The organism is Acetonema longum DSM 6540 (assembly GCF_000219125.1).
GTDB lineage: Bacteria > Bacillota > Negativicutes > Sporomusales > Acetonemataceae > Acetonema > Acetonema longum.
The window spans coordinates 1-92,808 of the sequence record NZ_AFGF01000240.1 but is presented as its reverse complement, the minus strand read 5'-3'; the positions used below and the strand labels follow the sequence as shown (position 1 = coordinate 92,808).

Annotated in this window: 86 protein-coding genes, 2 pseudogenes, 1 riboswitch and 1 other annotated feature; of the genes and pseudogenes, 73 read left to right on the top strand and 15 right to left on the bottom strand. The window is 52.2% G+C overall.

What is annotated here, in order from left to right; genetic code table 11:
- Window positions 1-134 precede the first annotated feature (134 nt).
- Window positions 135-998, top strand: a complete 864-nt coding sequence (locus ALO_RS18585; protein WP_050807053.1) for a DUF3794 domain-containing protein — start codon at window positions 135-137, stop codon at window positions 996-998.
- Between the two features lie 425 nt (window positions 999-1,423).
- Entirely contained in the window at window positions 1,424-2,785 is a 1,362-nt protein-coding gene (locus ALO_RS18580) for an aminotransferase class V-fold PLP-dependent enzyme (RefSeq protein ID WP_040293871.1), read from the top strand.
- A gap of 286 nt (window positions 2,786-3,071) precedes the next feature.
- Here the strand turns inward: ALO_RS18580 and ALO_RS18575 are convergent, their stop codons facing one another.
- The gene (locus tag ALO_RS18575; RefSeq protein ID WP_004099213.1) at window positions 3,072-3,977 is read right to left on the bottom strand and encodes a protease complex subunit PrcB family protein; all 906 of its coding nucleotides are present in this window, start codon (window positions 3,975-3,977) and stop codon (window positions 3,072-3,074) included.
- Window positions 3,978-4,262: 285 nt separating this feature from the next.
- Between ALO_RS18575 and ALO_RS18565 the strand changes: the two genes are divergently transcribed.
- Both ALO_RS18565 and abc-f read left to right on the top strand, forming a co-directional pair.
- Window positions 4,263-4,616 carry an HIRAN domain-containing protein gene (locus ALO_RS18565; RefSeq protein ID WP_050807056.1) on the top strand — a complete coding sequence of 118 codons (354 nt, stop codon included), beginning with the start codon at window positions 4,263-4,265 and terminating at the stop codon, window positions 4,614-4,616.
- A gap of 378 nt (window positions 4,617-4,994) precedes the next feature.
- A complete protein-coding gene (gene abc-f, locus ALO_RS18560) occupies window positions 4,995-6,629 on the top strand; it encodes a ribosomal protection-like ABC-F family protein (RefSeq protein WP_004099210.1) in 1,635 nt (544 codons plus the stop codon).
- Window positions 6,630-6,680: 51 nt separating this feature from the next.
- On the opposite strand, the gene tyrS is transcribed toward abc-f, so the two are convergent.
- The 5 genes from tyrS to ALO_RS18535 form a co-directional block, all read right to left on the bottom strand.
- Complete coding sequence (tyrS, locus tag ALO_RS18555) at window positions 6,681-7,898, bottom strand: tyrosine--tRNA ligase (protein WP_004099209.1); 1,218 nt, start codon at window positions 7,896-7,898, stop codon at window positions 6,681-6,683.
- Between the two features lie 47 nt (window positions 7,899-7,945).
- Window positions 7,946-8,173 (bottom strand) — a binding site (T-box leader).
- Between the two features lie 46 nt (window positions 8,174-8,219).
- Entirely contained in the window at window positions 8,220-8,630 is a 411-nt protein-coding gene (locus ALO_RS18550; RefSeq protein ID WP_004099207.1) for a putative ABC transporter permease, read from the bottom strand.
- 186 nt (window positions 8,631-8,816) lie between these two features.
- A complete protein-coding gene (locus ALO_RS18545) occupies window positions 8,817-9,809 on the bottom strand; it encodes an acyl-CoA dehydratase activase (protein WP_040293869.1) in 993 nt (330 codons plus the stop codon).
- Window positions 9,810-9,821: 12 nt separating this feature from the next.
- A complete protein-coding gene (locus ALO_RS18540; RefSeq protein WP_004099204.1) occupies window positions 9,822-10,973 on the bottom strand; it encodes a 2-hydroxyacyl-CoA dehydratase in 1,152 nt (383 codons plus the stop codon).
- Window positions 10,974-10,990: 17 nt separating this feature from the next.
- Window positions 10,991-11,989, bottom strand: coding sequence for an acyl-CoA dehydratase activase-related protein (locus ALO_RS18535; protein ID WP_004099202.1), 999 nt, complete (start codon window positions 11,987-11,989; stop codon window positions 10,991-10,993).
- A gap of 383 nt (window positions 11,990-12,372) precedes the next feature.
- Here ALO_RS18535 and ALO_RS18530 point away from each other — a divergent pair, with 383 nt between their 5' ends.
- The 5 genes from ALO_RS18530 to ALO_RS18510 all read left to right on the top strand — a co-directional run bounded on the left by ALO_RS18530 (window position 12,373) and on the right by ALO_RS18510 (window position 17,452).
- Window positions 12,373-13,173 carry a glycerophosphoryl diester phosphodiesterase membrane domain-containing protein gene (locus tag ALO_RS18530; protein WP_004099200.1) on the top strand — a complete coding sequence of 267 codons (801 nt, stop codon included), beginning with the start codon at window positions 12,373-12,375 and terminating at the stop codon, window positions 13,171-13,173.
- Window positions 13,174-13,351: 178 nt separating this feature from the next.
- The gene (locus ALO_RS18525) at window positions 13,352-13,981 is read left to right on the top strand and encodes a DUF47 domain-containing protein (RefSeq protein WP_004099197.1); all 630 of its coding nucleotides are present in this window, start codon (window positions 13,352-13,354) and stop codon (window positions 13,979-13,981) included.
- Window positions 13,974-14,972, top strand: a complete 999-nt coding sequence (locus ALO_RS18520; protein WP_004099195.1) for an inorganic phosphate transporter — start codon at window positions 13,974-13,976, stop codon at window positions 14,970-14,972. Before ALO_RS18525 ends, ALO_RS18520 begins: the two co-directional genes overlap by 8 nt.
- A 552-nt stretch (window positions 14,973-15,524) precedes the next feature.
- A complete protein-coding gene (locus tag ALO_RS18515) occupies window positions 15,525-16,901 on the top strand; it encodes an amino acid permease (protein WP_004099193.1) in 1,377 nt (458 codons plus the stop codon).
- A gap of 215 nt (window positions 16,902-17,116) precedes the next feature.
- Window positions 17,117-17,452: a DnaJ family domain-containing protein gene (locus ALO_RS18510; RefSeq protein WP_004099189.1), complete on the top strand. Its 336-nt coding sequence runs from the start codon at window positions 17,117-17,119 to the stop codon at window positions 17,450-17,452.
- 22 nt (window positions 17,453-17,474) lie between these two features.
- Here the strand turns inward: ALO_RS18510 and ALO_RS18505 are convergent, their stop codons facing one another.
- Window positions 17,475-17,972 carry a CBO0543 family protein gene (locus ALO_RS18505; protein WP_004099187.1) on the bottom strand — a complete coding sequence of 166 codons (498 nt, stop codon included), beginning with the start codon at window positions 17,970-17,972 and terminating at the stop codon, window positions 17,475-17,477.
- A 304-nt stretch (window positions 17,973-18,276) separates the two neighbouring features.
- On the opposite strand from ALO_RS18505, the gene buk reads away from it, so the two are divergent.
- The 16 genes from buk to ALO_RS18425 all read left to right on the top strand — a co-directional run bounded on the left by buk (window position 18,277) and on the right by ALO_RS18425 (window position 36,580).
- Window positions 18,277-19,344: a butyrate kinase gene (buk, locus tag ALO_RS18500; protein WP_004099185.1), complete on the top strand. Its 1,068-nt coding sequence runs from the start codon at window positions 18,277-18,279 to the stop codon at window positions 19,342-19,344.
- A 253-nt stretch (window positions 19,345-19,597) separates the two neighbouring features.
- Window positions 19,598-20,467, top strand: coding sequence for a LysR family transcriptional regulator (locus ALO_RS18495; RefSeq protein ID WP_004099184.1), 870 nt, complete (start codon window positions 19,598-19,600; stop codon window positions 20,465-20,467).
- 345 nt (window positions 20,468-20,812) lie between these two features.
- Window positions 20,813-22,120 carry a CitMHS family transporter gene (locus ALO_RS18490; protein ID WP_004099182.1) on the top strand — a complete coding sequence of 436 codons (1,308 nt, stop codon included), beginning with the start codon at window positions 20,813-20,815 and terminating at the stop codon, window positions 22,118-22,120.
- Between the two features lie 41 nt (window positions 22,121-22,161).
- Window positions 22,162-24,498, top strand: coding sequence for a hydratase (locus ALO_RS18485; RefSeq protein WP_004099181.1), 2,337 nt, complete (start codon window positions 22,162-22,164; stop codon window positions 24,496-24,498).
- Between the two features lie 64 nt (window positions 24,499-24,562).
- Entirely contained in the window at window positions 24,563-24,844 is a 282-nt protein-coding gene (gene citD / locus ALO_RS18480; RefSeq protein WP_004099180.1) for a citrate lyase acyl carrier protein, read from the top strand.
- Window positions 24,845-25,714 (top strand): aldolase/citrate lyase family protein, encoded by an 870-nt coding sequence (locus ALO_RS18475; RefSeq protein WP_004099179.1) that lies wholly within the window; start codon window positions 24,845-24,847, stop codon window positions 25,712-25,714.
- Between the two features lie 16 nt (window positions 25,715-25,730).
- On the top strand, window positions 25,731-27,269 hold the full coding sequence (gene citF / locus ALO_RS18470) for a citrate lyase subunit alpha (protein WP_004099177.1): 1,539 nt from the start codon (window positions 25,731-25,733) through the stop codon (window positions 27,267-27,269).
- Between the two features lie 23 nt (window positions 27,270-27,292).
- A complete protein-coding gene (locus ALO_RS18465) occupies window positions 27,293-28,660 on the top strand; it encodes an MmgE/PrpD family protein (RefSeq protein WP_004099171.1) in 1,368 nt (455 codons plus the stop codon).
- A 59-nt stretch (window positions 28,661-28,719) separates the two neighbouring features.
- A complete protein-coding gene (locus ALO_RS21110; RefSeq protein ID WP_004099169.1) occupies window positions 28,720-29,814 on the top strand; it encodes a methyl-accepting chemotaxis protein in 1,095 nt (364 codons plus the stop codon).
- 392 nt (window positions 29,815-30,206) lie between these two features.
- Complete coding sequence (locus ALO_RS18455; protein ID WP_139025448.1) at window positions 30,207-30,494, top strand: hypothetical protein; 288 nt, start codon at window positions 30,207-30,209, stop codon at window positions 30,492-30,494.
- Between the two features lie 80 nt (window positions 30,495-30,574).
- Entirely contained in the window at window positions 30,575-30,880 is a 306-nt protein-coding gene (locus tag ALO_RS18450) for a type II toxin-antitoxin system RelB/DinJ family antitoxin (RefSeq protein WP_004099165.1), read from the top strand.
- Complete coding sequence (locus ALO_RS18445) at window positions 30,877-31,290, top strand: type II toxin-antitoxin system RelE/ParE family toxin (RefSeq protein ID WP_004099163.1); 414 nt, start codon at window positions 30,877-30,879, stop codon at window positions 31,288-31,290. The genes ALO_RS18450 and ALO_RS18445 overlap by 4 nt, the downstream gene beginning before the upstream one ends.
- Window positions 31,291-31,326: 36 nt before the next feature.
- A riboswitch (cobalamin riboswitch) is annotated at window positions 31,327-31,519 on the top strand.
- A gap of 85 nt (window positions 31,520-31,604) precedes the next feature.
- The gene (gene cobT, locus ALO_RS18440) at window positions 31,605-32,777 is read left to right on the top strand and encodes a nicotinate-nucleotide--dimethylbenzimidazole phosphoribosyltransferase (protein ID WP_004099161.1); all 1,173 of its coding nucleotides are present in this window, start codon (window positions 31,605-31,607) and stop codon (window positions 32,775-32,777) included.
- The gene (gene cobT / locus ALO_RS18435) at window positions 32,764-33,888 is read left to right on the top strand and encodes a nicotinate-nucleotide--dimethylbenzimidazole phosphoribosyltransferase (protein ID WP_004099159.1); all 1,125 of its coding nucleotides are present in this window, start codon (window positions 32,764-32,766) and stop codon (window positions 33,886-33,888) included. The genes cobT (ALO_RS18440) and cobT (ALO_RS18435) overlap by 14 nt, the downstream gene beginning before the upstream one ends.
- Before the next feature lie 100 nt (window positions 33,889-33,988).
- On the top strand, window positions 33,989-35,710 hold the full coding sequence (locus ALO_RS18430; RefSeq protein ID WP_040293867.1) for an ABC transporter ATP-binding protein/permease: 1,722 nt from the start codon (window positions 33,989-33,991) through the stop codon (window positions 35,708-35,710).
- 27 nt (window positions 35,711-35,737) lie between these two features.
- Complete coding sequence (locus ALO_RS18425) at window positions 35,738-36,580, top strand: M55 family metallopeptidase (protein WP_004099155.1); 843 nt, start codon at window positions 35,738-35,740, stop codon at window positions 36,578-36,580.
- A gap of 344 nt (window positions 36,581-36,924) precedes the next feature.
- Here ALO_RS18425 and ALO_RS18420 read toward each other — a convergent pair whose 3' ends face one another.
- Entirely contained in the window at window positions 36,925-37,440 is a 516-nt protein-coding gene (locus ALO_RS18420) for a hypothetical protein (protein WP_004099153.1), read from the bottom strand.
- A 279-nt stretch (window positions 37,441-37,719) separates the two neighbouring features.
- Between ALO_RS18420 and ALO_RS18415 the strand changes: the two genes are divergently transcribed.
- From ALO_RS18415 to ALO_RS18370, 10 genes and pseudogenes are all read left to right on the top strand, one after another.
- Complete coding sequence (locus ALO_RS18415) at window positions 37,720-38,478, top strand: tRNA threonylcarbamoyladenosine dehydratase (protein WP_004099150.1); 759 nt, start codon at window positions 37,720-37,722, stop codon at window positions 38,476-38,478.
- 164 nt (window positions 38,479-38,642) lie between these two features.
- The gene (locus ALO_RS18410; RefSeq protein ID WP_004099147.1) at window positions 38,643-39,227 is read left to right on the top strand and encodes a glycerol-3-phosphate responsive antiterminator; all 585 of its coding nucleotides are present in this window, start codon (window positions 38,643-38,645) and stop codon (window positions 39,225-39,227) included.
- Between the two features lie 151 nt (window positions 39,228-39,378).
- Window positions 39,379-40,378: pseudogene (gene dhaK, locus ALO_RS18405) on the top strand (dihydroxyacetone kinase subunit DhaK).
- Between the two features lie 313 nt (window positions 40,379-40,691).
- Window positions 40,692-41,283 (top strand): annotated as a pseudogene (gene dhaL, locus ALO_RS23865) (dihydroxyacetone kinase subunit DhaL).
- 2 nt (window positions 41,284-41,285) lie between these two features.
- Complete coding sequence (dhaM, locus tag ALO_RS18395) at window positions 41,286-41,717, top strand: dihydroxyacetone kinase phosphoryl donor subunit DhaM (protein ID WP_004099135.1); 432 nt, start codon at window positions 41,286-41,288, stop codon at window positions 41,715-41,717.
- Between the two features lie 104 nt (window positions 41,718-41,821).
- Window positions 41,822-42,553: an MIP/aquaporin family protein gene (locus tag ALO_RS18390; protein WP_004099133.1), complete on the top strand. Its 732-nt coding sequence runs from the start codon at window positions 41,822-41,824 to the stop codon at window positions 42,551-42,553.
- A gap of 37 nt (window positions 42,554-42,590) precedes the next feature.
- Window positions 42,591-44,087 (top strand): glycerol kinase GlpK, encoded by a 1,497-nt coding sequence (glpK, locus tag ALO_RS18385; protein ID WP_004099131.1) that lies wholly within the window; start codon window positions 42,591-42,593, stop codon window positions 44,085-44,087.
- A gap of 166 nt (window positions 44,088-44,253) precedes the next feature.
- The gene (locus ALO_RS18380) at window positions 44,254-45,726 is read left to right on the top strand and encodes an NAD(P)/FAD-dependent oxidoreductase (RefSeq protein ID WP_004099129.1); all 1,473 of its coding nucleotides are present in this window, start codon (window positions 44,254-44,256) and stop codon (window positions 45,724-45,726) included.
- Window positions 45,719-46,996 (top strand): NAD(P)/FAD-dependent oxidoreductase, encoded by a 1,278-nt coding sequence (locus ALO_RS18375; RefSeq protein WP_004099128.1) that lies wholly within the window; start codon window positions 45,719-45,721, stop codon window positions 46,994-46,996. The genes ALO_RS18380 and ALO_RS18375 overlap by 8 nt, the downstream gene beginning before the upstream one ends.
- Complete coding sequence (locus ALO_RS18370; protein ID WP_004099126.1) at window positions 46,993-47,370, top strand: DUF1667 domain-containing protein; 378 nt, start codon at window positions 46,993-46,995, stop codon at window positions 47,368-47,370. The genes ALO_RS18375 and ALO_RS18370 overlap by 4 nt, the downstream gene beginning before the upstream one ends.
- Before the next feature lie 124 nt (window positions 47,371-47,494).
- Here the strand turns inward: ALO_RS18370 and ALO_RS18365 are convergent, their stop codons facing one another.
- Complete coding sequence (locus ALO_RS18365; protein ID WP_050807052.1) at window positions 47,495-48,772, bottom strand: NAD(P)/FAD-dependent oxidoreductase; 1,278 nt, start codon at window positions 48,770-48,772, stop codon at window positions 47,495-47,497.
- 155 nt (window positions 48,773-48,927) lie between these two features.
- Here ALO_RS18365 and ALO_RS18360 point away from each other — a divergent pair, with 155 nt between their 5' ends.
- Together ALO_RS18360 and ALO_RS18355 are read left to right on the top strand one after the other, a co-directional pair.
- Window positions 48,928-49,602 (top strand): MORN repeat-containing protein, encoded by a 675-nt coding sequence (locus ALO_RS18360; RefSeq protein WP_004099124.1) that lies wholly within the window; start codon window positions 48,928-48,930, stop codon window positions 49,600-49,602.
- A gap of 218 nt (window positions 49,603-49,820) precedes the next feature.
- Window positions 49,821-50,375: a beta-class carbonic anhydrase gene (locus ALO_RS18355; RefSeq protein WP_004099123.1), complete on the top strand. Its 555-nt coding sequence runs from the start codon at window positions 49,821-49,823 to the stop codon at window positions 50,373-50,375.
- Between the two features lie 2 nt (window positions 50,376-50,377).
- Here the strand turns inward: ALO_RS18355 and ALO_RS22640 are convergent, their stop codons facing one another.
- Window positions 50,378-50,524 carry a hypothetical protein gene (locus tag ALO_RS22640; RefSeq protein WP_004099122.1) on the bottom strand — a complete coding sequence of 49 codons (147 nt, stop codon included), beginning with the start codon at window positions 50,522-50,524 and terminating at the stop codon, window positions 50,378-50,380.
- Window positions 50,525-50,734: 210 nt separating this feature from the next.
- Between ALO_RS22640 and ALO_RS18350 the strand changes: the two genes are divergently transcribed.
- The 10 genes from ALO_RS18350 (at window position 50,735) to ALO_RS18305 (ending at window position 61,851) form a co-directional block, all read left to right on the top strand.
- A complete protein-coding gene (locus ALO_RS18350) occupies window positions 50,735-52,618 on the top strand; it encodes an ATP-binding protein (RefSeq protein WP_004099120.1) in 1,884 nt (627 codons plus the stop codon).
- A gap of 12 nt (window positions 52,619-52,630) precedes the next feature.
- Window positions 52,631-53,317, top strand: coding sequence for a response regulator (locus tag ALO_RS18345; protein ID WP_004099116.1), 687 nt, complete (start codon window positions 52,631-52,633; stop codon window positions 53,315-53,317).
- Window positions 53,318-53,766: 449 nt separating this feature from the next.
- Window positions 53,767-55,932, top strand: coding sequence for a CDC48 family AAA ATPase (locus tag ALO_RS18340; RefSeq protein WP_004099114.1), 2,166 nt, complete (start codon window positions 53,767-53,769; stop codon window positions 55,930-55,932).
- A 37-nt stretch (window positions 55,933-55,969) separates the two neighbouring features.
- A complete protein-coding gene (locus tag ALO_RS18335) occupies window positions 55,970-56,605 on the top strand; it encodes an oxalate oxidoreductase subunit delta (RefSeq protein WP_004099112.1) in 636 nt (211 codons plus the stop codon).
- 311 nt (window positions 56,606-56,916) lie between these two features.
- Window positions 56,917-57,207, top strand: coding sequence for a 4Fe-4S binding protein (locus ALO_RS18330; RefSeq protein WP_004099109.1), 291 nt, complete (start codon window positions 56,917-56,919; stop codon window positions 57,205-57,207).
- Window positions 57,208-57,219: 12 nt separating this feature from the next.
- Entirely contained in the window at window positions 57,220-58,467 is a 1,248-nt protein-coding gene (locus tag ALO_RS18325) for an oxalate oxidoreductase subunit alpha (protein WP_004099107.1), read from the top strand.
- Between the two features lie 17 nt (window positions 58,468-58,484).
- Window positions 58,485-59,435, top strand: a complete 951-nt coding sequence (locus ALO_RS18320; RefSeq protein ID WP_004099106.1) for an oxalate oxidoreductase subunit beta — start codon at window positions 58,485-58,487, stop codon at window positions 59,433-59,435.
- 127 nt (window positions 59,436-59,562) lie between these two features.
- Window positions 59,563-61,152 (top strand): L-lactate permease, encoded by a 1,590-nt coding sequence (locus ALO_RS18315; protein WP_004099105.1) that lies wholly within the window; start codon window positions 59,563-59,565, stop codon window positions 61,150-61,152.
- Between the two features lie 29 nt (window positions 61,153-61,181).
- On the top strand, window positions 61,182-61,388 hold the full coding sequence (locus ALO_RS18310) for a hypothetical protein (protein WP_004099104.1): 207 nt from the start codon (window positions 61,182-61,184) through the stop codon (window positions 61,386-61,388).
- Window positions 61,389-61,623: 235 nt separating this feature from the next.
- Window positions 61,624-61,851: a sulfurtransferase TusA family protein gene (locus ALO_RS18305; protein WP_004099103.1), complete on the top strand. Its 228-nt coding sequence runs from the start codon at window positions 61,624-61,626 to the stop codon at window positions 61,849-61,851.
- Here ALO_RS18305 and ALO_RS18300 read toward each other — a convergent pair.
- The gene (locus ALO_RS18300) at window positions 61,848-62,747 is read right to left on the bottom strand and encodes a LysR family transcriptional regulator (RefSeq protein ID WP_004099102.1); all 900 of its coding nucleotides are present in this window, start codon (window positions 62,745-62,747) and stop codon (window positions 61,848-61,850) included. The genes ALO_RS18305 and ALO_RS18300 overlap by 4 nt on opposite strands.
- 152 nt (window positions 62,748-62,899) lie before the next feature.
- On the opposite strand from ALO_RS18300, the gene ALO_RS18295 reads away from it, so the two are divergent.
- The 9 genes from ALO_RS18295 (at window position 62,900) to ALO_RS18255 (ending at window position 70,134) form a co-directional block, all read left to right on the top strand.
- The gene (locus tag ALO_RS18295) at window positions 62,900-63,565 is read left to right on the top strand and encodes a YeeE/YedE thiosulfate transporter family protein (protein WP_004099101.1); all 666 of its coding nucleotides are present in this window, start codon (window positions 62,900-62,902) and stop codon (window positions 63,563-63,565) included.
- Window positions 63,566-63,585: 20 nt separating this feature from the next.
- A complete protein-coding gene (locus ALO_RS18290) occupies window positions 63,586-63,813 on the top strand; it encodes a sulfurtransferase TusA family protein (RefSeq protein WP_004099100.1) in 228 nt (75 codons plus the stop codon).
- A 15-nt stretch (window positions 63,814-63,828) separates the two neighbouring features.
- Complete coding sequence (locus ALO_RS18285; RefSeq protein WP_004099099.1) at window positions 63,829-64,377, top strand: YeeE/YedE thiosulfate transporter family protein; 549 nt, start codon at window positions 63,829-63,831, stop codon at window positions 64,375-64,377.
- 7 nt (window positions 64,378-64,384) lie between these two features.
- Window positions 64,385-65,626, top strand: coding sequence for an FAD-dependent oxidoreductase (locus ALO_RS18280; RefSeq protein ID WP_004099098.1), 1,242 nt, complete (start codon window positions 64,385-64,387; stop codon window positions 65,624-65,626).
- A gap of 328 nt (window positions 65,627-65,954) precedes the next feature.
- The gene (locus ALO_RS18275; RefSeq protein ID WP_004099097.1) at window positions 65,955-66,872 is read left to right on the top strand and encodes a DMT family transporter; all 918 of its coding nucleotides are present in this window, start codon (window positions 65,955-65,957) and stop codon (window positions 66,870-66,872) included.
- Window positions 66,873-66,961: 89 nt separating this feature from the next.
- Window positions 66,962-67,786, top strand: a complete 825-nt coding sequence (locus tag ALO_RS18270; protein WP_004099096.1) for a transporter substrate-binding domain-containing protein — start codon at window positions 66,962-66,964, stop codon at window positions 67,784-67,786.
- Window positions 67,787-67,855: 69 nt separating this feature from the next.
- Window positions 67,856-68,512 (top strand): amino acid ABC transporter permease, encoded by a 657-nt coding sequence (locus tag ALO_RS18265; RefSeq protein ID WP_004099093.1) that lies wholly within the window; start codon window positions 67,856-67,858, stop codon window positions 68,510-68,512.
- On the top strand, window positions 68,505-69,227 hold the full coding sequence (locus tag ALO_RS18260; RefSeq protein ID WP_004099090.1) for an amino acid ABC transporter ATP-binding protein: 723 nt from the start codon (window positions 68,505-68,507) through the stop codon (window positions 69,225-69,227). Before ALO_RS18265 ends, ALO_RS18260 begins: the two co-directional genes overlap by 8 nt.
- 226 nt (window positions 69,228-69,453) lie before the next feature.
- A complete protein-coding gene (locus ALO_RS18255) occupies window positions 69,454-70,134 on the top strand; it encodes an efflux RND transporter periplasmic adaptor subunit (RefSeq protein WP_004099088.1) in 681 nt (226 codons plus the stop codon).
- A gap of 61 nt (window positions 70,135-70,195) precedes the next feature.
- On the opposite strand, the gene ALO_RS18250 is transcribed toward ALO_RS18255, so the two are convergent.
- Both ALO_RS18250 and ALO_RS18245 read right to left on the bottom strand, forming a co-directional pair.
- The gene (locus ALO_RS18250) at window positions 70,196-71,011 is read right to left on the bottom strand and encodes a lipopolysaccharide kinase InaA family protein (protein WP_004099087.1); all 816 of its coding nucleotides are present in this window, start codon (window positions 71,009-71,011) and stop codon (window positions 70,196-70,198) included.
- Between the two features lie 13 nt (window positions 71,012-71,024).
- Window positions 71,025-72,134, bottom strand: a complete 1,110-nt coding sequence (locus ALO_RS18245) for a glycosyltransferase family 9 protein (protein WP_004099086.1) — start codon at window positions 72,132-72,134, stop codon at window positions 71,025-71,027.
- A gap of 388 nt (window positions 72,135-72,522) precedes the next feature.
- On the opposite strand from ALO_RS18245, the gene ALO_RS18240 reads away from it, so the two are divergent.
- On the top strand, window positions 72,523-74,127 hold the full coding sequence (locus tag ALO_RS18240) for a peptide ABC transporter substrate-binding protein (RefSeq protein WP_004099084.1): 1,605 nt from the start codon (window positions 72,523-72,525) through the stop codon (window positions 74,125-74,127).
- A gap of 109 nt (window positions 74,128-74,236) precedes the next feature.
- On the opposite strand, the gene ALO_RS18235 is transcribed toward ALO_RS18240, so the two are convergent.
- The gene (locus tag ALO_RS18235) at window positions 74,237-75,925 is read right to left on the bottom strand and encodes a methyl-accepting chemotaxis protein (protein WP_004099083.1); all 1,689 of its coding nucleotides are present in this window, start codon (window positions 75,923-75,925) and stop codon (window positions 74,237-74,239) included.
- 274 nt (window positions 75,926-76,199) lie between these two features.
- On the opposite strand from ALO_RS18235, the gene ALO_RS18230 reads away from it, so the two are divergent.
- The 8 genes from ALO_RS18230 (at window position 76,200) to ALO_RS18195 (ending at window position 83,154) form a co-directional block, all read left to right on the top strand.
- Window positions 76,200-76,718, top strand: a complete 519-nt coding sequence (locus ALO_RS18230; RefSeq protein WP_004099082.1) for a V4R domain-containing protein — start codon at window positions 76,200-76,202, stop codon at window positions 76,716-76,718.
- A gap of 26 nt (window positions 76,719-76,744) precedes the next feature.
- Window positions 76,745-78,340: a PAS domain S-box protein gene (locus ALO_RS18225; protein ID WP_004099081.1), complete on the top strand. Its 1,596-nt coding sequence runs from the start codon at window positions 76,745-76,747 to the stop codon at window positions 78,338-78,340.
- A gap of 129 nt (window positions 78,341-78,469) precedes the next feature.
- Window positions 78,470-79,156 (top strand): response regulator transcription factor, encoded by a 687-nt coding sequence (locus ALO_RS18220; RefSeq protein WP_004099080.1) that lies wholly within the window; start codon window positions 78,470-78,472, stop codon window positions 79,154-79,156.
- Window positions 79,157-79,403: 247 nt separating this feature from the next.
- A complete protein-coding gene (locus ALO_RS18215) occupies window positions 79,404-80,093 on the top strand; it encodes a response regulator transcription factor (protein WP_004099079.1) in 690 nt (229 codons plus the stop codon).
- A gap of 55 nt (window positions 80,094-80,148) precedes the next feature.
- Window positions 80,149-80,811: a hypothetical protein gene (locus ALO_RS18210; RefSeq protein WP_004099078.1), complete on the top strand. Its 663-nt coding sequence runs from the start codon at window positions 80,149-80,151 to the stop codon at window positions 80,809-80,811.
- 58 nt (window positions 80,812-80,869) lie between these two features.
- A complete protein-coding gene (lpxA, locus tag ALO_RS18205) occupies window positions 80,870-81,694 on the top strand; it encodes an acyl-ACP--UDP-N-acetylglucosamine O-acyltransferase (protein WP_004099077.1) in 825 nt (274 codons plus the stop codon).
- A gap of 23 nt (window positions 81,695-81,717) precedes the next feature.
- Window positions 81,718-82,248: a hypothetical protein gene (locus tag ALO_RS18200; RefSeq protein WP_004099075.1), complete on the top strand. Its 531-nt coding sequence runs from the start codon at window positions 81,718-81,720 to the stop codon at window positions 82,246-82,248.
- A 15-nt stretch (window positions 82,249-82,263) separates the two neighbouring features.
- Window positions 82,264-83,154 carry a sensor histidine kinase gene (locus tag ALO_RS18195; RefSeq protein ID WP_050807051.1) on the top strand — a complete coding sequence of 297 codons (891 nt, stop codon included), beginning with the start codon at window positions 82,264-82,266 and terminating at the stop codon, window positions 83,152-83,154.
- Between the two features lie 84 nt (window positions 83,155-83,238).
- Here the strand turns inward: ALO_RS18195 and ALO_RS18190 are convergent, their stop codons facing one another.
- Complete coding sequence (locus ALO_RS18190) at window positions 83,239-84,192, bottom strand: AEC family transporter (RefSeq protein WP_004099068.1); 954 nt, start codon at window positions 84,190-84,192, stop codon at window positions 83,239-83,241.
- Between the two features lie 252 nt (window positions 84,193-84,444).
- Here ALO_RS18190 and ALO_RS18185 point away from each other — a divergent pair, with 252 nt between their 5' ends.
- The 8 genes from ALO_RS18185 to ALO_RS18150 all read left to right on the top strand — a co-directional run bounded on the left by ALO_RS18185 (window position 84,445) and on the right by ALO_RS18150 (window position 92,762).
- Window positions 84,445-85,317: a response regulator gene (locus tag ALO_RS18185; protein ID WP_004099060.1), complete on the top strand. Its 873-nt coding sequence runs from the start codon at window positions 84,445-84,447 to the stop codon at window positions 85,315-85,317.
- Window positions 85,262-86,590 (top strand): ATP-binding protein, encoded by a 1,329-nt coding sequence (locus tag ALO_RS18180; protein ID WP_072031878.1) that lies wholly within the window; start codon window positions 85,262-85,264, stop codon window positions 86,588-86,590. The genes ALO_RS18185 and ALO_RS18180 overlap by 56 nt, the downstream gene beginning before the upstream one ends.
- Before the next feature lie 109 nt (window positions 86,591-86,699).
- Window positions 86,700-87,989: a dicarboxylate/amino acid:cation symporter gene (locus tag ALO_RS18175; protein WP_004099054.1), complete on the top strand. Its 1,290-nt coding sequence runs from the start codon at window positions 86,700-86,702 to the stop codon at window positions 87,987-87,989.
- 243 nt (window positions 87,990-88,232) lie between these two features.
- Window positions 88,233-88,847 (top strand): TetR/AcrR family transcriptional regulator, encoded by a 615-nt coding sequence (locus ALO_RS18170; protein WP_004099047.1) that lies wholly within the window; start codon window positions 88,233-88,235, stop codon window positions 88,845-88,847.
- A gap of 21 nt (window positions 88,848-88,868) precedes the next feature.
- Window positions 88,869-89,840 (top strand): HlyD family secretion protein, encoded by a 972-nt coding sequence (locus ALO_RS18165; RefSeq protein WP_004099045.1) that lies wholly within the window; start codon window positions 88,869-88,871, stop codon window positions 89,838-89,840.
- A complete protein-coding gene (locus tag ALO_RS18160) occupies window positions 89,837-90,733 on the top strand; it encodes an ABC transporter ATP-binding protein (RefSeq protein WP_004099043.1) in 897 nt (298 codons plus the stop codon). Before ALO_RS18165 ends, ALO_RS18160 begins: the two co-directional genes overlap by 4 nt.
- A gap of 2 nt (window positions 90,734-90,735) precedes the next feature.
- Window positions 90,736-91,638: an ABC transporter ATP-binding protein gene (locus tag ALO_RS18155; protein ID WP_004099041.1), complete on the top strand. Its 903-nt coding sequence runs from the start codon at window positions 90,736-90,738 to the stop codon at window positions 91,636-91,638.
- The gene (locus ALO_RS18150; protein WP_004099039.1) at window positions 91,638-92,762 is read left to right on the top strand and encodes an ABC transporter permease; all 1,125 of its coding nucleotides are present in this window, start codon (window positions 91,638-91,640) and stop codon (window positions 92,760-92,762) included. Before ALO_RS18155 ends, ALO_RS18150 begins: the two co-directional genes overlap by 1 nt.
- The last annotated feature ends 46 nt before the right edge of the window (window positions 92,763-92,808 follow it).

The following is a 92,808-nucleotide window of genomic DNA, read 5'->3' as shown; positions in this document are numbered from 1 at the left end:
CGACGTAGTAAAGGTTTCGGCGCTTTTTTCTTTGAGTTTTCGCCGGGTATTGCACCCACAGAGGGGTTTTCTGCATATGATGAACAAAAGCAATGGTAGACTAGGAAACTATTGCTTGAGGGAGGGAATTTTCTATGGATCAGGAACGAAAAGAGCCTGAAGTCCAGCGTGCGAAACATCACCATTTCCACCAATCCGGACACGGATACCATGGCGATTACGGTCATCATCATGGCCAGCATACGATGTTATCCAATATGTGCTTCAATCAGGTCGTTGGCCGCGCTGAAGAGCAGAAGACCATTGATATTCATATTTTTGTGCCCCGGCATAAGCCCCTGATTGAGCAGATCGTCGATGTGTTCATTAAGCGGGTTACCGTCACCGATGTCCGGGTGCTTTGCGATGAAGTCATTGTCCGCGGCTGTTTCGAGGTCAAAGCCCTCTATGTCGCCTGCCTGCCGCATCAGCCGGTCCATGCCGTAGAAGTGCGGCGGGTGCGGTTTACCATTGCCGTTCCGATTTCTGGCGCCCGCCGGGGCATGGATGTGGATGCCAGCGTATTTGTGGAATATGTGGATTATGATGTAACGTCAAAAATGCGCCAGGAAAGGCTGAAAGGCTATTCTGGCCACCATGATAAGCATATGGATGGGCCGTGCTGCGATGACGATGGCCATTGGGGCGATTCCAAGTATGGACCGGAAGAAAGCTATTACTGTAATTATGACTTTAAACCCGGGCATAAGCCCCATCATCCTCACCATCCGGGACATCCGGATTGCGACCCGGACCACCATCCCCATCATCCGGGGCATCCCGGCTGCGACCCGCATCATCATCATCATCATGATCATGGGTATTGTTCCTTTGATGTCTGGGTTGTCCTGAAGGCCTGCGTCAAAGTCATGATTGACCGGGAAGTGCTCTATCCCCCGGTTTACCAGCAGGCAGTCCCGCTGCCTATGCCTCCTCTTCCCCTGAAACCCAAGGGCTGATTCAGGAGACCGTTGAAAAAGGCCCATCTGCGTCACTGCAGCCTCCTGCGGGCGGGATCATTCAGAAAACATCCCTTTTCGGTTTCGTATGCAGTAGTCTATTTGGCTGTGACTAGACTGAAAAGTGAGCTGTTCTCTTTCTGATCTCACGATGCTCCGCATCTTTCTAGTATCGTCGTACCTCCCGAACGTACCGTCTGACCGCCCGTCCTCGTCACGCTGTATCAGAATTCGAGACTTTTTGGGAGATTGGTGATAGCGGATGATTTTTCATAAGTCGAAAAGTCACCCGATTCTCCACTAGTACGGAAACGCAAGCGTATTTCCTATCTAGCATCTGAACCTTTTTGAACGGTCCCAGGTTCGAGGCCGCAGATGAGTTTGTAACAAATGATTGAAAACAAAATGACAAAGTGGTGATCAAGATGCCACGTGCAGATAATGATTTTAGACGCTTGGTGGCAGGAGTCAATTTGAAGGTCCCTATAGCCGGCGGGGGAACCGCTACGGCCATAAACTTTGATAACGCGGCTACTACGCCGCCCTTTCATGCGGTTATGAACCGGATTGTGGATTTCGCGCCCTGGTATTCTTCGGTGCACCGGGGAAAAGGCTATAAGTCAGTGCTGTCTTCCGACCTTTATGAAAAGGCCCGGGAGATGGTGCATGAGTTTATCGGGGCAGATCCGTCCCAGGTGGTGATTTTCACCAAAAATACCACTGAATCGGCTAATCTTCTGGCCCACGTTCTGAGAGCCATCCGGCCGGAGCAGATCATTCTCAGCACCGAAATGGAGCATCTGGCCAATGACCTGCCTTGGCGGACCGGTTTTAAAACCGATTATGTCCGGGTGGACTCGGACGGCAGACTGTCTTTGCCCAATCTGGAAGCCAAACTGAGGGCCTATCAGGGAAAGGTCGGTCTGGTGGCGGTGAGCGGCGCCTCCAATGTGACCGGATATATGAATCCCCTCAGTCAGATTGCCCGCACGGCTCATCGCCACGGCGCCAAAATCTTCGTCGATGCGGCCCAATTGGCGTCCCACGCGCCCATCGACATGAAGCCGGTGAATTCGCCGGATCATATTGACTACCTGGCTTTCTCCGCCCATAAGATGTATGCCCCATTTGGCATAGGCGTTCTGATCGGGCCCATGGAGGATTTCACCCAGACCGAACCTTTGCTGGCCGGCGGCGGTGCTGTTGGCCTGGTTTCCCGTCAGTTTGTGGAATGGGGGCCGCCGCCGGCAAGACACGAAGCCGGTACGCCCAATATCATAGGCCTGGTGGCTTTGACGGCGGCTATAGCAACGTTGAATTCCAGTGACTTGCGGTCGGTTCATGCTTACGAAAACGGCTTGATACGCTATGCCATAAACGGGATGAAAGCCATTCCCGGCCTGACTCTTTATTGTATTCCGGATCAGGAGCAATCGGAGGTTGAAGACAACCGGGTCAGCCTGATTTCTTTCAGCCTAAAAGAGGTTTCTCACGGTCTGCTGGCGGAGATTTTGTCGGGAGAAGCGGGGATTGCGGTTCGTAACGGTTTATTTTGCGCTCACCCGTATGTAGAGAAATTGCTGGGACTCACCCAGCAGGAATTGGAATATTATCATGCCCATGAGGATATAGTTGTGCCTGGTTTGGTGAGGATCAGTTTCGGACTGTACAATACCTCCCGGGAAGTGGACATTTTCATTGATCTACTGACCCGCATAGCCCGTAACCCGCGACGGTACATAGAAAAGTATACGCAACGGTGTATGCCGGGCAATGTCTATTGCTAGAGAGGGCCGTTGAAAAAGGCCCATCTGCGTCGTTGCTTCCTGCGGGCGGGCGTTCGACGTACCCTGCGAACGTACAGTCTCACGCCCGTCCTCGTCGCGCTGTATCAGAATTCGTGACTTTTCGGGAGAGTGCTGATAGCGGATGATCTCTCATAAGCCGAAAAGTCACCTGAATTCTCCACTAGTACGGAAACGCAAGCGTTTCTCTTACCTAGCATCTGAACCTTTTTGAACGGCCCCAGGTTGAGGCTGCAGGTGCGTTGTTTAGTAGGGGATTCCGGATGACTTAGCGGAGAACAACGGTATAGGAACGCAGTGTCTTATTGTTCTGGTCTACGAAGGTAATATGCAGCGGACTCCAAAAATTAAGCGCGGTGCGGTCCAGGGACACGATGTCATAGGGTTTGCCGCCGGTTGTCCCCCGTTCATTTGGACGGGGGCTTTTGGTCCTCACCGTGACGGTAATCCGGTCATCGGCAGCGGCGATCTGTTCAATGCCGATGCCGTAACCGTCGGATTTCTCATTGCCTAAAGCGGCATAAAGCACCAGCCGGTTTTGCAGGTCCATGCCTTTGATCCGGTCATAGACCTCCGCCGGGATCCGGCGTTTGCCAGGAGAATCTTGAACCAGGACGCCGAAGCTCAGATCCGCCGGAGCGGAGGAGTCTTGCCAGGTCCAATTGGCAAAGGCGTTGTTCCGGTACATTAGTACCGAATCTGGGATCTCGGCGGCAGTCAGGGTTATATTTTGCTGCGGTTCAAAAAAACTGGCCGGGGTGTAGCTGGCAGGGTATTTCATATTGCCGATGCCGCGGATAACGGTGATTTTCCACTGGGAGAAGCCCTTGCGGGTCAGGTCTACTTTAAAAGTCCGGTCGCCGCTTTTCACCTGGACGGTTGCTTTGGTTCTTGTCTGAGAAAGCAGGGAAAATCGGTCGGTGTTGGGATTAAAACCGTATTTACGGGCATTGGCTTTTACCAGGCTCACCGGGCTGCCGGCCCAGTTAGGCTTGACAGCCTTGTCATAAATCGCAATGTTTTCCAGGTTGAGGGAATTTACCGGGGAAGCCTGGACCTTTGCCGGCAATCCACCCGGCAGCATGGCCGTGGATAGAACGGCAGCGACGGCTACTGCCGCCAGCAGCCGTCTGTATTTTTTTTGCTGGGTTTTTCGTTTGGATTTATGTCGCATGACTGATTTTCCTTTCCGATGATCCGGTTATGATGATCATCCTGTGACTGCGTTTATTCTTATTATTGGCTTCAGGGCCGGCGAACAATCAATACATTTTTTAGTGAATGGCGCTGCCAATAGAATGATGAGCTTGAAATCTGTCCGCATGTTTCATATTCATATAAAGGCGCCGCAAGAGTATATCCTTTCTGTACAGGCGTGGTTTAAGGCTGACTGGAATAGAATATAGTGATAAGTTCTTTGTAACTATCATGCCTGAGAGGCGGTGAATTTTACTTGGAAATGAAACGGTATGTGGCAGTGGTGGGGATGAACCAGTATTTTGGCAGTAATGTGTTTCGCCTGGGAACTGCCTTGAAACTGATAAAAGAGACTGACAATCCCCATGACGGAGAGGCGATCAAGGTAGAGATCGATCCGGTGGGTCAGGTGGGCTATGTGGCCAACAGCACCAATACGGTTCCCCTTGGCTGTCAGAGTGCCGGCCGGATTTATGATACGTTTTGCGACAGTACGTTTGGCGTGGTGAGATTCGTGCTGGAGGATACGGTTATCGCCGAAATCCCACCGATTGAAATCGCCATTCTGGAATCTGATGAGGCCATCGAAATCGTCCATATCGCTTATACCAAATAGTGGCTAATCCGCTGCACTGCAGGTTTTTGGCAATATGCACTCTTGTAAACGAGGACCGGTCCGGGTATAATGAATGTAGCGCCATTTAGCGCGTCCCATTTTAAAGAAAGGAATACGGTACTGCCAACATGCGCTAGTCATCCTTTTTACAACAGCTTTACCAGTATGGCGAACCGGCTTAGGCTGGTTATACTGTTATGGCTTTGGAGAGGATTGACAGGGCATGCGGGGAAGGAAGGGGCCTGTGGAACCTTTTGGTTCTGGCGGTCTGCCTTGCCGGTACTGTCTTTTAGTCTGGATTATGGGACTGTTCCGGTCTCGTAGACTGGGCTTTGTGTGTATACAATCCTCTCCTAAGCAGATTAGGAGGGGTTTTTTTTGTTGGTTTTAGAGCTTAACGATGTGGTCAAAGGATTTGGGGAGCGAATTTTGTTTCGTTTGGACCACTTAAAAGTTTACAGTGGGGAGCGAATCGGCATAGTGGGTTTAAACGGATCCGGCAAGACCACATTGCTGAAAATCATGGCGGGGCTCTTGGCGTCCGATCAGGGCAATGTGAAACAATATGGCCAAACCGCCTATATTGCGCAACTGGATGACAGCCCGCCGGCAGAGGTGGATCCGGTGCTGGCCCGGCAATTCCGGGTTTCGGCTGTTGACTCCGGGGCGATGAGCGGTGGGGAAAAAACCCGGCAAAAGATTGCGGCGGCTTTGAGCGAGAACAGTCAGATCCTGTTTGCCGATGAACCCACCGCCAATTTAGATGAGAAGGGCATCCGGCTGTTGGAGGAAAGGCTGGCGGCTTTTCCCGGCGCAATGATACTGGTCTCCCATGACCGGGAACTGCTGGATGCGCTCTGTGACCGGATCATTGAACTGGAAAGCGGCGCCATGAGAATGTACCAGGGAAATTACAGCAGCTATCAGGCGCAAAAGGCTGCTCAGCTTGAACGGCAGGAGTTTGAATACGGACAGTATCTGCGGGAAAAACGGAAACTGGAAGCCGCCGCGGAAGACCGCCGGCAAAGGGCCCAGACCATGCGCAAAACGCCGGCCCGCATGGGAAACTCTGAAGCCCGGCTGCATAAGATGGGCAATCAAAAGGCCAAAGCCAATCTGGATAAAGCCGTGAAGGCTATGGAATCCCGCCTGGAGCAGCTGGAGTTGAAAGAGCGTCCCAAAGCTCCGGCTCAGATGAAGCTGGACCTGGCGGCGGCGGATATCCACAGCAAGGTGCTGATTCAGGGTAAAGGGGTTTGTCAGACTTTTGGCGAAAAAGTGCTGTTCAACCGGGCGGATTTTACGGTCTTTAACGGCCGGCGTACTGCCGTCATAGGCCCTAACGGCAGCGGCAAGACCACTCTGCTGTCGATGATCCTGTATGGCCATCCGGGCATTACTGTGTCTTCATCACTGAAGATCGGCTATTTCCGGCAGGATATGAGCATTCTCACGCCTGAGAAAACTCTGTTGGCAAATGTGTTGGAGACCAGCGCGTATGATGAGAATTTTGTCCGCCTGACTTTGGCCAGGCTGCTGTTCAAAGGCGATGCGGTCTATAAGGCGGCGGGGATGCTGAGCGGGGGAGAAAGGGTGCGGGTCTGTCTGGCCCGGATTCTTTTAAGCGACGTGAATATGCTGATACTGGATGAGCCTACTAACTATCTGGACATCCCTTCCCTGGAGGCGGTGGAGGGAGTGTTGGCAGAGTATCCGGGAAACCTGCTGTTTGTGTCCCATGACCGGCGATTTGTCAATAAGGTGGCCACTGACCTGCTGCTGATTCAGGACCAGGGTATCCGGCAATTTCCCGGCAATTACGCGCAGTATCAGGAGACTTTGTCCCGGTCCCGGAAAAATCAGCCTGAAGCCGATCCGGCAGCCCGTCTGGTATTGGAGCACCGCTTGTCAGAACTGGTGAGCCGGCTGGCCGCTCCGGGCAAGAAGGATAATGCGGTTCAACTGGATCGGGAGTACCGGGAGGTACTGGCTCAGCTTAAGCAATTGCGATAAAAAGGCGCCGCATCGCGTTTATAACGCTTTGCGGCGCTTTTTTATTTTCTTTTACTCAACCACAATCCGGTGGTAGGTCTTTTTCCCTTTGCGCAGCAGCAGGCTGTTATTTTCAAATAAATCGGCGGTCAGGATCATTTCCTGGTCTGTCACTTTATCGTTGCCCAGGTATAACCCTCCCTGAGTGATTAAGCGGCGGCCTTCGCTTTTGGAAGGGAAGATGCCGGCAGCAGTCAGAACATCCAGCAGTTTGGTCCCCAGGTCGGAGGGGGAGATGGTGACAGTGGGGGCGTTGTCGAGAGCGCCGGCGCCGCCGAACAGAGCTTCGGCGGCCTGCTGAGCTTTGAGAGCTTCCTCTTCGCTGTGGATCAGCTTGGTTACTTCAAAGGCCAGGGTTTTCTTGGCGATATTGATTTCCTGGTCCTTGAGAGCCCCCAGGCGCCTGACTTCATCCATGGACAGGAAGGTCAGGAGCGCCAGGCATTTTTCCACATCAGCATCGTCGATGTTGCGCCAGTATTGGTAGAAGTCATAGGGGGAAGTCTTTTCCGCGTCCAGCCAGAGGGCGCCTCTTTCGGTTTTGCCCATCTTGCGGCCATCGCTGGTGGTCAGCAGGGTGAAAGTCAGGCCAAAGGCTGGCTTGGCCTCTTTGCGGCGGATGAGCTCCACACCGGCCAGGATGTTGGACCATTGGTCATTGCCGCCCATTTGCATAACGCAGTCGTAGCGGCGGTTAAGTTCAAGAAAATCAAAGGCCTGCATGATCATGTAGTTGAACTCCAGGAAGGTCAGGCCTTTTTCCATCCGCTGCTTAAAGCATTCCGCGGTCAGCATACGGTTGACCGAGAAGTGGACCCCCACATCCCGCAGCATCTGGACGTAGTTCTGGACCAGCAGCCAGTCGGCGTTATTGGCCATCAGGGCCCGCCCATGGGAAAAATCAATGAATTTCTGCATCTGTTTTTTGAAGCAGTCGCCGTTGTGTTGGATGGTTTCCTGGGTCATCATTTTGCGCATGTCAGTTTTGCCGCTGGGGTCGCCGACCATGGCGGTTCCGCCTCCGATCAGGCAGATGGGGCGGTGTCCGGCCCGCTGCATATGGGCCATGACCATCATGCCCAGAAAGTGCCCCACATGCAGGCTGTCAGCTGTAGGATCAAAACCGATATAGAAAGTGATTTTTTCTTTCTCTAAGAGTTCTTTAATTTCCGCCTCATGGGTTAATTGTTCGATAAAGCCGCGTTCCTGCAGCACTTCTAAAACAGACATTTTAATTCTGATCCTCCTCAATAAAAATAAAATAACCCGTCCCTGAAAACAGGGACGGGATAACCCGCGGTACCACCCAAATTGCCGGTAAAAGCCGCTTACAGAAGGTATGAAGCCTTCCGGCCTGATAACGGCGGCCTGCCGGCGCAGCCTACTCGCATTCTTTCGGCCTGCTGCTCCCGGGTGTATTTCAGCCAGTCCGCTTACCGGGTTGCACCGTCCCCCGGCTCTCTGTGAAGCTTGACTCACTTACTTCTCCCGTTCTTTGCATTTGGTAGCCTTATGCTGTTATGTGTAATATAACAGGCCGGTTAGGTATTGTCAAGAGATGCCCTTTTGCTGCAGATAAGCATGAAACCGTTCAAAGACAAACCCCGCCCCAAACCATACCGGGGCGTAATCCAGGCGGATCAAACCATGCAGGTGCCAGGGGGCCTGGGAATAGTTCCAGGGACTTTGTCCCACCGCCAGGCGAATAATCCAGCCGGTCAGGTATTCGATACCAAAAAAGATGGCCATCCACAACAACCCTCTTACCGGCCAGGGCCAGTCGGCGATCCGGTCATGAACCGGTTCCAGAAACACAACTACCCCGTAGATGGGAAACATCCACAGGTAAGTCTGCGCCGTCAGCCGGGCATCACCGGCCAGGAGAGACCCCAGTCCGGTCCAAAGAACCTCCAGGCACCAGCCGGATAGACCGTAGAGAGTAAAGCGGGCCAAACTAATCATAAGTATAGTTTGGCCCGCTTTATTACTCCTATACTCTCGTTATGAACTTATCTTATGCCACGGACCGTTCAAAAAGGTCCAGATGCTAGGCGGAACGAGGACGGAAGCGGAGTCGTACTGGAAGTACGTCGGAGCGCCCGCCCGCAGTGACAACGACGCAGATGGGCCTTTTTGAACGGTCCCCTTCTAGACGACAGGCACTAAGCTACTCGCCCATTTACCGCACTTATCCCCCCAGATCGCGACCACCTCACCGTCCATCGTAACCTTTACCACTTCGCAGACATTGGGGCAGCCGTTGCAGGCGAAGCTGGAGGGGTTGAACTCGGTGGCGAGGGCCTTCTTGCCCCGGTAAGTTGTGGGTTTGCCGGTCAGGTCGGCCTGCTCACGGGCCAGAATGGCTGCGCCGATGGCCCCCATCACGGTAAAATGGCGGGGGATAATCACATCTTGACCGATTTCCTGTTTGAAGGCAGCCGCAATCCCCTTATTGCAGGCTACACCTCCCTGGAAGACGAAAGGCGGCAACATTTCCCGGCCCCGGCCCAGGTTATTGATATAGTTGCGCACCAGGGCCTCACACAGGCCGCGGATGATTTCAGCTTTAGAAAAACCGTACTGCTGCTTGGCGATCATGTCTGACTCGGCGAATACGGTGCAGCGGCCGGCGATGCGGACGCTGGATGTGGCGCTTAAGGCCAGATCGCCGAATTCCTGAATGGGAACTTTCAGCCGTTCAGCCTGGTGGTCGAGAAAAGAGCCAGTGCCGGCGGCGCAGATGGTATTCATAGCAAAATCCGTTACCATTTGGTTGCGGATTACGATGATTTTGGAATCCTGGCCGCCGATCTCAAAAATCGTGCGCACATCCGGATGATAGGTGACAGTGGCGGTGGCGTGGGCCGTAATTTCATTTTTAACCACATCGGCGCCGATCAGCAGTCCGGCCAATTGACGGCCGCTGCCGGTGGCGCCGGCAGCGACGATGTTCAGGCCTCCCATATTGTCGAACATGTCGGCCAAAGCCCGTCTGACCGAAGGCAGAGGTTGGCCCTCGGTGCGGGTATAAGAAGAAAATAAGACTTCATTATCCCGGTCAACCAGTACGATATTAATGCTGACCGAGCCTACGTCGATTCCCAGACAAACATCTTTATTCAAGGTATCAGCCTCCAACATCAAACAATGCTATCAGCAAGCTCCGACGGTTACAGCCGTCGGAACCGCGCCTTGCCGGCGTTTTTGGTTCATGATCAGATCGATAAAGGCTTCGATCCGGGTTTGGCTGTTCGCCGTTCCCATCTGTTCGTCCAGAGCCAGGGACAAGATGGGCAGGTTCAGCTCCTGGGAAAGCCGGGGAATAATGCTTTGGGTGACCAGCTCCGGCAGGCAGGCGAAAGGCATCAGGTGGATGATGCCGTCAACCCCCTGTTCCCGGAAGGTGATAATATGAGCGATATTTTCCTTGTCATGTCCGCCCAGATTGATTTTTAGGTAGGGGGTGGCTTTTTCCAGGATTTTTTCCTCATAGGACTTTTTCCAGGGCAGCAGGCTGATTTTGTCCTGGAGCCAGTGGGACACATACTGGGAACTGACCACCTGGACTCCCAGGGCCGCCAGTTTCTGTTCGATTTCCAGGTTGGCATGGCCTTCCATGGTCACATAGATTTCGCCGACGATGCCGACCTTTACCGTAGGCTGGGTCTGAGACCGCAAGGGTATCTGACGGATCAGACGCAACGATTCTTCTTCCAGTTCGTCTACCTCCCGTACCGAGCGGCACTGGTCAAACAGATTGACGATGCGGTCCCACACCCGGCTGAAGTCTCCCCTGGTCTGCTCGAAGGCCCGCAGCAAGCGGATCTGGCTTTCCAGCCGGTCCAGAGCCGCCAGCATCAGATAGCAAAAGCGGAAGGTCTTCAGGAAATACCACCAGGAATAACGTCCTTTTAGCTTCCGGATATGGCCGAGGAATTCCCGGGGATGTAAAAACAGCGAATCAAAGACAAAAAAAGGGACCTCATATCCCAGACTCTTCAGGATCCGCTGATGCACCTCGGCGTAAAAGCCGGCCCGGCAGGAGCCGTCGCCGCCGGTGGTCACCACTCCCTGCGCGCCTCGTTCTATGGATTCGATATAGGTGCCCATCAGGCATTTGAACGGAAAGCACAAAAACTCCGGGCTGTATTTCGTACCCAGATCCATCGTCCGCTGCGTCGGCTTTTGCGGCATGACAACTTCATGGTCAAAGGCTTCCAACAGCCGTTTATAAATCACAATCGGCCCCATATGGGGAAAAGTCAGCTTCATAGTATCTCCCTCGGAAATCATTTTCAAAACCATTAATGCTCCTGCGGCCCCTACGCGAACTGGTGTTTGCGGTGGATCATATCTAAAAACGCCTCGACCCTGGTGGCCAAATGCGCCTCGCCGGAGTGTTCATCCACCCGAATAGTCATAAAGGGCTTAGTTTGTTCCGCCGCCGTAAACTCAAGCATTCTGCCCAGCAGCGAATCCGGACCGCAGCCAAAGGCCGTCACGTGAATCAGACCGTCGATGGCCGGATCATCAAAAAAGCTGTAACCCGCACCTAACAGCTTGTTGGAGAAGGTCCAGGGAAGAGATTTGTGCATAGGCCGCAGCTTATCCACGATGGGCTGATCATCCAGCATCTCAAAGGTGGTTACCTGAGCCCCCGTGGCTCGCAGGCGTTTGATGATATCCATGCCGATGAAGGAATCGTAGATATTATAGACATAACCCAGGAGACCGATTGTGACCTGGGGCGGCCCCGGCGGCTCAGACAACCGGGCAAAGGGCAGAAGGCCGTCCTTTGTCCCCTGCAGTTTGAGGAGAGCCTCATCGATGGTCAGTCCCTGACGGTGGTACTGACGAAAGATGTCCCAGGTCTGACGGGCAGCCGCAAGGGCCGATTTAACTTTCCGGGACCCGATGCCCAGGCGGTTGGTGAAGGACTGAATATCCGCCAGGTCAGAGATGGATTCCTGCCGGCAGTATACGTCCGGGTCTAAGATGCGTCCTCTAAGCTCAGGCATAATATGCAGCATCATATCCGGCAGACCGAGAAACTTAGGGCAGAAATGTTTGTGTTTTTCCACCGATATCATGCGGGGGATAAATACATAGTCCACATCCTGCTTCAGCAGCGCCGCTGCATGGCCGCAGAAAATTTTGATCGGCAGGCAAATTTCAGCCACTGAATGCTTGACTCCGTCATCCACCATCTGTTTGGTGGTCGGTCCGGATATGACAGTCTCCACCCCCAGACTGGTGAAAAAAGTCTGCCACAGAGGGTTGTAATAATAATAAAGCAAAGCCCGCGGCAGTCCAAGGATCATAATCTCACCTCTTAGCCAAGTTGTGCTTTGAAAAATGTGTGGAAGCAATGCCGAAAAATTTGTTAATCAATTGATTAATCATAGAAATCATAGCACAAAATATGGCTGAGGTACAAGAAGAATATCCCAGATGAATGGAGTTGCGATCTCTTGGAAGAAAGAGATCCGGAATTTAAATTTGTTAAAATGTGTGATTAGATCGAATTTTGTCGTTCATACGGCTGAAATTAAAAAAATAGGGGACTCATGTCTAATTGTCAAGCAATAGTGTAAAATGTTACAATTTAGGTTAGAAATTTAAATTGTAACATGATTTGGCAAAGAATTTTTTGGTCGACCAGAGGGAAAGGGCAATTCGGGAGCAACAGAAAGGAGCAGGGAACATGAACCAGTACCAGGAAACGATCAGGGAATACGACCGCAATGAAATATGGCAAATCAGCTGGTCGGTGTTTACTTCTCAGTTTAAATCGATTTTGATAATAATGATGTTGTTTTACATACCGATGAACGGACTTCTGATGATATTGGAAAGCTTTTTGCATTGCTTTACCGATCTGGAAATATATTATCGCGCTTCCGTAATTGTAGAATTTTTATTCTGGGCCCTGGCATCCATGGGAATCGCCGTGGTGGTGGAGGACACCTTGCTTGGCAACGATGTCAGCTGGCTCAACGCGATGGGCCGTGCCTTCTCTCACTGGAAAATCTGCCTGCAGACCAATGTGCTGCAGGGATTGATTATTTTGGGATTTCTGCTGTTGTTTGTTTTTCCGGGGGTTATCTGGGCCGTGAATTATGCCTTTGCCATCCAGGTGGTGGTGCTGCGGGAAATGAGCGGCAAGTCAGCTCTGGAATACAGCGCATCCCTGGTCCGGGGACGCTGGGAGAAAATTTTTGGCTTTTTGCTGCTGTTTGGGGGAGGCATCGTGATTATCACCCAAGGGATAAGCTATGTTTTATCCCGCATCCCGATGGTTTTCGCCAGAGTTCCTGATCTGGCGATGTTCAGCGGCATTGTGACCGATGTGGCGACGACCTTTTTTTCGGTAGTCTGTACGGTTTTGTTTCTCCATCTGGAATATCTGTATGACAAGAGGCAGGAAGAAAAACATCAGGAAAACAGCGCTGTTGAGCCGAAACAGTCTCAGCCTGCTGCGTCCATGGCTGTTGAAATGCACTAGTTCATCCTTCCGGCGACATTCTGCGAACCATTTTGCCCTTACGGCGGAATGGTTTTTTTATGCCCTAACAATTGTTTTCCATTATTCTTTTTCTGATTGATTATGGTATAATCAATCAGGGAATGTTAACTTTTGATTAAAAACGTGTTAAGGATTGTTAATTTTTGGAGGAGTAGACGTGGCATTTCATATCAAGCCAAAAGAGGAAAAGTTCTATCAGTTTTTATCGGGGCAGGGCGAGTTGGTGCATCGGGCGACCGATGTGTTTTATCAGGCGGTCCAGGACCCGGAGAAGCTGACGGATTTGCTGGAGCAAATCGACGGTATTGAACGGGAAGCCGATAGCATTACGGATAAAGTGATAAAAAAGCTGGGAAAAACGTTTATTACTCCTTTTGACAGGGAAGATATCTATACCCTGACCCAGAAGCTGGACGATTTTGTTGATGGGATCAAACGGATTATCGAACGCCTGCATTTATATAATGCCGGTCCCCTGCCATCAGGAGCTTTGGAACTAGCCGAACAGATCCTTAAAGCGGCCAAGCAGATCGAAAAATCCTGCGCCTATCTGGCAGATCTGAAGAAGAACCAGCTCAAGCTGGAAGTTCGCTGTAAGCGGATGGCCGCCATCGAGGCCGAGGGGGACGTGGTGTATCGCCGGGAGATGGCCAGGCTGTTCCGGGAGTGCCGGGACCCGATTGAGGTCATTAAATGGAAAGAAATCTATGAGCATTTTGAAGATCTTCTGGATATCTCGGAGGATATTGCCGATTTACTGAAAAAGGTTGTGCTGAAATATGCCTGATCTGTATTTGGTGTATTTGGTCGTATTCTTGGCAGTAGTCTTCGACTATATCAACGGGTTCCATGACACAGCCAACGCCATCGCCACTTCGGTATCCACTCGGGCCATTCCGCCCCGGTATGCTGTCTGGATGGCGGCCTGTCTGAACTTTATCGGCGCTTTATACAGCACCGGCGTGGCCAAGACCATTGGCAGCGATATTGTCCAGTCGCCTGATCTAGTCAATCAGCAGGTGATCGTGGCCGCCCTGATCGGTGCTATCGCCTGGAACCTGATTACCTGGTGGTACGGGATTCCCAGCAGTTCTTCCCATGCTTTGATTGGGGGTATTGTCGGGGCTGTGCTGTGCAGCCAGGGGGCCTACGCCTTGAAATGGAGCGGCATTGAGAAGATCGTGCTGTCTTTGATTCTGTCGCCGATGCTCGCGTTGGTCAGTGGTTATCTGGTCATGGTGGTCTTATTGTGGATTTTCGGCCGGCAGTCGCCGTCGGTCGTCAATTTCGGCTTCAAACGGTTCCAACTTTTTTCGGCCGGCTTAATGTCCTTTTCCCACGGGGCCAATGATGCGCAAAAGGCCATGGGGATCATTACTCTGGCTCTCCTGAGCGCCGGCCAGATTTCAACCTTTGAAGTTCCTACCTGGGTGAAACTCGTCTGCGCCGGCGCTATGGCGATGGGGACTGCTGTTGGCGGCTGGAAAATCATTAAGACTATGGGCGGCAAAATATCTAAACTCGAACCGATTAACGGGTTTGCTGCTGATCTCAATTCGGCCCTGGTCATACTGAGCGCGACCCATTTTCATCTGCCAGTCAGCACCACCCATGTAGTCTCCGGCTCCATCATGGGTGTAGGATCGGTAAAACGGCTGTCAGCTGTCCGCTGGGGCGTGGCCCGGCAAATGGTTTTTGCCTGGGTTCTGACCATTCCTTTGAGCGCTATAACCGGAGCGTTAGTCTACAAAGCAGTTCATTATTTTTGGCCGGTCTAACCGGGAGATGCCTGAACCGTGTGGTCAGACAAACAAGATATGCAATGAGTCGAAGTTGACAGAGATCCGTGTACCGCGGGTCTTTTTTCTTTTGATTTATTATCTCGTGCTGGCAACACTGTAATTTTTCCGGGATCTTTTGATCTGTCCCGTACTGATGGAATTGAAACTTTACAATTGTCCTTCTTGAGAACACATATATTCTTCATTGTTTTTTATTGTGGATTGCCCAAAAATGCTGAAAACATGGCAACGACTATAGAAACTTTGGCGGATAGAGGGTATGCGATTTTAATCATGACGCATCACAAATGAGAATATAATTTAATAGATGTCAACAGGGGAAAGACAAAAATGTCTTTTCAATGAAGACGAATTGTGCTACACTGTAAATAATTTATAGATTATTCCAAATTATTCAATTTATCTAATTGGCAGTCCTATCAAGATCTTGGCGGAAAAATAAGAAAGTCCAAGGGCACAAACCCTTGAACTGTTAAAAATCTCGGGTTTTCGCGAGACTATTACCAAAAAGAAAAGGAGGAGATTAAGTTGAATCTGTTTCGTACTCGCAGTATTAGTTCCCTGTTAACCGTTGCGTCGGAAAAAGGACTGAGAAAAACCCTGGGGGCGGCTGACTTAGTTCTGTTTGGCATCGGCTGTATCATCGGGACCGGCATCTTCGTACTAACCGGGGTGGCGGCTGCCAAATTCGCCGGTCCCGGCATCATGCTATCCTTTGTGTTATCCGGTCTGGCCTGTGTGTTTGCCGCTTTGGCCTATGCCGAACTGGCAGCCATGGTTCCGGTAGCCGGCAGCGCTTACACCTACTCTTATGCCGCTTTAGGTGAGGTCGTCGCCTGGATCGTAGGGTGGGATTTGGTGCTGGAATATTCGGTAGGATCAAGCGCCGTTGCTGCCGGCTGGTCGGCTTATATGGTCGGCTTATTGAAAGCAGGCGGTATCAATCTGCCCCACGCCCTTACGGCGGTTCCCGCTGACGGCGGTATTATCAATCTGCCGGCGGTATTCATCGTGCTGTTCCTTACTTTCTTGCTGGTCAGGGGGACCCGGGAAAGCGCAACGGTAAACAAAGTTCTGGTGATAATCAAATTGGCCGCCGTGTTTATTTTCCTGGCGCTGGCTGTGCCTAAGGTCAATCCGGCCAACTGGTCGCCGTTCCTGCCCTATGGTTTCTCCGGCGTGGCCACCGGCGCGGCGATTATCTTTTTCGCTTACATCGGTTTTGACGCTGTTGCCACTGCGGCGGAAGAAACGAGAAACCCCAATCGTGATTTACCGATTGGCATTATCGGTTCCCTGGTAGTCTGCACCCTGCTCTATATCGCGGTAGCAGCTGTGCTGACCGGGGTCGTACCTTATACTCAGCTGGATAACGCCGAACCGGTAGCCTATGCGCTCCGGGCGATCGGGTTTAATATCGGCTCGGCATTGGTTGCGACCGGCGCCATTGCCGGTATTACCACTGTGCTGCTGGTGCTGATGTACGGACAAAGCCGGATTTTCTTCGTTATGTCACGGGATGGGCTGCTGCCGTCCGCCATCAGCAAGGTACATCCCCGTTTCGGTACTCCTTATGCCATCACGATCATTGCCGGCGTAGCGGTCGCTTTAATCTCCGGTTTACTGCCTATCGGCCTCATTGCCGAACTTACGAACATCGGCACATTGTTTGCCTTCGTTCTGACTTCACTGGGCGTACTGGTGCTGCGCTACACCCGTCCTGATCTTCCGCGTCCCTTCCGCTGCCCGGCGGTTAAGCTGGTGGCGCCGCTGGCAGTTATCTCCTGCACTTACCTGATGATCAATTTGCCCTGGGAAACCTGGGTGCGCTTTATCGCTTGGGCGGCCATCGGCATCTTTGTCTATCTGTTTTATGGATACAAACACAGCCTATTGAACAAGTAATGACAGCCGTCTAAGCCTGATTGCCCGCAATCTGGCGATGACCCGGGCTGTCGTGGAACAACAGCCTGAAAGAAAAAACGGTAACCGGCATATCATTAACCGGGAACCGTTTTTTCTTGTAAGACAGGAATTTGAACTTGTCTTTTTGATTCAAATTCTTCTGAGAATATGATACATTATCAATAGTGATTTTTCTAAAGGGGAAGGCGGTCGCTATGGACGCATTATTTAAACTGGCGGAAGAAAGGATTCAGCAGGCTATCGAAAACGGGGAACTGGATAACCTGCCGGGCCAGGGCAAGCCGCTGGCTGACGACGACTGCCGCCAGGTTCCGCCTGAACTGCGGATGGCCTACAGAGTCCTGAAAAATAACGGCCTCATGCCGCAGGAAATGGAACTCCGGCGGGAGATTCTTCATCTGGAAAAGCTGCTGGCCAAGTGCCGTCAGGACACTGAATCAGGCCTTCAGGCCCAGGCGCTGCAGAAAAAACTGCTGGAGAAACATCTGCAGTTCAATATTATGATGGACAAACGGCGAATGCGGCGTTAGCGTTTTTCTCTTTGAAAAAGAATCAGCGGTATCCCCGGACCTTTCTGCCGTCAAACCGTTGGCACCCCCAGCCAAAGAAGGCCAGGAACAGCCGGGATAATAAAAAGACAATCGTTAAGGTGTAAAAGCTGGTAAACCAGCTCCAGTCGATATAGCGAATCAAATTAGTATTTATTTCTATAATATATTCCGCCGCAGTGAGTCCCGCGCTGAAGGCCAGGGCATAACCTATCACAGCGGCGATACCCCGCTGGCGGGTAATTTGATTGTATAAAATGCATAGTACCGGGAGAATCCAGAGTTCGAAGAGAATACTGGTTTCATAGTAATGGGGCAGAAGCCGGACGGGATATTCGATCAGCTTCAGGCTGACCACCGGGCTTCCCCAGATGAAATCCAGCAGGCCCTGATACAGGAAGAGAGCGATCCAATCCCGGAAATAATGCCAGTCTACGGTAAAAATCAGGAGAAAAAGGGCAATGAGGGCTGATATGGTGGTAATGATTTGCTCCGGGGTCATCGTGGGCACTTTCCTTTCGATTATAACTCTTTGAAATTATTTTTCCTGTAAAGTAACAAAAATACACCTGTAAATCAATTTTGCGTAAAATAAAAAGCTCCCGGTTTCCCGAGAGCGTACTATTCCGAGCAACGGAGTCACCCCCAGCCTGCAAGGGGTTCCCCAACCCACCTACAAGCCCCACTACTCCGTTGCCGCAATTGTTATTATACCACACGCTGTCCAATTTTCAATCGCAATCCACCTATTATCAATAAAAAAATAGCCGCAAAAGTAAAAATTTTAATTAAATGGAGGAGAAAATATGGGCTTTATGTTTTTAGTCATCAATCCGGGATCTACTTCCACCAAAGTGGCACTTTACGAGGACACGAAAGAAGTGGCGACTGAAAGCCTGAGTCACAGCGCGGCTGAACTGGAAAAATTCCACGGCATCATGGATCAGTTGGAGTACCGGACCGAGGCAGTCAAACGATTTTTGCAAGCGCACAATATGGTTCCCGCCAGACTGAGCGCCATTGTGGGCAGAGGTGGCCTGTTGCGCCCTATACCGGGCGGTACATATCAGGTCAATGAGAAGATGCTGGACGATCTGAAGGCAGGGACTTACGGTTTGCATGCCTCCAATCTGGGAGCGGTGATTGCCGCTGCCATTGCCAAAGAAGCCAATCTGCCGGCTTTGGTAGTAGATCCGGTGGTAGTAGACGAATTAGCCCCGATAGCCCGCATTACCGGCAGGCCGGAAGCCCCCAAACGCAGCATATTCCACGCTCTGAACCAAAAAGCCGTGGCCAAGCGCTATGCGGCTTCCATTCAGCGCAGCTATGAAGATCTGAACCTGATTGTAGCCCACTTAGGCGGCGGCATCTCGGTGGGATGTCATCAGCATGGCCAGGTGGTGGAGGTCAATAACGCCCTGGACGGGGACGGACCTTTTTCGCCGGAACGGGCCGGCACGGTCCAGGTGGCTGCCTTTGTAGAATATGTAGTAAGCAACGGTCTGACCAAGGACAAAGTAGCCAAACTGCTGGCCGGCAGGGGAGGGCTGGTGGCCCACCTGGGGACCCAGGACGCCAGGGAGATCGAGAAGAGAATCCAGGCCGGTGACCGGCATGCAGCCCTTGTCTATGACGCCATGATCTATCAGATAGCCCGGGGCATCGGCGCGGCAGCCGTACCCGTCCGGGGCAAGGTAGACGCCATTCTCCTGACCGGCGGCATTGCCTACTCCCGCTATGTGACCGACCAGATTACCTCTTATGTGGAATTCATCGCCCCGGTCGTGGTCATTCCCGGCGAAAATGAAATGCAGGCTTTGGCTGAAGGGGCTTATCGGGTGATGAGCAATCAGGAGGAGAGTCGGATGTATTGATAAAAGGCTGTTTTGGTGCTATACACGCTAAAACAGCTTTTATGGTCCGCATGATAGTCATAACCTGAGGTTGGACATCTTTTGACAATTTCCGTATATTTATTATAATAAGAATTGATTGATTTCAATATCACAACATTGATTTATTGAAAAAATCATACTTACTTTTATTGTATGCAAATATTGGCGGAAAATTTTAATGCAGCGCTAGCGAAAATAGATGCGGAATAACTGTAAAATATGGAGATTGACAATGGATGAGCGAGATTGGATTATCTTACAAACCTTACATCAAAAGAAGAATATTACCAGAACTGCCGAAGCGTTATTCATTTCGCAGCCCACGTTGACCAGCCGCCTCCAGCAGATCGAAGACCGGTTTGATGTGCAAATCGTTGTACGCGGTAAAAAGGGAGTTTATTTTACGCCGGAAGGCGCATACCTGGCCGAATGCTCCAAGGAAATGCTGCAAAAAATGCATACTATTGAGGGTACAGTCCGGACACTGAAAAATGAAGTGAAAGGCTTGTTAAAACTGGGGGCGTCTAATTTTTTCACCAGGCACAAGCTGCCGGAACTCTTAAGGCGATTTCAAGAGCGGTATCCTGAGGTTGAATTTAAAGTAGTCACTAACCTGAGCGGTAGAATCGTTGATTTGGTTTATAATCATGACATTGATGTCGGGTTTATTCGCGGGGAATATGGCTGGTCTGATAAAAAGGAATTGTTGTTTGAAGAAAATATGTATATTGTTTCTGCCTGGAAAATCAGTTGTGAGCAGCTTCCTGAGAAGCCCCGGATTGACTACATCAGCAACAAAGCTGTGCGCGATGTATTGGATAATTGGTGGAAAGACAATTTTCACAGACCACCGCATATCGGGATGAACGTCGACAGAATTGATTCATGCAAGGAAATGGTTCTGAAAAACTTGGGATATGCGTTTTTGCCCAGCGGGATTCTGGATGCGGAGGATCAGGTATATAAGATACAAATGTTTGACCGTGCAGGCATGCCTTTGGTACGGCGGACCTGGATGTTCTATTATGAAGATAAATTACAAATTGCACTGATAAAAACATTTGTTGATTTTGTAAAATCCATCGATGTGTATTCGCTATAAGATTAAGATTGCTCTGCCCGATCGGCATATGCGCCGGTTGGGCAGTTTTTTTGTCATCGCGATTGAGATATTGAAATTCCTGATGCATATGATTGGATATTTGTATTATAAATATTTTCTGAAATTTTCTATAATGTCACTGTAATGAGTCCGCTTCGGCCGATTGCGGGGAAAATGGATAACCGGAAGGAAGGTGCTCTTGAACATTCCTGTGGTATAATGGCAAGCTGCTTATTTATCGTTTACACCACTTCAAAGAAGCTTAGTAAGTTTAGTGAGCTAAGAGAATCAGTTCTTCTGCTACAGTCATGATTACTAACATATGAAAGATGGGGAGGTTCTACCATGTCCATGTCATTAGCTTTGTTAGGCTACCTTACCATTGCCATTTTTATGGCATTGCTGATGGGGAAAAAGTTGTCTGCCTTTGTTTCCCTGATTATTGTTCCTGTCGCCATGGGCTTGCTCGGCGGCATGGGCGGCGAATTAGGCGACTATGCGCTGAAAGGCCTTAAAGGAGTGGCGCCCACCGGTGCGTTGATGATCTTTGCTGTTATGTATTTTTGCGTGATGATTGCCGCCGGTATGTTTGACCCTTTAGTAGACAAAACGGTTCGGTTTATTAAAGGCGACCCGGTAAAGCTGCTGGTCGGTACTGCCGTCTTAGGATTAAGTATTTCCCTAGATGGCGATAGCGTTACTACCTTTATTATCGTCTGCTCGGCATTGGTGCCTATCTATAGAAAGATGGGTATTAATACGTTAAATTTAGCCTGCATTACACTGATGGCAAATTCTGTCCCGAATATTTTGCCATGGGGCGGACCTACGGCCCGGCTGCTGGCCGCCCTTAAATTAGATGCGGCGGAAGTAATGACACCTTTTTATCCCTGCCTGGCAGTTGCAGCAGTGTATGTCATCATCGTAGCCTATATTATGGGCCGTCAGGAAAGAAAACGAATTGGTCCTGTCCACATGAGCGAAGAGGAAATTACGGCATTAATTAAAGATGCGACAGCAAGAAATGAAGAGTACAAGAGGCCCAAGACCATGCTCTTTAACTGGGCCATGACAATCTTCATTGTTGCCTCGCTGGTATTGGATATTTATCCTCCGGCAGTGATGTTCGCTATTGCGACCGCTATTGCCTTAGTCGTTAACTATAGTATCAAAGAGCAAAGAACGCTGATTGAGGATGTGGCGTCTGATGTGCTGCCGGTGGCTTCGCTGGTTTTTGCGGCCGGGATCTTTATGGGCATTTTAGCCGAATCTAAAATGGCGTCAGCCATTGCCACTCATCTTATTTCTTTGATTCCGGAACAAATGGGTTCTCATTTTGCGTTTTTCGTTTCGCTGGTGAGCGTCCCATTGCTTTTTGTCTCCTCCAACGACGCTTTTTACTTCGGGATCGTTCCCGTGTTTGCCGAAACGGGGGCGACCTACGGCTTTACCACCCTGCAGATCGGCTTGGCCTCCCTGTGCGGGCAGGCATTCAGGCTGTTAAGCCCAACGGTGGCATCCATCTATGTGCTGTTGCAGATGACGGAAGTTAATATGGTTGAGTGGCAGATTAAGACTGCAAAGTGGGCGATTGGCTTGTTTGTTATCTATGTGGTTATGTTGTATTTCGTCCTGGGCGTCATTCCCTTTTAAGTCAAACGGCAAATTATTTTAAAAGAAACGGAGATCATGATATGGTGCATGTAAGACAAAACGGAGTATATTTGCTAAAGGGCCGGGTGATGATGGACGATATGCAGCCGGTCAATATGGCTGAAGCAAACCGGCGCATGGCAAACGCCGGCTGTTGCCCTCTGCCCGAGACCGCCGTCGATAAGGATGAGGCCCGCAAGGGAACCATTGCCTGGCGGATTTTAAACAGCCATAATGTTTCCGGTGAACAGAGCAAGCTGAAACTTCGCTTTGATGCACTGACCTCTCATGATATAACCTATGTCGGCATCGTGCAAACAGCTTGCGCCAGCGGCATGAAAGAGTTCTCGATTCCTTATGTTCTGACCAATTGCCACAACAGCCTTTGCGCTGTTGGCGGAACCATTAACGAAGATGACCATGTGTTCGGTCTGTCGGCCGCGAAAAAATTCGGCGGTATTTTTGTGCCGACGCATCAGGCGGTTATTCATCAGTATATGCGGGAAATGATGACCGGCTGCGGCAAAATGATTCTGGGCTCGGACAGCCACACCCGCTATGGCGCCCTTGGCACAATGGGGATCGGCGAAGGCGGCGGCGAGCTGGTTAAGCAGTTGCTGAAACGGACCTACGACATTGCTTACCCCGATGTGGTTGCCATCTATCTGTCAGGGGCTCCGGCTGCGGGAGTCGGCCCCCAGGATGTCGCCCTGGCGGTTATCGGCGCGGTGTTCAAGTCGGGGTTTGTTAAGAATAAGGTGCTGGAGTTCGTCGGGCCCGGGATCGATAACCTTACGGTGGACTTTAGAAACGGCATCGATGTGATGACTACGGAAACAACCTGCCTCTCATCCATTTGGCGCACCGATGAAGCGGTCGCCGAGTATTATCGCATTCATGGCCGCCCTGACGGTTACCGCAGGCTGGAGCCGGGTGATGTAAGCTATTATGACGGTCTGATCCAGGTCGAGCTGGACAAGATAAAGCCAATGATCGCCCTGCCTTTCCATCCGAGCAATGTCTGGTCGATTGAGGAACTGAATCAGAATGCGGCGGATATTTTGCGGCAGGTAGAGAAAGAAGGGCAAAAGCAGCTGGAAAATCCCGACCTGCGGTTTAACCTGACCCATAAGCTGGCCAAGGGCCGCCTGAAGGTCGACCAGGGGGTTGTCGCCGGCTGCGCCGGCGGCACATTTGAGAATATTGCAGCCATGGCCGGGATTCTCGATGGGCAGTCTGTCGGCGCCGATGCCTTCGCGCTGAGTGTGTATCCTGCCAGCCAGCCGGTTAGCCTGGCCTTGAGCGGCAACCGCATGCTGGAGAAACTGATGCTGGCCGGCGCGACGATCCGTTCCGCCTTTTGCGGCCCCTGCTTTGGCGCCGGCGATGTTCCCGCCAACAACGGGCTGAGCATTCGTCATACCACCCGGAATTTCCCCCATCGGGAAGGCTCCAAGCCGGATAACGAGCAGATTGCCGCCGTCGCTCTGATGGATGCCCGTTCCATCGCTGCTACCGCCCGCAATAGCGGCATACTGACCCCGGCGACGGAAGTCCAGATGGAATTCGCACCGCCAGCCTATCATTTCAATCAGAAGGTCTACGAAAACCGTGTTTATCAAGGCTTTGGCCAAGCAAAACCGGCGGAGGAACTGGTTTTCGGGCCCAATATTGCCAGCTGGCCGGCCATCCGCCGCCTGCCGGAAAATCTGCTGCTTGCGGTTGCCGCCGTGATCCGTGATCCGGTAACCACTACTGATGAACTGATTCCCTCCGGCGAAACATCGTCCTTCCGTTCCAATCCGTACAAGCTGGCGGAGTTTACCCTGTCAAGAAAAGACCCGTCCTATGTAACGCGGGCCAAAGCGATACAGGCGATGGAACAAAAGCGTCAAAGCACGGCTGATAATCCGGCGCCTGAGGTTGACGCCTATTTTCGCTCGGCTTTACCGGCTGCAGAGTACAGCGATGCGGCGTGGCAAAAATTACTGCGGGATACCGGGCTGGGCAGCGTAATCTTCGCCCTTAAGCCAGGGGACGGATCGGCCCGGGAGCAGGCCGCGTCCTGTCAGAGAGTCCTGGGCAGCGACGCCAATATTGCCGTGGAATATGCCACCAAGCGCTATCGCAGCAATTTAATCAACTGGGGCATGATTCCCTTTACCGTTGCGGCCAAAGATCAGGACAAGCTGGCAGTCCATGACGTGATCTTCATTCCGGGAATCCGTCAGGCTATCAGCTCAGACGCGGAAAAAGTGGAAGCCCTGGTAATCAATCAGGCGGGCAAGTCTTCCCTGGAACTCCGGCTGGAGTCACTGTCCCGGGACGACCGGGATATTCTTCTGGCGGGAAGCCTGATCAATTATTACGCCGGGTAATCCCCGGCCGACAGGCTGCTGCGTTCCAACCGGATATTGTTATATGAATATGGAGGACACGGACATGACACAGATCGCACAAATAGGCCGGTCTGGCACACTGGAATCCAACGACATACTGATCACAGTATCTCCCGGCGCCGCGGGAGAAGGCATTGCCATTGAATTAATCAGTCCGGTCATCAAGCAATTCGGCGACCGTATTCGCGAGGTGATCACCGAAACTCTGACAACGCTGGACGTGAACGATGCCCGGGTGCAGGCCACTGACAAGGGTGCTCTGGACTGCACCATTCGCGCCCGGGTACGGACTGCCGCCGGACGGGCGGCAAAAGGAGGCGATTAAATGGAGAGGTTGCGGCGGAGTATGATGTTTGTGCCGGGGAATAATCCCGGCAAACTGCAAACCGCAGGCATCTACGGTGCGGATTCCGTTATATTCGATCTGGAAGATGCCGTAGCGGTAACGGAGAAAGACGCGGCCAGGCATTTGGTGTATCAAGCCATCCGGGACCTTCGCTATCCCTGTGAAGTGGCGGTCCGGGTTAATCACATCCTGACCCCCTTCGGACGGGAGGATTTGCGGCAGGTGCTGCCGGCCAAACCGGACCTGATTCGGCTGCCGAAGGCTGAAGCGGCGCAAGAGATCAAGGATGTGGATGAAATCATTTCGGAAGCCGAATCTAAACATAATTTCGCCCCCGGTACGATTCAGATGGGAGCCGCGATTGAAACCGCCAAGGGATTGCGGCAGGCCTACGCTATTGCCAGCGCGTCCCCTCGTATGGCGTTTATCGCCATTGGCGGAGAGGATTTCATTGCAGATCTTAAAACTACCCGCAGCAAGGAAGGCTGGGAACTATTCGAGGCCCGATCCCAACTGGTGCTGGCGGCCCGTGAGGCAGGCATCCAGGCAATTGATACGGTGTTTTCTGATGTGAATGACGAGGAAACATTTATTGCCGAGGCGACCCGGATTAAAGGCCTGGGTTTTGACGGCAAGTCGGTGATTAATCCGCGTCAGGTGCAGTTGATGCATCGGGTCTTTCAGCCTTCCGAGCAGGAAGTGGCCCATGCCAGACGGGTACTGACCGCTTATCGGGAAGCCCTGGAGAAAAAATCCGGTGTCATTGCTCTCGACGGCAAAATGATTGATAGCCCAATTGTGATCAGGGCCCAGCGGGTGCTGGCTTACGCCCAGGCGGTAAAAAAATAGGAGAGAGGGTATTGATGTGATAAATACAGTGAAAAGAGTGCTGCCTGAGACGATAAACGGCCAGGCAACACTCCCCTATGCCGGCCCTTTCGCTGTTCAGCCTGAAGGCCGCCGGGCGGGGGCTAAAGTCCGTTTTAACAAACCTCACTCAGATAAGGTGCTTCCATCAATCGAACGGGCTATCGATGCCTCCGGCTTGCGGGACGGTATGACGATCTCCTTTCATCATCATTTCCGCAACGGGGATTATGTGCTGAATTCGGTCATCGAGGCAATTGCCCGCAGGAATATCAAGGGGCTGACACTGGCGCCAAGTTCTTTGAATGATGTCAACGATGCCATTATCCCGTTTATTGAACAGGGGATCATTATCGCCATCGAAACCAGCGGGGCCAGGGGAAAACTTGGCCGGCTGATGACGGCGGGAAAGCTGGCGAAACCGGTGCTGATCCGGTCCCACGGTGGCCGGGCGCGGGCCATTGAATGCGGCGAACTTCATATTGACGTTGCCTTTATTGGCGCCCCCTGCTGCGATGCCTACGGCAATATCAACGGGGTTGAGGGCCGGTCGGCTTGCGGCTCCCTGGGATATGCCATGGTGGATGCGGCTTATGCCGATACGGTAGTGGCTCTGACCGACAATCTTGTGGCTCATCCGTTGCAGCAGGTCAGCATTCCCCAAACCCAGGTGGATTATATTGTGAAACTGGAGAGTATCGGCGACCCTAAGGGCATCGCTTCCGGAGCGCTGCGCATTAGCCGCGACCCGAGAGAACTGCTGATCGCCGAATATGCCACCGGCATCATTGAGCATTCAGGCTGCTTTAAGAACGGCTATTCGCTGCAGCTGGGCAGCGGCGGCGCTTCGCTGGCAGCCGCTAAATTCATCAAGGAGAAGATGATTGCCCGGGGCATTGTCGCCAGCTTCGGCATTGGCGGCATAACGGCGCCTTTCGTGTCCATGATGGAGGAAGGTCTGATTGAGACCATCTTTGATGTGCAGGATTTTGATCTTCCTTCTATCCATTCCCTGAAAACCAATCCGCGGCATCAGGAAATGTCCGCGTCCTTTTATGCCAATCCTCACAACGGCGGCCCTATCGTCAATAATCTGGACGTGGTGATCCTCAGCGCTACCGAGATCGATACCGACTTCAATGTCAACGTGATTACCGATTCCAACGGCGTCATTATGGGGGCTTCCGGCGGACACTCGGATGCCGCCGCCGGCGCCAATCTGACCATTGTCGTCGCGCCTTTGCTGCGAGGCCGGCTGCCCATGATTCTGGATAAAGTGAATACAGTCGTGACCCCCGGTGAGTCGGTGGATGCCGTTGTTACCGAGCGGGGCATTGCCATAAACCCCAGACGGGCTGATCTGATGAATAATCTACAGGGTACCGGGCTGCCGGTAATGAGTATTGAAGAATTGCAGCATATGGCCTATGATTTGACCGGTAAACCCAAGCCGATTCAGACAAGTGATGAAGTCGTGGCGGTTATCGAATATCGCGACGGCAGCATCATTGATGTTGTCCGCAAACCGACAGAGTGAAAAGCAGAAGGGGGAGTTTTAGAATGAACACACTTACAGGCATACTGGCGCAATATATCCACAAGACCACCTTCACTGATCTGCCGGAACCGGTGGTAACCCAGGCGAAGCAATGCTTAATCGATACCATCGGCTGCTCGCTGGCCGGGGTTCATTTCCCGGAAATTGTCGGGGCCACAAAAGAACTGACAGCAGTGGACACGCAAACAGACTGCGTTATCTGGGGCATGTCCGAGAAAGCGTCGCTGCTGACCGCCGCACTGTTGAACGGCGTCACCAGCCACGCTGTGGAAATGGACGACGTGCACAAAACCTCCAAGACCCATACCGGGGCAGTCGTTATTCCGGCAGCGGTTACTTTGGCGGGATATCGGCAGGCCAGCGGCAAAGAACTGCTTACGGCCATTGTGATGGGCTATGAAAGCGCCTATCGCATCGGAACCGGCATCAACGCCTCGGCTCACAGGCTGCAGGGCTGGCATGCCACCGGCGTCTGCTGCACCTTCGGCTCCGCCGCGGCTGCCGGCAAATTGCTGCATCTGGATGAGGCGCAGACTGTCAGCGCGCTGGGCATGGCCGGAACGCAGTCCAGCGGACTCTGGGCACTGACCATGGACGGCGCAACCTGCAAAAAGCTGTATATGGGCAAGGCGGCCCAAAGCGGGATTTTGTCCGCTTTGCTGGCGCAAGGTGGCATGACCGGACCAGCGTATGTGCTGGAGGCGGAAGACGGTGGACTGTTTCGGGCGGCTTCTTCTAACTACCGGTTTGAGGCGGTGACGGAGAAGCTGGGAGAACGCTGGGATATTCTGAAGGCGGACCGCAAACCTTATGCCTGCTGCCGCAGCGCTCAGCCGCCAATAGACGCGATTCTGCATATGCGCCGGGAGTATGGGATCCGCCCGGAAGATGTGGCTAGCATCCGCGTCAACACCTATGATATCGCCGTAAAACAATGCTTTAACACCAAACGGCCCAAGAATGTGGTGGAGGCGCAGCTTTGCATTCCCTACACGGTAGCCGTTGCTTTGACCGACGGCGCCGCCTCGCCCCGGCAGTTCACCGGCGAACGCATTGCTGACGACGCGCTGATGGCTTTAGCCGCAAAAGTGGATGTATTCGAAGACTCCGCCTTTACCGGGCGCTATCCGCAAAACTGGGGCTGCCAGCTGATTTTGAAAACAGTCGACGGCAAAGAGTATGAGCAAACGATTGTTAATGCCAAAGGCGATTCTGACAATCCCCTTAGCTTTGACGACCTTGTCGGTAAATTCACTACCCTGGCCGACGGCGTACTGCCGGCTGAACGGCAAAAGAGAATCATTGACTGCATTATGAATCTGGAAAAACAGGAAACCGTCGCAAATCTCGTTGGCTTGCTTGAAAAATAAAGGAAATTAAACGGATATAGAGTTCGTACAAGCCGCGGAAAACGTGGGAGGCTTTCATCTTGGCAAAAATAAAGATTATTGTAGTGGGTAGTAATGATGCACTGGCACAAGAACTTGAAAATGTGGTGGTCAACACAGTGGGGGATCTGGTGGACACCACACGAGCCACTCTCAAGGAATACGCCAGTTGCGCCGGTGATATGTATATTTGCTATGCCAGCCGGGAAAGGGAGTTTACCGCCAAATTTGGCGAGGAGAAGGTTGTTGCGCTGGAACTGCGGCCGCCGGCGGTATTCTTTATCCAGGTGGCCCAAATTCCTGCAGGCGAAAAGGTTATCATTTTTAATAACAGCCGGGCTGGCGCCGGGGTAATCGAAAAATACCTGCAGCAGTACCAAATCAGTCATCTGCAGTATCAGGTCGTCGCTTTCGATGAAGACACGGCGGAAAGCATCGAGAGCATCCTGTCCCAGGCGGAATATATTATTGGCAATGAAGGCTATACGGCGCCAGACAAGGTTTTGTACAGCAGGTATGGCAAACTGTTGAGGCCTGATGTCACGGTCATTGCCAGTCCGGCCAGAGAGGCAACATCCGAGTCGGTAAGCTGTATGGCGAAAAAAGTGATTAGTTTTGTCCAGGCGCAGGACCGCAAGAGCCTGTTTCGGACCCAGGCGCAGCGGATCAATGATGCGATAACCAATATTGCCGCGTCGATCGAGGAATTAAATGCTTCACAGCAGGAATTGGCGGCCAGCATGTCCGAGGTGGCCAAACTTTCCGGCAAAGCCTTTGAAGACGTAACCAATACCAATAATATATTGGATGTGATCCGGCAAATTGCCAGCCAGACTAATCTTCTTGGGCTGAATGCCTCGATTGAAGCGGCGCGGGCAGGGGATTTAGGCCGGAGCTTTGCCGTAGTGGCGGATGAAGTCAGGAAACTATCCGTACAGAGCACAGATTCCACGAAAAATATCGATCGGATTCTGAGACAGATGCAATCGTCCATGGATACTGTGATCAGAACCACGCAGCAAACAGCTAGAATCACTGAGGAACAAAGCCATGCGACGCAGTCCATCACGGTGATGGTTACCAGCCTGCAGCAAATTAGTGAGGAGATGCTGCGTTCGGCCCATTTGGAGGGATAAATCTCTGCTTCAACTAGCGGTTGCTAAACAAAGCCCACTTCCTTGCCTTGCGGCTCGAAAGTGGGCTTTGTCGACATCCTGAATCATGGGTGCCTTTATGGTTTTTTTGTTTCACGAAAAGATCTCCGTGAACTCGTCCACTCTTATAGACTTGCCCCTGACCGGGAGTAGCACAAGCAGCTGGCATGGGCAGAGGCGGATGCCGCGCAATGGGAACTGGGTGCAGAAGTCGCCCGTTCCAGACAGCTATCGCGATATGGGCTGAGACGTGATCAGTCTGGCCTTGATTTTGTATGAGAATCAGTGTATTAGCGCGTTTGATTCGAAGGTGGATCTGAAATTCTTTTCCGGTGTATCCGTTGCTCTGCGATTGTGGACCCAGTAGGCCGGGGATGGCTACGAAGCGGATGACGCTCTCCGTTTCTCGCCGGAATGATGAACGCAAGGGCAGCATGACTCGGCGGCGCAGCCGACTGGAGGATCCCGTCGCCAACCTCTCGGCCGAGCTTCTCGGTGACGCATCAGGCCACGATAACGGTTCCGTACCCGTCCGGGGCAAGGTAGACGCCATTCTCCTGACCGGCGGCATTGCCTACTCCCGCTATGTGACCGGCCAGATTACCTCCTATTCGGTAAGTCGGATCTATATGCGATTTATGTATGGCTATTGCTGTTTTTGAATGGCGGACCTATGCTTAATATAGCATTTGCATTGCTTTTGCAAATACAAATATATATAATAGGTATAGGAGGGGTGGACGTGGCGAAAACAACGAATATTTATGTCAGGCTTGAACCCGGTCTTAAGGAAGAGGCGGAAGCGATATTAACTGAACTGGGGATTCCGATTTCCAATGCTGTCAATATTTTTCTGAAGCAAGTTGTTATGCATAAAGGCATACCTTTTGATGTAAAGCTGCCGACAGAAAAATTTGTGAGTGTTGCCGATATGAGTGAAAAGGAAATAAACGCTAAGCTGGAAAAAGGATATGAGGATTTCCTGCAGGGAAATACCAAGTCTGTATCGGTAACGTTCGCGGATATCCGTAAAGATTATGGGATATGAAATACAAAATAGTTACTACCGAGCAAGCGGACAGCGATTTGAGAGCGATATACGAATATATAGCGTTCACGTTGCTCTCACCTGAGGCAGCGGTCAGACAGTTGGAAAGAATCGAACAATCTATTATGAAGCTGCAGGAAATGCCGGAGAGATATCAACTGTACGAAGAAGAACCTTGGCGCAGCAGGGGGCTTCGCAGTATGCCGGCGGATCATTTTATTGTCTTTTATATCCCGCGGCATGAGGAAGATAAAACAATCACTGTTATTCGGGTTTTGTATGGAGGAAGAAATAGGAGTGAACAGCTGGCAGATTACGATAAAAAACAGTCAACTGCTAAACTGATAGATGACCTCAATAGAGATCGAAAGTCCGGGAAAGAAAATGGGTGGATATTGCATGAGGCTTGACGGATTTTTGCGTATACTGCTATAATAGCATCAACTGAACCAACGCATGATTAAGGTGCCGCCCATTCGGGGGGAGAATAGGGAAGTCTGAGCATGGGAGAATCATTCTGTGCGTAGGCGCGGGCCCGCCACTGTACCGGGGAGACCTTACAATAGCCACTCGCAAGGGGAAGGCGTAAGCAGTCGATGAAACGGGAGCCAGGAGACCTGCCTTAATCGGTTTTTAAATCCTTCATGGATAAAGAAGGCTTTTTTGGGTGAGACCAAAAGAGTCTTTTTCTTTTGATTTGCATGATTACAGGGGGTATTTTGCAATGAATTTATTGTCCGAGACACTGTTGGGAATCATTGATCCTGATGTTGCCGCCATGGGGGCGGTGCAAGAACGGCTGGACAGCCTCACCAAGCCTGTGGGCAGTCTGGGGCGTCTGGAGAGTATGGTCAGACAGTATGGGGGAATCCGGCGGCAGGCGCGGCCGGATTCGCCTCGCTGCTGCATGGTGATCGCTTCGGCGGATCATGGAGTGGCCCGGCACGGGATCAGCGCCTATCCGGTGGAAACCACCCTGCAGATGACGGCCAATTATCTGCTGTCCAAAGGCGGCAGCGCCAATGCCTTCGCCAATTTCTGCGGCGCGGACATGGTGGTGGCGGATGTGGGAGTGGCCGGAGACATGTCCTATGTTCCGGGACTGTGGCATAGAAAGATTGCCTATGGCACTGAAGACTTTACCCAGGGGCCGGCCATGAGCCGGAAGCAGGCTCTGGCTGCGATAGAAACCGGCATCGAAATCGTCAATGACCGGGTGAAGCAGGGCTACAACTGTTTCAGTTTAGGAGAAATGGGGATCGGCAATACTACTTCGAGCGCGGCGATTGTCGCCGCTTTTACCGGTCTGTCGCCGGAGCGGGTCACCGGACGGGGCACCGGCATATCCGACAGCCGGCTGCTGGTCAAACTCGATGTGGTCCGCCGGGCCCTGGCCGTCAACCTGCCTGATGCTTCTGACGGGATGGACGTACTGTCAAAGATAGGAGGATTTGAAACCGGCGCTTTGGCCGGGGTCATCCTGGGGGCGGCAGCCAACCGCTGCGCCGTCATCCTGGACGGTCTGAATACAACGGCGGCAGCTTTGATCGCCCATGCCGTTCATCCCCGCAGCAAAGAGTACATGTTGGCCTCCCACTTATCCACCGAGCCGGCCCACATCTTTGCCCTGAGGTTTTTGGGCCTGGAACCCTGCGTGGATATGGGGGTACGGCTGGGAGAAGCCATTGGCGCGTCAGTGGTGGTGGATATGCTGACAGTGGCGGTTAAGACGCTGGATCAAATGGCGACGTTTGAGCAGGCCGGAATTTCTGGGCCGGCTGGCGGCGTAGAATCCGCCCCTTGTGAAAGGGGGCCTTCGCTGGAGTGCCAGGGGAAGTNCGAGGATGCCGACTCAGTCACAGGGGGAGGAGGCTTCAATCCCTTTGTCACTGCGTGACACCTCCTTTTCACAAGGAAGGCGGGTATTTCAGCCGCCTCTTATTAAGCCCCTGGATACAGCAGCCATGGACCAGTGCCAGATCAGACTGGACAATTTGACCAAACCTTTAGGCAGTCTCCATTCTTTTGAGCATCTGGCCCGTCAGATGGCGGGAATCACTGGCAATCCCAGGCCGCGGTCTTTCCAGAAAAGCATCATTCTTATGGCCGGCGATCACGGTGTGGCGGCAGAAGGGGTCAGCGCCTATCCTCAGGCGGTGACGGTCCAGATGATCGCTAACTTTTGCCGGGGCGGCGCCGCCATCAATGTATTCGCCGAACATGTGGAGGCCGGGCTTGTTCTGGTGGATATCGGCGCAGCGGCGGACCTATCGTCTTTTTCCCAGGTGCGGGCTGCCAAGATTGCCCAGGGGACGGAAAATATCGCCCGCGGCCCGGCCATGAGCCGGGAACAAGCCATACAGGCCATAGAACTAGGGATGGTCGTCGCCAGGGACGAAATCGGCAAAGGGTCCCGTATTCTGGGACTGGGGGAAATGGGTATTGCCAATACCACCCCCAGTACGGCTATCATCGCCTGCTACAGCGACAAGACACCGACGGAACTGGCCGGCCGGGGCACCGGCATATCTGATGCCGGTCTCCATAAGAAAATCAGGGTTTTGGAAACCGCCCTGGCGGTCAACGACCCGGATAGAGAGGACCCTTTGGATGTGCTGAGCAAAGTCGGCGGTTTTGAGATTGCCGGCCTGGCCGGCGTCATCCTGGGCGCTGCCGCCGGCGGCGCCGTGGTCGTTCTGGACGGAGTGATCACCGGTGCGGCGGCTTTAATCGCGGTAAAACTGGCGCCTCAGACCAGAGATTACCTGATCGGGTCTCATCTTGGGGCGGAACCGGCCCATCAGGCAGCTTTAGACCTGATCGGCCTGCCAGCCTATCTGCGCCTGGATATGCGCTTGGGCGAAGGTACCGGCGCGGCTTTGGGCATGTCTCTTTTGAACGCGGCGCTCCATGTTCTGAACGATATGAAAACTTTCGGCGAGGCCGAAGTGGCCGTAGCACAGGATGGCCCGGGAGCTTTGCGGCAGAATAAAGATGTTAAAGATTAAGATTCTCTCTTTGTCCCGGCAGGAGTTCCCGAATCAAGAGCGAATAAACAACCAGCTTTATTTTTTCTTTTCCGGAACCAGGATCAGGAAGGGATAGTGGATCGTGGAGATTTTGCATAAACGGTTTTCCCGGGACCTTTGGCGGCTGACCCGATTATATTGGAAATCAGAGGAAAAATGGCGTGCGCTGGCGCTGCTGGCCGTAATTGTGGCTCTGAATCTGGGCAGTGTGTATATGCTGGTGCTGATTAACAAATGGTACAACACCTTTTACAATGCCCTGCAGAATTTCGATGCTGCCGGAACCTGGGCTGCATTGCGGGATTTTGCCCCGCTGGCCGCTATCTATATCATCATTGCCGTGTATGCATTCTACCTGCAGCAGATACTGCAGGTCCGCTGGCGCCGCTGGCTGACAGAGCGCTATCTGGGGGACTGGCTGACCAACCGGAATTATTACCGCATGCAGCTCTGGAAGACAGGCACTGACAATCCGGACCAGCGGATCAGCGAGGATGTGGGCCTGTTCGTCAGCCTGACTATGGGCCTGTCTCTGGGATTGTTAAAGGCTTCTGTCACTTTAGTCTCTTTTGCCGGCATTCTCTGGGCCTTGTCGGGAACCTTAAATCTGCCGCTGGGGAATGGACAGATTGCCATTCCCGGGTATATGCTGTGGGTAGCCATCTGTTACGCCGCGGTGGGAACCTGGCTGACCGCCCGGATCGGCCGGCCGCTGATTAACCTGAACTTTAACCAGCAGCGGTATGAGGCTGATTTTCGTTTCAGCTTGATCCGCCTGCGGGAAAACAGCGAAAGCGTTGCCCTATACGGGGGAGAAGCTGAGGAACGGAACTTGTTCCGGGGCAGATTCGCCCGCGTTATTGAAAACTTCCTGGAATTGGTCCGCCGGCGGAAAATACTGGTCTGGTTTACCTCGGGCTATGCGCAGATTGCTATCATCTTCCCTACTCTGATGGCTGCGCCCCGCTATTTCGCCAAAGAGATTCAGCTGGGCGGCCTGATGCAAATTACTGAGGCCTTTGGCCGGGTTCAGGATGCTTTGTCCTATTTTGTCGATGCCTATCCGCAGCTGGCCGAGTGGCGGGCGGTGGTCAACCGTTTGTCCGGGTTTACCGATCATATGCAGGCTGTGATGGTCATGGACCGGGAAAAAGACATCCGGTTAACCGGACACAGCGCCCCGGAGATCATTGTCACCAGTCTGGATATTGACCTTCCCGGCGGGGAAAATTTGCTGAGCAGCCTGGAACTGAAGCTGGCTCCGGCAGCAACCCTGCTGATCGCCGGCCCTTCCGGCAGCGGCAAGAGCACCCTGCTGCGGACATTAGCCGGCCTTTGGCCCTTTGGCAAGGGCACGATCAGCGTCCCCCGGGGACAGAAAGTCCTGTTCATTCCGCAAAAGCCTTATCTGCCACTGGGGAGCCTGCGGCAAGCTCTGATGTATCCGGGGACTCCAGGCCGGGTCAGTGACGGGGTGATGCGGGAGATCATGGAACTCTGCCGGATTTCCGAACTCATCGACCATCTGGATACGACGGCCGACTGGTCTCACATTCTTTCCCTGGGAGAACAGCAGCGGATTGCTTTTGCCAGAGCTCTCCTGCATCAGCCGGAATGGCTGTTCCTGGACGAGGCCACCTCGGCCCTGGATGAACCCACTGAGAAGGCATTATATCAACTCTTGCAGGATAAACTTCCCCGTACCGCCATTGTCAGCGTAGGCCACCGCAACACCCTGAATGCGTTTCATCGGGGCAAGCTGACTTTGACCGGCAACGGGCAGTGGAATATATTATATTAAAAAAAGCCCTATAAGGAGGCGAACAGATTGAAAGTCTACATCTCCCTGGACATGGAAGGCATAGCCGGCACGGTGGACTGGGACCAGGAAAGAACTGACCGCAATATGGTGCGCAAATATATGACGCAGCAGGTGGAGTGGGTTCTGGAAGGGATTCAGGAAAGCGGTGTCAACCTGAATATCGATGAGATCGTTTTAGCGGACTCTCATTCCAAGGGCGACAATGTATTTTATGATATTGCCTCGTTGGATGATAGGCTGCATCTCATTTCCGGCAGCCCCCGCCCCAATTATATGATGCCGACCTTGGATTCCGCCTGCGATGTGGTGTTCCTGGTGGGTTACCACAGCGGCATTGGCGCCCTCCACGGCGTCATGGATCACACCTATACCAGCTGTTTTCATAAAATTATGGTGAACGGACGGTTGATGAGCGAGGCGCTGCTGAACAGCGCGTATGCCGGCTATCATTCGGTCCCTGTAGGATTGGTAGTCGGAGATGAGGCCTTGCGTCTGGAATTAATGCAGCCTGACGCCATGCCCTGGGCGCGCTATGTGACCACCAAGACAGGATTGAGCCGTTTTGCCGCCAAAAACAGGCCGCCTGCGGCCCTGCGTCTGGAAACCATTGAAGCGGTCCGTTCGGTGCTGGAGTCGGATTTGAAAACCATCCCATTATACAGCTTTGCCTCGCCGGCTACGCTAACCATCGAGTTTCAGACCACCGTCATGGCCGATGTGGTTTGCTTAATGCCGGGGATTAAGAGACTGGACGGGCGGACGGTAGAGATGACTCAGGACGATTATAAGACTCTGTACAATGCCCGGGAAGCGATTGCAACTCTAGCCGTTTCAGTAAAGGGCCTATAGGAGACCGTTGAAAAAGGCCCATCTGTGTCGCGTTGCTCCTGCGGGCGTTCGACGTACCCTCCAACCGTACAGTCTCACGCCCGTCCTCGTCGCGCTATCAGAATTTGTGACTTTTCGGGAGATAGGTGGTAGCGATGTTTTCTCATAAACCGAAAAATCACCTAAATTCTTCAGTATGGCAACGCAGGCATTGCTCTTACCTAGCATCTGAACCTTTTGAACAGTCCCAGATTCGAGGCTACAGATGAGTTGTTGCCATAGACTTCTATAAATGCCGTATGAATAGAAGCGGCGATGCCGTGGAGGCATCGCCGCTTCTTTGAGGATACAGTTAAAAACCAGTCCTAGAACAGGAAGGTCAGGCCCAGCCCAAATCCGTTGCGGTCGTAACCGCCGTCGTAGCTGGTGGATTTGTAATTGACATTCAGGTCTACGCCGTAATGGATCCGGTAGTTGATGCCGACCTGGAATTCATCGAAGTCGCCGCCAATGATCATGGAAGCATAGCCTTCGGTATCTTCGGCCAGTTCTCCGTTAAGGGCAGCGCCCAGGTAGAGATCACTCTCGGGACCGTAATCCCGCACTCCTACGATGCCGCGGAAGTTATCCGAAAAGAGCAATTGACCGTAGAGATCGTTTTCTGTGTCGGACCAACCTTCTACATCGCTGATTTGCAGGCCGATAGCCACTTTTTCAAACAGCTGGTGCTCCAGGTACAGGGTGTGAGCATCCGGATCGGCAGCCTGGAACATGTAGCCGGCAGCCGTACCGCCTACGTATAAATTATTCACCGGAGCGGCCAAGGCTGTTCCGGCGCACAGTACCCAGACAGCTGCCAGGGTAAGTAAAAGCTTTTTCATGGTTTTCCCCCTCTCGTCAATCTTCAAGAATATGGATCCGAAAGGATTGCAATGATCCAACAGATGCTTATTCTATCTGAAATTTACTTTAGCATCAGGGAGGAGGCCTGTCAATATTTGCACAGGAAAATACGACAAAATACGACGAATTTTGCCGCGCCGGATTGTATTGGCTGACGGCCTGATATTAGTATATAATAATAAATGCTCTATGTAATTCTAACTGTAATCGAAATTGCAGAATCTTAATTGATGATTGATTCAGGAAAGGTGAACATCATGTTGCACGAATTTTCCCGGACAGAACTGTTAATCGGCCGACAGGGCCTGGAGATGCTGGCGCGCAGCAAAGTAGCGGTTTTCGGCATCGGCGGCGTGGGGACTTTTGCCGTGGAAGGCCTGGTCCGGGCCGGTGTCGGCAAATTGGTCCTGGTGGATGACGATTGCATCTGCCTGACCAACATCAACCGTCAGCTTCATGCCAGCCGCAAAACTATCGGCAGGCCTAAAGTCGAGGTCATGAAGGAACGAATCCTGGACATCAATCCTAAAGCGGAAGTGACGGCCTATCAGCAGTTCTATCTGCCGGAAGCGGCCTGCCAGCTGATTCACGAGGATTATGACTATATTATTGACGCCATTGATACCGTTACCGGTAAAATAGATCTGGTAATACGGGCCCGGGAGAAAGGCATTCCCATCATAAGCTGCATGGGCGCCGGCAACAAACTGGACCCCACCCGTCTGGAAGTGGCCGATATTTTTGCCACTTCGGTCTGCCCGCTGGCTAAGGTGATGCGTCAGGAACTGAGAAAGCGGGGTATCCCGTCCCTGAAGGTAATTTATTCCCGGGAAGAGCCCCTTAAGCCCCAGGAAACCGAGGCAACCAGCTGTGCCCTGGGCTGTGTCTGTCCCCCCGGGACCACCCGCAAATGCACTGTCCGGCGTCAGATTCCCGGCAGTATTTCCTTTGTACCTTCGGTGGCAGGGTTGATCGCCGCCGGCGAAGTAATCAAAGATCTGATAGGGGGCCGTTGAAAAGGGCTCATTTGCGTGTTGCTCCTGCGGGTGTGACTTTGGCTTCATTTGCAATCCGGTGTATTTTGCAGATATATGTGCCGGGTAAAAATGATTCTTTGGCAGGAGGTTGGGTGTTTAAGACTGAATAGTAATACCATATAAATTCAGAAGGATGTGAGAGAATGCAGGGTCAGTATATTTTACGGATGCTATCCGGTGATAAGACTGTGATTCCGGCGGTCCGGACCAAGGATGATTTCCGGTATGCTCTGCAGAATACATCCAGCCCCAGTATCATCCTGCTGTTTGGCGATATCAATCTATTGCCGGAATTATTGGCCCGGAGTGAAGAATACAAAAAATTGCTGCTGATTCACCTGGATTTGCTGGAAGGGGTGGGAAAAGACCGGGCTGGGATAAAAATGCTGGCCCGTATGGGGGTCAAAGGCATCATTACCACCAAGTCTCACCTGGCCAAACATGCCCGGGCCGAAGGAATGCTGGTGATCCAGCGAATGTTTGTCATGGATTCAGAAGCTCTCCGGACAGGCGTGCATGTCCTGCAGCAATTCAAACCGGATGCGATTGAAGTGCTGCCGGCATCAGTTCCGGCGGAGGTGATCAGTGACCTGGTGAAAGCCACCAATCTTCCCGTGCTGGGAGGCGGGCTGCTGACTACGGAGGCGGATGTACGCGCGGCTTTAAAGAATGGGCTTTGTGCCGTCAGCACCAGCCGGCGGGAGCTTTGGAACAATATTTTACGCTGATGTTTGATTTAGGGATTGACATATTTGTTTGATTAGAGTCATAATTATGAATATAAGAACAATATCGGGACTGAATCAGAGAAGTCCAAATATACCGTGATTACATGGTGTATTTGGATTTTTTTTATAAAATTGAGAGGAGGCAGGGCAAATGAAAAAGGTCGTTAACCAGCCGGATTGGGTCCGTGGAGGAAATGCTGCAGGGGGCAGCAGCGGCTCATCCTCAGTATGTAAGGCGGATTTTGGGATTTCAGGTTTTAACGCGGGCTGATGCGCCGGTGGCCAATAAGGTGGCGTTGGTTTCAGGCGGCGGCAGCGGTCATGAGCCGTCCCACAGCGGTTATGTGGGCAAAGGGATGCTGGACGCAGCTGTTGCCGGGGCCGTATTTACTTCGCCAACCCCGGATCAGGTCTACGAAGCCATTAAGACGGTGAACAGCGGTAAAGGGGTATTGTTAGTCATCAAAAATTACACCGGCGATATTATGAACTTCGAAATGGCGGCGGAGATGGCTCAGGCCGAAGGCATCGTTGTGGAAAAAGTGGTGGTCAACGACGATGTGGCGGTGGAAAACAGCACCTGGACTACCGGGCGCCGCGGTATTGCCGGCACTGTATTCGTGCACAAGATAGCCGGCGCCATGGCTCAGACCGGCGCTTCTCTTTCGGAAGTCCGGCGGGTAGCGGAAAAGGTGATTGCCAATGTGCGGTCCATGGGATTGGCTTTATCTCCCTGTACCGTGCCGGCAGCCGGCAAACCGAGCTTTACCCTGGCGGAGAACGAGATTGAAATCGGCATGGGGATTCACGGCGAACCGGGTACACACCGGGAAACGCTGCGCTGCGCCGATGAAATGACGGCGCACCTGGTCAACAAGATTCTGGCCGATATGTCCCTTAAGGCCGGGGATCAGATAGCGGTTTTAGTCAATGGCCTGGGTGCCACTCCTATGATGGAGCTGTACATTGTCAACCGGAAAGTGGCGGAAATATTAAAAGGACTCAAAGTGGAGACGGTTAAAACCTACGTGGGCAATTATATGACTTCCCTGGAAATGGCCGGCTATTCCGTCACACTGCTCAAACTGGACGATGAACTGAAAAAACTGCTGCTGGCGCCTGCCGATACACCGGCCTGGATGCAAGTGTAATTTTTAATAGGTTGTCAGGAAACTAAGAGTCCGTTGCAAACCTCATCTGCGGGCTGGAATCTGAGACCGTTCAAAAAGGTCCGGATGCTAGGTCAGAGAGAAGCTCTGCGTCTCCGTACAGTGAAGAATTCAGATGACTTTTCATTCATGCGAGATTATCCACTATTACCAATCTCTGAAAAGTCATGAATTCTGATACAGCGCGCCGGCAGGAGGCTGAAGTGACGCAGATGGGCCTTTTTCAACGGTCTCCTAAAAGCGGGGGATTGCTTTGAACTGCATAGTAGACGCATTAACAGCCATAGGGAAAGCTATGATCGATAATAAGGAATTTTTGACTCAGCTGGATGCGGCCATTGGCGACGCAGACCATGGAATCAATATGACCCGGGGCTTTGAAGCGGTCCTGGCCAAACTTTCCGGCATCAGCCCGGACTCAGACGCGGCGGCCATCCTGAAACTGACAGGCATGACCTTGTTATCCACCGTGGGGGGGAGCATCAGGGCCCCTTTACGGCACTGCCTTTTTGCGGGCCGCAGCCATCGGTCAGGGCAAGACCGCCCTGACCGCCGACGACCTGAAGCAGATGCTGCAGGCAGCCATTGGCGGCATTAAAGAACGGGGCAAAGCAACCACCGGCGAAAAAACCATGCTGGACGCTTTAGAACCGGCCCATGAGGCCTTTATGGCTTCAGGGGAAAAAGGCGGCAGCCTGGCCGACTGCTTTGCGGCTGCCCGGGATCAGGCCCTGGCCAGCGTGGAATACACCAAAACCATTATTGCCAGGAAAGGCCGGGCCAGTTATCTGGGGGAACGTAGCCTGGGCCATCAGGACCCGGGGGCCACTTCCGTCTATCTGATGTTAAGCGCCCTGACGGATTATTGCCGCCGGCTGGAGGTATAGGCATGGTCGGAGTGGTGGTAGTGTCCCACAGCGCCAAAGTGGCGGAGGGGACCTGCGAGATTGCCGGGCAGATGGGTAAAGCCGGCCAGAAGGTGATTGCCGCAAGGGGGACGGCGGACGGCGGCATCGGGACCGATGCGGTGAAGATCGCCGCCGCTATCGCGGCCGCCGATACCGGCGATGGAGTGGTGGTGCTGGTAGACTTGGGAAGCGCCGTACTTAGCGCTCAAACGGCGATTGAACTGCTGGAATCTGAGCTGCGGCAGCGGGTGGTGATCGCCGATGCTCCGCTGGTGGAAGGGACTGTAATCGCTGTGATTGAAGCTTCCCTGGCGGTGCCGCTCTCACAGGTTGCTGCCAGCGCAGCGCGGAGGCTAAGCATATGCCCAAGGGCAGTTAAAAAGCCTGCATGGCAGAATAATCCGATTCATTAGATTTTTGTCAGCCGACTGAATAATTTTTTGATGAAAAGGGGGAGATGCCGCACCCACGGCAGGTAGTTAACTTCTCGAAATTATAAACTAGGAGGGATTTAATCATGTCGAGTCCGTTTATTGGTGAATTCATAGGCACGCTGGTTCTCATTCTCCTGGGTGATGGCGTGGTAGCCAATGTGGTGCTGAAAAAATCTAAAGGGGAAGGATCAGGCTGGATTGTTATTGCTACCGGCTGGGCCTTTGCAGTGGTTCTGGGCGCATTCGCCGCTATAGCCACAGGCTCGGTGCAAGCCGATCTGAATCCGGCCGTGACCCTGGCGAAAACACTGAATAACGTATATACTTTTCCCGTGGCATTCAGCCTGATGGCGGCTCAAATGGCAGGCGCCTTTGTCGGTGCCTGCCTGGTGTATTTTGCCTATTTGCCCCACTGGGAATTGACCGAAGACCAGGGAACCAAGCTGGCTGTTTTCTCTACCGGTCCCGCCGTGCGCAATACGACGGCTAATCTGATCACCGAAATTATTGGCACAACCATGTTAATGTTTGCGTTTTTTGCTATCTTCTCCAAAACTGTCGGTGCCATAGCACCCGGCTTCGGCACCTTCCTGGCCGGTGTTGTGGTCTGGTCCATGGGCTTAAGCCTGGGCGGTCCCACCGGCTATGCCATTAACCCAGCCCGCGACCTGGGGCCCCGTATCGCCCATGCCGTTCTGCCTATCCATGGCAAGGGCAGCTCAGACTGGAGTTATGCCTGGGTTCCGGTGGTTGGTCCGATGCTCGGCGGCGTGATTGCGTATCTTTTAGCCAGACTAGTGGGTTTAGCCGGGTAGAAATCGGGAAAAATAGAGGGGAGTGACAGTGACTGCTATGATTAAAAAATATGTATTGGCCCTGGATCAGGGCACGACCAGTTCCCGGGCGATCCTGTTCGATCAGGACTCCGGCATCGTATCCGTGGCCCAGAAGGAGTTTACCCAGATTTATCCCAAGCCCGGCTGGGTGGAACATGACGCGGAAGAAATCTGGAGCACCCAGATTGGTGTGGCTGCCGAAGCAGTGGCTAAGGCCGGCGTTAATCCGGGCGACATTGCGGCTATAGGCATCACCAACCAGCGGGAAACCACCGTTGTCTGGGATAAAGCCACCGGCAAACCTATTTATAACGCCATAGTCTGGCAGTCCCGCCAGACCATGGACATCTGCAATGACATTAAGGCCAAAGGGCTTGAGCCGTCCTTCCGGCAAAAAACCGGCCTGGTGGTGGACGCCTATTTTTCCGGCACTAAGGTGAAATGGATCCTGGACCATGTGGAAGGGGCCAGAGAACGGGCTATCAAGGGAGAAATCCTGTTCGGCACCATCGATACCTGGCTGATCTGGAAACTGACCGGCGGCAAAATCCATGTAACGGATTACTCCAATGCCTCCCGGACTTTGATGTATAATATCCATCAACTGAAATGGGACGCGGATATTCTAGCGGAGCTGAATGTGCCGGAAGCCATGCTGCCTCAAGTGCGCTCGTCCAGTGAAGTGTATGGTCATACCGCTCCGGGCGTATTTTTGGGAGCGTCGGTTCCCATCGCCGGTGCGGCGGGGGACCAGCAGGCGGCGTTGTTCGGCCAGACCTGCTTTAAACCCGGCATGGCCAAAAACACTTACGGTACCGGCTGTTTCATGCTGATGAATACCGGCGGGAAGGTGTATGAGTCTAAAAACGGCCTGTTGACCACCATTGCCTGGGGCCTGGACGGAAAAGTGGAATATGCCCTGGAAGGCAGTATCTTTATTGCCGGCGCTGCCATCCAATGGCTGCGGGACGGGATCAAGCTCATCGAAACCGCCCCTGATTCTGAATACTTCGCCCGTAAAGTTCAGGACACAGAAGGGGTTTATGTGGTACCGGCTTTTTCCGGCCTGGGGGCTCCCTATTGGGATATGAAAGCCCGGGGCGCTATTCTGGGATTAACCCGCGGCACCACCAAAGCCCATATTGTCCGGGCCACCCTGGATTCCCTGGCATATCAGACCAAAGATGTGCTGAGCGCTATGGAAGCTGATTCCAATATCACGCTCCAGGCTCTTAAAGTGGATGGCGGCGCGGTTGGCAACAACCTATTAATGCAGTTCCAGGCCGATATTTTGGGCGTCCCGGTTGACCGGCCCCGGGTGACCGAGACCACCGCACTGGGGGCTGCTTATCTGGCAGGGCTGGCGGTAGGAGTCTGGAGCAGCAAGGAAGATTTGATACAGAACTGGAAGCTCGATACCCGGTTTGAGCCCAAGATGGACAGCACGGTGCAAGAAAGACTGTATAAAGGGTGGCAAAAAGCTGTTAAACGGGCCATGGACTGGGAGGAATAAAGCCAGTTGCTGCAGAATAACTCAATGTAAGAATTCCATCAGTTTAGTTATTCTGCAAATTAATAACCGGCCAGCGAAGAAGAGATGGTCCATTAGGTGGGGTGTATACCTGCCTGGGCCATCTCATACTTTTTTCCGGTAGAATCAGAAAAAGGAAGTGACTCAAATGACAGGTGACAAGGTAGATGTTGCAGTTATCGGAGCAGGAATTGTCGGTGCAGCGATCGCCAGGGAGTTATCACGCTTCCAGGTTACGGCCATTGTCCTGGAAGCCCAGCCGGATGTGGCCATGGGTACATCGAAAGCCAACAGCGCCATACTCCATGCCGGATTTGACGCCAAACCGGGCAGCCTGAAAGCTGAATTGAATGTACGGGGTAATGAACTTTACCACCAGATGGAAAAGGAACTGGACCTTCATATTGCCTGGACCGGATCCATGGTGGCAGCCAGGGGGCAGGAGGGAATGGCCGGTTTGGAGGAACTGCAGCAACGGGGACAGGTGAACGGGGTTCCGGATCTGCAGATCCTTTCAAAAGAAGAAGTTCTGTCCCGTGAACCGAATCTGTCGCCGGAAGTCACGGGCGCTTTGTGGGCGCCTACGGCCGGCATTATCTGCCCCTTTGGTGCGACCATTGCCTTTATGGAAAACGCGATACGCAACGGAATTCGCCTATTCTCCGAAGCAACCGTTCGCCGGCTGGAGAAGACGGAGGATGGCCTGATTCAGATCCACAGCGACAAGGGCAGGTTTACCGCCCGCTACGTGATTAACGCCGCCGGCCTTCACGCCGATGAAATCAGCCGTCTGGCCGGCGACGACAGCTTCAGGATCCGGGCCCGCAAGGGCGAGTACGTTTTGTTTGACAAAACCGCTGCCAGTCTGATCCATACCGTTCTTTTCCCCGTGCCGGGACAACAGACCAAAGGGATACTGGTTGCTCCCACGGTTCACGGCAATATGTTCATTGGTCCGGATGCCCAGGACAGCGTGGCCAAGGACGATATTTCGGTGACAGCGGCCGGCATGGAGCGGATTATCGCCGGTGCCGGACGGTTGGTTCCCAATCTGCCACTGGCGGCGGCTATCACCACCTTTGCCGGCAACCGGGCTATCGCCGAAGGCGATGGGGATTTTATCATCCGCCCTTCTGATATAGTGCCCGGACTGATCCAGGTGGCCGGTATTCAGTCTCCCGGCCTGACGGCTGCTCCGGCTATTGCTGAAAAGGTGGTTTCTATCCTGGCGGATGACGGGTTGAAACTGGCGCCTAAGGCCGGTTTCATTGCCGCGAATCCTCCTAAACCGGCCTTCAATGCTATGACCATGGAACAGCGTCAAAAGCTGGTGCAGGAAAATCCGCTCCACGGACGGATTATCTGCCGCTGTGAGACAGTGACCGAAGGCGAGATTGTCGCTGCCATTCATTCTCCCTGCGGCGCTCGTACCATAGACGGGGTCAAACGCCGCACCCGGGCTGGGTCGGGACGCTGTCAGGGCGGGTTCTGCGGTCCGCGGGTGACGGCCATTTTGGCCCGGGAGCTGGGTATTCCGGTTACTCAAGTCCGTAAAGACGATAAGGCATCCTATATCTTCTATGAAAAAGCAGCGGGTAGCGGGGTGAAGGCTGATGAATGATGTATTGTATGACGTGGTGATAATCGGCGGCGGCCCGGCCGGGCTGGCTGCCGCTCTCGGCGCTGCCAGGGCCGGAGCAAAGAGCGTACTGGTGCTGGAGCGGGACCGGGAACCGGGAGGAATTCTCCAGCAGTGCATCCATAACGGTTTTGGTCTGCACCGGTTTAAGGAAGAGCTGACCGGGCCGGCCTACGCTGCCCGTTACATCCGGATGGTGCAGCAGGAGCCGGCGATTACGGTCATGGAAGATACCATGGTATTGGAGATTCAGGCTGATAAGACCATATGGGCCGTGAATCCCAGCCGGGGAATTGTCGCCGTGAAGGCCAAGGCAGTGGTTCTGGCTATGGGCTGCCGGGAGAGAACCCGGGGGGCCATCCGCACGGCCGGCTATCGTCCGGCCGGGATCTTTACCGCCGGGGCGGCTCAGCGGATGGTCAATATGGAAGGATATCTGCCCGGCAAGCGCATTGTGATCCTGGGTTCAGGGGATATCGGCCTGATTATGGCCCGGCGTCTGACCCTGGAAGGGGCCAGGGTGGAAGGGGTGGTTGAGCTGATGCCCTACTCCAATGGTCTGACCCGCAATGTGGTCCAGTGCCTGGAGGACTATGGCATTCCTTTGTATTTAGCTCATACCATCAGCTTCATTCACGGCCGGGAGAGGATCACCGGCGTGACCTGTACGGAAGTGGATGCAAACCGTAACCCGGTGCCTGGAACGGAATTTGATATTCCCTGCGACTGCCTGCTGCTATCAGTAGGATTGATTCCGGAAAATGAGCTTTCCCGGTCAGCGGGGGTTCCTTTAGACAGCATCACCGGCGGTCCGGTAGTGGACCAGAGACGGCAGACGGCCCTCGACGGGTTCTTCGCCGCCGGCAATGTGGTCCACGTTCATGATCTGGTGGATCATGTATCAGAAGAGGGCGAATTGGCCGGGACTCAGGCCGCCCGATATGCTCAGGGCTTAATGGCGCCGGTCGGCCAGCAGATCCCGGTAGAAGCCGGGTCAGGCATTCGGGGAGTGGTACCGCAAAAAATCAGCCTGCCGGAACCGGGTGCAACGGTTCGCTTTTTTATGCGGGCGACACAGCCCTTGAAAAATGCTGTCCTGGAGTTTCACTATGACGGCAAATCCTTGCTGCGGCGCAAACTGCCTATGGCCAAACCCGGCGAGATGATCGTGGCCGATCTGCCGGACTCGGCGTTTACTCCCGGGTCTGAACCGGTGAAAATTACCCTGACCCAACAGGAGGGAGAAAAATGACTCAGACAACCAGTTCGATCATAAAAAGAATCCCCTGCATCGTCTGCCCCATTAGCTGTGTCGGTGAGGTAGAGATCATCGGCGGAAAAGTTGTGGCAACCCGGGGCTTTACCTGCCCCCGGGGTCAGGCATATGGCGGCACGGAAGCCGTGCATCCCCAGCGGACCCTCACTACCACCATCAGAATCAAGGGGGGCCGTCTGCCTCTCCTGCCGGTGGTGTCGACCGCGCCCCTGCCCAAAGAAAAACTGATGGAATGCGTCCGCTGCCTTACCGGCGTCCAGGTGACAGCTCCGGTGCGGGAAGGGGATGTAGTCTGCAAAAATATCCTGGGCCTTGGCGTGGATGTAGTGGCCAGCCGGGATATGGCGTAATACTCCGGGAAAGCAACAAGGCTTGGCATAGAGCAAGCTGCTCTTTTGCCAAGCCTTGTTGTTTTCTGGTCGAAGCCTCTGATAGCTTTTTATCTGGCGAAGACTATAATTGTCTCCGGTTCTTTTATGGCTTTCTTACATATTTTTCTCGCAGATTTTCTATATCCGGCATCATCAGACGCACGACCCGGTCATAGAAGAGGTATTCCCAGGCCCAACTGAAGGACACGCTTAGGCGGTTATGAAAACCGATCAGACGCAGAATATGGACATTCAGCCACAGGACCCAGGCGAAAAAGCCGCTGAACTGCCAGCGCCCCATGACAGCTACCGCCTTGTTGCGGCCGATAGTTGCCAGTATGCCGGGGGTTTTATAGACAAAGGGAAGCCGGTCCTGGCCGGCCAGATGACGCATAATATTTTGCGCCGCATGGCTGGCCTGCTGTACCGCCACCGGGGCCACCATGGGCAGAGGACGGCCCTGCTGCTCAAAATAGGCTAGATCGCCGATGGCGAATACTTCCGGATGATTCGGCAGCTCTAAGGCAGGGGTTACCACCAGGCGGTTCAGGCTGGCTTTAGGGCTGTCCACGGCATTGGCCAGGGCGGCGGCCCTGACGCCTGCCGCCCATATAAGGGTGCGGGTGGCAATTTCCCCGCCGCTTTTTAAGATGATTTTTTCGCCGTTGAATTCGCTGACAGCCGTATTCAGGCGGACCTCCACCTGCTTGTCTTGCAAGGCTCGGAATGTATAATCGCCGAGCCTGTCCGGTATGCCGGCCAGCAGTCTGCCGGCTGCTTCCAAAAGGATGATGCGCACCTGGCTGAAATCAAGATGAGGATAATCCGGCGGCAGTACCAGACCGACAAGTTCAGAGATGGCGCCGGCGCTCTCCACGCCGGTGGGGCCGCCGCCTGCCACCACAAATGTCAGCAAGGCCCGGCGGACTTCCGGGTCCTGTTCCCGACCGGCCAGTTCAAACATCCGCAGCAGATGATTGCGCACGACGATGGAATCTTCGATGTCTTTCAGGCCAAAGCTGTTTTTGGCTACTGATTCCATGCCAAAATGATTGGTTTCGCCGCCGGCGGCCAGGATTAGGTAATCGTAGGCAAGGTCCCCGGTATCAGTGTAAAGCTTTTTTTCCGCCAAATTGACTTTTTGCACCTCACCCAGATGAAATCCAAAATCCGGCCGGCCGCGGAAAATTTTGCGGATGGGATAGGCAATATCCGCTGGCGCCAGTTCGGCTGTGGCCACTTGGTATAAAAGAGGCTGAAACAAGTGATAATTCCGCCGGTCCACCAGCGTAATTCGCACCGGTGCTTTGGCCAGAGCCTGAGCCGCTTTTAATCCGCCAAAACCGGCGCCGACAATGACAACATGAGTTTTTTGCATCATGAAATCCCACCTTTTGCAGACTTGAAAAGTATCACTTTTCGGCTTCTGCTGTGATTTAATATTGTATTTGATTCTGCTTCTGGCAGGAGATACCTTTGCCAAAAGTGAATAATAATGGTAATCACGTCGAAGATTGTTGAATTTGGAGGGGTTTGATGCGCAAGTGGATACCTCTGATCGTCATCATCCAGGTGATAATATGGTGTTTGTCGCCTGTCAGCGTCTGGGCCGCCAATTGGGTGCGAGTGGAAACCGTGGACGATGTTTCCCTGTACTTAGACACTACTTCCGTTAGCAAAAATAAGGAAATCATGCAATTGACGGTCAAGGTTATTTTTGGTGATTCTTACAGTAAACTGGGAATCAAGACGATTGTCTCCCGGCATGAAGTCAGACTTCATGAACCACCCGAATATCGGGTGCTGGAGTCTACAGACTATGACGCCGCGGACCGTCTGCTTAAAACCGATAATAAACCGGGCCACTGGTATGTTGCCGAACCGGGGATCGGTATCAGCCGGGCCATCCAGGCAGCTTTAAAAACACTTCCGGATCAATCCCGCTGGTTTAAGGACAAAAAAACCGGCGTCCTGATCTGGAACCCTCTCCCGCGAGAAGGAGAGAGCGTCGTCTGGGAAGGCGGCAGCGTCAGTATCAACGGCAATTCTTTTGCCAACGGCTACGGCAAAGCCATCTGGTATGTAGGCGGTATGCCGGTGCAAATTGATGAGGGAGAACATCGCAACGGCAGGCGTCATGGCCGCGTGATTCAAAATTTTGCGGACGGGCGGCCTGCTGTGTACGAGTGGCGGGACGGGGTCAAAATCTGATGAGCGGAATGAAAGGACTGTATAAAAACAGTCCTTTCATTTTGTTCATTGCTATTTATGGCTGATGGTTATGTCCACTTACAATATTAAACTTACTTTCATTATATTCGAATACATTAGAGTTTAACAAATCCTGGACTATAATTGTTGATAAAGACCGGAGAAAGCCGGGAAGACCTTTCCTTACTTATGGGATTTATCCGCGGTGAGGGAGTTCCATGACAGTTTTAGACGAATTGCTGCAATCTAATGCTGAATTTCTATTAAAAAATCAAGTTCAACCAGAGAAACTCAGTAAAAAACCGAGGCGGCAAATCGCATTAATTACCTGCATGGACACCAGACTGGTAGGTTTTTTAGAGGAGGCATTAGGGATTCAACGGGGCGATGCAGTTATTATCAAGCTGGCAGGGGCAGTGGCCGGCAATAGTCTTGATGCAGCGCTGCGCAGTCTGATGTTGGCGATTTATGAGCTGGATGTAAAAGAAATCATCGTTGTCGGTCATCACGACTGTGGGGCATTGCAGACCTCGCCCCACCGGCTGAAAGACTCGATGCGGCTCCAGGGAATAGAAGCGAATTGGATTGAGCAGTTCGAACACAGTATCCTGTCTTGGCTGGACGACCTGACGGAAGTCGAAAGCGAAGTGCTCAAGCTTGTGGGAGCGTTGCGCCAAAATCCGCTGATCCCTTCAACTGTCAGGATTCATGGCTTACTGATTGACCCGGTCAGAGGGGAAGCGGCACTACTGCACTCCGGTTATCACTGCTAGGTTCACTGCTGGACTTTTTTGGCCCATTCGAGATAATCCCTGACAGCTGTTTTGATCTGCTTCTTTAGCCATAACCAGGCTTTGGGGGCAGATTTCGCTTTTTGGCATTGACACTGACGAACGGACTGGCGCTCATTCTTATCAGACATTGCCTTCTCCTCCTTCAGCATTAAAGCTGCACTGCACCGGCTTCCGGGCGCTGAGACTATGCAGCGGGCATTTTGCATTGCATTGAAAATTAAATTTTTCTGGAAAAAAATGTTGATTATATATATAATAGAATTAAAAGAAAATTACGTCAATTATTCGGAAATTAATGTAAAAACTTTAGGGGAGGAAGTGGGCTTATTGCTGAGTTAGTGAAGGTTCTCTACAGCATCCGGCAAGCCATTAACTCCGGCGCTATCGCTGAACTGGAACAGGCAGGTATGCCGGCATCATACCTGGCCATGGAACGGACTCAGCTGGAGGCGGAATTTCAGGGACTTACAGGGGCGGTAATGAATACCGTCCGCAGCGGCTCCTTCGAGTATCTGAAGACCTTTCTCAGCAGCTCTTGCAAGACCCGCCTGGAGCAGGGCATCAGGCTGTCCGACATCATGGCTGTCTTTGATTTGTACGAAACATCGTTAAAAGACGCCATGACCCTCTACCTGGGTGAGGATCTGGTGGTGTTAAACACGATGCGCCGTGAAATTGACACCTTGTTGGACCGGGCCAGAGTATTTGTTTCAGAGTGTTTTTTTTTGCTGTATGAGGAAACAGTGTTTAAGCAATTTGAACAGCTGCGGGTCATCAATGAGATTTCCTCGCATATGGTGTCCTCTCTTAATTTAGACCGGGTGCTGGGTTTTATCGTCAACAATGCCTTGCGTTTGTTTAAGGCCAGGTGCGGCTGTGTTTCCCTGGCCAATACCGGCGGCGATTTTGTCACGGAGATTTCCCATGGCTGGCGCGACCCGAATTCGCCCAAGCTGATTGCCCGCTGTTCCTATCCCATATCCGATATCATCATTGCATCGGCCCATGATGGCAATATTTCCTGTTTACAAGATGTTATCGGAATGGAAGGGCTAAAAAAGCTGGTAGTGCTTAAACTGCGCAACAAAAACAGAGTAATCGGCCTTTTATCGGTGGGAATCCATGATGAGAGACGGTTTATCAGCTCCGAGATACGGGTATTGACCACCTTTGCCAACAGCGCCGCCATGGCCGTGCATAATGCCCAGCTTTATGCCGATACCGATCAGAAACTCCAGGAGCGAGTGAGGGAAACCACCATCTTACTGGAACAAAACCGCACCTTGCTTCACTCCATGCGCGAAGGGGTCATCGCTGTCGACAGCGCCGGCTATATCACGCTGGTAAACCACAAGGCATTAAGCTCCATTAATACGGCGGCGGATCCGGTGGGGCGCCATATCAGCGAGGTCATACCGAATTCGCGGCTGCCCAGCGTAGTGAAGAGCGGACAGGCCGAGTACGACCAGGAACAGATGCTGGGCGGCAAAGCCGTGATTACCAACCGGGTGCCGGTGATCGCCAACGGTAAGGTAACCGGCGCCATTGCCACCTTCCGGGATAAAGAGGACGTGAAACAGCTGGCGGAAGAACTCATCGGGGTAAAGAGCCTCCTGGAATCCATGCGGGCTCAGTCCCATGAATTTATCAACAAGCTGCATGCCATTTCCGGCTTGATCCAGATGGGTCAATATGACAAGGTCGTCGAGCTGATTACTCAGATTTACCAGGCTAAACAAGAACTGATCAGCCACATTGTCGAGCGGGTCCATGATAAGGCTACGGCAGGGCTGCTGCTGGGCAAGGTAAGCCAGGCCCAGGAAAAGGGAGTCGTGCTGAAAATTGCCCAACGCTGCAAACTGGCTAAATTACCGCCTCACTTTTCCAGTACCTCCATGGTCACGGTGCTCGGCAACCTGATTACCAATGCCATAGAAGCCGTCGGCGGGCTGGAAGCTGACCGCCGCCATACGGAAGTGCGCATTGGCATGGGCAAGAAGCATTTGATTATTCAGGTGGATGACCGTGGCTGCGGCATTCCCCGGGATCATCTGCGGCAGATCTTTAAACGGGGATTTTCCACCAAGCAGGGTGGCAGAGGGATCGGCCTGGCGCTGGTCCGGGAAGAGGTTGAAGCAAGCGGCGGCAAAATCTCGGTGCGATCCGTCGCGGGCCAGGGCAGCCGGTTCACCGTCAGAATTCCTCTGAGCAGCAACATATAGGGGGAATGCAGGATGGACAATATGATTAAAGTCCTTATTCTCGAAGACGACCCGATGGTACTCGAATTACACCGTCAATACCTGAGCCGGATCAAGGACTTTCTCCTGGTGGGATGTGCCCAGAATGCCCAGGAGGCGCTGAATCTTATGGCTGCCCGTCAGCCTCATCTGGCTATCCTGGATATTTACATGCCGGGAATCAACGGTCTGGAAGTATTGAAACATATTCGCCGGCAGGGATGGAATACCGACGTGATCCTGGTGACTGCGGCCCACGACAACGATTCGGTGCAGCAGGGTATCCAATACGGGGCGGCGGATTACATCATTAAGCCGTTTACCTTCACCCGCTTTAAAAAAGCGCTGGAAAACTACCGCCGCTATTACTACAAGCTGCGTATCGGTGAGCGCACCATTTCCCAAAGCGATATTGACGCCCTGAAAAATCAGGCCGCCAGTCGCAATAACCAGTCCCTGCCGAAAGGCATGCAGCAGAAGACACTGGACCATATTGTGACGGTGCTCCGCACCCGGACCGGCTATTTTACCGCCAAAGAAATAGCCACTGCCCTGGGTATTTCCCGGGTCACGGTACAAAGGTATTTAAATTATTTAGTGGAGGACGGCAGCCTTAAAGGCACGATGTCCTATGGCCCGGTTGGACGGCCGCTGCAGAAGTTCCAGGTCAGTCAGGACTAGCAGGCAACAGTTATCGCCTGCCGCTCACCGGTGGGCCGGGTCTTAATGAACAGGCGGCCGTTCATTGCTTTAAGTTCGATTTTAACGCCGGACTGAAACTCAAAAACGTCTTTATGATTAATGTCTGCCCCGTCTTGAAAGCGATTTTCTTTATCATCATAATATCATGGGTTCATGATGCCCGCAGAAACCTGTCTCTCTTTAACAAGAGCAACAGGTTTCTGCGGGCGTTTTGCGTCGATTACGCTTTTTCGCCCGCTTGACGCCGGCTGCAAGTCCAAAAAGTAAATAATAAGCAATCAAGGCCCTGCCAGGTATTTTTTATTTTGTACATGGCTATTTCATTTGCAATAGTTGCATTAGTAACCTTATTTAGTAAATCATGGTAATTTAAGAACTTGTTTCCTATAATGAAGCTAGATAAAACATTCCCCTAAAGGAGAATCGCCATGCCGGACAAGGAAAAGGATCAGTCCTTCAAAGTGGCTGACGCCATGCCTGAGGATGTGGGCCGGGGATATGTAAGACTGGACAACGACGATATGGCTTCCCTGAATGTGATCATCGGCGATATTGTCGAAATCCGGGGAGAAAAAATGACCGTCGCCAAAGTCGTCCCCTGTTACAGCCAGTTTAAGAATCAGAACCTGGCCCAGATGGAAGCCATGATCCGGCAAAATGCCGGTGTGGGCATCGATGAACGGGTGACCATCCGCAAGACAGGGTACAATCCTTGTAACACTTTGGTCCTGAGTCCGCTGGACACTACGATTGATTTCAGCGACGCCCAGGATATCGAGCATTTGGAACGAATGCTGAATGGCCTGCCGGTTACCATAGGCGACAGACTGAAGGTTACACTGGCCGGCGCCAGAGCGCAGCATTTCACCGCCATTGGCACCGCGCCGCAGGGAGCGGTAGTGATCAACGCGGCGACTAAAATTACGGTAACCAAGCCTGATGCTCAGGAAGACATGAGCTATTCCGCTTCGTATGAGGACGTGGGCGGCCTGGATAAAGAGCTGGAGCGGGTACGGGAAATGGTGGAATTGCCGCTGAAATATCCGGAAGTATTCCGGCAGCTCGGTGTGGATGCGCCAAAAGGAGTGCTGCTCTATGGCCCGCCCGGCACCGGCAAGACATTGATGGCCAGGGCGGTAGCCCATGAGAGCCGGGCCACCTTTCTCCATGTGAACGGTCCGGAAATCGTCAATAAATTTTACGGTGAAAGTGAAGCCCGGCTGCGGGAATTGTTCGAAACCGCCCAGCGGCGTGCCCCGTCCATTCTGTTTATCGACGAGATCGACGCCATTGCTCCCAAGCGCACCGAGGTCATCGGCGACGTGGAAAAACGCATCGTGGCGCAGCTGCTGGCACTCATGGATGGGCTGAAAAACCGGGGCAATGTCATCGTTATCGGCGCCACCAATGTTCCGGATATGGTCGATCCGGCTCTAAGGCGGCCCGGCCGCTTTGACCGGGAGCTGTCGATCAATCCGCCTGATAGGGAGGGCCGGCTCACCATCCTGAAGATTCATACCCGGACTATGCGCCTGGCGGCATCGGTGGATTTGGCACGGATTGCCCAGATGACCCACGGCTTCGTCGGGGCGGATCTGGCCATTTTATGCAAGGAAGCGGGAATGAATGCAATTCGCCGCATCTTGCCGCGAATTGACCTTACCCAAGAGGGCCTGCCGCCGGAAATCCTGGCGCAGCTGAAGATCACCTACGAGGATTTCCTGCAGGCCTTCCGGGAGGTGGAGCCTACCGCTACCCGCGAGTTTTTCGCCGACCGGCCGACTACCCAGTGGCTGCATGTAGGAGGTCTGGAAAGCATCAAGGAGAAGCTCCGGGCCATTATTGAACTGCCATTATCCTATCCGGAACTTTTCCGGCGTACCCGCCAGCGCATTCCTAAGGGCGTTCTGCTCACCGGCCCGCCGGGTACAGGGAAGACCCTGATTGTCCGGGCTCTTGCCGGATCAACCGGCGCTCATTTTATCTCGGTGGACGCCTCGGTTCTTTACTCCCGCTGGCTGGGTGAAGCTGAAAAAGGCCTGCGACAGATCTTTAAACGGGCGAAACAAGTGGCTCCCTGCATCCTGTTTTTTGATGAAATTGATGCGCTGGCGCCGGTACGCTGCGGTGATGACGCAAGGGGCGGCGGGCGGCTGGTTAGTCAGCTCCTGATTGAGCTGGATAATTTACTGGATACCTCGAATGTAATCGTGATCGGTGCCACCAATAGGCCTGATATGCTGGACCCGGCGCTGCTGCGGGCCGGGCGTTTCGACTATCGCCTGGAACTGCCGAAACCGGCTAGGGAGGAACGGCGAGAAATTTTTACTATCCATACCGAAGGCATACCCCTGGCAAGCGACGTTGACTTTGCGCTGCTGGCCGGCGCCACCGTAGGTCTGGTAGGATCTGATATTGAAGCCATTTGCAAGCATGCCACCATGACGGCAATCAAACGGCACATAGCCGGGGGAGACCGGCAGGATGACAGCAGCCTGGCTCTGCAGTTTACGGATTTTGCCGATGCCGTCAAAGAAATAACAGGCTGTCTTTACGATTCTGGCACAGGAGGTGGTACGGCAACACAGGACTGACTGGATGTAACAGTAAAAGGAAAAGGGAGGAGAAAAAATGACACTGGCAGTCGCTATCGACTCTAAAATGCTGGAAGTCACCGTTTGGACCAGGGGCGTCACCCTCGCCAAGGAAGCCCGCGATACCGCTACTTTATTGGCGAAGGCAGGTAAAACCGAAGGGAAACATGTCCAATCCTTCGACAACTATGTGGATCTGCCCGACCGGATCGGCGTTCCGGTGAAGAGTTATGCCCGTATCAGTCCGGAACCCATCGAGACCTTTTACGAGTATGAGAATTATCGTCCTGATGTGGTGGTGCTGGCGGAAGAAACACTGGTTAAGGGCAATGATATTCTGAAAGGCGCTAAACCAGGGTGCGTAGTGGTCATTAACACCGCCCGCAAGCCTGAGACTCTGCTCAAGTGGATTTTGCCGAAAGAAAATCTGAAAAACGTGAAGGCCGTGGCCTGTATTAACGCCAATGTGCTGGGCGCGGGGGTCATGCTTACCTTTGACGGCACCGAAGGAGCGGGGGACGATACCAAGATCGGCGCCGGCGTCGGCGCAGCTATTGCCGGCGCGGTAGCCAAAGCCACGGGCTGTGTGAAGCTGGATTCGCTGGTCAGCATCGCCGAAAATAAAACAGCGGTGAAACAGGGGTATGACACGGTTACCGTACTGCCGCTGTAGGGGGCCGTTGAAAAAGGCCCATCTGCGTCACTTCAACTAATTAGCGCGCTCACCGTACCCTGCGAACGTACAGATTTCGCGCGCGTTCTCGTCGCGCTGTATCAGAATTCGCGACTTTTCGCAAGAATGGCGATAGTGGATAATCTTGCATAAACTGAAAAGTCGCCTGAATTCTTTACTAGTACGGAAACGCAAGCGGTTCTCTGACCTAGCATCTGGACCTTTTTGAACGGCCCCAGATTCTAGGCCGCAGATGAGTTTTGCAATAAATTAATACTGCTGGTTCTGAAATTTTATCGGGAGGTGTCCACATGTCAAAAAATTATAAACAAGTTCCGTTCGCGGCTATTGTACCTTCGCCGACGGTTGCGAACGAAGGCATGGTTACGGGCAACTGGCGGTACCTCCGTCCGGTAGTGGACAAAGAACAGTGCACCAAATGCCGGACTTGCTGGATGTTCTGCCCTGATGCCTGCGTCAGTTATTCGAAGGAGGAAGGCGTAGATTTCAACCTGAGATTCTGTAAGGGCTGCGGCTTGTGCAGCAATGTTTGCCCGGTTGGGGCTATCAGCAGAGTGCCGGAACTGGATTTTGATGAATAGGGAGTGAAGAAGATGCCGATCAAGAAAAGAGGTACAGGTTTGACCGCAGTTGCCGACGCTTGGCAGCTTGCCGATATTGATGTCACTGCCTCCTATCCGATTAGGCCCTATACCGCCGTTATGGCTGAAGTCGCCAAACGGATCGCCAATGGCCAGATGAAATGTGAAATGGTTCACGGGGAAGGCGAGCATGCCCAGTTCAGTATAGCTCATGGCGCTTCTATGGCCGGGGCCCGCGCTACTACCGGTTCTTCCGGTGTGGGTGTAACCTATGCTTTTGAAACCTATTCCCCGATTGCCGGCGGTCGGTGTCCGATTCAGGCCCTGGTGGGGGACCGTACCCTGGACCCTCCCGGCGACTTCGGCTCCGAGCATACCGACTGCCTGACCCTGCGGGACAACGGCTGGATTTACGGCTGGGCCCAGGATGCCCAGGAGAGCCTGGACAACAGCCTGATATACTTCTGCATCGGGGAAGACCCGGACATCATGCTGCCGCAGATTGTGGCCATGGACGGTTACTTTGTCACCCATATCTCCCAGGAATATGAAATGCCGGACCAGGCCCAGGTCGATCAATTCCTGCCGCCGTTTAAACCCCAGTTCCGCCTGGACGTAAACAATCCGGTCATCATGGGTCCTCAGATTGAACCTGAGATGGGACCGCCCCTGGAGTGGGACCGCAATGTGGTCATGGATAAAGTCAAAGAAAAAATCATGCAGGTAACCGAGGAATTTGGCAGGGTATTCGGCCGTAAATACGCGCCGTTTGTGGAAGAATACATGACCGACGATGCTGATATGGTGTTCCTGCTGCAAGGCGCCCATGCCGTCACCTGCCGCAGCGCGATTAAATATCTGCGCGAAGCCGGTTATAAGGTTGGCTTGTGCCGCCTGCGCTGGTTCCGCCCGTTCCCGGATACGGCGCTCAAACAGATTCTGCCGAAATTCAAGGTCGTAGGGGTTATTGATACCAATACCTCCTACGGCGCAGCCGGCGGCGGCGGTGTGCTGCTGGTTGAGACCAGGGCCTCGGTATCCGAGCTGGCCCAAAAACCGCTGATTCAGGGCTTCACCTCCGGTTTGGGCGGCGAGACCATTACCCATGAAGAATTCTTCAAAATGGCCGAAATGATGCAGATGACCCTGAATGCCGGCAAGATCATTCAAGACGCCACCTGGGTGAACTTTAACGACTATAACAAGGGTGCAGCCGAAATGAAAGCCGCTCACGAGCAGGCGGCTCAGTCCAAGAAATAAAGAAGGGGGAAACAATGATGGCAGTTCCTGAAATGATCAAGTCCATCGCCCAGGCGCCGGAGAAAGAATATTATCTCCCCGGCCACCGGACCTGTGCGGGTTGCGGACCGGCCCTGGCCTACCGGCTTATCGCCAAGGCCTCCGGCAAGAATACGATTTTCATCGGGCCAACCGGCTGTATGTATGTGGCCAATACCAGCTATGCCTGCGGCCCCTGGGCCGTTCCCTGGACTCATGCCCAGATTACCAACGGCGGAGCCGTAGCCTCCGGCATTGCCGAAGCCTTTAAAATGATGATCAAGAAAGGGAAGATCCAGGACGAATATCCCAACATCATCTGTATGGCCGGCGACGGCGGCTCCATCGATATCGGCCTGCAGGCCGCCTCGGCGATGATGTACCGCGGCCATGACGTTCTGTTTGTTATGTACGATAATGAGTCTTATGCGAACACAGGCATTCAGGTTTCGCCTATGACGCCCTATGGCGCCACTACCATGTTCACCCCATCCGGTCCTGAAGTACCGGAAGCCAAGAAGTTCTTCCCGAAAGACCCCATGGCCCTGTTCTGCGGCGGCGGACATCCTGAGGTGAAGTATGGAGCAACGGCCTCCGTTGCCTATCCGGTTGATTTAATGAACAAGGTCCGCAAAGGTCTTGCCTATGAAGGACCGGCTTTCCTGCACGTCCAGTGCCCTTGCCCCAAAGGCTGGACCTTCCCGGCTGACAAGACCGTGGAACTCGGCAAACTGGCAGTGGAGACCGGCATGTGGTTTATTTACGAAATGGAAAATGGCGTAAAAACCTTTAACATTAAACCCAAGCAGCTCAAACCGGTGGAAGAATACGTGCAGACCCAGGGCCGCTTCAGCCATCTCAAACCGGAGCATATCGCCAAATTGCAGGCCTGGATCAATGCCAGAGCTCAGTTTATCGGCATGGAAGTACCGCTGCCGCCGGTAAGATAACCCTTTACATTCATTTCGCTTCATTGTTGCAGCTCCTGGTTCCTTTAGCCGTGAACAAAAGGGACCAGGGGCCTCCTCTTGTGAGGCGGCTGGAATCAGACAAAGTTATATGGGGGGAGACCAATCTATGGATAAAGGTGTTGTGTTGACCTTTGCCAGTTGGCTCTTAGCTTTCCTGCCCATTTTAGTGCTACTGTCGACCATCCTATTACTCAACTGGGGTGCACCCAAATCAGGAGCGACATCCTGGTTCACAGCAGTTGTAATCGGTATATTCTTTTTTGGCGCAGATACTCGTTTGCTTGCCATTGCCAATAGCAAAGGTTTGAGTTTGGCACTGTATGTGCTGTTAATCATCTGGGGCGCCGTCTTTCTCTACAATCTGGTGGAAAAGATCGGTGCGGTGAAAGTGATCGGCGATACCATGACCCGGGTTACGGAAGACAAATTGCTGCAGTGCCTGCTGATGTCCTGGTGTTTTGCCTCGTTCATGCAGGGGATCGCCGGTTTCGGCGTACCGGTGGCAGTGGTGGCCCCGATCATGGTGGTCATGGGATTTCCCCCGGCCGTAGCGGCCGCAGCCTGCCTGGTTGGCCATTCCTGGTCCATTTCCTTCGGCTCCATGGGGTCGTCCTATTATACCATTCAACTGGTTACCAAGATTCCGGGCGAAATCATCGGGCCCTGGATGGCGGTGCTGTTTACGGTGCCGATGCTGGCCACCGGTTTTGCGGTTGCCCATATTTATGGCGGCATGGCGGCTGCCAAACGCGGCGCGCCGGCGATTATCGCCGCCACCGCCGTGATGGCGTTTACCTGCTGGTTTATGAATATCATCGGCGCCGCCCAACTGGCTACCCTGATACCGGCGGTGTTAGGCTGCAGCACGATTGCCGCTATGGCCAGAACCCGGTTTTATCGCAGTGAACTGACGGTTGAGCAGCTGGCCCGCCAGCGCGGGGCCCAATCAATGGGCTTCCACCTTGCCTTTTCCCCATACTATATCCTGATCCTGTTATCGGTTTTGTCACAGGTGAAAGATATAGCGAAGCTGTTTGCGCCGTATACCTGGGGACTGGATTACCCCGCTGCGCAAACGGCATTTGGTTATGCCGTAAAGGCTGAAAAACTCTATTCCCGCATCAACATTCTGTCTCACCCGGCGCCGCTGCTGCTGGTGGCGGCATTCGCCGGCTATCTGATATTCCGGCTTGCCGGGAAATGGAAGACCGGCGCGGTGTCTGCAGCCGTGAAAAGTACCTTTTCCCAGTGCATACCCACCAGCATCGGCATTATCACCATGGTGATGATGGCGCTGATCATGAATGATACCGGCATGACCAATTTGCTGGCCTGGGGCATGGCCAAAGCCACCGGCGTTTTGTTCCCGGTCGTCTCGCCGTTTATCGGCGTGCTGGGAGCTTTTCTGACCGGCAGCAATACCAACTCCAACGTCATGTTCGGCACGCTGCAGGTTGAGACAGCCAGAGTGTTGGGGGTCAGCACGGTGGTCATGGCCGCCGTCCAGTCGGTTGGAGGCGCGGTAGGCTGCTCAATTGCTCCCTCCAAGGTGCTCATCGGTAGCGCGACAGTGGGCCTTGACGGCCGGGAGAACGAGGTCATGCACCGCACCATTCCCTATTGCGTGATTATCTCTCTGTTAGTCGGCATCAATGCCTGGCTGTTTGTCTATGTACTGTTTAGAAATCTACCCTAGGCAGGAAACAGAAAAGGAGGAAGACGGATATGACCGTGAATCCGGCCGGCGGCGCCAAGCCTGTCCCCTGGGGTAAAAAATACCGGACGCCCTTAATGAACGCCGCCTTTTGGCTGTTTTGGCTGACCTTTCCCCTGGCTTACTACGGCGGTGTGAGAAACAATGATTTATATGTCCAATCATCGCTGGTGCTGTTCTGCGCTGCCTGTATCATACCGCTGGTAACCAAAAAATAATAAAGCGGGGGCCCGTACGGCTGATGGCCGGCGGGTCCCCGCTGCATTTTCGAAGCATGGGTGTGCGGTATGTTCCCGTATCATACACGCAGCCAGATGAGCCCTTGCACCATCGTTGACAGAACGTTGGCATGTTATATACAATAAATCATATGTGGGTTTATTGACCGGAGTGCGGATTGGTTGCTTTAAAGCGCAGAAAGACTGTTGCAATACGATCAGGAGGCGGGATTCTATGGCTGAATGCTTTATTGACGTTCTTGGCGATATTTGCCCCATTCCCAATTTAAAGGTGCAGGCGGCGTTGAAGCAAATCAATCCGGGAGACCGTATCGTTCTGGTCACCGATCATAGCTGCACGGTGACTACGCTTAAAGAGGATATGTCCCGCAAGAGGATGGTAATGGAAGTCGAAGAACTGGATCATGGAATCTGGAAAATTATCATACATAAACCTGTTTAACAGAAGCCATTGGCCGAAGACTTCATTAGCCTGATAAACTCGGCAGCAATAATTCGCTGCTTTTTACGTTTATAAACCAGATGAATCGGCTGAACGAAAGAAAGACCTTCAATATGCAGCGGGAAAAGGGCTTTGGTAAAAAGCTCTTTTTTTACTGCCACCCTTGGCAGGATGGAAATCCCATGACCCGCCTCCACGGCGGCTTTTATGGAATCGACACTGTTTAATTCCATGACGATATTCAGGTTTTGCAGAGAAATACCTGCCTGGTAAAACGCTTGTTCTACCGCCCATTTCGTTGCCGAACCTTCCTCACGCATAATCAACGGCACTGTCAGCAATTTATTCCTGTCTAATGGAGCATGGGTTTTCCATGTTTCGTCTGCTGGTGCAACAACGACCATTTCTTCCGTATGAATTTCACTGGACATAAACTGATCATCCGGCTTTTCACCTTCAACGACAGCAATGTCAATGCTGTCGTTTTGCAATTGGTCCAAAATCTGGCGCCGATTGCCTAAAATCAATTTAATGGCGGCATCGGGGAATTTCCGTTTAAAAATGAAAATGCTGCAGGGAACCGCGTAGCCTCCGATAACGCTTGTAGCGCCGACCAGCAGCTTGTCGTCACAGGCAGTTCTCAATTCCTTCATATCATTTTCCATCATTTCCGTCAGCGCCACTACATTGACCGCGTGTTTATACAGAAGCCGGCCTGCCTCAGTCAGCGCAAAGCTATGGGAGGTTCGCTTGATGAGGTCAACGGTAAAATGAGTTTCCAGTTGTTTAATACTTTGACTGAGCGCGGGCTGGGAAACATAGAGAAGCTTGGCCGCCTGTGAAAAGGAACCGGTATCCGCCACGCTGATAAACACCTTCAAGAGATTGATGTTCATTGCCTCACCTCGTGAATAAGCTAAGCTTATAGTAACATAAAGAAATGCGATTTTACATACTTTTCACAACAATCTACAATGGAGACAGGACAAAGGTGAAAAACTTCACGAACACGCACGAAGATGCGTGCTATAAAAAAGGAGGGAATTACGTGTCAGAAACAACGGTGATCATTAAGCGGCGAACACAGACCCCTGTCAAAAAGAAAAGTCAAATTGGCTACACAGCCGCAGCTTTAGTTGTCATCATCGCGATGGGCGTATATCTGGCCCAGGTCAAGACATTGCTTAGTATTATCTGGTTTCTTGGCATCGCCTTGGGAGTGATTTTGCAAAAATCCCGTTTTTGCTTCACCGCATCCTTGCGGGATCCCATTCTAACCGGCAGTACGACTTTGACCCGGGCGACTCTTATTGCTTTTGCCGTAGCGATGGTGGGCTTTGCCGCCCTGCAATTCACCACCCTGCTAAAAGGCGGTCCTGTCACTGGCAACGTTTCGCCGGTAGGGCTGCATACTGTTATCGGCGCTATTCTATTCGGTATCGGCATGGTTATTTCCGGCGGCTGCGCCTCAGGCACACTGATGCGCATGGGCGAGGGTTTTGCCATGCAGTGGATCTCCATCACCACTTTCATTTTAGGCTCCGTACTGGGAGCCATTCACTTTGGCTGGTGGACGGAGAATTTTTTCCGCGCCGCGCCCAAGATCTACATACCGGAAGTTCTCGGCTGGGCCGGGGGATTCTGGGGCCAATTGGCGGTTCTCGCTCTGCTGTATGTTGTTGCCACATGGTATGAATACCGTAATATAGACTAAAGGACAAGGAGGAAAAATATATGGCTGAATTTACGATTGACGCTTTGGGGGAAGCCTGCCCCATTCCGTTGTTAAAAGTACAGAAAAAGTGGCCTGAGCTTCAGCGCGGTGACGTATTGGTCGTTAATATTGATCATAGCTGCGCCTTGAAGAATATTCCGGAGTGGGCCCGTAAGCAGGGCCAGAATGTGGAAGTGGAAGAAGTAGAGGACGGGGTTTGGGATATCTATATCGAAAAAATTGACTAAGGGGGAGGTAGTTCAATGACAGCAAAAGCAGTTCAGGAACTGGAAACCCTAAAAAAGGCCGTAATAAAAGATGCATGGCCCTATTGGCTGGGCGGCGCATTGCTTGGGTTGCTCAATATTGTTATCTTTATTTATATGGCTTCACCCTGGGGCGTCACAACCGCTTTTGTTTTTTGGGGCGCCTGGATCTATCAACTTTTTGGCGGCCATTCTGAAACTTGGTCCTTTTTCACCCTGCAGCCGGCCATGATGCAAGCGCTGAAAGGAGGACTGCTCAATCATGGCGGCTCGATCATTAATATCGGTTTGATCGTGGGCGCGTTTTTGTCGGCGGCAGCCGCTTCCCAATTCAAGATTAAAAAAATCAAATCAGGCCGCCAGGTGATCGCGGCCCTTATAGGCGGCCTGTTAATGGGCTATGGCGCGCGTTTGTCGTTCGGCTGCAATGTGGGCGCTTATTTCAGTGGTATTGCTTCCATGTCGCTGCATGGATGGGTATTTGGCATTTTTATCTTCGTCGGCGCCTATTTTGGCAGTAAACTGGTCGTCAAATACTTAATGTAGGTGGAATATGACGAAACAACGTGAATATTATGATGTCGCCATTATCGGCGGCGGGGCGGCCGGCCTGACAGCGGCCATATACTGCGGCCGGGCCCGCCTGAAAACTATATTGTTCGAAAAAGCATTGCCGGGAGGCCTCGCAACCTATACCAGTGAAATTGAAAATTATCCGGGTTTCCCTGAACCGATTGCCGGCACGGAACTGATGAAACGGTTTGAAAAGCAAGCCAAACGGTTCGGCGTGGATATCAAGCTGACCGCCATTAAGGCGGTAAAACTGGATGATGCGGAAAAAGTGGTTAGCACATTTCGTACTGACTATGCCGCAAAAGCCGTAATCGTCGCTGCCGGCGGCAAGCCGCGCCTGACCGGGGCAACAGGGGAGGCCGCCTTCCTATATGATAAAGGCATCTCTTTTTGCGCCACTTGCGACGCCGCCTTTTACACCGACAAGACGGTGCTGGTGATCGGCAGCGGTGATGCTGCCATTGAAGAAGCCATGTTTCTGACCAAATTCGCTAAACGGGTAAAAGTATCCGTTATCCATGACGAAGGAATCCTTGACGCCAATGAAGTGGCGAAAGAACATGCTTTTGCCAATGATAGGCTGGAATTCATCTGGAATACCATGGTCCATGAGTTTAAAGGGGAAGAGAGATTAACCCAGGTTGTATTAAAAAACATCAAGACCAACGAGCTGATACCGGTTGACGTGGATGGCTGTTTCTTATTTATCGGCTACCTGCCGGATACCGACCTGTATCAAGGCCAGCTGAACATGAATTCACGCGGCTACCTTCCCACGAATGAGCATATGGAAACGAACATTCCCGGCGTCTTTGCCGCCGGTGACGTTCGGGACAAAGTCCTGCGCCAGGTTGCCACCGCCGTAGGGGACGGAGCGATAGCCGGCGTGACGGCGGAACGTTATCTGGCAGAAACGGCTTACTTTGAACAGCAGATCATGGGGGACAACAAGCTTACGCTGGTATACTGCTGGAATCCCGTTGATCCCCTTTGCCGCACCTTAATGGGTGACGTGGAGCGATTAAAAGACAAATATCATGAAAAGCTCAAGGTCGTAGTCGTCGATATGTATAAATCCACCAAGATCGCCGAACGGCTGGGCATTACGCAAGCTCCCGCAGTTGCGCTGATCAATAACCGGCAAGTGTGTTACCGGAGCGGGGCGCCTGCTGTCGATATCGGCGGCGTCGAAACGGAAATTGCTGCGACCTGCAGTGAATAATCAAGAAGCCGGCTTTGGGTGCGTATAGCGCGATAAAGCCTCTGATTGCACGTCATCGTTGCCGTGCACATCAGAGGCTTTTCTCGTCTTTCGCAGGTTCTTCCAGCTGGTTAATGCCCTGCTTTCTACAGATCTGCTATTGTATGAGCTTGATAAAGGGTGGTAGTCATGGCAAACATTATATGATACAATACTGCCGTAGCAAAACCCGGCGCTGCTTTTTCCATGGATGACAGCTATGGGGAAATAAATCCGGTCTTATAGACCGCGAATAGCGCCGGCCGCGCGGCGATGACTATAACTGTAATCAGATTTGGAGTGGCTTCTGTTGAAAAAAACGGCAGGTAATTATGACGCCTTTATGCTCTTAATAATGGTTGCCGTCCTCTGGGGCGTCAACTCGGTTTCCATTAAATATCTTACGCAATTTTTCCCGCCGCTGGCTTTGGCGCCCATCCGGCTTTGCCTTGCCAGCGCTTTCTTGCTGTCCTGGTTTTTTTATCAGTATGGCCGTCCCCAAATTCCCCGTAAGGCATGGCTCCCGATAGCGGGAGTCGCTGTTTTTTGCATTTTTCTGCATCAAATCGCCCTTACCGTCGGCATCAAAGCCACCAGTGCTACCCACGCTGTGATTATTCTGGGATCGAATCCTATCTTTACCGCTGTCTTAGCAAATTTTTTCCTGAAAGAGCCCTTTACTGCGGCAAAAGGACTGGGAATATTGCTGGGCTTCGGCGGCCTGATGCTCATTGTATCCGGCAATGGGGCGGGTGAAGCCAATGCCGCCGGCGACTGGATCATGTTCCTGGCCACCATTAGCTTTGTCATCGGCTCTTTTTTTGTGAAAAAAGCCATCGAATCGGTTTCCCCGCTGATCATAACCGCCTATAGTCATGCCATGGCGGCGGCCGGTCTGTTATTGCTGGGGCTGGCCAGCAATCCGGTCTGGCATTATCCCGGCAGCTTTGAATTCCGGTCGATAGCGGTATTGCTGTTTTCCAGCTTCGTGAGCACCGCGGTCGGCGCGCTGCTCTGGAATACGGCCATCCAAAAGGTGGGGGCTTCCACCGCATCCCTGTTTCAGAATGCTTCTCCTATCGTTGGCATTATAGCCTCCGCCTTTTTCCTGGGAGAGCAGCTGAACTGGCAGCATTTCACCGCATTGACGCTGGTCCTGCTGGGCGTCAGTGTGGGCAGCGGCGTTCTGCCGATTCCCGTTTGGTCTAAAAGAAGCTCCCGGGGTTGACTGACGATCTGTATTTATATTATTTATTATTGCATAATTATGCGGATTGTAGTAGTATAGGGAGCATAGAGATCACGGGAGGGATATTCGTGTTAAAAAACGTAACTAAAATAGCCGCTTTAGCTGTGACTATGATCATTCTCGCCCTGTTGTTCGCCGGCTGCGGTTCCGGCGATTCCAAAAGCGCGGTTGCGGATATAAAAAAGAAAGGCAAAATTGTCGTCGGTACCGCCAGCGGCTATTATCCCTTCGAAATGGCTGACAAGCAGGGCGCACTGGTGGGCTATGATATTGATGTGGCCAAAGCCATCGCCAAGGAACTGGGCGTGGAGGTTGAATTTCAGAACTATGCCTTCGCTGGTTTGGTACCGGCCATCCAGGCCAATAAAATTGACATTGTCATTGCCGGCATGACCATTAATGACAAGCGGAAAGAGGTAGTGGACTTTACCGATCCTTACTTTGTTTCCGGTCAGGCGCTGCTGATCAACAAGCAGTACCGGAATATCAAGACCTGGCAGGATCTGGATAAACCTGGCAATGTGATTGCGGTATCGATGGGCACCACTGCCGACCAGACCGCCTCGTCCATGTTTAAGCAGGCCACGGTGAAGAAGTTTGAAGGTTCGGCTCTGGCCGGCCTGGAGCTGATCAATGGCAAGGCCGCTGCAGTGGTGCATGAAACCCCCTGGGTGGCGATTTATCATCGCCTGCATGCCGATACGACCTATCCGATTCTGGAACCGTTCACCACGGAAAATCTCGGCATCGCGGTTACCAAGGGCAAACCTGAGCTGGTAGACTGGCTGAATAAATTCCTCAAGCAATACAAAGAGAGCGAAGAATACAAGAAGTCCTATCAATACTGGTTTGTAGATATGCCCTGGTGGGACTCGGTTCCTCAGAAAAAATAAGATAGCCATTTAATAGGGGGTAACGTTATGGTATACCCCCTGCATTTATTTATGTATGGGAGATAAACTATGCATCAGCTGGAATTTAAGGTAATCATCGAGTATATGCCGGCTATTCTGGACGGATTGGCCATGACGGTTCAGATATCCGCCCTGTCGATCATCTGCGGCACCGTCATCGGCGTACTCGGCGCTTTGGCCAGAATCTCCGGGAATTTTGCCGCCAAAGCCATTGCCAACGCCTATGTGGAATGGATTCGCAACACGCCGCTCTTGATTCAGATTTTGTTTATTTACTTCGGCTTAGGGATGTTCTTTGACCTGTCGCCACTAGTGGCTTCCGTCGCCGCCCTTTCGATTTTTGCCGGCGCCTATATCACCGAAATCATCCGGGCCGGCATCCAGTCCATTCACAAAGGCCAGAGGGAAGCTGCCCTGTCCATCGGCATGACTGAAACCCAGGCCATGCTTCTGGTGGTACTGCCTCAGGCCATCCGCCGCATTCTGCCGCCGCTGGCCGGGCAGTTTATCACCCTGATCAAGGATTCATCCCTGGTTTCGGTGATTGCGGTAACGGATTTGACCTATGTAGCCAAAAATATCGTGACCACAACCTTCCGGGCGTTTGAAGTATGGCTGGTCATCGCGGTATTCTATTTCGTGCTGTCCTTTATCCTGTCTATGGCGGTAAGAAAGCTGGAGAGGAGGCTGGCCAAAAGTGATTGAGATCAGGCAGGTATCCAAAAATTACGGCAGTCATCAGGTGTTGAAAGATGTTTCTCTGACGGTAGACAAAGGTGAAGTGGTGGTCATCATCGGCCCCAGCGGCTCAGGCAAGAGTACCCTGCTGCGGAGCATTAACGGTCTGGAGCAAATCCAGGCCGGCACGATCACGGTGGACGGTGTTTCGGTTCACGCCGCCAGGGAAAATCTGTATCAGATCAGACAATATACCGGCATGGTGTTTCAACAGTTCAATCTGTTCCATCATAAAACGGTACTGGAAAACGTGACTATGGGGCCAATCCATGTGCAAAAACGGACCAGGGCCGAGGCCGAAGCCGCGGCGGGGATGCTGCTGGCCAAGGTAGGCCTGCCTGACAAGGCCGACTTTTATCCGTCCCAGTTATCCGGCGGGCAGCAGCAGCGGGTGGCCATTGCCCGGTCCCTGGCTATGCGCCCGAAAGTCATGCTGTTTGACGAACCCACATCAGCCCTTGACCCGGAATTGATCAAGGAAGTGCTGGATGTGATGCAGTCCTTGGCCCAGGAAGGCATGACCATGCTCGTGGTTACCCATGAAATGGGTTTTGCCCGGGAAGTAGCTGACCGGGTCATTTTCATGGATGACGGCCGTATTGTTGAGGCCGCCGCTGCCGGGGACTTCTTCACCAGTCCCCGGCAGGAACGCACCCGGCAGTTTCTGGCCAAAATTTTATAACGGGCAGGCCCGGTCCATAAAGCCCTCTGCCGTCGTTGCAATGCAGCGACAGCGGAGGGCTTTATGGATGGTAGATTTTTGCTGCGGTTGTCCGATTTTTGTCGGAACATTATAGTCAAACCGGAGTGGACATGGTATAGTATTGTTGGGTAATTTTTTTGAGAAACATTATACTGTATTCCATCCGGCCCAGGAGGACTGCTACGAGTAAGGAGTTGAGGCAACTATGGCAACTGGACAGGCCGGGATTAGCTTAAAAGAGCGCTGGCTGCTGTTCCTGATGATTCTGCTTCTTACGGCGACAGGGGTCTGGCAATTGTGGGTTATGAGACAGGAGCCTGATGACGTTTCGCCGCCGGTGCAAGCCGATCGGCAGGTGCTGGCCGAAGGCATTGTCTTCCCGGTCCGCTATGCCCAAATCATCATGCCGGTGGACGGCATCATCGGCGAGGTTTTGGTAACAGAAGGCGCAAAAGTGAAAAAAGGACAGCCTCTCATCAGGCTGATACGGCAAGAAGCCACGGATGAAAAACTGAAGGACAAGACCGACAAGATCGAATTGCAGGCCGCTATGGCCGGTATCGTGGCCTATCTGGACGTGAAAGCGGGCGAACGGGTTGCTCAGACTGCTGTCTTGGCCCAAATTGCCGATCCTTCCGAATGGGAAGTGCGCAGTGACGACCTGACCGAACTGTCCATTGCCAAGATCGGGGTAGGCGATCGGGCAAATCTGACCTTTGACGCAATTCCGGGGCTTGAGATTCCGGCCCGGGTCAAGTTCATCCGCCCTGACGACGAAAAAAAACACGACGACAGTACCTATACGGTAACGATTGCTCCCGATCGATGGGACGACCGGCTGCGCTGGAATATGACAGCCCGGATCAGCATCACTCCCGCCCAGTAGGGGGCGGAAAAAAAGCATTGAGAGCCCGACTGACGGGTTTCCCAATGCTTTTTTATTTTTGTTATCTTCCGCAAAAATAAAGATATTTTAAATTTGCGTACCAGAGAGGAAAGCAGGCTTTGTAGTTTTTTTCTTTGAGATTCTGTTTGATGATTTTTTTGTTATCGAAATAGGTCATGCAGTCCAGATGAGCGCGGAGGATCTTTTGCCGGCATTCGCCGGGGTCAAACCCTCTTTCCCGGGCATAGATGTCCGCCATATAGAGAAACATTTCATCCGAGCCCCAGAGCCGTTCAAAATTGCGGCAGCCTGTTGCCTGATCCACCGGACAGAAATTCATCCGGTTAATATCCAGCAGTGTGAAGCGGGCCTCTTTGCTATTGACGTCAAACAGAATATTTCCCGGTGAATAGTCCAGATGCAGCACCTGGCTTTCATGCAGACGGGCCGTGAACCGGGCAAAGGCGGCGAGAACAGCCTCATTGCCTGAGTCTGAGAGCTTCTCCCCCTCAAATTTGCGAAAGTTATAAGGATACGGACATTGCAGGCTGATGAAATATCCTTCGGAAAACAGTTTGCCGGCCTTCATCTCAATATAGGCAATGGGCGCCGGAGTTTCAATTCCCTTTTCCAACAACTGCAGCGCATTTTCATAGGACCGTCTGGCTTTGGTCAGCCGGAAAAAAGTATAGACAATCCGGTTGAGAATATGGGGCGTTTTAAATTTCTTTACATTGACCTCAAAACCCTGAACGGTAAAAATCCGTATCTCATTTCTGGCCTTGTAGATTACTTCTCCTGACGCGGCGAAGGTGTCGGGCAGGCTGTAAACAAAATCTTTTAACATGGCGAATTGAGGATTTAAAACAATATTCATGGCGCATGCTCCTTCAGTGGTTCCATACCGGTATCTTCCTTACCTGCACTTCTTTATATAGAGGCTGGCTGTTCTTAGTCCGGCCTTTTGTCTTTTCCAGCAGTTTCAGCGCTTCCTGATAAACTGTCTCAGGTTCTATCCGGGCCATGCAGATAAAATCGTCGCAGCGCCGTTTATGGCACAACCGGCAGGCGGCCGGGGTCAGCACCGCGGCGTGCTGTTCCCCTGCAGGAGCATAGATCCGGGGATCGGTCGGTCCGTATAAAGACAGGGTGGGAGCGCCGACAGCGGCGGCAATATGCAACGGGCCGGTGTCACCGGAGACAAACAGGTCGCATTTTTGAGCGACAGCGGCCAGATCTTTTAAACTGGTTTCGCCGGCGAGACTGATGACCTCGCCTTTTATACTGTCCTTGATTTTGTCAATGAGGGGGATATCGCTTTTGGCGCCGGTCAAGAGGATTTTTGCGCCCTGTTGCCGCAGCAGATTTCCCAGCCGGGCAAAATGTTCCGGCGGCCAGCACTTTGTTTGCCAGGTGGTTGAAGAATTTAAGACAATCACTGTATCGTCGGGGCGGATATGATAAGTTTCCCAAATACGGCCGGCGTTTTGACAGTTCTCCGGGGCAACGGGCATAATCATAGCCGGATTTTTCCCGGATATGCCCAGAGCCGTCAGAACTCCCAGGTATTGTTGGGGCATGGGCAGATCGCCTATGCGCGGCGTCATGCGATTATAAAACAGCGGCGCCATCTCTTTAGCATTGGAAAAGCCGACCCGGACCGGGGCGCTTTTCCAGGTGATGAACCCGGGCAGAAACTGGCTGTGCACATCTACTGCCAGGTCATACTGCTCGGCCAGCAATGTTCTCTGCAATGTGCGCAGGGACTGGTAAGCCGCTTTCAGACTGTTTCTTGCGAGCTTCTTCCATTCATCTTTATCCCAAACAACGATTTCATCTAAAAAAGGATTACCCTGCAGAATATCCTGGGATTTAGGCGATACGATCCAGGATATTTTGGCTTCGGGGTATTCCTGCCGCAATGCCCGGGTCAGGGGAGTGCAGTGCAAAACATCGCCAATGGCGCTTAAGCGTATTATGAGAATATTTTTGTAGGACATAAGAATTGGTACCTTTCTTTACTCTGGCAAAAATTAAAAAAGTTTCTTTCTGTGAAATTCGACCCGATCCGGCAATATCCTTTATTTTGGCAGCGGTTGTGATAGCCGCCTGCCGGATGAAGCGGGTGTCTTTCGTAGTATTTATTTTTTAAGACGAAATAAACATGTTATATCAGTCATTTCAAGCATGAAAGACTGATGCGGTTTGACATCGCTGCCGTAAACTGCCGAAGCCTACCTGTTTTTGCTGGGAAAAATCGTTTTACAGTTTGTTCACATAAAAGATTCGATTGCAATAAAATGTATACAATACACCGATCAATGACCGGCAGGAATGTTTCCGAGTCCAACGAATATATGGGAAATCGAATACATGTGGAGGTGCAGCATGAAGTGGAATAAAACATACGCCCTGCTGTTGGTGCCGGTCTTCTTGGTCAACCTGTTAGCCGGCTGTGGCGGGCAAAGCAGCCAAGCCGAAAAAGTGTTGCGGGTGGCCAACGGCGCCGAGCCGGAAACCCTGGACCCGCGCCAGGCAGTCGGCGTTGTCGAAGGCATCGTTCTGCGGCAGCTGCTGGAAGGGCTGGCCACCCAGGACCAAACAGGCGAACCCGTGCCGGGGACTGCCGAAAAATGGGAAGTATCCGCCGATGGCCTGACCTATAAGTTTTTCATCCGGGCCAATGCCAAATGGTCCAACGGCGATCCGGTGACCGCCCATGACTTTGAGTACTCCTGGAAGACCACTCTCAGCCCGGCGCTGGCTTCCAAATATGCCGAGCAGCTGTTTTATGTGAGAAATGGCGAAGCCTATAATAAGGGGATAGTCGGTCAGGACCAGGTAGGCGTAAAAGCTCTGGACGATCAGACCCTGGCAGTGACCCTGGAAAAGCCGACTCCTTATTTCATATTCCTGACCACATTCTATACTTATTTCCCGGTCCATAAAAAGACCGCCGAAGCCAATCCAAATTGGCATGCCGATCCCAAGACCTATGTGGGCAATGGTCCGTTCAAAATGGCCGGCTGGGTGCATAACAATAAAATTAACCTGGTCAAGAGCGATAGTTACTGGAACAAAGCTGTCGTGAAAACCAATAAAGCAGAACTGAACCTGAGCGATAACCGCAAGACTCTGCAGGACCTGTTCGAGAACAACCAATTGGATACCGTGGAGATAACGCCGCCTCTGCCCGAGATTCCCCGCCTGCTAAAGGAGAACAAGCTGAAAATCCTGCCCTATATCGGCACCTATTATTATTGCGTGAATGTCAAGAAAGCCCCCTTTGACAATGTGAAAGTCCGCAAGGCCTTCTCCCTGGCCATTGACCGTCAGTCTATTGTTGAGCTGATCACCAAGGGCGGCGAAAAACCGGCTATGGCCTGGACTCCCTACGGCCTGCCCGATGCCAGGGCCGGCGACGATTTTCGCAAAGTCGGCGGCGATTATTTCAAGGGCAATGATATCGCTGAGGCCAAGAAACTTTTAGCCGAAGCCGGCTATCCGGACGGCAAAGGCCTGCCAACCGTTACCCTGTTGTATAACAACGGGGACGAACATAAATTGATCGCCGAAGCCGTGCAGGAAATGTGGAAGAAAAATCTCGGCGTCAGCGTGGAGCTGACCAACCAGGAATGGAAGGTCTACCTGCAGACCCGCACCAAGGGGGATTTTCAACTGGCTCGCAGCAGCTGGATCGGCGACTACCTGGACCCCATGACCTATATGGATACCTTGACCAGCGCCAACGGCAACAACCATACCCGCTGGGGCAATCCTCAGTATGACCGCCTGGTGAAGATCGCGCAATCCACCCTGGATCCGGCGGTGCGAATGAAGGCCATGCATGACGCCGAAAAAATTCTGATGGAAGATATGCCGGTCATTCCGGTTTATTTCTACAGCAGTAAGGTCTTGGAAAAATCCAATGTAAAGGGCATTATCCGCGATGCTCTCGGTGCGGTATACTTAAGAGAAGCCTTCATCGAATAGGCGGCTCATTATGAGCTTTCTAACCATGATCAAAACCAGCCTTTGCCTGAATAGACCGGGCAAAGGCTGGTTCTTTTATTATGAAAAGCTTTAGGTATCACTGGTTTGACTACACTTTGAATCTCCCGATCACCGCGTTGAGCTCAACGGCCATCTGCGCCAACGCTTCCGCGCTGCCCGCCACTTCGTTGAGACTGGCATTTTGCTCTTCGGAGGCGGCTGCCACCGTCTGAGAGCCTGCCCCGGTCTGCTGAGCCACTGCGCTGATGTTTTGTACGTTGGATACGATGGACTGCATTCCCTTAGCTGTTTCCTCTACCGCTTTGGTAATCTGTTCCATGCCGTCCTGGACCTGACCGAGCTTTTCCACGATATCGGTGAACCCTTTCTCTGTATCTGCCGCCGCAGTCTTGCCGGTCTCGGCTTCTGTGTTGGCTTTGCCGACCACGTTTACCGAGAACCCGATGTCGGCGGTCATCTTGCGGATAATCTCTCCGATATGCCGGGTCGCCTCGGCGCTTTGCTCCGCCAGCTTACGCACCTCTTCCGCCACTACTGCGAACCCTTTGCCTGCCTCGCCGGCCCGGGCGGCCTCAATGGCGGCGTTGAGAGCCAGCAGGTTAGTCTGGCTGGCGATGTTGCTGATCAGAGTCACGATTTCCTGAATTTCTGCCGACCCCTTTGCCAGGGCGTTGGCTACCTCAGTGATATCTTGCATTGATTTTCCTATCGTCTCATTCTGCGAGACAACCCTTTTAATCAGCTGCATCCCTTGCCGCGCATCGGATACAGCCTGTTGTGCGGTATGGTTGACGGTGGCCGCGCTGGCGTTCATCTCTTCCGCTCCGGCAGTGACTTCTTCGATGACCGCCGAAATTTCGGTGATGTTGTTGGCGTTTTGGGAGGCGCCGGCGGCAATTTCACCCGTTGAATTGGCGATGATCTCGGAAGTTTTCAGCTGTTCTTCCACCGTTGATGTCAGTTCTTCACTCGATGCCGCCAGCGTATCGGCATTGTTTTTTATTTGACCGACAATTCCCCGCAAGGCTTTTTTCATTGCCAGAACCGCCTCGGCCATATCGCCGATCTCGTCGTTGCGGGTTGCATGTACATCGTTTCTTGTCAGATCGAGTTCGCTTACCGCGATCAGTTCAACGCGCAGGGCACTCATTCGTTTGGCGAGACTGCGGCTGTACCAGACCAGCAGGATGGCTATCGCCAGAATGCCTGCGACGCTAACCGTGATAACCGCTGTTATCACCAAACTTTCCCTGGCGTTCAGCCTGTCGACCCCTTCTTCCATGGCTGCTTCCTGAGAGGCAAAAACCGCTTCAAATTGTTGATTGATTCGTTCGGTTTTCTGACGGGTAGAAGCGAGGAAAGCATTTAGTCCCGGATCATTAACCCGTTTCATAACGATCGCTTTATTAAGATCCTCGACGTAAGCCGCTAACGCAGCTTGCAGTTTGTCGCCTTCCTGTCTGGCAGTCGCCGAAGATGTCGCTGCAATCACCTTCTTCACGGTTTCAAGACTATCGTTCAATTCTTTGGACACCAAACCTGCATAGCTCTCCTCGCCATAAGCCATAAAACCGCGAAGTTCCGCAATCCCTTTATAATAGCTTTCCTGTGCTTCCTGGAGCGCCAATGTCCGATGGACGGGTCCATCGAGCAAATTCTGATAAGCAACGGACGCTGCCTGGAATTGATAAAGCGTCACCCCCAACAGCCCTGTCAGCAAGATGATGGTCACTCCCAATATAGCACTCAGTTGAAATCCTACCGTCATACGCTTCATTTTTAACTCTCCCTTTCTTCGCTATATTAATGATTATTATTTACGCTGTTTTGCAAGGTTTAGGTTAATTTAATTATGTCATTGGCGAGCCGGGCCAACAATCTCTCAAAGAGTAATAGTTTTAAGATAAATATTATCCGTAACTATCCTGGTGAGATAGTTACGGATAATATTTCAAAGCCAACATTGCAGGAAAAGCAATGTGCATTACGAAGATTAACAGGTAATCGGCATTTTTGTAATATTTTCATTGAGGATAAAGGAGTAGTAATTTATGGGGCGAAAGTATGAGTTCAATTGGAGTTTGCTGGGAGATATTTCAGAGGGCAGGCCGAATATGGGGCCCATGGTCAGAACTGAGATTTACCGCTTGATGCAGTTTTGCTTCCGTGATGTCCTGGAACAAAATTACGGCACCGAAACGGCAGATAAGATGTTTTACGAAGCGGGGTTGCTGGCGGGAAAACAATTTTACCGGAATGCCATGCAAAAAACAGTGGACTTCAACGCCTTCATTCAATCATTACAGTCGGCTCTTGCCGCTAAGGGTATTGGTATTTTACGCATAGAAACGGCTGACTATGAACAGGGAAAGTATGTAATGAGCCTCTCGGAAGATTTGGATTGCTCCGGATTGCCTGACCTGGACTACGAAATCTGCGTGTATGATGAAGGTTTTTTTGCCGGTATTTTGGAAAGCTTTACCGGGGAAAAATTTAAGGTCAAGGAAGTGGATTGTTGGTGTACGGGAGATCGCACCTGCCGGTTTGTGGCTGAAGTATCCAGAGAATAGATCCTGCATGCAGAGGGGTTATTGACTTGAAGCCGGAAATAGCAAACGAAATCGATGAAATCATCCAGCAAATCAATAGCGTATTGCAAAGCAAGGCGCTGCCGGCAAAGCTGGCCGAGTACTCGGATCAATATCCCGAGATGGCGAAATTGGTGGAAAGACTCCTGGCATTGCGCGAATTTACTTTTGCATTATCCGAAGGCGATTTATCGCAGACAATGAATCTGCGAGGCTATTGGCCGGGAGCATTAAAAGCGTTACAAGCCAATCTCCGGCATCTGACATGGCAGACCAGCATGGTTGCCGCGGGCGATTACAGCCAACGGGTTGATTTTATGGGTGACTTCTCTCATGCCTTTAATACTATGACGATTCGCCTGAAAGCTGCGACGGAAAATGAGCAAAAATATATTGCCGAGCTTGAACGGCAGCAAGCGGCTACCAGGGAAAGCGAACGGAAATACAGGCTTATTGCCGAGAATACCGATGATGTGATTTGGCTGCTGGATCATGAAATGGTGATTCGCTATATCAGTCCTTCCATTGAGCGGTTATTAGGATTTACTCCTGGGGAGGTTGAGGGAAAGCCGATCAGCCAGACGCCATTGCCATTCTTCCAGGTGGTTTTTCAAAGCTCGACCATCGAACTTTTAACCGCTGCAGGAACCCGTCGTCCGGTCATTGTTGAATGTGAACAACGCTGCAAAGACCGAAAAATGATCTGGCTGGAATCCACCGTAAATGCCGCTCAAAATAGCAGCGGTGAAATGATTGGATTTACCGGCGTTACCCGGAACATAACTAAGCGCAAAAAAGCCGAAAGCCTTTTATACCAAGCCTATGAGCGCACGAAAAAACGCGACTTTTTCAATCAGCTTGCCGCAAGAAATGATTGTAATGATACCGAAGTGCTAGAATGGGGCTGGCGGGACAAGATCTATGTTCCCAAAGATTTTTCTCTTTTTTTTCTCTCTATGGACACGTTACCCGGCGACGAAGACAGCATGTACCGCAAACAGCAAATGATGGATGCGCTGGTGGACCAGCTGAACCGTAAGGAGCGTACCAATGCCTGGGAAACTGCCCGGGGCGTAGGCATCATAACGCCTGCTCTGGCTGACGCTGCCCGTAAGCAAAAGGAATTGGCGGCAGCTGCGGATTACATGAAATATATATCAATGTATCTGCCGGATACGCCAGTTTATATCGGAACCGCAAATTATTCCGATGGGTGGGCGAATTTTGCCAATCGCCTGAAGAACGCGGCAACCGCTATACGAATCGGCAGGCAAGTTTGGCCGCATCAGCGGATCTATCACTACGAAGACTGTGGAATCTATCAGGTTCTGGCCCCGTTTGCCGCTACGGATGAGGCAGCTGCCTATATTACGCAGAGGATCGGCCCGTTAATGGCGCACCCTGATTTGCTGGAAACACTGGAAAAACTCTTATCAGGCTTGAGTTTTAAAGAAATAGGAGCACAAATGTATCTGCACCATAAAACGATCCAGCTGAGAAAGCAGCGCATTGAGCAGTTATTAAATGTTTCGCTTGATTCTTACGAGGTAAGAATGGCTTTATCCTCCGCGCTGCAGCTAATGAAAATCGTAAAGGCTAACTAAAGAATCTTTTAAGATTTTATTAAGAAAACTAAGCTATAGTAACCTTCAATGCATTTTACATGAATTTTAACAAAAAGCGGCAAGGACGAAGAATTTCGGCAGGGAGGCAATCGCAGGGAGAGAATTAGCTTGAAGATCTTGGTGGTAGAAGACAGTGAATTTTTGTGTGACGCAATGGTGACGGTTCTTAGCGCGGCAGGCTTTGATGCAGACCAGACAGATGATGGGGAAGAGGGATTTTTTTTGGCGGAGCAGGCTGTATACGATCTGCTGGTGCTGGATATTATGCTGCCGGGAATCAGCGGCATAGAAATCCTAAAACAATTGCGGGCAAAGGGCAATACCGTTCCGATACTCATGGTAACCGCAAAAGATTGCATTGAAGACCGGGTAAGAGGATTAAACACCGGGGCGGACGACTACATGGTCAAACCGTTTGCGGTATCTGAGTTTCTGGCGAGGGTAAGAGCCCTTTTGCGCCGCAAAGGCGGAGGAACGCCTCAGGGGCTGCTCTCCTATAAAAGCCTGGTATTGAATCCTCAGGTGAAACAAGGATACTATCAATCGCAGGAGTTGTGGCTGACAGTCAGAGAGTATGAACTGCTGGAATTTTTAGTCTTAAACCGGGAACAGATCTTAACCAAAGAGCAAATATTTGACCGGTTATGGGGGATAGAAGCGGAAACAGGCTTAGGAGTTGTTGAAGTATATATTCATTTTTTGCGCAAAAAGATGAGTGCTTTCGGCTGTAATAAGTTCATTCGCACCATCAGAGGGGTCGGCTACATGCTGAAAGAACAGATGAGCGGGAATTGACCGCGTCAGATTGAGGACATAGTAAACAAACGCAACGAATTAGCAGATTATCCTGCCGATTCATTGCGTTTTTTATTTTTAAGCACTTGTTAAGAAATCGTTAAGAATGCATTAATAAATGCTTAATAAACGTTAATAAATATTTAAACAAAATGATATATAGTAAATTCAACCAAATGCGACAAGATGCGACAAAAATATTTAAAAGAACTAAAAATAGACCCATTAAATTAAGGAGTGATTTATCTTGAAAATTTTGGTTGTAGAAGATGAGGACCTCCTGCGTGATACGATTGTGACGATTCTTAGTACGGCGGGGTTTGACGTTGACCATACCAATAATGGCGATGAAGGGCTCTTTTTTGCCGAGCAGATTGTCTATGATCTGTTAATCCTTGATATCAGCCTGCCCGGCACAAGCGGTTTAGACATCTTAAAGCGATTGCGCACCAGGAAAGATACCGTTCCCATCTTCATGTTAACTGCCCGGGACCGCGTTGAGGACCGGGTTTTGGGGCTGGATGCGGGGGCGGATGATTATATGGTTAAACCGTTTGCCGTATCCGAGCTGTTCGCCCGCGTAAAGGCCCTGTTACGGCGAAAAGGCGGGGAAACAACGCAAGGCCTGCTGTCCTATAAAAACATAACGTTGAATCCGAAGCTGAAAGAAGCGTATTTTCAATCCGAGGAACTATGGCTTACGGCCAGGGAATACGAGCTGCTGGAGTTTTTAGTGCTAAACCGGGAACAGATCTTAACGAAAGAGCAGATATTCGACCGCTTATGGGGGGTGGAAGCCGAAACTGGTTTAGGAATTGTCGATGTATACATTCATTTTCTTCGTAAAAAACTGAGTGCTTTTAGCTGTAACAGACTCATCCGCACCATAAGAGGCGTCGGCTATATGTTGAGAGACAAGGCGAGCGGCTCAGGCTGACCCGAAAAAAATTGCTGCAGGGAGGGTTCCTGTGAGGCTTGAAAGGAGCAAAACTATGCCGCTGAAACTAAAAATAGTGATTTGTCTTATCTGTTTAGTAATAGGTGAAAAAATAGGGGGGATGCATCCCGGCGTTTGCGCCGCCCCTGCTTCCGAAGAGGTGTTGTGGATCAGCCTGGATGTTTCGCCGGAAGAAAGAAAAAAAATTGACGGAATTATTTTTGATGCATACAAACAGGTGAAAATAGGCCAGAAAAACATAAAGGCTGCTCATTTGGAGAATCCTAACGAGTACCTTAAGCTCCTGTCCTATCTCCAGCAAATGGGCGAAACCCGCCAGAATATCAACCGGGATATCCGGCAGTTGTTATCGCCGCAGCAACGCCGGATATTGGAAACCCAACTGGAACAAATCGATCAGTCCAAACAGCAATTTGCCGGCATTCTCATGATGCTGGACCTCAGCAGGGAGCAGCAGGCAAAGATCGTTGCAGCCCTGTTGAAAAATCAGAAAAAGGTTTGGACCATTATTTCCCGGCGATCGCTTTCCTGGGAGAAAAGGCGCAAGCAACTGGGGCGTATCGATAAAATCAAAGAAATAAGCCTCCATCTTTCAAGGCAGCAGCAAGAAAAATTTTCTTATATGCTGGGAATGGTGTACCTGCAAAAAAGCAACGAGGGGCTTTTTCTAGGGCTGACCAGACCAGGAGTTTCATAATATTGTTCAGCAGGGAGGCTATCCCGGCAAAATCTCCACAAAGAGGTGTATCGACAAAATGATGCAGGACCAGTATAAGCTCCGGACTTCTTCTAACATCCATGAAACTGCGGTCGTCCATCCCGGCGCCGTTCTGGGCAAAAATGTTGACGTCGGCCCTTACGCTGTGATCGGCCAAAACGTCCGCATCGGGGATAATACGGTCATTAAGTCTCATGCCATTATCGACGGCTGGACCGATATCGGGGTAAATTGTGAAATTTACCCCTGCGCATCGATCGGTTCTCCGCCTCAGGACCAAAAATTCCGTGGCGAGAAAAGCTACATCGTGATCGGCGACAATACCCAGATCCGGGAATTTGTCACGGTTAACGGCGCCACCGGCGAGGGGCAGGAAACGCGGGTCGGTTCAGACTGCCTGCTGCTGGCATATTGTCATGTTGCTCACAATTGCGTCATAGGCAACCATGTAGTTGTATCGAGTGCCGCCATGATTGCAGGACACGTAGTGGTGGGAGACAGAGCGACCATTGGGGGGCTGACCGGTATTCACCAGTTCGTAAGAATCGGTCGAAATGCCATGGTTGGCGGCGCCTCGAAAATAGTCCAGGATGTACCCCCGTTTATCACCGCAGCCGGTAATCCGGCGCAGGCGGCCGGGCTGAACACTGTCGGCATGACCCGGGCCGGGATTGGAGAAACAACCCGCCAGCTCATAAAAAGGGCTTACAAAATTCTATATTTATCGGGCCTGGGGCTTTCCTGCGCTCTGGAGATAATGGAGCAGCAGATTCCTGAGTGTGAAGAAGTGGCAGACTTCATTCAATTTTTGCGCAACACGGAAAGAGGAATCTGCCGGGTTGCCTGCAAGGCCAGACAATAACCGGATAAAGTGAGGGGATAAAAGTGTACAGGCAGTTTTTTTCCGTACTAACCATGCTGTTTTATTTTCAGGCCGGCAGCATCGTTTTTGCCGCTCCCGTCAATAACCTGGAGATGGGAGAAAGAGCGATGGGCATGCTGTTTGGTCAGGATAGCGATACTTATTATTTTGAGAGTAAGATTAATGAAACCTTTACCTTCGGATTTCAACTCGTGGATTATAACGACAACTCCGACCTGAGAGACTTTTACGGGCAATTTGACGTTATGGGTTATGGCGGCAGGAGGGGGGATATGGGACTGAAGATCATCCTCGGCAGCCGGACGATAGTCCACGAGACTTCCAAAAAGTATGTAGGCGCGGCGATAACGCAGGAATTGTCGCCGGACTGGAGCAGTTACACCTCTTTCCTTGCCGGCAGAGGCCTTAAAGAACTGCAGGCCGGTTTCAATTTCAGATTAACGGAAGAATATGATCTGAACTTTCATTACCGCTATTTTGAGTATCAAGGCAGCCGGGATGAGCTGAGCATCGGCTTAAGCTATAAATTTTAAACAGGGAAGATGAGCATGTTTCGTAATGTACATTTACGGCTTATTCTCACGAATTGGGGAATTCTCGTCTTATTGTTTTTATTCCTGGCGGCCGGGACATACCTTATGGCAATAGCGCACAGGCCGGAACCTTCCGGCTATATGCTGCCGGTCGCCGGCTTCTTGGTTTTATCCGCAATGGGCAGCCTGCTTATGGCCAATCGCGCCATGATCCCCATTCAGCATGCCTGGCGGCGGCAGCAGGATTTTCTCGCCGGTGCTTCCCACGAACTGCGCACCCCTCTGGCGGTGATTCAGGCCAATCTCGATATTGTCCGGAGCAATCGGGGAGAAGCTGTATCCGACCAGGAGCACTGGCTGAACAATATGCAGGAAGAATCCGCTCATATGGCGAAGATCGTTGACTCCCTGCTGTTTCTTGCCCGCTCAGGCAGCCGGCAGCAAGCGCTCAATAAACAGTGGTTTGATTTGGCTCAGGTACTGGAAGCAGCCGTGGCAGAGGCGCTGCAGGCCATGGCTGAAGCAGGAGGCGTCACTTTAAGCATTGATGCCGAAGCGGGAATCATGCTATATGGCGATGCGCAGCGGATTCAGCAATTAATCGGCATATTGGCGGATAATGCCATCCGTTATACGCCATGGGGCGGCAGTATAGAAATAAAGGCATATCGCCTTCTGGGGCTGGTGGTCATAGAAGTCACGGACAGCGGTGAAGGGATCAGCGCCGAGCATCTGTCCAGGATTTTTGACGGTTTTTACCAGACAGATCCGGCGCGGGCAAAAGGCGGCGCCGGATTGGGCCTGGCTATGGCCAAATCCATTGTGGACAGCCATGGCGGCAATATTGACGCATCCAGTAAGCTTGGGGCAGGAACTACATTTATCATCCGCCTGCCTTTTTCCTGAGGAAAATTCCTTTCCCCTGTTGACTAAAAAAATGCCTTGACCCGGAAAAGTGCGGGTCAAGGCATTTTGCCGCAAGAGCTGTGTCTATGAGAGACAAAGGATGAGGGTCGGCAATACAACCGCCAGGAAAACAGCGGTGGACAGGAAAAAAGCGGCGCTGGTCAGGTGGACATTGAAATCATACAGCCGGGCCAGAATGACCGAGTTAATGCCGACAGGCGAACTGGCGGCAATGAGGATGGTTCCCAGCGCTGCCCGGTCGGTAAACAGCTGGCTGGCGATACAATAGCCGACCAGCGGCGTAAACAGGAATTTCACCGGCAAAAGATCCAGAATGCTGCGATAGTAGTGTTTCATTTCCGCGAATTGGATGGAATAGCCTACGGGAAAAAAGGCAAACCAGGCGGAAATGTGAATCAGGGCGGTAAACAGGCTGCTAAGGCCATCCGGCCGGGGTATGCCGCCTGTATACAGCAGGATTCCGGCAAAAGTCCCCAGTGTCGGCAATTGCTTGCGGGTGAAAAAAAGAGATGCCAGGCTGCTTGGGCTGGCGTCTGTTTCTGCCATGGGCTGGTGCAGCTGTTTTTGATAGTAAGAGGCCAGAGGAAAGCAAAACAAAAAGAAAACCAGGTTTTGAAACAAGGCGACGATCTGGTTGTAGGCAAACCCTGCTTCCCCCAGGAGAAAAAAAGTGCACAAACCGCCCAGGGAGCCGATATTGGACAACAGGGCCGCTGCCAGGTAGCTGGCCTTTTCCGGACCGTCCGGGTATTTTCCCCGCACGATCCAATATCCTGCCAGTCCGGGGATGAAGCTTAGCAGGATGCCAAACACCGGCAGCCAAAGAAGCGTTGGATTCAGCGGCATGACCCAAAAGCTTAAAATCGCCAGAATCGTGCAAAAAACCGTGATATTCAGGTCAATGATCCGGTTGCAGAAGGTCTCGCTCAGCCACTGCTTCTGCCGGCAATAGTAACCTAAAGTGAGCGGCAGTACCAGGTCGGTAAACATATACATCAGCTTGGCGGCTATTTCCATTTTTGTTCTTTTCGCCTCATGCGTCGACAGCGGCGCGTTTTTTCGTTAAAGATTGACAATGCCTTTTCATTATAGCATAAAATAGCGCAGCCGGGAGAAAAATAAGCTTTTACACCGGGAGTGACGGCAGCGGCAGCAGAAGTCAGACATACATGCCGGGAAAAGCAGGGAACGGCTGACAAAAAAGGAGGGCGGCAATATTTATCGAATAAAATAAAGTATATTTATCCAAGAGGGAGGAGGGAGATTGTTATGCAACTGCGTCTGGCTATTGTTGACGATGATATCAGCATCCGGAAGATGCTGCGGCGGATTATTGAGGAAGCAAGGCTGGGAAGCGTGACCGAATGCAGTGACGGAATCATGGCAGAAGAGATTTTGCGGGAAAGCCGGCCGGACATCGCATTGATTGATCTCCTGCTCCCCGGCCAGGACGGCGTCGAGTTGATCCAGCGCCTGGCCGCCGGTTGCCCTGACACTTCTTATATCATGATCTCGCAGGTCAACAGCGAACCGATGATTACCAGGGCCTATGAAAGCGGCATTGAGTTTTTTATTCATAAACCGATTAATGTCCTGGAAGTCCGGTCGGTCATCAACCGGGTCCGGGAAAGCCGCAATCTGCGTCAATTCATCTCCTACGTCCGCCAGACCGCATCCCAGTTTGACGGGCCTAGCGCCCCGGCTAAAACTGCCGGCGACAGCCAGAAAAAATCAATCATCTACCGGATATTCTCCGATCTGGGAATTATCGGCGAAGCAGGAATCAATGATATCTATCTGTTAATTGAACTCATCAGCGCTAAACAGCAAAATCAGGGGAAAATGTCGTATCAGTTGAATGAACTCTACGAACAGTTATCCCAGAAGCTGGGTCAGGATGCCAAGACCATTGAGCAACGCATTCGCCGCACGATTGCCAAGGCAATGCAAAACCTGGCCAATCTGGCGACCGAGGATTACTATAATGAAGTGTTTCAGGACTATAACTCTTCTTTGTTTGACTTCAAGGAAGTGCGGCAGGAAATCAACTATGTAAACGGCAAAAGCCATTACCGGGGGAAAATTAATGTCAAGAAGTTCGTGGAAGGAATCCTCTTTAGCGTTGAGAACGCCGAAGCCTAAGCTCATCATCCATGCGGTAATGCTGGTTACCCTGGCCAGTATGGTGTTTATTTATCCCTTTGATAATCAATTCCGGTTTACATTGGGGGTTGCCGTATTATCCGTCCTGATCCTGTCTTTCCCGGAATTGCCTGCCTTCCGGGTGATCCTGTTCAGCGGCGCAGCCATTGTGGCCCAGCGGGTCGCCGTTTCCCTCCTGCTGGGACAAGGGAGTTTTGTCACGGCATTCCTGAGCCATATTCCGGCTTTCTCTTACTATGTTGTGTTCGCTGTTATGTTTGAACTGTTTACTATACGCAACGCAGTCGGCCGTTTCCCGCTGAGCGTGTTATTGCTCAGCACTACCGACGCTCTGAGCAATATTGTGGAACTGTTTTTCCGCCCGGCGCTGCAGTCCGTGAATTATGAAACGGCGCTGGCCGGCGTGATTCTGATTGCCCTGGTCCGGTCGGTACTCTCCGTGTACGGCTATATGCTCCTGCACAAATATCATTCCTTTGTTTTGGTGCAGGATCAGCTGCGGCGCTATTCTGAGCTGCTGGTCATGACGGCCAAGCTGAAAACAGAACTCTTTTACCTGAAAAAGTCGTCCCAGGATATCGAGACCGTCATGGAACGCAGCTATTGGCTGTATAACCAGCTGAAACAGCAGGAACAAAGCGGAGCGAAAATGGAGCGTCCTGCCGGTGAGGCCCTGATCATCGCCCGGGATATTCATGAAGTCAAAAAAGACTACAGCCGGGTGATCGCCAGTATTGAAAAAGTATTGAATCCTTCCGGCCTGGATCAGTCTCAATACATGAAGCTTTCCGAAGTATTTGACATTATTGAGCAGAATGTTCTGCGCTATATTGCGGCTTCCGGCAAAGATATCGCCATCAGCTTCCACTATTCTGAGGATTTTTTTACGCACCAGTACTATACGGTGGTGTCCATGCTGGACAATTTAATTATGAACGCCATCGAAGCCTGCAATCCGTCAGGCACGATTTGCGTCAGACAGACCAGCGAGGGGAAGAACTGTATTTTTTGCGTGGAAGATGACGGCAGCGGCATTGAAACAGAAGAATGGACTTTGTTGTTTCAGCCGGGATATTCCACCAAATTTTCGCCGGTAACCGGCAAAATGTCAACGGGATTAGGTCTTTGCCACGTCAAAAATCTCAGTGAGGATATGGGAGGTACGGTTCAGGTGGCGTCCGTCGCCGGGCAGGGAGCAGAATTTGTCATCCTGATTCCCTGGAAGAATCTGATCGTGACGGACCCGGAATAATTCAAAAATAAAGTCAGATTATTCAGAGATGGCTTTTAATCTTTTTTGTTACTTTTTGTAGGACATGCCGTATCGTAAAGTGAAAGATTAAAAAAAAGGAGGACACGTTGTGAAACAATATCAGAAGCTCTTATTGGGTTTTGTGCTGGGTATCATAGTCGGATTAATCGGTTATTATGTTTTCCCGGAAAAATCGTATCCGTCCATGAAAGCAGTCACCAATGTCTGCACTCTGGTAGGCGCTATTTTCCTCAAAATCATATTCATGGTGGTTGTGCCCCTCTTAGTTTCCGCGTTAATGCTCGGGGTTTTCGAACTGGGTAAAGGACGCAACTTAGGCCAGGTCGCCAAAAAGTCCCTGATGTTTACGATTGGACTGAGCCTGATTGCCGTATTGCTGGCGGTTGCCATGACGAATATCATGCAGCCGGGAGTCGGCATAGACTTTGACCGGGAGGCCCTGGCGAAAAATCAGGGAGTCATCAGCATCAATAAAAATATGGAGGCGGCTCAAAGCAAGCCCTGGATGAACTACATCATCGAGCTGATCCCGCAGAATCCGATCGACTCCGCAGCAAGGGCGTTCGGCGGTGAAATTATTGCGGTTATGGTGTTTGCCCTGATGTTTGGCTATGCTCTCTGTCTGGTGGTTAAAGAAGATCACCCCATTGTCCATGTGCTGCAAGCCATTTTTGACGGTTCCCTAAAGGTTATTGCATGGGCGATGAAAATCGCTCCCTATGGTATTTTCGGCATTGTATTCAATACGACCTATCGCATGGGAGCCGGCTTCCTGACCAATGTAGCCTACTTTGCCTTCGTGGTTGTGCTGAGTCTCTTAATTCAGCAATTCGTTGTTTACGCGTTATGCCTGAAGGTATTTGCCAAAACCAATCCCTGGGAATTTTTTAAAAAATGTAAAGAAGCCTATGTATACGCCTTTTCAACTGCTTCTTCCAACGCTACTCTGCCAATCGCTCTGGAAACCGCTGAAAAGACCCTCAAACTGCCTCCCAAGATTGCCCGTTTCGTTCTGACTTGCGGCGCTTCCGCCAACCAAAACGGTTCGGGTCTCTATGAAGGTGTGGTCCTGCTGTTCCTGGCGCAGGTTTTTGGTGTCAGCCTTTCGATTGAACAACAGATCGTGGTCGTTCTGACCGCAGTGCTGGGCGGCATCGGAACTGCCGGCGTTCCCGGCGGCACGCTGCCGATTATCGCGATCCTGTGCGTCAACGTGGGTGTGCCGGTAGAAGGCCTGGGCCTGATTCTGGGTGTTGACCGTTTCCTTGATATGTGCAGAACCACTTTGAATGTATCCGGAGATCTGGTCATTGCCAAGCTGGTCAGTGCCAATGTGGATGACGCAACCATTGAGAAAACGCCTGATATAACTTGTTAAGACCTATGCCTGCTGACACGGCAGGCCCATAGAAAAAGCCGCCGATTTTACGGTCGGCTTTTTCTATGGCCTTTTTCAACGCCTCCTTAAGCCGGTTTGAATTGCATGACCAATGCCGGGTCATACACTCTATATATTATGAAATTTAAAAGTTTGGAAATTAGATCTTGTGATCGGTCTATCTATTGGTTATAATTTAATCAAATGATTAAATTAAATGATTGATTGAATTGAGGTGCCGCAGTGGATAAAGATCCCCGCGATAAATTGATCGAAGTAGGGACCCGGCTGTTTGCTAAAAAGGGGCTGGCAGCTGTCACTATACGGGAACTGGCTGATGCCGCCGGAACCAACAGTGCCATGATATCCTATTACTTCGGGGGAAAAGAAGGCCTATATGCTGCCGTCATGGAAGCCCATCTGGAAAAAATCCGCTCTGTGATCAAACAGGCGCAATTGAATAATCTGGAGCCGCTGGAAAAGATCCGGCGGTATGGCCAGGGAGTGCTGAACATCCATAACCAGTCCCCCTATCTCATCCGGCTGGTGTTTTCCGAAATTACCAATCCCACCGTCCATTTTGAACCGGTTCGCAAAACCATTGGCCTGGTGGCGCTGTTTTTGCAGCAAGCCATTCGGGAAGGAATCGAGGCCGGACAGATCCGGCCGGATGTGGATCCGGCTTATGCCACGGTGGCGCTGGCCGGCATACTGAATTTCTTTTTTATTGCCCGGCCTCTGGCGGAAGGATTTTTGCCGCAGGGGCAAAATCATGAAGGGGTTTTTAACCGTCAGGCTCTGGATATTTTCCTGAATGGGATTGCGCTGCATGACGACGTTGCGGATAACAATAGCTGATACGAGAATGGGGGAAGAAATATGAAGCGGAAACTGATTGCCCTGGCCGTGATACTGGCTCTGTTAGGAGCAGGCGCAGCCTATAAGCTGACAGGAAGAAAGATCGACGGCATTGCAGCCAGCGGCACCATTGAGATCACCCAGTCCGATATTGCGCCCAAAGTGGCAGGCTATTTGGAAGAATTTACAATCCGGGAGGGAGATACGGTACAAGCCGGACAGGTTTTGGCCAAGGTCAGCCGGACCGATCTGACAGCTCAGCTGCTGCGGGACGAAGCGGCCCTGGCCAAAGCGCAGGCTCAGCTGCGGGATCTGGAAAGCGGCGCCCGGGAGCAGGAAGTGACAGAGGCCAGGGCCATGCTGGCTTCGGCCCGGTCAGTATATGACAAAAGCAAAAATGATTGGGAGAGATTCCAAAAGCTTTACCAGGACGGGGCAGTTTCGGCCCAACAGCGGGATAACGCCCGTTCCGCCTATGAGGTAGCCTATCATTCTCTGGCCGCTGCTCAGTCACGGCTGCAGCTGGTGGAGGAAGGCAGCCGGCCGGAGACGATTGCCGCCCAGCGGAAAGAAGTGGAGCGGTCCCGGGCAGTTGTGGACGCCAGCAAGTCCACGCTGGCCGATACCATCCTGATCAGTCCGGTTCGTGGCCTGGTGTTGTCCCGTAACTATGAGCAGGGGGAGTTTGTCAACGTAGGAGCACCCGTCGCCACCGTCGGCGATATGACCGACTGCTGGGTCAAAATCTATATACCATCCGGCCAAATGGGGCAGATTGGCCTGGGCCAGCCGGCCCGGATCAGGGTGGATTCTTTCCCGGACAAGGTCTTTGCCGGCCAGGTGAAAGAAATCAGCCAGACCGCCGAGTTTAACCCCCGCCAGAGTCTGACGCAGCGGGAGAGGGCCAACATGGTCTTTGCCGTCAAGGTCCGGGTGGATAACGGCGAACTGCTGTTAAAGCCTGGCATGCCGGCAGATGTGGTCCTGCCATGATCCGGCTGCGGCAGGCGGCGAAATACTTCGGTGCGGTCCGGGCGGTGGACGGCGTCACCTTAGAGGTACAGCCGGGAGAGATCTTCGGCCTGGTGGGGCCCGACGGCGCCGGTAAAACTACCCTGATCCGGCTGCTGACCGGCGTGCTGACTCCCGGCGCCGGCGAGATCGAGGTGCTGGGGCGGCGAAATCTGGAAGATATCAAAGAGCATATCGGCTATATTCCCCAGAAATTCAGCCTGTACGGGGATATGACCGTAATCGAGAATATCCGGCTGCTAGGCTCGCTTTACGGAGCCGATGCCGCGGCCATTGCGGCCCGGGCCAGAGAGATTCTGGCCTTTACCAATCTGCTGCCTTTTCAGGACAGGCTGGCTGACCGGCTGTCCGGCGGCATGAAGCAAAAGTTGGCTCTGGCAGCCGGTCTGATGCATCGTCCCAAGCTATTTTTTCTCGATGAGCCTACTACCGGCGTGGACCCGGTGTCCCGCCGGGAGTTTTGGCAGATGCTGTACCGCATGAACCAGGACGGTATGACGGTACTGGTCTCTACTCCCTATATGGATGAAGCCGAGCTTTGCCACCGGGTAGCTTTCATGCACCAGGGCCGCATCGTGGCCTGCGGCTCCCCGCTCCGGCTGCGCCGGTCTTATCCCCATCGCATTCTGGAATTGGAGACCTCAGCCAAGCATATCAACCGCCATCTGGCCGGAGTGCCTATCCGGGACATGAATGCCTTTGGCGATAAATATCATCTGGTAGTGGATGACCCGGAGACAGCCATGGCCGCAATTCGCCAGGCACTGGCGGCAGCCGGCCTGGATATCGGCAGCCTGAGGGAAACGGCGCCGTCTCTGGAGGATGTATTTGTGGAACTGGCAGGGGAGGAATAGCAATGTACGCAGTGGAAACGCACAACCTGACCCGCACATTCGGCGATTTTACCGCCGTGAATAAAGTCAGCCTGCGTATTAAGCGGGGCAGTATTTATGGCTTTCTTGGACCCAATGGCTCCGGCAAGTCTACTACCATCCGCATGCTTTGCGGCATTCTGAACCCTACCGGCGGCAGCGGCAGGATTTTAGGCTGTGACATCATTAAGGACAGTGAGGCCATCAAGCAGCAGATTGGCTATATGTCGCAAAAATTCAGCCTTTATGATGATCTGACCATCCGGGAGAATCTGGAGTTTTATGCCGGGATGTACAGTCTGGCCGGCGAAAGAAAGAAACGGCGAATCGAGGCTATGCTGGACATGGCCGGACTGCGGGGCCGGGAGCAGGAACTGGTCACTAACCTGTCAGGCGGCTGGAAACAGAGACTGGCTTTGGGCTGCTCCATTTTACACCAGCCTGACATCCTGTTCTTGGATGAACCTACCGGCGGTGTAGATCCCAAGGCACGGCGCCGGTTTTGGGATATGATTTATGACCTGGCGGCCGGGGGAACCACTATCATGGTTACCACTCACTTCATGGATGAGGCCGAGCATTGCGACGAGATCGGCTTCATCTATGAAGGAAGCCTGATCGTTTCGGCAGCGTCGGAAGAGTTAAAACGCCAGATTCCCGGCGTTTTGCTGCGGGTCTTATGCGAGGAACCCATGGCTTTGCTGGAAGCACTGGCGCAAGAACAGCGTCCGCTCCTGGATGCTTATGCCCATGGCGCAGCGGTGCATCTCTTGGTATCACGGGAGGAGGAAAGCCGCTTTGCCGATCTGGACTGCCAGGTCATCCGGCCTTCCTTGGAAGACGTATTTGTCTACTATGTAAAATCACACCGGAAGGAGCTGGCGTGATGATCCGCTTAAAGGCCTTGCTTGTGAAAGAGTTTATTCAGATGAGCCGGGACCGGCTGACCTTTGCCATGATGGTCATGCTTCCCATTGTCCAGCTGCTGGTCTTCGGCTATGCAATCAATACCGACGTAAAGCATTTGTCCACGGTGGTGTTCGACCAGTCTCTCAGTTACGAAAGCCGGGACCTGCTATCATCCTTTGAGGCCAGCGGCTACTTTGACATCAACTATGCGGCCGGCAGCTTCCAGGCAGTCTCCGACCATATCGAAAGCGGCAAAACCAAGGTCGGGATCATCATTCCGCCCGATTTCGCCGCCAATTTAAAACATGGCCGCACCGCCAGTTTCCAGGTCATCGTGGACGCCTCGGACTCTATGGCGGCTTCTTCCGCCATCAGCACCGCCCAGATGATCGGTCAGATCAAGTCTCAGCAGATTCTGGTGGAAAAAATGCAGGCAATCGCCGGCAAAAGCATCGCGGCTCCCTATGACATCCGCATCCGGCCTTGGTACAACCCGGATTTTGTCACGGCCTTTTATATGGTGCCGGGCATCCTGGGCGTCGTGCTGACAATGACCATGGTGATGATCACCTCCATGGCCATTGTGCGGGAGAGAGAAAGGGGCACCCTGGAGCAGCTCATCGTCACTCCGCTGAAATCCTATGAATTGATGCTGGGGAAAATCATTCCCTATGTCTTTGTGGGCTATGTGCAGGTGACTCTGGCCCTGCTGGTAGGCATCTTCGTCTTTGACCTGCCGGTTCAGGGCAGCATATTGCTGTTATACGGACTGACCCTGATCTATATCCTGGCGGCGCTGGCCCTGGGCATCCTGATCTCCAATATGGCCCAAACCCAGATGCAGGCCATGCAGATGTCGTTCTTTATATTTTTGCCCAGTGTTCTGCTGTCAGGCTTCATGTTTCCCCGGGAAGCCATGCCACGGTTTTTCTTCTGGCTCAGTCATATCATCCCTCTGACCTTCTTCCTGGAGATCCTGCGGGGCATAATTTTAAAAGGGCTGAGCATCCGGTTCCTCTGGAGCCAGATCGCAGCCCTGCTGGTATTTATCACGGTGGCCCTGACGGTCAGTATTGTTAAATTTCAGAAAAAATTAGGCTGAATCGGGACAGTTCACCGGGGAGCCATAAAAAAAGAACGGGAAAGCG

What these genes read in the sequence shown, in the direction of transcription:
- ALO_RS18455 (WP_139025448.1), top strand. Translation starts at nt 30,207, where the DNA reads ATGGCTACGAAGCGGATGACGCTCTCCGTTTCTCGCCGGAATGATGAA.
- ALO_RS18320 (WP_004099106.1), top strand. Translation starts at nt 58,485, where the DNA reads ATGGCAGTTCCTGAAATGATCAAGTCCATCGCCCAGGCGCCGGAGAAA.
- ALO_RS18255 (WP_004099088.1), top strand. Translation starts at nt 69,454, where the DNA reads ATGGCAACTGGACAGGCCGGGATTAGCTTAAAAGAGCGCTGGCTGCTG.
- ALO_RS18545 (WP_040293869.1), bottom strand. Translation starts at nt 9,809, where the DNA reads ATGTTGGAGGCTGATACCTTGAATAAAGATGTTTGTCTGGGAATCGAC.
- tyrS (WP_004099209.1), bottom strand. Translation starts at nt 7,898, where the DNA reads ATGTCTGTTTTAGAAGTGCTGCAGGAACGCGGCTTTATCGAACAATTA.
- ALO_RS18245 (WP_004099086.1), bottom strand. Translation starts at nt 72,134, where the DNA reads ATGTCCTACAAAAATATTCTCATAATACGCTTAAGCGCCATTGGCGAT.
- ALO_RS18285 (WP_004099099.1), top strand. Translation starts at nt 63,829, where the DNA reads ATGACAGCAAAAGCAGTTCAGGAACTGGAAACCCTAAAAAAGGCCGTA.
- ALO_RS22640 (WP_004099122.1), bottom strand. Translation starts at nt 50,524, where the DNA reads ATGTCTGATAAGAATGAGCGCCAGTCCGTTCGTCAGTGTCAATGCCAA.
- ALO_RS18235 (WP_004099083.1), bottom strand. Translation starts at nt 75,925, where the DNA reads ATGAAGCGTATGACGGTAGGATTTCAACTGAGTGCTATATTGGGAGTG.
- ALO_RS18330 (WP_004099109.1), top strand. Translation starts at nt 56,917, where the DNA reads ATGTCAAAAAATTATAAACAAGTTCCGTTCGCGGCTATTGTACCTTCG.
- ALO_RS18290 (WP_004099100.1), top strand. Translation starts at nt 63,586, where the DNA reads ATGGCTGAATTTACGATTGACGCTTTGGGGGAAGCCTGCCCCATTCCG.
- citD (WP_004099180.1), top strand. Translation starts at nt 24,563, where the DNA reads ATGACACAGATCGCACAAATAGGCCGGTCTGGCACACTGGAATCCAAC.
- ALO_RS18360 (WP_004099124.1), top strand. Translation starts at nt 48,928, where the DNA reads ATGCGCAAGTGGATACCTCTGATCGTCATCATCCAGGTGATAATATGG.
- ALO_RS18325 (WP_004099107.1), top strand. Translation starts at nt 57,220, where the DNA reads ATGCCGATCAAGAAAAGAGGTACAGGTTTGACCGCAGTTGCCGACGCT.
- ALO_RS18475 (WP_004099179.1), top strand. Translation starts at nt 24,845, where the DNA reads ATGGAGAGGTTGCGGCGGAGTATGATGTTTGTGCCGGGGAATAATCCC.
- ALO_RS18185 (WP_004099060.1), top strand. Translation starts at nt 84,445, where the DNA reads ATGCAACTGCGTCTGGCTATTGTTGACGATGATATCAGCATCCGGAAG.
- ALO_RS18160 (WP_004099043.1), top strand. Translation starts at nt 89,837, where the DNA reads ATGATCCGGCTGCGGCAGGCGGCGAAATACTTCGGTGCGGTCCGGGCG.
- ALO_RS18465 (WP_004099171.1), top strand. Translation starts at nt 27,293, where the DNA reads ATGAACACACTTACAGGCATACTGGCGCAATATATCCACAAGACCACC.
- ALO_RS18150 (WP_004099039.1), top strand. Translation starts at nt 91,638, where the DNA reads ATGATCCGCTTAAAGGCCTTGCTTGTGAAAGAGTTTATTCAGATGAGC.
- ALO_RS18300 (WP_004099102.1), bottom strand. Translation starts at nt 62,747, where the DNA reads ATGAACATCAATCTCTTGAAGGTGTTTATCAGCGTGGCGGATACCGGT.
- ALO_RS18540 (WP_004099204.1), bottom strand. Translation starts at nt 10,973, where the DNA reads ATGGTTTTGAAAATGATTTCCGAGGGAGATACTATGAAGCTGACTTTT.
- dhaM (WP_004099135.1), top strand. Translation starts at nt 41,286, where the DNA reads ATGGTCGGAGTGGTGGTAGTGTCCCACAGCGCCAAAGTGGCGGAGGGG.
- ALO_RS18380 (WP_004099129.1), top strand. Translation starts at nt 44,254, where the DNA reads ATGACAGGTGACAAGGTAGATGTTGCAGTTATCGGAGCAGGAATTGTC.
- ALO_RS18280 (WP_004099098.1), top strand. Translation starts at nt 64,385, where the DNA reads ATGACGAAACAACGTGAATATTATGATGTCGCCATTATCGGCGGCGGG.
- ALO_RS18155 (WP_004099041.1), top strand. Translation starts at nt 90,736, where the DNA reads ATGTACGCAGTGGAAACGCACAACCTGACCCGCACATTCGGCGATTTT.
- ALO_RS18510 (WP_004099189.1), top strand. Translation starts at nt 17,117, where the DNA reads ATGGACGCATTATTTAAACTGGCGGAAGAAAGGATTCAGCAGGCTATC.
- ALO_RS18575 (WP_004099213.1), bottom strand. Translation starts at nt 3,977, where the DNA reads ATGCGACATAAATCCAAACGAAAAACCCAGCAAAAAAAATACAGACGG.
- ALO_RS18365 (WP_050807052.1), bottom strand. Translation starts at nt 48,772, where the DNA reads ATGATGCAAAAAACTCATGTTGTCATTGTCGGCGCCGGTTTTGGCGGA.
- ALO_RS18265 (WP_004099093.1), top strand. Translation starts at nt 67,856, where the DNA reads ATGCATCAGCTGGAATTTAAGGTAATCATCGAGTATATGCCGGCTATT.
- buk (WP_004099185.1), top strand. Translation starts at nt 18,277, where the DNA reads ATGGGCTTTATGTTTTTAGTCATCAATCCGGGATCTACTTCCACCAAA.
- ALO_RS18180 (WP_072031878.1), top strand. Translation starts at nt 85,262, where the DNA reads ATGTCAAGAAGTTCGTGGAAGGAATCCTCTTTAGCGTTGAGAACGCCG.
- ALO_RS18535 (WP_004099202.1), bottom strand. Translation starts at nt 11,989, where the DNA reads ATGATCCTTGGACTGCCGCGGGCTTTGCTTTATTATTATTACAACCCT.
- ALO_RS18250 (WP_004099087.1), bottom strand. Translation starts at nt 71,011, where the DNA reads ATGAATATTGTTTTAAATCCTCAATTCGCCATGTTAAAAGATTTTGTT.
- ALO_RS18490 (WP_004099182.1), top strand. Translation starts at nt 20,813, where the DNA reads ATGTCCATGTCATTAGCTTTGTTAGGCTACCTTACCATTGCCATTTTT.
- ALO_RS18505 (WP_004099187.1), bottom strand. Translation starts at nt 17,972, where the DNA reads ATGACCCCGGAGCAAATCATTACCACCATATCAGCCCTCATTGCCCTT.
- ALO_RS18565 (WP_050807056.1), top strand. Translation starts at nt 4,263, where the DNA reads ATGAAACGGTATGTGGCAGTGGTGGGGATGAACCAGTATTTTGGCAGT.
- ALO_RS18550 (WP_004099207.1), bottom strand. Translation starts at nt 8,630, where the DNA reads ATGATTAGTTTGGCCCGCTTTACTCTCTACGGTCTATCCGGCTGGTGC.
- ALO_RS18530 (WP_004099200.1), top strand. Translation starts at nt 12,373, where the DNA reads ATGAACCAGTACCAGGAAACGATCAGGGAATACGACCGCAATGAAATA.
- ALO_RS18410 (WP_004099147.1), top strand. Translation starts at nt 38,643, where the DNA reads ATGCAGGGTCAGTATATTTTACGGATGCTATCCGGTGATAAGACTGTG.
- ALO_RS18210 (WP_004099078.1), top strand. Translation starts at nt 80,149, where the DNA reads ATGCCGCTGAAACTAAAAATAGTGATTTGTCTTATCTGTTTAGTAATA.
- ALO_RS18585 (WP_050807053.1), top strand. Translation starts at nt 135, where the DNA reads ATGGATCAGGAACGAAAAGAGCCTGAAGTCCAGCGTGCGAAACATCAC.
- ALO_RS18445 (WP_004099163.1), top strand. Translation starts at nt 30,877, where the DNA reads ATGAAATACAAAATAGTTACTACCGAGCAAGCGGACAGCGATTTGAGA.
- ALO_RS18345 (WP_004099116.1), top strand. Translation starts at nt 52,631, where the DNA reads ATGGACAATATGATTAAAGTCCTTATTCTCGAAGACGACCCGATGGTA.
- ALO_RS18370 (WP_004099126.1), top strand. Translation starts at nt 46,993, where the DNA reads ATGACTCAGACAACCAGTTCGATCATAAAAAGAATCCCCTGCATCGTC.
- ALO_RS18580 (WP_040293871.1), top strand. Translation starts at nt 1,424, where the DNA reads ATGCCACGTGCAGATAATGATTTTAGACGCTTGGTGGCAGGAGTCAAT.
- ALO_RS18375 (WP_004099128.1), top strand. Translation starts at nt 45,719, where the DNA reads ATGAATGATGTATTGTATGACGTGGTGATAATCGGCGGCGGCCCGGCC.
- ALO_RS18390 (WP_004099133.1), top strand. Translation starts at nt 41,822, where the DNA reads ATGTCGAGTCCGTTTATTGGTGAATTCATAGGCACGCTGGTTCTCATT.
- ALO_RS18335 (WP_004099112.1), top strand. Translation starts at nt 55,970, where the DNA reads ATGACACTGGCAGTCGCTATCGACTCTAAAATGCTGGAAGTCACCGTT.
- ALO_RS18190 (WP_004099068.1), bottom strand. Translation starts at nt 84,192, where the DNA reads ATGGAAATAGCCGCCAAGCTGATGTATATGTTTACCGACCTGGTACTG.
- ALO_RS18415 (WP_004099150.1), top strand. Translation starts at nt 37,720, where the DNA reads ATGTTGCACGAATTTTCCCGGACAGAACTGTTAATCGGCCGACAGGGC.
- ALO_RS18495 (WP_004099184.1), top strand. Translation starts at nt 19,598, where the DNA reads ATGGATGAGCGAGATTGGATTATCTTACAAACCTTACATCAAAAGAAG.
- ALO_RS18230 (WP_004099082.1), top strand. Translation starts at nt 76,200, where the DNA reads ATGGGGCGAAAGTATGAGTTCAATTGGAGTTTGCTGGGAGATATTTCA.
- ALO_RS18485 (WP_004099181.1), top strand. Translation starts at nt 22,162, where the DNA reads ATGGTGCATGTAAGACAAAACGGAGTATATTTGCTAAAGGGCCGGGTG.
- ALO_RS18305 (WP_004099103.1), top strand. Translation starts at nt 61,624, where the DNA reads ATGGCTGAATGCTTTATTGACGTTCTTGGCGATATTTGCCCCATTCCC.
- ALO_RS18310 (WP_004099104.1), top strand. Translation starts at nt 61,182, where the DNA reads ATGACCGTGAATCCGGCCGGCGGCGCCAAGCCTGTCCCCTGGGGTAAA.
- lpxA (WP_004099077.1), top strand. Translation starts at nt 80,870, where the DNA reads ATGATGCAGGACCAGTATAAGCTCCGGACTTCTTCTAACATCCATGAA.
- ALO_RS18420 (WP_004099153.1), bottom strand. Translation starts at nt 37,440, where the DNA reads ATGAAAAAGCTTTTACTTACCCTGGCAGCTGTCTGGGTACTGTGCGCC.
- ALO_RS18195 (WP_050807051.1), top strand. Translation starts at nt 82,264, where the DNA reads ATGTTTCGTAATGTACATTTACGGCTTATTCTCACGAATTGGGGAATT.
- ALO_RS18355 (WP_004099123.1), top strand. Translation starts at nt 49,821, where the DNA reads ATGACAGTTTTAGACGAATTGCTGCAATCTAATGCTGAATTTCTATTA.
- ALO_RS18340 (WP_004099114.1), top strand. Translation starts at nt 53,767, where the DNA reads ATGCCGGACAAGGAAAAGGATCAGTCCTTCAAAGTGGCTGACGCCATG.
- ALO_RS18315 (WP_004099105.1), top strand. Translation starts at nt 59,563, where the DNA reads ATGGATAAAGGTGTTGTGTTGACCTTTGCCAGTTGGCTCTTAGCTTTC.
- ALO_RS18520 (WP_004099195.1), top strand. Translation starts at nt 13,974, where the DNA reads ATGCCTGATCTGTATTTGGTGTATTTGGTCGTATTCTTGGCAGTAGTC.
- ALO_RS18165 (WP_004099045.1), top strand. Translation starts at nt 88,869, where the DNA reads ATGAAGCGGAAACTGATTGCCCTGGCCGTGATACTGGCTCTGTTAGGA.
- glpK (WP_004099131.1), top strand. Translation starts at nt 42,591, where the DNA reads ATGATTAAAAAATATGTATTGGCCCTGGATCAGGGCACGACCAGTTCC.
- ALO_RS18240 (WP_004099084.1), top strand. Translation starts at nt 72,523, where the DNA reads ATGAAGTGGAATAAAACATACGCCCTGCTGTTGGTGCCGGTCTTCTTG.